Source organism: Rhodococcus marinonascens NBRC 14363, assembly GCF_001894885.1.
GTDB classification, from domain to species: Bacteria; Actinomycetota; Actinomycetes; order Mycobacteriales; family Mycobacteriaceae; genus Rhodococcus_F; species Rhodococcus_F marinonascens.
The window spans coordinates 1-84,611 of record NZ_BCXB01000024.1; the positions used below are offsets into that span (position 1 = coordinate 1).

At 63.9% G+C, this 84,611-nt stretch carries 79 protein-coding genes and 5 pseudogenes; 57 read left to right on the forward strand and 27 right to left on the reverse strand.

Features of this window, described 5'->3' with window-relative positions:
• Positions 1–999, reverse strand: a pseudogene (locus RM2_RS16620) (IS481 family transposase); the annotation flags it as partial.
• 238 nt (positions 1,000–1,237) lie between these two features.
• On the opposite strand from RM2_RS16620, the gene RM2_RS16630 reads away from it, so the two are divergent.
• From RM2_RS16630 to RM2_RS16640, 3 genes and pseudogenes are all read left to right on the forward strand, one after another.
• Positions 1,238–2,278: an alpha/beta hydrolase gene (locus RM2_RS16630; RefSeq protein ID WP_072690668.1), complete on the forward strand. Its 1,041-nt coding sequence runs from the start codon at positions 1,238–1,240 to the stop codon at positions 2,276–2,278.
• Between the two features lie 84 nt (positions 2,279–2,362).
• A complete protein-coding gene (locus RM2_RS25955; RefSeq protein WP_072690669.1) occupies positions 2,363–2,656 on the forward strand; it encodes a hypothetical protein in 294 nt (97 codons plus the stop codon).
• A gap of 653 nt (positions 2,657–3,309) precedes the next feature.
• Positions 3,310–3,636, forward strand: a pseudogene (locus tag RM2_RS16640) (esterase family protein); the annotation flags it as partial.
• Between the two features lie 567 nt (positions 3,637–4,203).
• On the opposite strand, the pseudogene RM2_RS26075 reads toward RM2_RS16640, so the two are convergent.
• Together RM2_RS26075 and RM2_RS16650 are read right to left on the reverse strand one after the other, a co-directional pair.
• Positions 4,204–4,434 (reverse strand): annotated as a pseudogene (locus RM2_RS26075) (IS982 family transposase); the annotation flags it as partial.
• Positions 4,435–4,918: 484 nt separating this feature from the next.
• A pseudogene (locus RM2_RS16650) lies at positions 4,919–6,129 on the reverse strand (IS3 family transposase).
• A gap of 1,229 nt (positions 6,130–7,358) precedes the next feature.
• Here RM2_RS16650 and RM2_RS16660 point away from each other — a divergent pair.
• From RM2_RS16660 to RM2_RS16680, 5 genes and pseudogenes are all read left to right on the forward strand, one after another.
• Positions 7,359–8,387, forward strand: a complete 1,029-nt coding sequence (locus RM2_RS16660) for an alpha/beta hydrolase (RefSeq protein WP_072690671.1) — start codon at positions 7,359–7,361, stop codon at positions 8,385–8,387.
• A gap of 406 nt (positions 8,388–8,793) precedes the next feature.
• Positions 8,794–9,837 carry an alpha/beta hydrolase gene (locus RM2_RS16665; RefSeq protein ID WP_072690672.1) on the forward strand — a complete coding sequence of 348 codons (1,044 nt, stop codon included), beginning with the start codon at positions 8,794–8,796 and terminating at the stop codon, positions 9,835–9,837.
• 422 nt (positions 9,838–10,259) lie between these two features.
• A pseudogene (locus tag RM2_RS16670) lies at positions 10,260–11,320 on the forward strand (alpha/beta hydrolase).
• Positions 11,321–11,735: 415 nt separating this feature from the next.
• Positions 11,736–12,806: an alpha/beta hydrolase gene (locus RM2_RS16675; RefSeq protein ID WP_072690673.1), complete on the forward strand. Its 1,071-nt coding sequence runs from the start codon at positions 11,736–11,738 to the stop codon at positions 12,804–12,806.
• 75 nt (positions 12,807–12,881) lie between these two features.
• Entirely contained in the window at positions 12,882–13,715 is an 834-nt protein-coding gene (locus RM2_RS16680) for an alpha/beta hydrolase family protein (RefSeq protein WP_245814006.1), read from the forward strand.
• Positions 13,716–13,731: 16 nt separating this feature from the next.
• Here RM2_RS16680 and RM2_RS16685 read toward each other — a convergent pair whose 3' ends face one another.
• Positions 13,732–15,750: a prolyl oligopeptidase family serine peptidase gene (locus RM2_RS16685; protein ID WP_072690674.1), complete on the reverse strand. Its 2,019-nt coding sequence runs from the start codon at positions 15,748–15,750 to the stop codon at positions 13,732–13,734.
• Positions 15,751–15,792: 42 nt separating this feature from the next.
• Here RM2_RS16685 and RM2_RS16690 point away from each other — a divergent pair, with 42 nt between their 5' ends.
• The 3 genes from RM2_RS16690 to RM2_RS16705 all read left to right on the forward strand — a co-directional run bounded on the left by RM2_RS16690 (position 15,793) and on the right by RM2_RS16705 (position 18,951).
• The gene (locus RM2_RS16690) at positions 15,793–16,785 is read left to right on the forward strand and encodes a dipeptidase (protein WP_072690675.1); all 993 of its coding nucleotides are present in this window, start codon (positions 15,793–15,795) and stop codon (positions 16,783–16,785) included.
• Between the two features lie 49 nt (positions 16,786–16,834).
• Positions 16,835–18,238 (forward strand): dihydrolipoyl dehydrogenase, encoded by a 1,404-nt coding sequence (gene lpdA / locus RM2_RS16695; RefSeq protein ID WP_072690676.1) that lies wholly within the window; start codon positions 16,835–16,837, stop codon positions 18,236–18,238.
• A gap of 533 nt (positions 18,239–18,771) precedes the next feature.
• On the forward strand, positions 18,772–18,951 hold the full coding sequence (locus tag RM2_RS16705; RefSeq protein ID WP_072690677.1) for a DUF1737 domain-containing protein: 180 nt from the start codon (positions 18,772–18,774) through the stop codon (positions 18,949–18,951).
• 121 nt (positions 18,952–19,072) lie between these two features.
• Here RM2_RS16705 and RM2_RS16710 read toward each other — a convergent pair whose 3' ends face one another.
• The 4 genes from RM2_RS16710 to RM2_RS16725 all read right to left on the reverse strand — a co-directional run bounded on the left by RM2_RS16710 (position 19,073) and on the right by RM2_RS16725 (position 23,382).
• Positions 19,073–19,615 (reverse strand): carboxymuconolactone decarboxylase family protein, encoded by a 543-nt coding sequence (locus tag RM2_RS16710; protein ID WP_072690678.1) that lies wholly within the window; start codon positions 19,613–19,615, stop codon positions 19,073–19,075.
• The gene (locus RM2_RS16715) at positions 19,612–20,448 is read right to left on the reverse strand and encodes an SDR family NAD(P)-dependent oxidoreductase (protein ID WP_072690679.1); all 837 of its coding nucleotides are present in this window, start codon (positions 20,446–20,448) and stop codon (positions 19,612–19,614) included. Before RM2_RS16715 ends, RM2_RS16710 begins: the two co-directional genes overlap by 4 nt.
• Positions 20,449–20,659: 211 nt before the next feature.
• Positions 20,660–22,072, reverse strand: coding sequence for an acetate metabolism transcriptional regulator RamB (gene ramB / locus RM2_RS16720; RefSeq protein WP_072690680.1), 1,413 nt, complete (start codon positions 22,070–22,072; stop codon positions 20,660–20,662).
• A gap of 215 nt (positions 22,073–22,287) precedes the next feature.
• Positions 22,288–23,382 (reverse strand): nitroreductase family protein, encoded by a 1,095-nt coding sequence (locus tag RM2_RS16725; protein WP_245814007.1) that lies wholly within the window; start codon positions 23,380–23,382, stop codon positions 22,288–22,290.
• 177 nt (positions 23,383–23,559) lie between these two features.
• Here RM2_RS16725 and RM2_RS16730 point away from each other — a divergent pair, with 177 nt between their 5' ends.
• From RM2_RS16730 to RM2_RS16755, 6 genes are all read left to right on the forward strand, one after another.
• On the forward strand, positions 23,560–24,123 hold the full coding sequence (locus RM2_RS16730; RefSeq protein WP_072690682.1) for a TetR/AcrR family transcriptional regulator: 564 nt from the start codon (positions 23,560–23,562) through the stop codon (positions 24,121–24,123).
• Between the two features lie 286 nt (positions 24,124–24,409).
• Positions 24,410–25,153, forward strand: coding sequence for a class I SAM-dependent methyltransferase (locus RM2_RS16735; RefSeq protein ID WP_072690683.1), 744 nt, complete (start codon positions 24,410–24,412; stop codon positions 25,151–25,153).
• A gap of 610 nt (positions 25,154–25,763) precedes the next feature.
• Positions 25,764–27,053, forward strand: a complete 1,290-nt coding sequence (gene aceA, locus RM2_RS16740; protein WP_072690684.1) for an isocitrate lyase — start codon at positions 25,764–25,766, stop codon at positions 27,051–27,053.
• A gap of 120 nt (positions 27,054–27,173) precedes the next feature.
• Positions 27,174–28,070 carry a 3-hydroxybutyryl-CoA dehydrogenase gene (locus RM2_RS16745; protein ID WP_072690685.1) on the forward strand — a complete coding sequence of 299 codons (897 nt, stop codon included), beginning with the start codon at positions 27,174–27,176 and terminating at the stop codon, positions 28,068–28,070.
• Positions 28,071–28,184: 114 nt separating this feature from the next.
• The gene (gene metE, locus RM2_RS16750; protein ID WP_072690686.1) at positions 28,185–30,479 is read left to right on the forward strand and encodes a 5-methyltetrahydropteroyltriglutamate--homocysteine S-methyltransferase; all 2,295 of its coding nucleotides are present in this window, start codon (positions 28,185–28,187) and stop codon (positions 30,477–30,479) included.
• An 84-nt stretch (positions 30,480–30,563) separates the two neighbouring features.
• Positions 30,564–31,604 carry an NAD(P)-dependent alcohol dehydrogenase gene (locus RM2_RS16755; protein WP_072690687.1) on the forward strand — a complete coding sequence of 347 codons (1,041 nt, stop codon included), beginning with the start codon at positions 30,564–30,566 and terminating at the stop codon, positions 31,602–31,604.
• Between the two features lies 1 nt (position 31,605).
• Here RM2_RS16755 and RM2_RS16760 read toward each other — a convergent pair whose 3' ends face one another.
• Together RM2_RS16760 and RM2_RS16765 are read right to left on the reverse strand one after the other, a co-directional pair.
• Positions 31,606–32,400 (reverse strand): RNA polymerase sigma factor SigF, encoded by a 795-nt coding sequence (locus tag RM2_RS16760; protein WP_072690688.1) that lies wholly within the window; start codon positions 32,398–32,400, stop codon positions 31,606–31,608.
• Positions 32,397–32,831, reverse strand: coding sequence for an ATP-binding protein (locus RM2_RS16765; protein ID WP_072690689.1), 435 nt, complete (start codon positions 32,829–32,831; stop codon positions 32,397–32,399). The genes RM2_RS16760 and RM2_RS16765 overlap by 4 nt, the downstream gene beginning before the upstream one ends.
• Positions 32,832–33,095: 264 nt before the next feature.
• Here RM2_RS16765 and RM2_RS16770 point away from each other — a divergent pair, with 264 nt between their 5' ends.
• Positions 33,096–33,866, forward strand: coding sequence for a GAF and ANTAR domain-containing protein (locus RM2_RS16770; RefSeq protein WP_072690690.1), 771 nt, complete (start codon positions 33,096–33,098; stop codon positions 33,864–33,866).
• 357 nt (positions 33,867–34,223) lie between these two features.
• Positions 34,224–34,532 (forward strand): STAS domain-containing protein, encoded by a 309-nt coding sequence (locus tag RM2_RS16775; protein WP_072690733.1) that lies wholly within the window; start codon positions 34,224–34,226, stop codon positions 34,530–34,532.
• 114 nt (positions 34,533–34,646) lie between these two features.
• Here RM2_RS16775 and RM2_RS16780 read toward each other — a convergent pair whose 3' ends face one another.
• Entirely contained in the window at positions 34,647–35,861 is a 1,215-nt protein-coding gene (locus RM2_RS16780) for a glycosyltransferase (RefSeq protein ID WP_072690734.1), read from the reverse strand.
• A 232-nt stretch (positions 35,862–36,093) separates the two neighbouring features.
• On the opposite strand from RM2_RS16780, the gene RM2_RS16785 reads away from it, so the two are divergent.
• Positions 36,094–36,315, forward strand: a complete 222-nt coding sequence (locus tag RM2_RS16785) for a hypothetical protein (protein WP_072690691.1) — start codon at positions 36,094–36,096, stop codon at positions 36,313–36,315.
• 34 nt (positions 36,316–36,349) lie between these two features.
• Here the strand turns inward: RM2_RS16785 and RM2_RS16790 are convergent, their stop codons facing one another.
• Positions 36,350–37,210 carry a polyphosphate kinase 2 family protein gene (locus RM2_RS16790; RefSeq protein WP_072690692.1) on the reverse strand — a complete coding sequence of 287 codons (861 nt, stop codon included), beginning with the start codon at positions 37,208–37,210 and terminating at the stop codon, positions 36,350–36,352.
• 35 nt (positions 37,211–37,245) lie between these two features.
• Here RM2_RS16790 and RM2_RS16795 point away from each other — a divergent pair, with 35 nt between their 5' ends.
• On the forward strand, positions 37,246–38,721 hold the full coding sequence (locus RM2_RS16795) for a flavin-containing monooxygenase (RefSeq protein WP_072690693.1): 1,476 nt from the start codon (positions 37,246–37,248) through the stop codon (positions 38,719–38,721).
• A 41-nt stretch (positions 38,722–38,762) separates the two neighbouring features.
• Here RM2_RS16795 and RM2_RS16800 read toward each other — a convergent pair whose 3' ends face one another.
• Positions 38,763–39,497: a TetR/AcrR family transcriptional regulator gene (locus RM2_RS16800; RefSeq protein ID WP_245814012.1), complete on the reverse strand. Its 735-nt coding sequence runs from the start codon at positions 39,495–39,497 to the stop codon at positions 38,763–38,765.
• A 184-nt stretch (positions 39,498–39,681) separates the two neighbouring features.
• Between RM2_RS16800 and RM2_RS16805 the strand changes: the two genes are divergently transcribed.
• The 5 genes from RM2_RS16805 to RM2_RS16825 all read left to right on the forward strand — a co-directional run bounded on the left by RM2_RS16805 (position 39,682) and on the right by RM2_RS16825 (position 43,899).
• A complete protein-coding gene (locus RM2_RS16805) occupies positions 39,682–40,953 on the forward strand; it encodes a DUF445 domain-containing protein (RefSeq protein ID WP_139277803.1) in 1,272 nt (423 codons plus the stop codon).
• 104 nt (positions 40,954–41,057) lie between these two features.
• Positions 41,058–41,594, forward strand: a complete 537-nt coding sequence (locus RM2_RS16810) for a helix-turn-helix domain-containing protein (protein WP_072690696.1) — start codon at positions 41,058–41,060, stop codon at positions 41,592–41,594.
• Complete coding sequence (gene tadA, locus RM2_RS16815; protein WP_072690697.1) at positions 41,587–42,432, forward strand: major lipid droplet protein TadA; 846 nt, start codon at positions 41,587–41,589, stop codon at positions 42,430–42,432. Before RM2_RS16810 ends, tadA begins: the two co-directional genes overlap by 8 nt.
• 71 nt (positions 42,433–42,503) lie before the next feature.
• The gene (locus tag RM2_RS16820) at positions 42,504–42,797 is read left to right on the forward strand and encodes a DUF2516 family protein (protein WP_084721847.1); all 294 of its coding nucleotides are present in this window, start codon (positions 42,504–42,506) and stop codon (positions 42,795–42,797) included.
• Positions 42,798–42,864: 67 nt separating this feature from the next.
• Positions 42,865–43,899, forward strand: a complete 1,035-nt coding sequence (locus RM2_RS16825; RefSeq protein WP_072690736.1) for an alpha/beta fold hydrolase — start codon at positions 42,865–42,867, stop codon at positions 43,897–43,899.
• 53 nt (positions 43,900–43,952) lie between these two features.
• Here the strand turns inward: RM2_RS16825 and purU are convergent, their stop codons facing one another.
• A complete protein-coding gene (gene purU, locus RM2_RS16830) occupies positions 43,953–44,837 on the reverse strand; it encodes a formyltetrahydrofolate deformylase (RefSeq protein ID WP_072690698.1) in 885 nt (294 codons plus the stop codon).
• Positions 44,838–44,850: 13 nt separating this feature from the next.
• On the reverse strand, positions 44,851–45,684 hold the full coding sequence (locus RM2_RS16835; RefSeq protein WP_072690699.1) for a class I SAM-dependent methyltransferase: 834 nt from the start codon (positions 45,682–45,684) through the stop codon (positions 44,851–44,853).
• A gap of 68 nt (positions 45,685–45,752) precedes the next feature.
• On the opposite strand from RM2_RS16835, the gene deoC reads away from it, so the two are divergent.
• Positions 45,753–46,418, forward strand: coding sequence for a deoxyribose-phosphate aldolase (deoC, locus tag RM2_RS16840; RefSeq protein ID WP_072690700.1), 666 nt, complete (start codon positions 45,753–45,755; stop codon positions 46,416–46,418).
• Positions 46,419–46,431: 13 nt separating this feature from the next.
• Here the strand turns inward: deoC and RM2_RS16845 are convergent, their stop codons facing one another.
• On the reverse strand, positions 46,432–47,199 hold the full coding sequence (locus RM2_RS16845; protein ID WP_072690701.1) for an LmeA family phospholipid-binding protein: 768 nt from the start codon (positions 47,197–47,199) through the stop codon (positions 46,432–46,434).
• 112 nt (positions 47,200–47,311) lie between these two features.
• Between RM2_RS16845 and RM2_RS16850 the strand changes: the two genes are divergently transcribed.
• The gene (locus RM2_RS16850; protein ID WP_072690702.1) at positions 47,312–47,929 is read left to right on the forward strand and encodes a type IV toxin-antitoxin system AbiEi family antitoxin domain-containing protein; all 618 of its coding nucleotides are present in this window, start codon (positions 47,312–47,314) and stop codon (positions 47,927–47,929) included.
• Between the two features lie 18 nt (positions 47,930–47,947).
• On the opposite strand, the gene RM2_RS16855 is transcribed toward RM2_RS16850, so the two are convergent.
• From RM2_RS16855 to RM2_RS16870, 4 genes are all read right to left on the reverse strand, one after another.
• The gene (locus RM2_RS16855; protein ID WP_072690737.1) at positions 47,948–49,495 is read right to left on the reverse strand and encodes a TROVE domain-containing protein; all 1,548 of its coding nucleotides are present in this window, start codon (positions 49,493–49,495) and stop codon (positions 47,948–47,950) included.
• 341 nt (positions 49,496–49,836) lie between these two features.
• The gene (locus RM2_RS16860; protein ID WP_072690703.1) at positions 49,837–50,631 is read right to left on the reverse strand and encodes an SAM-dependent methyltransferase; all 795 of its coding nucleotides are present in this window, start codon (positions 50,629–50,631) and stop codon (positions 49,837–49,839) included.
• Positions 50,632–50,652: 21 nt separating this feature from the next.
• A complete protein-coding gene (locus RM2_RS16865; protein ID WP_072690704.1) occupies positions 50,653–51,153 on the reverse strand; it encodes a DUF2505 domain-containing protein in 501 nt (166 codons plus the stop codon).
• A 52-nt stretch (positions 51,154–51,205) separates the two neighbouring features.
• Positions 51,206–51,703: a DUF2505 domain-containing protein gene (locus tag RM2_RS16870; protein WP_174553870.1), complete on the reverse strand. Its 498-nt coding sequence runs from the start codon at positions 51,701–51,703 to the stop codon at positions 51,206–51,208.
• Between the two features lie 25 nt (positions 51,704–51,728).
• On the opposite strand from RM2_RS16870, the gene RM2_RS16875 reads away from it, so the two are divergent.
• The 3 genes from RM2_RS16875 (at position 51,729) to RM2_RS24590 (ending at position 54,351) form a co-directional block, all read left to right on the forward strand.
• A complete protein-coding gene (locus RM2_RS16875; protein ID WP_072690738.1) occupies positions 51,729–52,820 on the forward strand; it encodes a UDP-N-acetylmuramate dehydrogenase in 1,092 nt (363 codons plus the stop codon).
• A 31-nt stretch (positions 52,821–52,851) separates the two neighbouring features.
• Positions 52,852–54,039, forward strand: a complete 1,188-nt coding sequence (locus RM2_RS16880) for a L,D-transpeptidase (RefSeq protein WP_072690740.1) — start codon at positions 52,852–52,854, stop codon at positions 54,037–54,039.
• 171 nt (positions 54,040–54,210) lie between these two features.
• Entirely contained in the window at positions 54,211–54,351 is a 141-nt protein-coding gene (locus RM2_RS24590; protein WP_169846750.1) for a hypothetical protein, read from the forward strand.
• Between the two features lie 28 nt (positions 54,352–54,379).
• Here the strand turns inward: RM2_RS24590 and RM2_RS16885 are convergent, their stop codons facing one another.
• The 3 genes from RM2_RS16885 to RM2_RS16895 all read right to left on the reverse strand — a co-directional run bounded on the left by RM2_RS16885 (position 54,380) and on the right by RM2_RS16895 (position 57,097).
• On the reverse strand, positions 54,380–55,126 hold the full coding sequence (locus RM2_RS16885) for an SDR family NAD(P)-dependent oxidoreductase (protein ID WP_072690705.1): 747 nt from the start codon (positions 55,124–55,126) through the stop codon (positions 54,380–54,382).
• 38 nt (positions 55,127–55,164) lie between these two features.
• Positions 55,165–56,232, reverse strand: a complete 1,068-nt coding sequence (locus RM2_RS16890) for a tocopherol cyclase family protein (protein WP_072690706.1) — start codon at positions 56,230–56,232, stop codon at positions 55,165–55,167.
• Positions 56,233–56,323: 91 nt separating this feature from the next.
• The gene (locus RM2_RS16895) at positions 56,324–57,097 is read right to left on the reverse strand and encodes a PIG-L family deacetylase (protein WP_072690741.1); all 774 of its coding nucleotides are present in this window, start codon (positions 57,095–57,097) and stop codon (positions 56,324–56,326) included.
• A gap of 129 nt (positions 57,098–57,226) precedes the next feature.
• On the opposite strand from RM2_RS16895, the gene RM2_RS16900 reads away from it, so the two are divergent.
• From RM2_RS16900 to RM2_RS16930, 7 genes are all read left to right on the forward strand, one after another.
• Positions 57,227–58,072, forward strand: coding sequence for an alpha/beta fold hydrolase (locus RM2_RS16900; RefSeq protein WP_072690742.1), 846 nt, complete (start codon positions 57,227–57,229; stop codon positions 58,070–58,072).
• Between the two features lie 43 nt (positions 58,073–58,115).
• Positions 58,116–59,456 (forward strand): D-inositol-3-phosphate glycosyltransferase, encoded by a 1,341-nt coding sequence (gene mshA / locus RM2_RS16905; RefSeq protein WP_072690707.1) that lies wholly within the window; start codon positions 58,116–58,118, stop codon positions 59,454–59,456.
• Entirely contained in the window at positions 59,453–59,944 is a 492-nt protein-coding gene (locus RM2_RS16910; protein WP_072690708.1) for a type III secretion system chaperone family protein, read from the forward strand. Before mshA ends, RM2_RS16910 begins: the two co-directional genes overlap by 4 nt.
• Before the next feature lie 149 nt (positions 59,945–60,093).
• Positions 60,094–61,686, forward strand: coding sequence for an AMP-binding protein (locus tag RM2_RS16915; protein ID WP_072690743.1), 1,593 nt, complete (start codon positions 60,094–60,096; stop codon positions 61,684–61,686).
• A 112-nt stretch (positions 61,687–61,798) separates the two neighbouring features.
• Positions 61,799–62,554: a phosphoglyceromutase gene (locus RM2_RS16920; protein ID WP_174553871.1), complete on the forward strand. Its 756-nt coding sequence runs from the start codon at positions 61,799–61,801 to the stop codon at positions 62,552–62,554.
• A gap of 117 nt (positions 62,555–62,671) precedes the next feature.
• Positions 62,672–63,880 (forward strand): sensor histidine kinase, encoded by a 1,209-nt coding sequence (locus tag RM2_RS16925; protein ID WP_072690710.1) that lies wholly within the window; start codon positions 62,672–62,674, stop codon positions 63,878–63,880.
• Positions 63,877–64,566: a winged helix-turn-helix domain-containing protein gene (locus RM2_RS16930; protein ID WP_072690711.1), complete on the forward strand. Its 690-nt coding sequence runs from the start codon at positions 63,877–63,879 to the stop codon at positions 64,564–64,566. Before RM2_RS16925 ends, RM2_RS16930 begins: the two co-directional genes overlap by 4 nt.
• A gap of 52 nt (positions 64,567–64,618) precedes the next feature.
• Here the strand turns inward: RM2_RS16930 and RM2_RS16935 are convergent, their stop codons facing one another.
• Positions 64,619–65,407, reverse strand: a complete 789-nt coding sequence (locus RM2_RS16935; RefSeq protein WP_072690712.1) for a DUF3109 family protein — start codon at positions 65,405–65,407, stop codon at positions 64,619–64,621.
• A 66-nt stretch (positions 65,408–65,473) separates the two neighbouring features.
• Here RM2_RS16935 and RM2_RS16940 point away from each other — a divergent pair, with 66 nt between their 5' ends.
• The 3 genes from RM2_RS16940 to RM2_RS16950 are packed head-to-tail and all read left to right on the forward strand — an operon-like array spanning position 65,474 to position 68,494.
• Positions 65,474–66,427 (forward strand): Ppx/GppA family phosphatase, encoded by a 954-nt coding sequence (locus RM2_RS16940; RefSeq protein WP_072690713.1) that lies wholly within the window; start codon positions 65,474–65,476, stop codon positions 66,425–66,427.
• The gene (locus tag RM2_RS16945) at positions 66,424–67,545 is read left to right on the forward strand and encodes an Rv0497 family membrane protein (RefSeq protein WP_072690714.1); all 1,122 of its coding nucleotides are present in this window, start codon (positions 66,424–66,426) and stop codon (positions 67,543–67,545) included. Before RM2_RS16940 ends, RM2_RS16945 begins: the two co-directional genes overlap by 4 nt.
• Before the next feature lie 7 nt (positions 67,546–67,552).
• Positions 67,553–68,494 carry a sugar phosphate isomerase/epimerase family protein gene (locus RM2_RS16950; RefSeq protein WP_072690715.1) on the forward strand — a complete coding sequence of 314 codons (942 nt, stop codon included), beginning with the start codon at positions 67,553–67,555 and terminating at the stop codon, positions 68,492–68,494.
• Here RM2_RS16950 and RM2_RS16955 read toward each other — a convergent pair.
• The gene (locus tag RM2_RS16955) at positions 68,453–68,869 is read right to left on the reverse strand and encodes a hypothetical protein (protein ID WP_072690716.1); all 417 of its coding nucleotides are present in this window, start codon (positions 68,867–68,869) and stop codon (positions 68,453–68,455) included. The two genes, RM2_RS16950 and RM2_RS16955, sit on opposite strands and share 42 nt — an antisense overlap.
• A gap of 119 nt (positions 68,870–68,988) precedes the next feature.
• Between RM2_RS16955 and RM2_RS16960 the strand changes: the two genes are divergently transcribed.
• From RM2_RS16960 to RM2_RS16990, 7 genes are all read left to right on the forward strand, one after another.
• A complete protein-coding gene (locus tag RM2_RS16960) occupies positions 68,989–69,630 on the forward strand; it encodes a MerR family transcriptional regulator (RefSeq protein ID WP_072690744.1) in 642 nt (213 codons plus the stop codon).
• Positions 69,627–70,469 (forward strand): thioesterase family protein, encoded by an 843-nt coding sequence (locus tag RM2_RS16965; RefSeq protein ID WP_072690717.1) that lies wholly within the window; start codon positions 69,627–69,629, stop codon positions 70,467–70,469. The genes RM2_RS16960 and RM2_RS16965 overlap by 4 nt, the downstream gene beginning before the upstream one ends.
• Positions 70,470–70,505: 36 nt before the next feature.
• The gene (gene proC / locus RM2_RS16970) at positions 70,506–71,321 is read left to right on the forward strand and encodes a pyrroline-5-carboxylate reductase (RefSeq protein ID WP_072690718.1); all 816 of its coding nucleotides are present in this window, start codon (positions 70,506–70,508) and stop codon (positions 71,319–71,321) included.
• Positions 71,322–71,446: 125 nt separating this feature from the next.
• Positions 71,447–71,683 (forward strand): helix-turn-helix domain-containing protein, encoded by a 237-nt coding sequence (locus RM2_RS16975; protein ID WP_072690719.1) that lies wholly within the window; start codon positions 71,447–71,449, stop codon positions 71,681–71,683.
• Between the two features lie 195 nt (positions 71,684–71,878).
• Positions 71,879–71,980 (forward strand): 30S ribosomal protein bS22, encoded by a 102-nt coding sequence (locus RM2_RS16980; protein ID WP_003402602.1) that lies wholly within the window; start codon positions 71,879–71,881, stop codon positions 71,978–71,980.
• 265 nt (positions 71,981–72,245) lie between these two features.
• The gene (locus RM2_RS16985) at positions 72,246–73,289 is read left to right on the forward strand and encodes an NAD-dependent epimerase/dehydratase family protein (protein ID WP_139277806.1); all 1,044 of its coding nucleotides are present in this window, start codon (positions 72,246–72,248) and stop codon (positions 73,287–73,289) included.
• The gene (locus RM2_RS16990; RefSeq protein ID WP_072690720.1) at positions 73,286–74,305 is read left to right on the forward strand and encodes a lysophospholipid acyltransferase family protein; all 1,020 of its coding nucleotides are present in this window, start codon (positions 73,286–73,288) and stop codon (positions 74,303–74,305) included. The genes RM2_RS16985 and RM2_RS16990 overlap by 4 nt, the downstream gene beginning before the upstream one ends.
• 15 nt (positions 74,306–74,320) lie before the next feature.
• Here RM2_RS16990 and RM2_RS16995 read toward each other — a convergent pair whose 3' ends face one another.
• Positions 74,321–75,304 carry an HAD family hydrolase gene (locus RM2_RS16995; protein ID WP_072690721.1) on the reverse strand — a complete coding sequence of 328 codons (984 nt, stop codon included), beginning with the start codon at positions 75,302–75,304 and terminating at the stop codon, positions 74,321–74,323.
• A 181-nt stretch (positions 75,305–75,485) separates the two neighbouring features.
• Here RM2_RS16995 and RM2_RS17000 point away from each other — a divergent pair, with 181 nt between their 5' ends.
• From RM2_RS17000 to RM2_RS17040, 9 genes are all read left to right on the forward strand, one after another.
• Positions 75,486–75,746 carry a glutaredoxin family protein gene (locus tag RM2_RS17000; RefSeq protein WP_072690722.1) on the forward strand — a complete coding sequence of 87 codons (261 nt, stop codon included), beginning with the start codon at positions 75,486–75,488 and terminating at the stop codon, positions 75,744–75,746.
• 47 nt (positions 75,747–75,793) lie between these two features.
• On the forward strand, positions 75,794–76,756 hold the full coding sequence (locus RM2_RS17005) for a redox-sensing transcriptional repressor Rex (RefSeq protein ID WP_072690723.1): 963 nt from the start codon (positions 75,794–75,796) through the stop codon (positions 76,754–76,756).
• Positions 76,753–78,237, forward strand: a complete 1,485-nt coding sequence (locus RM2_RS17010) for a glutamyl-tRNA reductase (protein ID WP_072690724.1) — start codon at positions 76,753–76,755, stop codon at positions 78,235–78,237. Before RM2_RS17005 ends, RM2_RS17010 begins: the two co-directional genes overlap by 4 nt.
• On the forward strand, positions 78,234–79,199 hold the full coding sequence (hemC, locus tag RM2_RS17015) for a hydroxymethylbilane synthase (protein WP_072690725.1): 966 nt from the start codon (positions 78,234–78,236) through the stop codon (positions 79,197–79,199). The genes RM2_RS17010 and hemC overlap by 4 nt, the downstream gene beginning before the upstream one ends.
• Before the next feature lie 75 nt (positions 79,200–79,274).
• Positions 79,275–80,840: a bifunctional uroporphyrinogen-III C-methyltransferase/uroporphyrinogen-III synthase gene (locus RM2_RS17020; RefSeq protein ID WP_072690726.1), complete on the forward strand. Its 1,566-nt coding sequence runs from the start codon at positions 79,275–79,277 to the stop codon at positions 80,838–80,840.
• A 30-nt stretch (positions 80,841–80,870) separates the two neighbouring features.
• Positions 80,871–81,845: a porphobilinogen synthase gene (hemB, locus tag RM2_RS17025; protein WP_072690727.1), complete on the forward strand. Its 975-nt coding sequence runs from the start codon at positions 80,871–80,873 to the stop codon at positions 81,843–81,845.
• 52 nt (positions 81,846–81,897) lie between these two features.
• Entirely contained in the window at positions 81,898–82,488 is a 591-nt protein-coding gene (locus RM2_RS17030; RefSeq protein ID WP_072690728.1) for a hypothetical protein, read from the forward strand.
• An 80-nt stretch (positions 82,489–82,568) separates the two neighbouring features.
• A complete protein-coding gene (gene mce1N, locus RM2_RS17035) occupies positions 82,569–83,003 on the forward strand; it encodes a transport-regulating membrane protein Mce1N (RefSeq protein ID WP_072690746.1) in 435 nt (144 codons plus the stop codon).
• Positions 83,000–83,365, forward strand: coding sequence for a hypothetical protein (locus RM2_RS17040; RefSeq protein WP_072690729.1), 366 nt, complete (start codon positions 83,000–83,002; stop codon positions 83,363–83,365). Before mce1N ends, RM2_RS17040 begins: the two co-directional genes overlap by 4 nt.
• A 25-nt stretch (positions 83,366–83,390) precedes the next feature.
• On the opposite strand, the gene RM2_RS17045 is transcribed toward RM2_RS17040, so the two are convergent.
• Entirely contained in the window at positions 83,391–84,326 is a 936-nt protein-coding gene (locus RM2_RS17045) for an ISAs1 family transposase (protein ID WP_072690730.1), read from the reverse strand.
• Positions 84,327–84,611: the final 285 nt, after the last annotated feature.

Here is an 84,611-nt window from a genome sequence, read left to right on the forward strand (position 1 = left end):
CTGTATGAGGCCATGACGTTGGTGACACCGGTGTGGAGTCGGGTCGCTGGTGGCTGGTTCCCGGCGGCAGTGTGGGGTCGATGGTAGTTGTAGTGGATGTTCCACACATGCAGGGCCTCGGAGCGTTGCTGTTCGGAATGCCATTCGCGGGCGTAGAGGAAGTCCTCGGCGAGGATGCGGTTGTACCGTTCCACCTTCCCGTTGTGGCGTGGGGTGTACGGGGCGATTCGCTGATGACGTGCCCCGTGGAGCACTTTGGCGAAGTCCTTCGCCCGGTAACAGGACCCGTTGTCGGTGACGACCCGGTCAATATGGGTGATGCCGTGCGCGGCGAAGAACACCCGGGCACGGTGCATGAAACTGATGGCCGTGGAAGCTTTTTCATCGGACAGGGCTTCGGTATACGCCAGTCGGGAGAAACCGTCGACAGCCGAGTGTAGGTACACGTAACCGGTGCGGGCACCGGCGGTCTTGGCCCGATCGACCGCCTTGGCCTTCGCGGATCCTTTGCCGTGGGCCCACCAGCCACCGCCGTCGGGTATCCGGCCGACCTTCTTGATGTCGACGTGGATCATGTGTCCGGGCCGGCGGGCGATGATCCGGCGTGGTTCGCGGTTGCTCTGGCCGGTGGGGCCCTAGGAATCGGCGCCGGTTCAATCCCAGATGCGCCAGGTGCCGGCTGACGGTGCGGACCGAGATCGCGGTGCTGTCACTGCCGAGTTCGTGGGCGATGCGTCGGGCCGACCACTTCTTGTCGCGGCGCAGTGTCTCGATACGGGCCACCACCTCGGGATCGGTGGCGGTCGGCTGGTGATGCGGGATGCTGGGGCGGTCGATCAGGCCGAGGTCACCGAACTCGCGGAAGCGGTTCACCCACTTGCCGGCGCAACCGCGGGAGATACCCATCTCGGCGGCGACGTGGGCAACAGGACGGGTTTGGCATCGTCGGACGAGTCGGCGGCGGCCCTCGACGGACAGCGGGGCGTTACGGTGAGTCACGGACGGGTCTTCCTGTCGGCGGATGTGTTGGTTGTACTTCTCATCCTGCCGTCGGAAGGCCCGTCCCCTTCGTCAGTCCCTCCGCGTGCCCGTGTCTACAACGTCATGACCCGCAACAACTAGCAACCCTGTCATCGTTGAATCTGGGGTCCGTATGCGAGACTATGGACCCCAGACCGACGCTCCGGGGAAGACGCTCCGGAGAAGATCCGAGTTGCACCCAGATGGAAGGTGAAGGATGGTCAACCGCACAGTAGCGGGTAGGTACGGGGTCCGACTGGCAGTCGCGGCCGCTCTGGCGGCAACGCTGCCCGGTTTCGGCGTTCCGGCGTTGGCTTCGGCAGATCCGACCGGCAACACCGCGGTCGCCAATAGTGGCACGTATCTGGTGAGCAACACGAACGTCAAGGGCCGTCAGTCGACTATGACGGTGCATTCGGCGTCGATGGATCGGGACATTCCACTGCAGGTGATCACGCCGGCGGATACGAGTGAGCCGAGGCCGACGCTGTACCTGCTCAACGGGGCGGGCGGCGGCGAAGATTCGGCCTCGTGGCAGGCCAACACGGATCTTGTCGGCTTCTTCGCCGACAAGAACGTCAATGTCGTATCACCTTTGAAGGGTGCGTTCAGCTATTACACGGACTGGGAGAAGCCCGATCCGGAGTTGGGCGTCAACAAGTGGACGACGTTCCTGACGGAGGAACTTCCGCCGGTCATCGATGAGGCTCTCGGAACCAACGGGGTCAACTCGATTGCCGGTATCTCGATGGCGGGTACTTCGGTGTTGAGCCTGGCCGAGTCGGCACCTCACCTCTACGAGGGCGTCGGGGCCTACAGTGGCTGCGCGATGACCAGCAGTGACCCGGGTCGTGCGTATGTGAACCTCGTCGTGGCGGCCGGGGGCGGCGACACCACGAACATGTGGGGTCCGGTCGACGGCCCGGATTGGGCGGCCAATGACCCGTATGTGAATGCGGAGAAGTTGCGCGGACTCGATATCTGGGTCAGTAACGGGTCGGGTCTGCCCGGTCCCGGTGATCGTCTCGACTCGCCGGGGATCGACGGCGACGTCGCGGCGTTGGCCAACCAGATCATTGTCGGCGGTGCCATCGAGGCCGCGACCAACCAGTGCACTCATGCGCTGGCGGGCAAGTTGTACGATCTCGGGATTCCTGCGACGTTCGATTTCCGTCCCACCGGCACGCACTCCTGGTCGTACTGGGAGGAAGACCTCCACAAGTCGTGGCCGATGCTCGCCGCGTCGATGGGCATTTAGCCGCCCGGGCCTGCGGAAGCGAATCGACCCCTGTGGATCACTGATCCACAGGGGTCGAGCCGTCTGGTTCGAGAAGGACGTGGAGTGCCCGCGTGTGCAGACATTGTTTTCGGCGGAGCCGATTGGGTCATTCCGTTGCGGGTGATCACGCCGGCGGACACGAGTAAGCCGAGGCTCACGCTGCATCTGCTCAACGGGGCGGGCGGCGGCGAGGATTCGGCCTTGCGGCAGGTCAACACGGATATGGCCGGCTTCTTCGCCGATAAGAGCGTCAATGCCATCTCACCCGGCCAACGACCCGTATGTGAAAGCAGAGAAGTGTCGTACTGGGAGGAAGACCTCCACATGCGTGGACGACGCTCACGACGTCGCCCATAGCCACCTGACTTTCGGGACTTGTTGCAGACGGGTCGGATGACGGTTCGGGTATACCGCAGAGACAGAAGATGCCGTCCATTTCGTGGGTGCCGATATCGCCCCGATGGGCTGCGCATGAGAGCGATAATTTGAAAACCCCCGAATCAATGGCCCGGAGAATGTTTTGTCGCTGTCCGATCACGACGACCTAGCATCGAAGGGCTCGGAATCGCAGATTTCCAGGTAGTCGGACCGCCGGCAAGGCGACTGGGGGATAACGGGCGCGAGGCACTCAAATGACCAAGTATCGGGCAACTTTTCGAAATTCTTTCCCGATTCTTGTTCTCATCTGCGATCGGTCGGGCACAAGGGAAAAGCGTCATGGAGGGCGCGGATCGTAGCCCACGAGAGTCAGGAGCTCAGATGTTCGGATCTTTGGGCTTAGAAGGCGTTATCGACCCCATCCTGGTCGACCTCCAGGCCGCATCCAGTGCCGGATAGACGCCCTTGAAGTAGACCCGTACTTCACTGAAATTGGGGTCCACGTGTGGCGCTGTGGGCCTCAGTTTCTGCGTTCTGTGACGGTACCAGTTGCGCCCATTTGGAAGATGAAGGATGGTCAACCGCGGCCTAGTCAACCTCGGCCTATAGGAAAGTCCGTATCGTCCCTCCCAGCTAGCGACTCGTCTTTGAATGCGGAAAAGTTGCGTGGACTCGACATCTACGGCGGCAGCGGGACGGGTCTGCCCGGTGACGGCGATCGTCTCGACGCACCGGCGGCGATCGGCGGCGACAAGGCTACCCTGGCCAACCAGATCATCCTCGGCGGAATGATGGAGTCCGCGACGAGCCGGTGTACTCATGCGTTGGCGCGCAAGTTGAAGGAACTGGAGATTCCTGCGACGTTCGATTTCCGGCCCACCGGCACGCACTCGTGGTCGTACTGGGAGAATGACCTCCACAAGTCGTGGCCGATGCCCGCTTGGTCCATGGGTCTGTAACCACCCGACTTTCGGAAGTTGTCGGGGACGGGCCAGACGAATGCTTCGCCTATGCCGCAAAGAATGAAGATGCGTTCCATTTCTATTTTAAATATTGTCTCGATTTGCGCAACATTCTGAGACCAGTCGGGTACAAATGGAAAAGCGCCGTAAAGGGCGCTGATCGAAACCCACAATGATCAGGAGTTCAAATGAACGTCCCACAGCCAGGATCAACCGCGTCGTTCAGTGCCATGGTTGAAGCGATGATCTCAATCGTGTTCGGATCTGCCGGGTCCTAGGCGCCCTGATACGCCCGAACTCGAGCGAATCTGGGGTTTACGTTCGACACTGTGGACCCCAGTTTCGGCGCTCAGGGTGTTTCGAGTTGCGCCCATACGAAAACGTGAAGAATGGTCGACCGCACGGTGGCAGGTGGACACGGGGTCCGACTGGTGGTTGCGGCCGCTCTGGCGGCGGCGCTGCTGCCCAGTGGCGCATCCAGGCGTCCGCGCCCGCGTTTGGGTCCGCGTTTGCGGATCCGGCCGACGATGGGCTCCTATCTAGATGGTTGATTCCGTGGTGCGGTCAGTGGTCGTAGGCGACCGGTGATCGTTTGGCGGGGTTGCTGGTGATCCAGTTGTGCTAAAAGCCGCTGCCATCGCCAGAAGCCGTTGGGCGATGCGGGTGAATACCCCGTGTGTGGCGCGATCACCCGTGTTTCTCCAGGCCAAGCTGACCCTCGAGGGTTTGGTTGACCGATTCGATCCACTGCTGCATCCCGCCGAGGTTGCCGTTCTTGTAGGTATGTGGTGGGCGTCGAAGAACTCGCTCGTCCAGGACCAGGAGACAGGGGCGGTCTCCTCCCTCTCGTCGCAGAGGATCTCCGAGTACGCGAGCTGGGAATGATCGTCGACCGCGTGGTGCAGAAAGGCGTAGCCGCGGCTCTTCTTCTTGTGGTGGCGGTTGCCGCGGTAGAGGACCGCTACCACGGTGGATCTGATCAGCCCTGGACCTCTGGTGGTTCGGTGCGAGCGTCTTAACCCACACCGATACCGGAGGTCCTCGCTTCGCCCATTTCACGCTGCCCCGCCGTTCGCAACCAGTCTGGGAACTACAGGTAGCGACCGGGATGTAATTGCGGAGGAAGTCCGTGCCGGTAGGAACATCGCCACAGACTGTGGCCGATGCTTGCTGCGTCGCCCTTAGCCACCCGACTCTCGGAAGTTGTTACGGACGGCCAGGATTGGCAGGTCCCCGATAGTCGGGCCACGTGGTTTTAGAGTCACGGTGTGAATTGATGTCAGTCGATCTCGCAGCCCACAGGTTGGTGGATGTGGGTGCACCGGGCAGCGTACTCGGCCGGCGTTCGGTAGCTCAGCGACGAGTGTCGGTGCCGGTGATTGTGGTCGTCCTTGAAGTCGCCGATCACCACCCGCGCTTCGAGTAGATTCGTCCAGTAGTTCCGGTTGAGGCATTCCTTTCGCAGCCGGTTGTTGATCCCCCAAGGACTTCGTCCAGGGAGGTTCCCCCCAGATTCGATATGCCCGTTGTTCCACGGAGTGCCCGGCGGGATGTAGGAGATTCCGACTTTATCGGCGCAGAACTGGTGTAGTGCATGGGAAATGAACTCCGGACCGTTGTCCATCCGCAACACCTGCGGTGGACCACCCCACACTGCGAAAGCCTTCCCCAACTCCTCCACAAGCCGTTCCGCGGTGATCGAGCGCTCCACGATGTTCAGAAGTGACAACCGTGTGGGGGTACCGCCCTGCACGCAGTGCTCGGGGGAGGTTCGTCGACCATCGATGCAATCTTCACCGCCTTCCCATCGATAGTGGAATCGAACTGGAAGTCGATAGCCCACACCACATTCGGTGCATCCGCTTCGACTGTCGGCACCGAAGGCACCCCGGCCCGCTTACGGGGGTGATAGATCCGCACCTGCAGGCCTTCCTCCTTCCACAATCGGTGGACCTTCTTCTTGTTCACCTGCAGGCCCTCGTCGTGGCGCAGATGAGCCCACGCACGCGAAGAACCCGTGCAGCGGGTGCTTCGTGGCATAGCGGCGAAGCCAGGCCCGTAGGTCGGCGTCAGGGTCTGACGGGGTCTGCGCCACGGGAAGCCGCCGAAAGGTGGATCGGGCTAGCCCACCAGCTTTGCATGCCAATCGCTGCGAGATACTCAACGTGCAGGTCAGCATCTCGACTGCGCGGCGCTTGGCGGCTGGGCTCAGAATTTTCCCTTGGCCACCTCACGCAGCGCGTCCTTCTCCAACTCGGCCTCGGCGAGCAGCCGTTTGAGTTTGCCGTTCTGTTCTCGGAGTTCTTTGAGTTCCTTCGCCGCATCGGTGTCCATGCCGCGGTATTGGCGTCGCCAGTTGTACAACGTCGCCGCCGACACCTCGAGTTCGGCGGCGATCTCTTCCTGTGTTCTCCCTGCTGCGGTCAACTCGTCCGCCCGCCGCAGCTTCCGAACGATGTCCTCCGCAGAATTGCGTTTCCGTCCAGCCATGATCTTCATTGTCCTTCCAACCCCAGGTCAAGGGGCAACAGGACTCCAAAACACGGTGGACCCATTCACGGGAGACACGCCAGGATGAATGGCTCGCGTATACCGCAGAGAAAGAAGATGTGTTCCACTTCGCGGATGCTGATATCGCACCGTTGGACTGGTTTCGAGAGCGATGACTTGAAAAACTCCCGAATATGTGACATCAAGTATGTTTTATCGCTCTCTGATCACGAAGTCTGATGCGGCGAAGTGCTGGGATCGTAAATTCGCAGGTAGTCGGCCTGCCAGAGGGGCAGCTGGGGGATAACGAGGTAATCAAGTGGTCGAGTTCCTGGGTAACTATTCGAAATTTTCTCCAATTCGCATTCTCTTCGGCGCCAGGTCGGGTACAAAGGGAATGGCGTCATCGAGGGCGCTGATTGGCAACCAGCGAAAGTCAGGAGTCAGACATGTTAGAGGGATCTGCAGATCTTGGTGCCATGTTCTTCGAACTCATCTTGATCTCTCTCACATTCGGGTCCGGTGAGATCAACCCCGGACCCTAGACCAACTGTTGAAGTACCCACACGTTGCGTACTTCGTTGAAACTGAGGTCCACGCGCAACATTGTGGACCTCAGTTTCAGCATTTGGATGCGGTAGTGGGTGGAGTGGATTCGGAAGGCGAAGGATGGCGCAACCGCACTGAGGTCGAGAATAATTTGGATGAACTCGAGATCCCCGCGAAGACGTTTTCTGGACGCAACGCTGGACCGTTTTCGAGAGCGATGACTTGAAAAGCCCGAATTATCAGCCTGAAGTATGTTTTGTCGCTGTCCGATCACGGAACCAGAAGTCATGGGCCATTCGGAACCATAAATCGCCTGGTGGTGGGCCTGCAGGCGGGGAAATTGGAGGGTAACCAGCTAATCAAGTGGCTGAGCGCGGGATAACTTTTCGAAATGTTCTCGATTCGCACTCTATTCGGCGACCGGTCGGGTACAAAGGGGAAAGCGTCATGGAGGGCGTTGCTCGAAACCCACACGACAAACAGGAGTTCATATGTTTGAATCAGCTGCGCAATTCTCAGCCGCGGTCGAAGCCATGATCGCAATCGTGTTCGGATCTGCCGGGTCCTAGACGCCCTGACACACCCGAACTTCACCGAAACTGGGGTCCACGTGCAACACTGTGGACCCCAGTTCGGCGCTCTGGGGAAGTTTCGTTGCGCCCATACTGAAAAGGTGAAGGATGATCAACCGCACAGTGGCGGGTAGGTACGGGGTCCGACTGGCGGTTGCGACCGCTCTGGCGGCGGCACTGCCCGGTGTCGGCGTCCAGGCATCCGCATTTGCGGATCCGGCCGACGATGGTAACTCCTACCTGGTAGGTACCGAGAAGATCGACGATCGCCAGTCGACCATGACCGTGCATTCGGTATCGATGGATCGCGACATTCCGTTGAGGGTGATCACGCCGGCGGATACAAGTGAGCCGAGGCCCACGCTCTACCTGCTCAACGGGGTAGGTGGCGGCGAGGACGAGGCCTCGTGGCAAGCCAACACCGATACCGTCGACTTCTTCGCCGACAAGAACGTCAACGTCGTCACGCCTATGGAAGGCGCGTACAGCTACTACACCGACTGGGCGCAGCCCGATCCGGTGTTGGGGACGAACAAGTGGACGACGTTCCTGACGAGGGAACTTCCCCCGATCGTGAATTCCGCTCTCGGAGCGAACGGCGTCAACTCGATTGCCGGCATCTCGATGGCGGGTACCTCGGTGCTGAGTCTGGCGCAGTCGGCGCCCGACCTCTACGAGAGCGTCGGGGCCTACAGTGGCTGCGCGATGACCAGTACCGTTCCTGGCCAAGCATTCGTGCGAACGGTTGTCGAGTCCCGTGGCGGCGGTGACGCCACGAACATGTGGGGGCCCTACGACGGTCCGGGGTGGGCGGCCAATGATCCGTATGTGAATGCGGAGAAGTTACGTGGGCTCGACATTTACGTCAGTAATGGGACGGGTCTGCCGGGTGAACGCGATCGTCTCGACGGACCGGGGATCGACGGCGACGTATCTGCTCTTGCCGGCCAACTCGTCCTCGGTGGTGTCATCGAGGCCGCGACCAACTTCTGCACGCAAGCACTGGCGGGCAAGTTGTACGAACTGGGAATCCCGGCGACGTTCGACTTCCGGCCCACCGGTACGCATTCGTGGTCGTACTGGGAGGAAGACCTCCACAAGTCGTGGCCGATTCTCGCCGCGTCGATGGGTCTGTAGCGACCCGGCTTTTCGGAAGTTGTTGCGGGCAGGGCGCGTCGGACTGGTTTCGAACCGATCACGTGGCGGCACCCGAGACAACTTCCGAAAATGTTCGCGATTCTTGTTCTCAACCGTGACCGGTCGGGTAAAAATGGGCAAGCGCCAGCAAGGGCGCGACACATTCGCGAAAGTCAGGAGCTAGGGTATGGAGTTGGGGTCTTCAGGGTCATTGGAATCGGGTGCCTGGTTCGAACTCATTTTGATTTCTATCGATTTCGGATCTGGTGAGCGCCCGCCAGTCGGGCCCTAGAGGCCGTTGAAATAGACCCGTACTTCGCTGAAACTGGGGTCCACGTGCGAGAATGTGGGCCCCAGTTTCGGCGTTCTGGGACGGTACGAGTTGCGCCTACATGGAGGGTGAAGGATGGTCAACCGCACAGTAGCGGGTAGGTATGGGGTTCGACTGGCGCTTGCGGTCGCTCTGGCGGCGGCGATTCCCGGTTTCGGTGGCCAAGCGTTTGCATTTGCGGATCCGGCCGCCGGCACGACGATCGCCGATGGTGGCTCCTATCTGGTGAGCAACACGAAGGTCAAGGGCCGTGAGTCGACTATGCGGGTGTATTCGGCGTCGATGGACCGGGAAATTCCGCTGCGGGTGATCACGCCGGAGGACACCAGCGAGCCGAGGCCCACGCTGTATCTGCTCAATGGGGCTGGCGGCGGCGAGGATTCGGCCTCGTGGCAGGTCAATACTGACTTGGCCGACTTCTTCGACGACAAGAACGTCAATGTCGTCTCGCCCATGATGGGCGCGTTCAGTTACTACACGGATTGGGAGAACACCGATCCGAAGTTGGGTACGAACATGTGGGCGACGTTCCTGACACAGGAACTTCCGCCGATCGTCGATGCCGAGCTCGGAACGAACGGGATCAACTCGATCGCCGGTATCTCGATGGCGGGTACGTCGGTGTTGAGCCTGGCGCAGTCGGCGCCCGACCTCTACGAGGGCGTCGCGGCTTACAGCGGTTGTGCGAGGACGAGCACCAATCCCGGTGAAACATATGTGCGGATGGTCGTCGAGACCGCTGGGGGCGGTGACACCGAGAACATGTGGGGACCCTACGGGGGTCAGGGTTGGAGGGATAACGACCCGTATGTGAATGCGGAGAAGTTGCGCGGACTCGACATCTGGGTCAGCAGCGGGACGGGTCTGCCCGGTCCCGGCGATCGCCTCGACGCACCGGGGATCAACGGCAACGTCGGTACGTTGGCCGGCCAGATCATCGTCGGCGGTGTCATCGAGGCCGCGACCAACCAGTGCACTCATGCGTTGGCGAGAAGATTGGACGCACTCAATATCCCAGCGAAGTTCGATTTCCGTCCCACCGGCACGCATTCGTGGTCGTACTGGGAGGAAGACCTCCATAAGTCGTGGCCGATGCTTGCAGCGTCGATGGGTCTGTAGCCACACGGCTATCGAGAGCGATGGCACGAAAAGTTCGCGAAGCAAAGTTCGCGAAGGGATGGCTCGAAGTATGTCTTGCCTCTGTCCGATCACGACCGTCAGATCCTGAAGTGGGACAACTCTTCAAAATGTTCTCGATTCTCGTCCCCTTCCGCGACCGCTCGGGTACAAAGAGAACGCCATCTAAAGGCGTGGGCCGAAACCCACATGACAATCGGGAGATCACATGTCGTCGGACATCGCGACCATTCTGGAAAGCATCACCATCCTGCTCTCGTACATCCCCGGGTCTGTCGGGGGATAGAGACCCGTGCGGTACTGAAAACTGGGGTCCACGTGCGACACTGTGGTCCCCAGTTTCGGCGTTCTGGGGGAAGTTGACCCGGGGAAGTCACGGTTTGCGCCCATTTGGAAGGTGAAGGATGGTCACCCGCACAGAAGCGGGTAGGTGCGGGTCTGACTGGCGGTTGCGGCCGCTTTGGCGGTAGCGCTGCCCAGTGTCGGCGTCCAGGCGTCCGCATTTGCGGATCCAGTCGGCGACACCGCGGTCGCCGATGGCGGCTCCTATCTGGTGAGCAATACGAAGGTCAAGGGCCGTGAGTCGAAGATGCGCGTGTATTCGGCATCGATGGACCGGGTCATTCCGTTGCAGGTGATCACTGCGGCAGACACCAGTGAGCCGAGGCCCACGCTGTATCTGCTCAATGGGGCTGGCGGCGGCGAGGATTCGGCCTCGTGGCAGGTCAATACTGACTTGGTCGACTTCTTCGACGACATGAACGTCAATGTCGTCTCGCCCATGATGGGCGCGTTCAGTTAATACACGGATTGGCAGAAACCCGATCCGGAGTTGGGTACGAACATGTGGACGACGTTCCTGACGCAGGAACTTCCGCCGATCGTCGATGCCGAGCTCGGAACGAACGGGATCAACTCGATCGGCGGTATCTCGATGGCGGGCACGTCGGTGTTGAGCCTGGCGCAGTCGGCGCCCGACCTCTACGAGGGCGTCGCGGCTTACAGCGGTTGTGCGAGGACCAGCACCGATCCTGGTCAAGCTTGTGTGCGGATGGTGGTGGAGTCCCGTGGGGGCGCCGACGCCACGAACATGTGGGGATCTTACGACGGTGACGGTTGGACGAAGAACGACCCGTATGTGAATGCGGAGAAGTTGCGCGGATTCGACATCTACGAAAGCAGCGGGACGGGTCTACCCGGTCCCGGCGATCGTCTCGACGCTCCGTGGATCAACGGCGACAGGGCTACCCTGGCCAACCAGATCATCCTCGGCGGCGCCATCGAGGCCGCGACCAACCAGTGCACTCATGCGCTGGCGGGCAAGTTGGGCGAGCTGGGGATTCCCGCGACGTTCGATTTCCGGCCCACCTGCACGCACTCGTGGTCGTACTGGGAGGAAGACCTCCACAAGTCGTGGCCGATGCTCGCGGAGTCGATGGAGTCGATGGAGTCGATGGATCGGTAGCCGCCAGGCGAGCCAGAGCGATGGCACGAAAAGTTCGCGAAGCAAAGTTCGCGAAGGGATGACTCGACGTATGTCTTGCTGCTGTCCGATCACGACCGTCAGATCCTGATGTGGGACAACTTTTCGAAATGTTCTCGATTCTCGTTCTCATCCACGCGCCGATCGTGTACAAAGGGAAAGCTATCAAGCGCGTGGGGCGAAACCCACATGACAATCGGGAGATCGTATGTCGTCGGATTACCTGGAACTCTTCTCAGCCGTGATCAAGTTGATCCCCGCGTTGTTTGGTTGATCCCCGTTCTGCCCTAATGGAGCGGGAGACCTGAGCTTCGCCGAATCGGGGGTCCACGTGCGACACTGTGGACCCCAGATTCGGCGATCTGGGGTGGTACGAATTGCATATGGAAGGTGAAGGATGGTCAACCGCACAGTAGCGGGTAGGTACGGTGTCCGACTGGCGGTTGCGACCGCTCTGGCGGCAACGCTGCCCGGGTTCGGCGTCCCCGCGTTGGCTTCGGCAGAAACGATCGGCGATTCTGCGGCCGCCGAGGGCGACTCGTATCTGGTGAGCATGACGAGTGCGACGTCCAAGAAGGGCAAGACGAATCTCGAGGACCGCGAATGGAAGATGCGCGTGTACTCGGCGTCGATGGATCGGGTCATCCCGTTGCAGGTGATCACGCCGGCGGATACGAGTGAGCCGGCACCGACGCTGTATCTGCTCAACGGGGCGGGCGGCGGCGAGGATTCGGCCTCGTGGCAGGTCAACACGGATATGGTGGGCTTCTTCGCCGACAAGAACGTCAATGTCGTCTCGCCCATGCAGGGTGCGTTCAGCTACTACACGGACTGGGAGAAGCCCGATCCGGAGTTGGGTGTCAACAAGTGGACGACGTTCCTGACGGAGGAACTTCCCCCCGTCGTCGATGAGACTCTCGGAACCAACGGGGTCAACTCGATTGCCGGCATCTCGATGGCGGGTTCGTCGGTGTTGAGTTTGGCGCAGTCGGCACCTGACCTCTACGAGGGCGTCGGGGCCTACAGTGGCTGCGCGACGACCAGCAATGGACCGGGCCGCGCCTACGTCAACCTTGTCGTCGAGTCCCGTGGGGGCGGCGACACAGAGAACATGTGGGGCCCGGAGGGCGGCCAGGGTTGGTTGGACAACGACCCGTATGTGAATGCGGAGAAGTTGCGCGGACTCGACATCTGGGTCAGCAGCGGGACGGGTCTGCCCGGCCCCGGTGATCGTCTCGACGCACCGGCAATCGACGGCGACACGGCCGCTCTGGCCAATCAGATCATCCTCGGCGGTGTGATCGAGGCCGCGACCAACCAGTGCACTCATGCGCTGGCGAGAAAGTTGAAAGAGCTGGATATTCCGGCGAACTTCGATTTCCGTCCCACCGGCACGCACTCGTGGTCGTACTGGGAGGAAGACCTCCACAAGTCGTGGCCGATGCTTGCCGAGTCGATGGGTATGTAGTCACCCGGGCATCGGAAGCGAATCGACCCCTGTGGATCAGTGATCCGCAGGGGTCGAGGCGTCTAGTCTGGCGAGGTGGAGACAGTACCGATCCAGATGCCCGACGGAACCACCACTCCGGTTCGACTGTTTCCCGGTGCTGACGAGGCCCCCGCGATCGTGATATTCCCTGGCCTGGGAATTCCCGCCGGATACTACGAGCCTTTCGCCCAGGAACTCGTGTCCCGCGGTTTCAACGCGGCGATCGGCGAACTTCGTGGCCAGGGTGACAGTCGCCCCCGGCCGAGTAGTGCGAGTACGTACGGCTACCACGAACAGGTATCCGTCGACTTCCCCGCGATTTTCGAGGTGGTGCGGGAGCGGTTTCCGGCCTCAACGCCCTTCCTGCTGGGGCACAGCATGGGCGGCCAGTTGGGCATGATGTACGCGGCGCGGATTCGGGGACGTCTCGGTGGGCTCGTCCTCGTGGCCTCGGGATCGCCCTATCATCGCGGGTTCCCGGGGCTGCATTCCCCGTGGGTCCTGATGGGCGCCGCGGCGATGTCGGTGACGGCCAGTCTTGCGGGTTTCTGGCCGGGCGACAAACTCGACATCGGCGGGTTCGGCAGGCAGTCGAAGGTTCTGATCTCCGATTGGTCCAGGTTCGCCCGCACTGGCAGGATCGAACCTGATGGCGCCGACATCGATTACGAGGAACGAATCGGCAGACTGAAATTGCCGGTGCTGTGGGTGACCATCGAGGGTGACGATCTTGCGCCGAGATCCTCGGCGAATAACCTCGTCGCGAAACTCCCGAACGCCGACGTCACGCTCTGGCACCAGCCCCGGCCGCTGGGGCACAACGGGTGGATCCGTGACGCCGCGAGCACGGTAGACCGCATCGTCGAGTGGCTGCACGATTGCACCTAGGTACCGGTCGGAGGATCTAGCGGGTGAGTTGATTCCAGAGAAACGTAAAGGTGAGGGCCGACTTGAATGCGGCCTGCGCGTTGTCGGCTGCGCCCCCGTGCCCACCTTCGATGTTCTCGTAGTACCAGACCTCGTGGCCCTGCTCCTCGAGCAACGCGGCCATCTTGCGAGCGTGGCCGGGGTGGACGCGGTCGTCTCGGGTGGAGGTGGTGATGAGAATCGGTGGGTAGTCGGCCGCGCTGGTCGAATTCTGGTATGGCGAGTACTCGCTGATGAACTTCCAGTCCTTGGGGGCGTCCGGGTCGCCGTACTCGGCCATCCACGACGCCCCGGCCAGTAGCAGGTGATACCGCTTCATGTCGAGAAGTGGCACTTGGCAGACGATCGCGCCGAACAGCGTGGGGTAGCGGGTGAGCATGACGCCCATCAGAAGTCCGCCGTTGCTGCCGCCCTGGATGCCGAGTTGTTTTACGGTGGTGATTCCACGGGAGACGAGGTCACGGGCGACGGCAGCGAAGTCCTCGAAGGCCCTGTGGCGACCTTCCCGCACGGCCTGAGTGTGCCACGACGGGCCGTACTCGCCGCCGCCGCGGATGTTCGCCACGACGTATGCGCCACCGCGTTCGAGCCAGGCGGATCCGACCGAACCGCTGTACCCGGGCACCATCGAGTTTTCGAAGCCGCCGTAGCCGTACAGCATCGTGGGGCGCGGCCCCGCGGCGTCCTCGCGGCGTACAACGAAGTAGGGGATCTCGGTCCCGTCGTCCGACACCGCGAAATGCTGCGACACCAAAATCCCGTCCGCGTCGAAAAATGACGGTGCCTGTTTTACGGGTTCGAGGGGTCCGCCTACCGTGCCGTAGAACAGCGTCGCGGGCGTGGTGAAGCCACTGGAGTTGATGAAGAAGTTGTCACCATTGCGATGATCGGTGCCGATGATCGAGCTTGCTGTCAGTTCTGGTACTCCGTCGAGGGGCTTCTCCTCCCAACCGGTGTCGTTCGGGGTGAGCACCGACAACCTGGTCTGCACGTCCGAGAGTCGCACGAGGAGAAGGTGATTCTGGGTCCACCTTCCTTCCTCGAGGGCAGTGTGCTCGTCCGGGGTGAACAGCGGAGTGATCTCGCGCGTACCGGCGAGGAAAGCGGGGTAGTTCGCGATCAGCAGCGAACCGGCAGGGTGGACAGTGCCGTCCGCCTCCCAGTCCGTGCGGGGTCGGATGGCCAGCCAGTCGCGGTAGACGGACGTTTCGGCGTCATTCGGGGTCTCGATCCGTAGCAATGACCCGTCCGAGAGCAGTTGATACCGCTCCGAGTTGTAGAAGTCGAGCGAACGGACCACGAAGTGTCGCGTGTATCCGGGGGTGTCGTCGTAAGATGCGCTGACGGACACGTCGGTCGCCTCCCCCTCGAACACGGTGACCGCCTCGGCGAGCGGAGTGCCGCGACGCCAGCGCTTGGTGATCCTCGGGTACCCGGAGTCGGTCATCGAGCCCTCACCGAAATCAGTCCCGACATAGACGGTGTCCTCGTCGATCCAGCTAATACTGGTTTTCGCTTCGGGCAGGCCGAATGCGTGGTCGCCGACCACGAATTCACGTGTCTCCAAGTCGAACTCACGCACCACTGACGCGTCGGCACCGCCACGTGAGAACGACAGCAGTGCGCGCGACCGTGCCGGGCGCAACACGGTTGCCCCGGCCCACACCCAGTTCTCGCCCTCGCGTTCGGCGAGCGCATCGACGTCGAGCAGCACATCCCACTCGGGTTCGTCGGTGCGGTACTGTTCGAGCAGCGTGCGCCGCCAGATGCCGCGCTTGTTCTTGCCGTCCCGCCAGAAGTTGTAGAGGTACTCGCCGCGGATCACGACGTAGGGAATGCGGTTGTCGGTGTCCAGGATGTCCCGGATGCGGCTCTCGAGCGCGGAGAACTCCGCCTTCTCGGTGTACTCGTCGAGTGTGCGGGCGTTGCGCTCCCGCACCCAGTCGAGTGACCGTTCCGCTGTCACGTCTTCGAGCCAGAGGTATGGATCTATCATGACGCCATTCTTACAGGGACGACGTCGGATAGCCTTTATGGCGTGGAAGCCGCCGTCGCGAACCAGACGTACCCACTGTGGGAGCAGCACTGCTGCTTGCCATTGCAACCGACGGCGTCAATCGCGGGGTTGCGCCGTTATCGACGTCCAGCGGGAAGTTACCTGTCGGTAAACGTCGGCTACGCCGCGCAAGGCAAGGCGGAGTCGACGGCGATTGCCGAGAATTTCCGTTCTCAGGCGGGTGGGGACATCGAACTGGTGACCGAGTTCGGCGACGTGGATGCCGTGCGCGACGCCGGCGGCCTTGCGCTCGCCTTCGACCTCGAGGACTCGGCACCGCTGGACGGCGATCTCTCGAACGTCGCCCATTTCTACGAACTCGGGGTGCGGTCGCTGCTGCCCACCTACAACCGAGCAAACGCCGCAGGCTGCGGTTGCCTGGACACCGACGACACCGGGCTCACGCGCTACGGTCGGGACCTAGTCCGGGAGATGAACAGTGTCGGCATGATGGTGGACGGTTCTCACTGCTCGACACGGACCGGGCTCGACCTCTCCGCGAGCACTGAACGGCCGATGATCTACAGCCACTCGAACCTGCGGCGGTTGTGGGACCACCCGCGCAACATCACCGATGACCAGGCCCGCGCCTGCGCGGACAGCGGGGGAGTGATCGGCATCAACGGGGTCGGGATCTTCCTCGGCGTCAATGCACCGGAAGACGAGGAGCAACGACTGTCCGCGATGGCCGACCATATCGAGGCCGCCGTGGACCTGGTAGAGGTCGACCACGTCGGTATCGGGTCGGACTATTCGTTCGACGCCGAGGACTGCTTCGCGGAAATTGCCTCCCACGCCGACTCGTTCTCCGCCGCGTACACGGCGTGGGGTCCGCTCCAGTGGGTACCGCCGGAGGACGTCCTCACCCTCGACCGGATATTGCGGGATCGAGGGTTCGACGAGGCATCGATCGAGGCCGTCTACGGGGGCAACTTAGCGAGGGTTGCGGCAGCCGTGTGGGCTACTCGCGGGTAACGCGACCAAGGTGAGACGGCGGTTCGAGACGGGACTATCCTGAACAATCGTGACCTCACACTATGACGTCGTTGTCCTCGGAGCCGGCCCCGGTGGGTACGTCGCCGCTATCCGCGCGGCACAGCTGGGATTGAGCACCGCCATTATCGAGCAGAAGTACTGGGGCGGTGTGTGCCTGAACGTCGGCTGCATTCCCTCCAAGGCACTTCTCCGCAATGCCGAACTTGCGCATCTCTTCACCAAAGAGGCCAAGACGTTCGGTATCTCGGGAGAGGCGTCCTTCGATTTCGGCGCAGCCTATGATCGCAGTCGCAAGGTCGCGGATGGGCGCGTCAAGGGCGTTCACTTCTTGATGAAGAAGAACAAGATCACAGAGTACGACGGCAAGGGGTCGTTCACCGACGCCAACACCATCTCGATCGAGCTGTCCAAGGGCGGGACGGAGACGGTGACGTTCGACAACGCGATCATCGCCACCGGTTCCACCACGAAGCTACTTCCGGGCACCTCGCTGAGCGAGAACGTGGTCACCTACGAGGAGCAGATCCTCACCCGTGAGTTGCCGAAGTCGATCCTCATCGTCGGCGCCGGCGCGATCGGGATGGAGTTCGGCTACGTCCTGAAGAACTACGGGGTGGACGTCACGATCGTCGAGTTCCTCGACCGCGCGCTGCCGAACGAGGACGCGGACGTCTCCAAGGAGATCGCGAAGCAGTACAAGAAGCTCGGCGTAACCATCAAGACCGGTGCCGCCGTGCAGAGGATTGATGACGACGGCTCCAAGGTCACCGTCTCGATCAAGAACAACAAGTCCGGCGACCTCGAGACCGTTGTCGTCGACAAGGTTCTGCAGTCGGTCGGGTTCGCCCCGCGGGTGGAAGGCTTCGGCCTGGAGAAGACCGGTATCGAGCTCACCGACCGAGGTGCCATCGGCATCACGAACACGATGCAGACATCGGTGCCGCACATCTACGCCATCGGTGACGTGACGATGAAGCTGCAACTCGCCCACGTGGCCGAGGCGCAGGCCGTTGTAGCCGCCGAGACGATCGCCGGTGCGGAGACGCTGCCGATCGACGACTACCGGATGATGCCGCGGGCCACGTTCTGCCAGCCGCAGGTCGCCAGCTTCGGTCTTACCGAGCAGGAGGCCGAAGACGAGGGATACGACGTGTCGGTCGCGACGTTCCCGTTCACCGCCAACGGCAAGGCACACGGCCTCGGCGACCCGACGGGTTTCGTGAAACTGATCGCAGACAAGAAGTACGGCGAACTCCTCGGCGGGCACCTCATCGGACCCGATGTCTCTGAACTTCTACCCGAACTGACCCTCGCGCAGAAGTGGGACCTCACGGTCAACGAACTGGCCCGCAACGTACATACGCACCCGACGCTCAGCGAAGCATTGCAGGAGGCCATCCACGGTCTCGCCGGGCACATGATCAACTTCTGATCGACTGTTTCACGAACGCCCGCACAGCCGATGTGCGGGCGTTCTGTCGATTCGGGCCGCACCGAGCGTGTACCGATGGCGAGTGCCCGGCGCCGATGGCATCGGGGGAGACCCTGGGCCAGCGGCTGGCGGAGGAGGAAGCAGCCGAACACATCGTCGACGACGACCGCGACTGACGAACATCTACGCCGGCCGTCATCCACCCTTGCAGTGAGCGCTTCTCGACCGCAGGCGGTTACGAGGTACTCATGGGCCGCGAAGCGGCGAGTACGCTACCCAGCCAGTCGTGGTGGTTCTCAGGACGGCGACAGCAGCGAGATCGAGGAGTTTGCAGAAGCTGGTGTAGGTGCCCATTCTCCGGTTGATCGCGATCGGATCCGACTACACCTCAGCAATGGCCGGATGTTTGGTGGTCGTGGGCAGCAGAAGTGCGTCATAGTCGTCGAACAGTGTCCTCTCGGTCGGCGTCGTATTCAACCCCGTGGACATGCCCGCATACGCTCACGAAGCGGTCGAAGCCCTAGTCTCCTACCATGACGAATCCTCCAGAAGACCTACCTCGCTACCGCGTGCTCACTGGGCCCGATGACACCGCGTTCTGTCATCGGGTGAGTGAAGAGCTCGCCAAGGGGTATGTGCTCCACGCCGGGCCGACCGCGACCTTCAATGGGGAGTCGGTGATCCTCGCGCAGGCAATCGTCTGGGGCAGGTAGCGGCGTCGGGCATGACGTCCGGACCACTCCCAACTCGCGACTCGGCCAGAAGCCGTGAAAATCCGTGCACTCTGAGGTATGGCTTACAAAGCCGACCCGAAGAAGGCCGCGAACGACGAGATCAGCGGGGATCTGTGAAGTCGCACTCGATCCGGAGCGTGCCGATGGTGGTGGCCAGAGCGTCGTATTGAGTCACGAGCACGCAGAATTCGATCATCTGGCGGTCGTCGAAGTATCCGGTAAGTGCGGACCAGGTTGCATCGTCGAGGTTCTTGGTGGTGACCAGCTGGTCAACTGCGGTGAGGATGGCGCGAGGGCGCGGATCCCATCCTGCGGACTCGGGGCCTTCGAGTACCTGCTCGAGGAGTGTGGGAGTGACGCCGGCGCGTCGTCCGATGCGCACGTGGTGGTCCATCTCGTACTGGCATTCCCGCAGGTGCGCCACGCGAAGAATGACCAGTTCGGTTTCTTGCCGAGGAATTCGTCCGCCCGGCATGAGCTTGCTCGAATAGCGCAGCCATGCGCGGAAGAGACCCTTGGTGCGGCCCATCGTGCGGAATAGATGAGCGTCCGGGGCGCCGACGCCGAGCGAGATGATTCGCCACAGCAGCCAGTTGACCGGTCCGAGTTCCTTCAGACGTCCTGGTGGAATTCGTGCGGTCATGCGGCCCCCTCCCTTTCTGTCCGCCCTCGCGCGTGGAAGGTTGCGTGCGATCGTAGTCCTATCGTCCGGGTCATTCCGGTGGCCCGAAGCGCGAGCATACGCACCGAACCTGTGCCGGGCACCCGTGACGGTACGTTGATTCGATTCCTGCGTCCGGCGATGCCCCGTTCAAGCGCATCGACCGCGACCGTGATGGAGGACGTCCTGGCCAGTGCGCTGCGGTGCATCGCGCGGGTGGCGGTGCCGTCGAACTCGATCAGCGTTCGGTCTGTGTCGATCTCGCCGAGTCGGGCTATGCCCACCTTGGCGCCGAGTGGTTTCAATTCTTCCCGCAGGGCCTCGCCGAGTTCCTGGGCGCCGCCCCGCGTGGCACCGTGCACGCCGAGTAACGGAGTGAATGCGGTCGACGACGCCAGGACCAGCGCGTAACCGTTGCTGTGTCCGATGTGGCGGCCCGCGGCCCGCAGCGTGTGGTACGTGCCCATCACGTTGACCTCGACGGCGTACCGCATCACTTCGGGATCACCGTCGACGATCCCCAGCGGGGGCATGACACCCGCGTTCGCGACGACGGCATCGAGGCCACCGAGCCGGTCGGCGAGGTAGTCGAACGAATCCTCGACGGCGTGCCGATCTCGGGTGTCGCAATACTGCCACGGCGCCCGCCCGCAAACGGTGGCCGTCTGCTCGAGGAGTTCGGGTTCGAGACCGAGTAATCCGACGAGCGCCCCCCGCTCGTGAAGGCGCTTGGCGAGTCCGGCACCGATACCCCTGGCCGCGCCGGTGATCAGGATGCGGCGCCCGACCAGATTCTCTTCGAGTGTGCGTGACATGAAACAAGTTCCCAACCTGTGTTACTGGGCAGTAGCAAGACGCTAGCACTTGCTCGCCTCAGGTGAGGCAAAATTCTTGGTCCGAGTTGGACGCCGAGTTGGACGCCGAGTTGGACAAGGATCTTTCGCGGATCTTTCGGGCGTTCAATCCAGGCCGTGCGAGTGACGAAGATTCCTGCTCGGTCTCTACTTCTGTGGGTCAGGACTCCCGTCAGCGGATCAGGTAGGGGGAGACCGAACTCTGGTGCTCGCTGATGGCGAGTTGCTTACCGAGCGGGGGGAATGCGCGCTGAGGACAGTTCACTCGTTCGCACACGCGGCAGCCCGAACCGATGGGGGTGCCGGGGTTGGAGTCGTCGAGGTCAAGCCCGTCGCCGTACACGAGGCGGTGGGCGTGCCGGATCTCGCAGCCGAGTCCGATCGCGAAGATCTTGGCAGGCTGACCATAGCGCGCGGCGCGACGTTCGACGGTGCGGGCGATCCAGAGGTACCGGCGTCCGTCGGGCATCTGCGCGATCTGGTTCATGATCCTGCCCGGGTACGCGAACGTCTCGTAGACGTTCCACAGCGGGCACGTGCCACCACTGGTGGAAAAGTGGAAGCCGGTCGCAGACTGTCGTTTCGACATGTTGCCGGCCCGGTCGACGCGGACGAACATGAACGGCACGCCACGCAGTTTCGGGCGTTGCAGTGTCGAGAGGCGGTGGCAGACGGTCTCATAGCTCACCGAATAGAACGCAGACAACCGCTCGATATCGTATCGGAAGTCTTCAGCGACGTCGTGGAACTGACCATACGGAAGGACGGTAGCCGCGGCGAAGTAGTTGGCAAGACCGAGCCGGGCGAGTGCGACCGACTCGTCGCTGGTGAATCCGCCCTCCGCCACCAATTTGTCCAGCAGGTCACCGTATTCGAGGTACGCCAACTCGGTGGCGAACTTGAACACCTGCTGCCCACCCGAGAGGTGGGGCGAGATTTCCAGCAGTCGGGAGTCCGGGTCGTACCTGTGAAGGACGTTCTCGCCGAGGTCGATGCGCTTGACGATCTGCACGTCGTGCACCGTCTGCAGCCTGCGAGCGATCTCGCCAGCGACGTCTCCGCGGTGGAAACGCATCCGCGCGGTCAATTCCTCGGCGGCGGTGTCGAGTTCGTGGAGATAGTTCTGGTGCTGATAGAAGTAGTCACGAACCTCTTCGTGCGGCATCGTAATCGAACCACTGCCGCTGCCATCGCTGTAGCGGTCCTCGGTGGCCTGGGCTAATTGTGCGGTGGTATTGCGGAACCGGCGGTGCATATTGACCATTGCCTTCGCCAGGCCCGGGTGCGATGCCACCATCTCGGCGATTTCCTGCGCGTCGGCGTCGATCCCCATCTCCTGATCGAGGGCCACCTCGCGCATCTCCGCGATCAGGCGCGTGTCGTCCTGCGAAGAGAAGAATGTGGTGTCGACGCCGAACACCTCGCTGATCCGCAGCAACACCGGCACCGTCAGAGGCCGGACGTCGTGCTCGATCTGGTTGAGATAGCTCGCCGAGATCTCCAGCGTCTTCGCTAGCGCCGCCTGACTGAGACCCCGCTCGGTGCGGAGCTGACGCAACCGGGTACCGACGAAGGTCTTCGACATAGAGCAATGGTACCGGTGCAGGTCAGATGTGTGAATGAAACATTTGCAAGATTCGCTCGCGTTTGTCTGGGTAGTGCTCCAGATGGGCACTACCCGTCAGGAGGAGGCCGAGTGCTCTGGAATTGGCAGGGCCCCGTCCGGTAACGCGGTCTCCCGGCTCGGGATGGCTGACCAGGGGTGCACGTGCGGCCCGCATTGGCCACGAAGTGTGGACATCACTTCTCGGGGTCAGCGATCCAGCTCATGTCGTAGTGGGGCAGTTCGGGGACATCGCCAACGCCACGGGCATCGGCTGGCAGGACCGCAAAATTGCCCGGGATGCCGAGCGTGTCGCAGCCGGTTTCCCAGTTCGCACACCAGATTCCCAGCGCCACAGGCGCATAGAACCGCGACGTGGTGGTGGTATGGAAGTCGAACCGCACCACTTTATGTTCGCCTCCTACCAGTTCTGTCACCGCTGCGCATCGGGTGGTCTGGGCGTTGTAGGACGACGGCGACCACTGACACACCTCATAGCAGCGACCGAACGACGAAAGCGGTGCGACGTCGACCGCCAGCGGCACCTCACAGTGCGGATCGGAGAAGAAGAGCGACTTCAGCGGCAGGCGGCGATGCATGACTCGCTCCATCGCGCGGACGGACAAGGGCGTGAAGCGTGATCGGTATCCCACCGCACAGACGCAAACCACGTGATCCTTCTCGGGATCGAATCGGTTACCAAGGTGTTTGACGACGCTGCTCTGGTCGGCACCCGGGCCGATCCAGCAGGTGCCCGCTCCCATCCGGGTGGCCTGCAGCACCACCTTTTGCAGACTGCGGCCGACGTCGACAAGCGCCAGGCGGTCGTAGTCGTGTGGCGCGATCGCGACGAGGAACTCGTGTGCGCCCACTCCCGGCCAGATCGTCAGTGGAGCTGCGACGTACTCGAGTCGAATCGGGCCGGCGCCGATCAGGCGGTCGTGTCGGGTGTATTCGTTCACTGCTTGCATCAGCTCGGCTCCGTCGGTCGCGGTGAGATCGCGGCTCTGAAAGGAGTGGCAAGAGCGTCGTGCGCGTATCAAGTCGAAGGTGTCGAGGTCATCCCTGCGCTGTGGCAGCGGCTCAGTGGGCCGTACTCCCCATTTCACGGTGATGACATCGAAAATCGCGGCGGCGAGCAGCAGCAGACCGATCGCCAGAGGCAACCAGAACAGCAGCGGCTGCCAGGTTCCGATCAGCCATCCGGCAGCCGAGACAACGAGGAATACGATCGCGACGCTGGTGGTGATGAGGTATTGGAGCCAGCCCGTGAACTGTAGCCATAGCTTCAACCGCCACAACCTCGCGCGCCGCGATCTCGCGGTCGGGTACATGTCGTGGTTGCGTGGTAGTTGTTCTGGCTGAGGCATCGCCGACCTCCCGCCCGGACACCCATCTAGTGCAAGTATATACTTGCACTAGATGGGTGTCCGGTTACCATTTGATCCGGGTACGACGTTCGGAGGCACATGCCCAGATATATCGACGTCGATGGACTATTCGACACGGCAGTCGCGGTTTTCGCCGAACGCGGATACCGAGCCACCACAACCCAGGAGATCGCGAGTCGAGCCGGCGTCAACGAAGCGACGCTGTTTCGCCGATACGGCGACAAGGCCACCCTGATCAACACGGCGCTGACACAGGCTCTAGCCAAAGCGCAGTTCGCCCGATTGACCACGACCGACGACGTCACCGCAGATCTTGTCGCACTAGCTACGGCCTATGCCGACGCCAACCGCAACTACGGAGGCGCTGTCGGGACGCTGCTGGTCGAGATGCCGCGCCACGCTGAGCTACGTGCCGTCATGGCTGCGTTCATGCCGCATCTACTCAACGCGGTGCACGTGATCGCAACACACCAAGATCGAGGCGAACTCACACCCGGTGACCCGGTACAGAAGCTGATGATCCTCCTTGCGCCACTGATGGTGTTCGGCATGTTGGCGCGCAGCAGAGCCGAATTGATCGTCTCAGAGTTCGACCCCAACGCGCTTGTCGCGGCTTTCCTCGACGGCCATCGCGCCAGCTGACACAACGACATTCGACACGAAGGTGCCGTTGAGATCTGCCAAGGGCGTGGATGAACGCGGGGCCACCTGAGTCGATGAAACACAATCGCCAGGACATGCGTGAGAGCCTGCTGGCTCTGGCGATGGGAACGGGCAGGCGATGAGGGCGTTGACGGAGCCGATGTGGCCACCGGTGTGCGGGTTCGAGGGCTAGGTCCTTGATTTTTATTGCGAGTTATCACTTGCAGACATCTGGGCGAAGGCCTACCGTTGTTTTGGTATCGCCACCAAAGAAGTGGGGTGAAGGATGTCCAACCAATCCGTCAATCCGTTTTTTGAAGAGCTCTACGGCGAGGAGCAGTCACTCGACGCACTGCCGGCGTTGACGCCCTGGGACATTGGCGGTCCACAGCCGGTGGTCCAGGAGTTGGTGGCCTACGGTGCTGTGCACGGCGAGGTGCTCGACCCGGGGACCGGTCCAGGCCACCATGCGATCTACTACGCATCGAAGGGCTACTCGACCACAGGGGTCGACGCGTCGCCCGCAGCTATCGAACGGGCCAAGCACAACGCGCAAATTGCCGGGGTCGCAGTGGACTTCCAGCTTGCCGACGTGACCAAGCTCGACGGGTATGAGAATCGATTCGACACCGTCGTCGATGCTGCGTGCTATCACACCTTTCTGGACGACGAGGACACCCAGAAACTGTATGCGCAGGCCTTGCATCGAGCCACAAAGCCGGGAGCGCGGCTGTATATGTTCGAATTCGGTCGCCACAACGTCAACGGCCTACAGTTGCCGGGTCTGTCGTCCGAAAATCTCGCGCGTGTGCTTTCGGCGTCGGGCTGGCACATCGACCATCTAGGGACCACCACCTACCAAGCACGCTTCGATCCCAAGGTTTTTGCCAAGATGTCCGAGCACGGTGAGCAACAATTTGCGGCGTTGCTGGCACCTATGCCAGATCAACTCCAAGTCATAGCGCCGCTGCTGGAAAATCACCTTGTGCACTTGCCGTTTTGGGCCGTGCACGCCACCCGAATCGACTAACTGCCTGGTCCCCGTGTCAACAGTCGCCGCAATAGTGAGCAAGCTGTCGGCCCGTAGGTGACGAGATGGTTGCGCCCCGATCTCAAATACGGGTGCAAGCAGTTCGACGGACCAGGTTGATGCGGTCTTCCCTACCCGGTCGCAGATGATCAGCCGCAAGCGTGGGGGCAGGCCCTCGAACGCGGATTGTCGGATTCTCTCCGAAAGAGCGGACCGACTCCCATTCGCCCGCTTTCTGGTGGCACTTCGGTCGTGATTGCAGTCACAAGCGGTGTTGCGGCCGCCCGGGTTCGAGCCGCGGCGGCCAGATGGGCGCCTGACGAAGAGTGGGAGATATCTGCCCGCAACGGGTTTGCGTAGTTCGGGTTCATCACCTGCGCTTTCTTGCTACTGGCAAGTATCCTTCTGTCCTCGATCGAGCAGGCTTGGTGTCGATTGTTCTTAACAAGATTCGCAAACTGGTGCGAAAAGCTAGCCAAGGTTGGCATTAGCTACAGGTAGACGGCACTTTTCGGCTGTGTCATTCTCAGTGAGTACATACGAAGGGCCTGGCAAGGATGTGAAGAAGTACATCCGTACCGGACGAGCAGATCGAAGAGATGGAGTCTTGATGTCGACCACCGGCACCCCGAAGACCGCAGCCGAAATCCAGCAGGATTGGGACACCAACCCGCGTTGGAAGGGAGTTACCCGCAACTACACGGCCGACCAGGTCGTCAAGCTCCAGGGCTCAGTCGTCGAAGAGCAGACCCTTGCGCGCCGTGGTTCCGAGATCCTGTGGGATCTCGTGAACAACGAGGACTACATCAACTCGCTTGGTGCGCTCACCGGTAACCAGGCCGTCCAGCAGGTCCGCGCGGGCCTCAAGGCCATCTACCTGTCCGGTTGGCAGGTCGCCGGTGACGCGAACCTGTCCGGCCACACCTACCCGGATCAGAGCCTCTACCCGGCCAACTCGGTGCCGCTGGTGGTTCGCCGCATCAATAACGCGCTGCTGCGCGCCGACGAGATCGCCAAGGTCGAGGGCGACACCTCCGTCGAGAACTGGCTCGCCCCGATCGTCGCGGACGGCGAGGCCGGCTTCGGCGGCGCGCTCAACGTTTACGAGCTGCAGAAGGCCATGATCGCGGCCGGTGTCGCCGGTTCGCACTGGGAGGACCAGCTCGCGTCGGAGAAGAAGTGCGGCCACCTCGGTGGCAAGGTGCTCATCCCCACCCAGCAGCACATCCGCACCCTGACCTCGGCGCGTCTCGCATCCGACGTCGCCGACGTTCCGACGGTCGTCATCGCGCGCACCGACGCCGAGGCCGCGACCCTCATCACGTCCGACGTGGACGAGCGCGACCGCGAGTTCCTCGACGGCACCCGCACCGCAGAGGGCTTCTACGGCATCAAGAACGGCATCGAGCCCTGCATCGCCCGCGCCAAGGCCTACGCGCCGTACTCCGACCTCATCTGGATGGAGACCGGTGTGCCGGACCTCGAGGTCGCGAAGAAGTTCGCCGAGGCCGTCCGCAGCGAGTTCCCGGACCAGCTGCTGGCCTACAACTGCTCCCCCTCCTTCAACTGGAAGGCGCACCTGGACGACTCGACCATCGCGAAGTTCCAGAAGGAGCTCGGCGCGATGGGCTTCAAGTTCCAGTTCATCACTCTGGCCGGCTTCCACTCGCTCAACTACGGCATGTTCGACTTGGCCCACGGCTACGCCCGCGAGGGCATGACCGCCTTCGTCGACCTGCAGGAGCGCGAGTTCAAGGCTGCCGAGGAGCGCGGCTTCACCGCCATCAAGCACCAGCGTGAGGTCGGCGCCGGCTACTTCGACAGGATCGCCACGACGGTCGACCCGAACACCTCTACGGCAGCTCTCAAGGGTTCGACCGAAGAGGGTCAGTTCCACTGAGGCTTGTCCTTCCAAGCATCGACCGATCCAGGTTCCACCTGATCAACTCGACCAGGGGGACGGGCCCGTCACAGGGTCCCTTCCCCGGGCGATGACTCCACTTGACGAAAAGGAGCTGACGTGACCAGCGAAAAAATTCAGCGCGTCGGCGTTATCGGCGCCGGGATCATGGGTGCCGGAATCGCAGAGGTGTGTGCTCGCGCGCACGTCGACGTTCTGGTGTTCGAGCAGACCCGCGAACTCGCCGCGGCAGGGCGCTCTCGCATCCTGCGATCGCTCGACCGCGGTGTGAGCAGTGGCAAGATCACCGAGCGGGAGCGTGAACAGGGCGCCTGGCGGCTGCGGTTCACGTCCGATCTCGGTGATTTCGCGGACCGGCAGCTTGTGGTGGAGGCCGTCGTCGAGGACGAAAAGGTGAAGAGTGAAATCTTTTCCGAGCTCGATCAGGTCGTGACGGATCCGAACGCCGTGCTGGCATCCAACACGTCGTCGATCCCGATCATGAAGCTGGGCATCGCCACCAAGGCCCCGGAGCGGGTCATCGGCATGCACTTCTTCAACCCTGTTCCGGTTCTTCCCCTCGTTGAGTTGGTCACCACCCTCAAGACGAGCAAGTCGGTGTCGGAGCGGGCCGAGGCGTTTGCGAGCGATCTGCTGGGCAAGCAGGTCGTCCGCTCGGCCGATCGCTCGGGGTTCGTCGTCAATGCTCTGCTCGTGCCGTACCTGCTCTCCGCCATCCGCATGGTGGAGTCCGGTTTCGCCACGAAGGAAGACATCGACAAAGCCACGGTTCTCGGCCTCGCCCATCCGATGGGTCCGCTCGCGCTCACAGATCTGGTGGGCCTGGATACGGTCAAGTCCATTGCCGACTCGATGTACGAGGAGTTCAAGGAGCCGCTGTACTCGGCGCCGCCGCTCCTGCTGCGCATGGTGGAGGCAGGTCTCGTCGGCAAGAAGGCGGGTGCCGGCTTCTACGAGTACAGCGACAACGGCCGTTCCGGTAAGAAGGCAAGCTAGTAGGCGACTGTACCTGTGCGCCTTTCACGACCACTGGCGGTTGTGAGAGGCGCACACGTGCATTGAGCCCCAGCACTGTCCGCCACTAGGACTGAGCCCAGAAAGGTCGACCGCATGTCCAGCACCGCAGCATACGGATCCAGCATCCTGGGGTATCCCCGTATCGGACCTCGCCGCGAACTCAAACGTGCCCTCGAGTCCTACTGGCACGGTACGAGCACGAAGGAAGATCTCGTCGCCGTGGGCAGGGAACTTCAGGAGGAGACGTGGAGTGAACTCGCTGCGACCGGTCTGACTCAGGTCCCCGGCAACACGTTCTCCTATTACGACCACGTACTCGACAGCGCTCTACTCTTCGGTGCCGTGCCCGAGCGGTTCACTCCGATCGAGAACCAACTCGATCCACTGGACTTCTACTTCACATTGGCGCGTGGGCGGCCGGACTTCCCGCCGCTCGAGCTGGTGCGGTTCTTCGGCACCAACTATCACTACCGTCAGCCGGAACTGGACGAGAACACCGAGTTCTCGCTCCGTTCCGAGACCGTGATGGACGAGTTCGAGCGGGCGAAGGCGCGGGGGATCGAACTGCGTCCGGTCGTGCTGGGGCCCGTGTCACTGTTGCTGCTGTCGAAGGTCGGTCCGACTTCGAGGGCCGAGGGTTTCTCCACGCTCGACCTGCTGGACAAACTCCTGCCGGAGTACGAGCGGCTGTTCGAGCAACTCGCCAAGGCCGGCGCCACATGCGTCCAACTGGACGAGCCGTCGTTCACCGAGGATCGACTCCCCGAAGAATTGGCTGCATTGGCCCACGCCTACGAGACGCTCTCGCACGCGCCGCTGCGTCCGCGCATCCTGGTCGCGGGTCCGTACGGACAGCTCGGCGAGGCCCTGGCAGTTCTCGCCGCGACCAAGGTCGAAGCGTTGGGTCTGGACCTTGTCAGCCACCGGACGAGCGCCGACGAACTGGCGAAGATCCCCGGAATCAAGCGCAAGCGGATCTACGCCGGAGTCGTCGACGGTCGCAACGTGTGGCGTGTCGACCGGTTCAACACGCTGACGTACCTGAACACGCTGAAGGACGTGGTGCCGGATCTTGTGGTCTCGACGTCGACGTCGCTGCTGCACGTGCCGTACGACGTGCTCTCCGAGTACGACATCCCCGGTGACGTCGCAGACCGGTTGGCGTTCGCCAAGCAGAAGGTCGGCGAGGTGGTTTCGCTGGCCAAAGCGCTGACCGAGGGTCCGTCGGACAAGTGGCGTAAGCGTCCCACGTCGGTGCACTTCAAGCTCAAGCATGCGGTGCGTGCGCGGGTGAACGCGATCACGTCGGCCGATCGCGTCCGGGTTCCTTACCAGGAGAGGCGAGTCGCCCAGCAGGAGCGATTGAACCTGCCGCTGGTTCCGGCGACCACGCTCGGCTCGTTCCCTCAGACGGACGCGATTCGGCAGGCCCGATACGAGCTGGGTATGGGGCGTCTCGAATGGGAGGAGTACTACAAGCGGATTCAGGCGGAGATCGAGAGCACGATCCGGTTGCAGGAGGACATCGGTCTGGATGTGCTCGTACACGGTGAGCACGAACGCAATGACATGGTGCAGTACTTCGCAGAGCTTCTCGAGGGGTATGCCTTCACTCACAACGGCTGGGTGCAGGCTTATGGCTCTCGATGTACGCGCCCACCGATTCTCTACGGGGACGTGTCGCGGCCGAAGCCGATGACTGTTGAGTGGACTGCCTACGCTCAGTCGCTGACGGACCGCCCGGTCAAGGGCATGCTCACGGGCCCGGTGACGATGATTGCGCGTTCGTTCGTTCGCCAGGACCAGCCACTGTACGAGACAGCCGACCAGTTGGCGCTGGTGATTCGCGACGAGATTGCCGACTTGGAGGCTGCGGGCATCGCGATCATTCAGGTCGACGAACCGGCGATCCGGGAACTGCTGCCGCCTCGAAAGGACGGCCGCGAAGCGTATCTCGAGTGGGCGGTCGATGCGTTCCGACTGGCGACGGGCGGGGCCAAGCCGGAGACCCAGATCCACACACATCTGACGTACACGAGCCGCGCGTCGGTGGTCGACGCGATCGAACGTCTGGATGCGGATGTGACAGCGATCGTGGCGACGCGTTCGATCGGCTGGGTGCTGGGTGCGATCAAGGAGCGGGCGCTGACCCACGGTGTGGGACCGGGCGTATACGAGAGCCGCTCGGCGCGGATCCCGGATATCGACGAACTCGACGGGTTGCTCACGGAGGCCAGTGAATCGGTGTCGCTCGAGCGGCTCTGGGCCAACCCGGACGGTGGTCTGAAGACACGTCACTACTGGCAACTCGAGCCTTCCCTCCGCAATTTGGTGGCGGCTGCGAGACGTCTCCGTCGCCGTGCCGAAAAGGAAGAACTCAGGACCTGAGATCGGCCATCGTTCGCCGGCCACCGCCGTGGCGGTGGCCGGCTGACGTGGCGTCCCGACGCAGAAACCTGTACGTATATACGAATGGTTACCGCAGCCGCATACGCAGTCACGTCCAGCACAAGCCCGTTCGAGAAGACCACTATCGAACGCCGAGAACTCGGACCGCTCGACCTGCTCATCGAGATCAAGTTCGCCGGCATTTGCCACTCGGACATTCACACCGCCCACGATGAATGGGCAGGCACCCACTACCCGCTCGTCCCCGGTCATGAGATTGCCGGCGTGGTGAGCGCGGTCGGTTCCGACGTCACCCGGCATCAGGTGGGCGATCGTGTCGGGGTCGGCTGCTTCGTCGATTCCTGCGGCGAATGCGATGCGTGCCGAACCGACGACGAGCAGTACTGCTTCAACCGGGCGACCGGAACCTACAATTCCAAGGGCCGGGACGGCGAATGGACACAGGGCGGCTATTCCACGCACATCGTCACGACCGAACGATTCGTCTTGTCCATCCCGGACGGGTTGGAACTCGATGTCGCGGCGCCTCTGTTGTGTGCCGGCATCACCCTGTACTCGCCGCTCGCTCACTGGGGTGCGGGACCGGGCAAGAAGGTCGCCGTCGTTGGAATGGGCGGCCTCGGGCACGTCGGAGTGAAGATTGCGCACGCGATGGGCGCCGAGGTCACGGTGCTCAGCCGGTCGCTCGCCAAGAAGGGCGACGGATTGAAGTTCGGTGCCGACGACTACTACGCCACCTCGGATCCCGCGACGTTCGAGCAGTTACGCGGGAAGTTCGACCTGATCGTCAACACCGTCTCGGCAAATCTCGACATCGACGCCTACATCTCGATGCTCGCGATCAATGGCACTCTCGTCGAACTGGGGTTGCCGGAGAAGCCGATCGAGGTGGGCGCGTTCAGTCTCGTACGCAATCGACGAAGCCTGGCCGGTTCGTTGGTCGGCGGTATCGCCGAGACGCAGGAAATGCTTCACTTCTGTGCCGAGCACGGTATCGCCGCTGAGATCGAGGTGATTTCGGCGAGCGAGATCGACGAAGCCTATGACCGAGTGCTCGCCAGTGACGTGCGGTACCGATTCGTGATCGACATCGCGACGATCTGAGTCACTCGTCACCGAGTTGATCTCGCAGTGACGCGAGAGTCTTCGCCAGTAGTCGGGACACGTGCATCTGCGAGATGCCGACTCGGTCGGCGATCTGAGTCTGGGTCATGTTGCCGAAGAACCGGAGCATGAGGACGGTCCGCTCCCGTTCGGGCAGTGATTGGAGCAGGGGGCGCAGGGTTTCGTGGTTCTCGACGTCGTCCATCGCGGCGTCGTAGTCACCGAGCGTTTCCACCATCGCCAGTTCGCCGGACCGATCTGGAGACGTGTTGTCGACCGAGACGGTCTGGTACGCATTGCCGGCGAGCAGACCCTGCGCGACTTCCTCTTGCTCGAGGTCTAGGTGCTCAGCGAGTTCGCTGACCGTCGGCGCGTGGCCGAGGGTCTGGGACAACTCGGCTACCGCCTTGCTGAGCGCGAGATGGAGTTCCTTCATGCGGCGCGGTACCCGGACTGCCCACCCGGTGTCGCGGAAGTGCCGACGAATCTCGCCCATGATGGTGGGGACCGCGAACGACACGAAGTCGGAACCACGCTCGACATCGAATCGCTTCACCGAGTTGACCAGGCCGAGGCGCGCGACCTGGACCAGATCATCGTGCGCCTCTCCGCGACCGTCGAAGCGGCGCGCTATGTGCTCCGCCAACGGAAGGCAGCGTGTCACGATGGCATCGCGCTGCCCGGTGTAGCCTGCATCGCCATCGTTCAAGGCGGCCAGTTGTTCGAACATTGCTGTGACGTCGTGATACTCGTCCGGCCAACGGCCCGGATGCCCCCTACTGTGAGGGGACGTCACAGAATCAAGCCGTTCTTCACCTTGGTGAATTCCAGTGTGGTCGCGAAGTTCGACGTAGCGGGGTCAGGTTCCTGCTTCAGATCGACCGAATCGGTCAGCGCAGTGAGCACATGCCACGCGAACGAGCGTTCCCCGATCGAGTCGAGCGTGGTGGTGGTGCTCGAAACGGCGACTCGCAGGGTGCCGTCGAGATACTGCAAGCGGCACACCAGAACCGCATCCGGCGTCGCCCGGACGATCAACTGGGTACAGACCTCGTCCATCGCCAGTTTGATGTCAGCGATGGAGTCGAGGTCGAAGTCCTCGTGGATGGCAACGGTTGTTGCCAGGGCGCGGAGTACGGAGAGTTGGTCGGGCGTTGCTCGTACGCGCAGTTCGACGACAGGATGAGTGTGGTCCTGGTCGGGTTCGATTGTTTTGGCGATGGCCATGAGACCTCCGGGTAGGGGCAAACCAGGCTGGCGGTGGGTCGGTTCGCGGTGCGTCGGCCGCGGTCCTGCGAAGTTAGGGTAGCGATCCAACGACACTGGAGGTGGAATACCGCAGAACAGGATCGATCAAACCAGTCCGATCAGTACATTTGCCCCGATAAATGCATCTGGCCGAGTATTGTGAGGCCACGATCAGCATTCCTCGGGCCCTAGGCCGGGGTACAGCGTCTCAGGAGAGACAAGCGTTCAGGGGAGACGAGTGGGATGCCTGGCGACATTCATCCGTTCAAGTTGAACAGTGACGGCGAGTCGGCGAATCCCGGACCTGACCCTGTCACGGTGTCATTTGACATGCTGCTCGAGCTGCTCGAGACCGAGGATGAGATGAAGGTCGTGCTCGAAGCACTGTGTCGCCAGATCGTCCAAGCATTCCCGATGGCGACCGCGGCGGGGATCACGGTTCTGCGGGAGACGGGTTCCGCAACGGTGGGGACGTCAGACGAGGTCACCCGACTGGAAGAGTTGCAGTATCGCTTCGGCGAAGGGCCGTCAATCCACGCGGCGCGATCAGGCGGAGTCGTCCGGGTCGACCGCGCTGCCGTGCGCGAGCGGTGGCCGGCATACGCGTCGAGTGCCGAGCGGGCAGGTATTCACAGCCATCTGTCAGTGCCACTCCTGTCCGGCGTGGAGCAATCCGGTGCGTTGGCTTTGTACGGCGTACTCCCGCAGGCCTTCCATCGGATGGACGAGTCCGTGCTCGACCCATACCTGGAGGCGGCCGCCGTCGAGGTGCGCAAAGCGCGGCGCCACGGGGAGGCGAGAGGTTTGATCGTGCAACTGGGGATCGCCATTCGGTCGCGCGCTGCCATAGACCAGGCCAAGGGCATAGTGATGGCGCTGCATGGTCTCGATGCTGCGACCGCATTCGATGTTCTCGTTACGCATTCCCAGCACGAGAACGTCAAGTTGCACGAAGTTGCAGAACGCGTCGTGGCGGCTGTGACAAAGTTCGTACCCGTGCGTAACGGTTTGTAATCGTTCACCTGGGCAAGGAATGTGCGATATCTGTTATTTCCTTGTGACAAATTACAGCCGGGAGTAGTCTCGAACCGAGGTTGAACACACAGCCGATGTCGGAAAGCGCTGCCGTAGCAGACGGTGTCCAGGTATCCGAGTTCAAGTTCGTCTGTGGGTGCTTTGCTTTCTCACTCAATGTTCGAGATGGGGTGGGCCATGTCTGTTGTTCCGGGACTCCCAAAAACTGAACTGGTGCGTTCGGGTATGGAGTCGGGTATTGAGTATTCGTCGAGAATATCGTCCTCGATGGTCGGGTTCGCTTCGACACGCCGGACGAGCGCAGAATTCAGTTTTGAGCGAGTCGGCTCCGGGGTGATGTTGGTGGGGGTACGAGGAGAGATCGACTTGTTCAGTGCGCCGGACTTCCGTGACTACGTGTGCACTCGCACTTCACCGGAGGGGCAGTTCATACTCGACATGTCTAAGGTGGACTTCATCGGAACTGCGGGACTCGCGGTGCTTGATACCGTTCACACGAGGAACATCCGGGACGGGCGGACCTGGGCCATCATCTGTGGTCGTCCGGTGTACCGACTGCTTCGCGCGGCGGGCCAGGAAACGGTCTACCCGTGTTTCGCGTCCGTGGACAGCGCTCTTGGGGCTTGGCACGACAGAACCGCCTGATCGCACGAACCGGCGCAGTTGATGCGGTTCGGATTTTCGGCTGGGCACCGGCGGTGGTGTTGTTTCCGCTGGCCCGGATGCCTACCTGCCCGACGGTTCAGGGTACCTGACGGTTCAGTGGGCGCCGGGTCGATTCGTGCGCGGAGGCGCGGATACGCAGCGGCCGTAGGCGCGGAGAGTGTCGGTCGCGACACGGTCCCACGAGTACCGTGCACGGGCGCGATCGCAACCTGCCATGCCGTATCCCGTCCGTAGTGCGTCGTCATCGAAGATCTGCCGCAGGGCTTCGGCGAGGCGCATCGGGTTGCGAGGTGAGATCAAGCGTCCCGTGATCCCGTCGACCACCGTATCCCGCATTCCGCCGACAGCGGAGGCCACCACCGGCGTGCCGCAGGCCATCGCCTCGAGGGGGACCATGCCGAACGGTTCGTACCAGGGTGTGCAGACGACGGCGTCTGCGGAACGCAGCAGCGAGGGCATATCTTCTCTCGGGACCCGTCCGATGATCCGTACTCGGTTGCGTACCTTCGCATTACGGGCCACTTTCAACAACCTGGTCGCCTCGGAATTGTCGGCGACATCGTCCGCGGCGGGTCCGCCTGCGATGACGAGTTCGGTGTCGGGGAAGTGTGCGAGTGCCTCGATCGCGGTGTCGAATCCCTTGCTCGGTGCCAGTCGGCCGGCCATGACGAGGCGATGACGCTTGCCCTTCTCGTCGGTGCGGCCCTCGGGTGTGAACGCCGAGACGTCTACGCCGGACGGGACCACCGACGTGCGTGAGCGTGGCAGACCCAGGTGGGAGAGTTCCAAGACCTCGTCCGTACACGTGGCCACTACGCGCGTGGAACCGCGGGCAATCAACTGCTCCAATCGGATTCGATTCTTGGCGGCCGAAAACTCTGTGTCCCCGAATCGCTGCTCGACCACTCCGAGGGCATGAAACGTCTGTATGACGGGAATGCCGAGGGTGCGGGCGGCCAGTTGCGTCGCGATCCCTGACATCCAGTAGTGAGCGTGAACGATGTCGGGCCGTTCGGCCTCCCACTCGGACTTCAGGAAGCCGCCGAACTCACCCATCAGCGGCAGGGATTCCTCCTCGGACATCGGCCGCGGTGGACCGGCAGGCACGTGAACGACGGTGTACCCGCCCGGTGCCGTGACTCGCTGGGGAGCGTTCTCGCTGTCCTTCCGTGTATAGACGGTGACGTCATGACCCGCCCGCGTGAGGGCGGCAGACAGTTCGGCGAGGTGGATGTTCTGGCCCCGGATATCATCGCAGTCCGATACGTCGAGCGGACCGGCGTTGGCCGAAACCATCGAAATCCTCAGTCGGCGTGAGGTTCCGGTGTTGGCTGTTCTCGTCGGCTGATTGCCGCACACGGGAGGTCTCGGTTCGCGATGAATGGCGGTCATGTCAAGGGGATTCCCGAACTCACGATTTGTAAACCGACCGACTCGTATTCGGTCGCAAGGTGGGTGGTCCGGGGCAGTTTTTTCCTTGTCGGCACAGCGGGTCCGGCGTAGCCTCGGGACCAGGTTCCTCGAAGGTGAGGTGGATGGCATGAAACTGAATCTCTTTGCCGCATGGGTCAGCTTCGCTCTGGTGCTGGTCTCAGTGGCCGCGCTCGGCGGGTTCCTCGTTGCCGCGGGTTCAGGGAACGCGGCTTGGGCCGCGCTCGCCGGATCTGTGTGCGTCGTTGGAGTGGCTGTGGCGGTGGCGTTGTACGGCGGCACCGTGCGTCACGACCACAGACTCCATCACGAGACGCCGCATATTTTCTGACCGGGCGGGATGGCGAAGGGTGCTCTGCACGTTCTCAGGACTCTGCGAGCCGTCTTTTCTCGGTCTCGACGTCGAAGTCGGCGGTCGGCCAGTGGAGGTCGAGTTCCTCGAAGGCGGCGATCAATAACTCGGTGACCGCAATCCTGCTGTACCACTTGCGGTCGGAAGGAATCACGTACCACGGCGCGTAGTCGGTGGACGTCTTGTCGAGCACCGCTTGGTATGCCGCCTGGTACGCGGGCCACAACTTGCGCTCGGTCACGTCTGCGGGGTTGTACTTCCAGTGCTTGTCGGGGCGGTTGAGCCGCTCCTGGAGCCGCCGCCGCTGCTCGTCCATTGACACGAACATGGCCACCTTGACCACGGTCGTGCCGTTGTCGACGAGTTCCTTCTCGAACTGGTTGATCTCGTCGTAGCGTGCGCTCCACACCTTCTCGGGCACGAGGTCGTGGACTCGTACGACGAGGACGTCCTCGTAGTGGGATCGATCGAACACCCCCAGTTGCCCAGCGCGGGGGAATGCCTTGTTGATGCGCCACAGATAGTGGTGTCGCTTCTCCTCCGGTGTGGGCACACCGAACGACGCATGGTCCACGCCTCCGGGGTCGACGTGTCCAATGACGTGCCGGACCATGCCGCCCTTACCCGCGGTGTCCATGCCTTGCAGTATCAGAAGAATTGAGCGCTTGTCGCCGGACCGCCCGTTCGCGTACAGCTTCTCTTGTAGCAGGGACAGGTCCGCCCCGCGTTCTTCGAGAAGGCGCCCGCCGTCCGACTTGTCGCCGGTGAAGCCGGGGGTGCTATTTCGGTCGAGATCGGAGATTGATTGTCCGGGGCGGCTGCGCAGGATTTCGACGGCGGGTGTCTGCCAGAAGTCGCGCTTCGTGTCTGCCATGTACAAACAGTGCCACAGGAGCGTTACATGGAGGTGTGGCCAGCGTCGTACACCGGTGTCGTGTCCTGGTGATAGGGACTGGCTTCTCGGGTCTGGGTATCGCCATCCAACTCCGAAAGCGAGGTCGCGACGACTTCATCCTGCTGGAGAAGGCGCACGAGGTGGGCGGCACCTGGCGGGAGAACACGTATCCAGGTTGTGCCTGTGACGTTCCCTCCCACCTGTACTCGTTCTCGTTCGAGCCCAACCCCGGGTGGACGCAGATGTGGTCGGGCCAGAAGGAAATCTTCCACTATCTGCTCGGTCTCGTGGACAAGTACGACCTGAGACCCAATATTGATTTCGGCCAGAAGACGACCGGCGGCTACTGGGATGGCGAGGAGCAACGGTGGCACATCCGCACGGAGTCGGGGGATGAGTTCGTAACGCAATTCGTTGTCTCCGGGATCGGGGCCCTCCACATTCCGAACTTCCCCGACCTACCGGGGAGAGACACGTTCGAGGGTGCCGCGTTCCACTCCGCGCAGTGGGACCACGACTACGATCTGAGAGACAAGCGGGTCGCCGTGATCGGCACAGGCGCCAGCGCCATCCAATTCGTCCCCGAGATCCTGGGCGAGGTGGCCGAGTTGCAGATCTATCAACGGACGCCGGCCTGGGTGACACCCCGCATGAACTTCGACATTCCGGCCGGCGCTCGGCGGTTGTTCGGCCGGGTTCCTCTAGCCCGCCGCATGTTCCGCGCCGCCGTGTATTGGATACATGAGTCGGTTGTGCTCGGGTTCAACGGGCACCCGCGCCTCATACGGCCGATCGAGGACGTTGCGAAGTGGAATCTCGACAAGTCGATCACCGATCCCGACATGCGCCGAAAGCTCACGCCGTCGTACAGCATCGGCTGCAAACGCATCCTCGGCTCGGACGACTATTACCCGGCGCTGAACTCACCGAAGACCCAGGTGATCACAGAGGGGATTGCAGAGATCCGGCCGGATGGAATCATCGCGGGAGACGGGACCGAACGCGAGGTCGACGCGATCATCTATGCCACCGGATTTCATGTCACCGATGGTTTCGAGAGTATCGACTTCACCGGGATTGACGGGCGACACCTGGCTGGCGAATGGGCTGAGGACGGGATCCAGACCCACCTCGGTATCACCGTGGCGGGCTATCCCAACGCGTTCTTCCTCCTCGGCCCCAACACCGGTCTTGGTCACAATTCGGTTGTGTTCATGATCGAGTCGCAGATCCGTTATGTGCTCGAGTTGATGGACGAGATCGACCGGCGTGGCGCCGCCTCGGCGGTGGTCCGACCGAGCGCGCAGCACGAATTCAACAGTGAGATTCAACGGAGGCTGGCGAGAGGTGTGTGGTCCAACGGTGGGTGCGTTAGTTGGTATCTCGATTCGTCTGGCGTGAACCGGACGATCTGGCCGGGTTCGACCGTGCGCTATTGGCGTGCGACGCGGTCGGTCGATCTGGGGGACTTCGAGTTCAGCCCCGGCTGAAGCGTGAGGCGTCACTCCGCTGCCGGAGTGGATGGGTGCCACTACTCGCTCTCGGTCGGTAGTAGAGGGTGAGGGATCGAATTGAAACGCGCGGGCGATCCGCTGACCTCTGCGATTCCTGCGAGGCCGCCCCAAGTCATCATCGTGAGGTAGTTGATCAGCGCCTCGACCGACATGGACCGGTTGGAGATCCACCAGTGCGTGGCCAGTTGAACGCCGCCGACGATCGCGTAGGCCCACGAAACGACACCGCCGGAGTCCATCTCCAATTCGCGCAGTCGCTCGCCCAGGACCGTGGCGAGGACGTCGGCGATCAGTCGTTCTGAGTCGGCCACAGCGTGGCGACCGGACCCCGAGTCGTTGGCCATGATGTAGAGGTAGACGTCGGGATCCGACGCTACCGTTTCGACGTACGCGGTGATAGTGGCGCGGGTCAACTCGAAGTCGTCGAGGTTTTCGCCTATGGCCTCGTAGATCTTCGGCGCGAGCGTGGTCTCGACGTAACGCGCCATGGTCGCGTTCGTCAGGTCGCTCTTGTCTGCGAAGTAGCGATAGAGCACGGTCTTGGAGATACCGATCTCGGACGCGATCTCGTCCATGCCGATATCCCGTCCGCGCAGGCGGATGGCGGCGATCGTCCCGTCGACGAGTTCTTGTCGTCGCGCGATCTTGTGCTCGCGCCAGCGGCGCTTGCGCCCATCGGGTTTTGTTGCTTTGTCCAGCTTCGTCTTAGACTCGGTCACCTGTTCGGGATCTCTCACGTAGTCGTTCGCCACTATGTCTCGCCGCATCCGGTGTCTCGTCGCATCCGGTGTCTCGCCGCATCCGGTGTCTCGTCACAACCGTTTCGTATCGCAATCTGCGATCAGCCTAGTGCGCGCAGGTTCTCGCGTCGCTGAACGCGGCCCTGTATGGGTATGTCCTGCCGTCTTGCTGCCGCACTTGGGCACAATGGCGTTTGTGGACCAATTGAGCCTCAGCACCTTCGACGACGATGTGAAGCGTCGCGACCTTCGCAAGATGAAGGCTGTGGCGACGGGTTTCCTCGTCTTCGCGACCGTCGTGTACCTGGTCTGCCGGTGGCAGGAATCCCGGGGGGCGGGGGAGTGGGTCGGCTACGTGCGGGCTGCGTCAGAGGCAGGCATGGTCGGTGCGCTGGCCGACTGGTTCGCGGTTACAGCCCTCTTCCGACATCCGCTCGGATTGCCGATTCCGCACACCGCGATCATCAAGCGCAAGAAGGATCAACTCGGTGCGAGTCTGAGCAGTTTCGTCGGCCAGAACTTCCTCGCACCCGAGGTGGTCTCCGCCAAGGTGCAGGCGGCCGACATCCCGTTGCGGCTGGGTACTTGGATGGCGGAGCCGAAACACGCCGAACGAGTCGCGGCCGAGACGGCCACGATTCTGCGTGGATTTGTCGAGGTCCTGCGCGACGAGGACGTTCAGCAGATCATTGACAGCACCCTCGTGCGCAGGCTGGCCGAACCCCGTTGGGGGCCGCCGATCGGGCGCGTTCTCGGCGAACTTCTCCGCGAGAATCGGCAACTCCCGATTCTGGATCTGCTCGCCGAGCGCGCGCACCAGTGGGCACTTGGAAGCCAGGAGACCATCGATCGGGTCATCAGCCGCGATTCACCCGCGTGGTCGCCCAAGTTCGTGGACGAAATGCTCGGCGAGAAGATCCACAGGGAGTTGGTCGAATTTACCTGGAAGGTGCGATCGAACCCGGAGCACGAAGTGCGGCAGGCGGCCAATCGCTTCCTCATCGACTTCGCCGACGATCTGCAGAACGATCCCGCGACCATCGAGAAGGCCGAGAAGATCAAGGCCGAGATCATGGGACGCGAAGAGGTGACCGGATTAGCCGCGGCGACCTGGAAAGTTGCGAAACGCCTGGTCATGGATTCCGTCGACGACCCGCACAGCACACTGCGCACCAAGGTCGCGGAAAACGTCGTGGGGTTCGGTGAGCGGTTGCGCGACGAGGACGCCCTGAGGGCCAAGATCGACGGTTGGGTGCTGGCGGGCACGCGGTACGTCGTCGACCACTACACGGACGAGATCACCGGGATCATCTCGGACACCGTGGAGCGCTGGGACGCAGAGGAGGCGTCGGCGAAGATCGAACTCCAGGTGGGGCGCGATCTGCAGTTCATTCGCATCAACGGCACGGTGGTCGGTGCGACCGCAGGACTCGCCATCTACACGGTCTCGACGCTGATGTTCGGCTGAACGACCGGTAGTACGCGGGCGCCGGCACGTGGGTGCTAGCAGAGTGCTTGCAATTGCTAGCACTCTGGTTTAGGCTTCATCATGCTCAGCAATTCGGAGGACTGATGGCAGGCGACGAGGATCGCGAAGCAACCGGGGCGGGAGATCTGGCGGCTCGCGTAGTCAGCAACGCCGCTCACGACATCGGCGGGTTCATTCGTGCGCAGCGCGAAGCAGCCCACGTGTCGATGCGACAGTTGGCGCAGCTAGCCGGTGTCAGCAATCCGTATCTGAGTCAGATCGAGCGGGGGTTGCGCAAGCCCTCGGCGGAGGTGCTTGGGCAGATAGCGAAGGGTCTCCGGGTTTCATCGGAGGTCCTGTACGTCCAGGCTGGATACCTCGAGCAACGGCCACACGGTCCCGTCCGCGATGCCCTGCTCGCCGATGCGGCACTCACCGAGCGACAGAAGCAGATGCTGCTCGAAATCTACGAAACGTTCTGCCGTGAGAACGACTCGGCGGAAACTACCGGCCCCCAGACATCCGGGCTACGGACAGAAGACCGGACGTCCGAGCCTCGAACAGAAAAACACCAGCGTTCTGATTTCCAGACGCCGGAACCAGAATCACACACCGTTGAACAGGAGAAAGCCGATGACTGACCTGAAGAGCATCGATAACGTCAAGACTTCGCTGTATGTAGCGGTAGGCGCAGGAGATGTCATGGTGCAGGCCGTGGGCGACGTTGTCGCCCAGGTTCGCTCGCGCGCCGAGACCACCCAGGGCGATGTCGAAGAGCGCGTCGACGGTGCCCGCGAGCGCTTCGTCGGGCTGCAGGGAGAGGTCACAGAGGGTGTCGAGAACCTCCGCGATCGTCTCGCAGGGCTGCCCTCCGAGCTGCCAGAAGAGCTTGCCGAGCTGCGTGAAAAGTTCACCGCCGAGGAACTGCGCAAGGTCGCCGAGGCGTACCTCAAGGTCGCATCCGACCTGTACTCCTCTCTTGCGGAGCGTGGCGAAGAAACCGTCGAGCGTATCCGCAAGCAGCCGGCCGTCGAGGAAGGCATCGTCAGGGCTGAGACTGCTTTCGGTGACGCCGTCGAGCTGACTGAGGAGGCTCTCGGCACCGTGGCACGTCAGACCCGCGCTGTGGGCGAGCAGGCTGCCAAGCTCGCGGGCCTCGCTTCGGGCCGTATCTCCGACACCGCCGAGGGCCTCGGCGAGGTCATTGCCGACGCCGGCGACGAGGCTGCGCTGAAGGTTCTCGACCTCGGCGACCAGGTCGAGGAAGCGTCGAAGGACGCCGCCGATCGCGTCACCGCCACCGCGGATGACGTCCAGGCCCGCGCCGGACAGGCGGCCCCGACCAAGGCTGCCGCTCCCGCGCAGAAGGCCGCGCCTGCCAAGGCTCCTGCCGCTGCCGCCGCTCAGGCCAAGAAGGCTGCTCCGGCGAAGGCTGCGGGCGCTCCGGCCAAGAAGGCTGCTCCGGCCAAGAAGGCTTGATCCTCGACGCCTTTCGGCCCCCGCGTGTATAGCGTGGGGGCCGTTGCGCATCGACCTCGTAGTATGAGGGTGTGATTCAAGTTGACGGCATCATGTCTGTGATCTTCCTGGCGATTAAGGTCGTCGCGTTGGGTGGTGCGGCCTTCGCGCTATTTCACGCGGCGCGGCAGCGAAAAGACGCGTTCACGGCCGTGGACAAGCTGACCAAACCCATCTGGCTGGGCATCCTCGTCGCAGCGTTCCTCGCCCTTCTGCTGTTTACCCCAGTGGGATTGCTGGGCATCATTGCAGTGGTCGCCGTGTGTGTCTATCTGGTGGACGTGCGTCCGCGCGTTGACGACGTGCAGCGCGGCCCGCGCCGGTAGGACTTGCAGCGGGCCGGTTCAGAGCAAAAAACCGACCGAGCGTGCAGGAAGAAAAGGCGGGGTGGGAATGTCCGGCGGTTCGCGGATCACCAGACTTCAGGCGCTCGTCGGAGTTGCAGCAGTGGCCGCGGTAATCGTCGCCGCTGCCGCGGCGACCCGTCACAGGCGCACGACCCGCGGGTCGATGTCGCCGCCCGTGGCCTCCCCGAACGAATTGCTGCGCACTCCGAGCCTGCAACCTGATGTGACGGAGATCCTGACCGACGACGGAGCCGCGCTGTGCGTCCGCGCCTACGGGCCGGTGGACGGCGAACCCATTGTGCTCAGCCATGGTTGGGCCTGTTCCTCCGAGTACTGGTATCCGCAGGTGAACGCCCTGGCGGGGAAGTACCGCGTGATCACATACGACCAGCGGGGACACGGCCGCAGCACGGTCGGCTCGCTCGCTTTCGGCCCGGACGTTCTCGCGGACGACCTGTCCGCGGTGTTGAAAGCGACGGTGCACGAACACAACAAGGCTGTGATCGTCGGTCACAGCATGGGCGGCATGAGTATCATGGCCTGGGCGGATCGGCACCCCGACCAGGTGAACAAGTACGCCTCGGCGGTGCTGCTCGCCAGCACCGCGTGCGATCGGCTCGTCGCCGATACCAATGTGATCCCTCTCCCGAACGGCTTCCCGCGGGTGCCGGTCCAGGTCGGCCGGGCGGTCATGAGCACACCGGTGCCGCTCGTCCCCTCCCCGGCGATGACCCGCGCGATCCAGTACACGGCGATGTCACCGAACGCTACGCGCGCCGAAGTTCAGTTCTGCGAGAACATTGTCAGGGACTGTGACCCACGGATTCGCGGCGGCTGGGGTGAGGCGCTGAGCGGTTTGGACATTCATGGGGCGCTGGAGAACCTCGACGTGCCCACCACAGTGCTCGTCGGATCCGCGGACCGGTTGACCCCACCGGTCCACTCCCACAGGCTCGCTTGCATGTTGAACGGCGCCGGAAACCTCGAGCGCCTGGTCGTCCTCCCTGGCGTCGGACACATGAGTTCCGTCGAGAACATCGAGGAGTTCAACAAGGAGATCGTGCGCCTGCGGAACCTGTAGCACCGGTCGCCTACCGCATGGCGGCAGTCAACCGACCGCATGGTCCGCCCGTGCTAGCTGAATACCACCGTCTTACGACCGTGCACGAGGATGCGATCCTCGAGATGCCAGCGAAGGCCACGGGAGAGGACGAGTTTCTCGATGTCGCGGCCCTGCCGCACCATGTCCGAGACCTCGTCCGCGTGGTCGACGCGAATCACGTCCTGCTCGATGATGGGGCCCGCGTCGAGTTCTGAAGTCACGTAGTGACAGGTGGCGCCGATGAGTTTCACCCCGCGCGCGAACGCCTGGTGGTACGGGCGGGCGCCGACGAACGAGGGCAGAAAGCTGTGATGGATGTTGATGGCGCGGCCGGCCCAGTGCTCGCACAGCGTCGACGGGAGCACCTGCATGAAACGTGCCAGCACCACGGCGTCGGGGTTGTGGGCGTCCACCAGTTCACGCACCCGATCGAACGCCGGTCCGCGCTCCGCGGGATCCTTCGAGAACGGAACGTGGTGGAAGTCGATGCCGTGCGCTCGTGTGACGCTCTCGAGGTCGCGGTGGTTGCCGATCACGGCGCAGACCTCGGCGGGTAACTCACCACCTGCGGCGCGTCCCAACAGGTCGTGGAGGCAGTGCGGCTCTTTGCTCACCAGCAGCACCACGCGCTTGCGTTCACCCGTGTCGGACACTGTCCATTCCGTCTCAGGGCCGAGTTCGGCGGCAACGCGCGCGAAGCGCTCCCGAAGTTCCTCGATGGACATGTCGACCGAAGAGGCTCGCACTGCCTGACGGGTGAAGAACCAACCGGTGTCGGCATCGGCGTGGTAGGCCGCCTCGACGATCCAACCGCCCACCTCTGCGAGGAACGTCGAGATGCGGGCAACGATGCCGGTGCGGTCAGGGCAACCGAGAGACAATACGTACCGGTGATCGTCGGTCGAAACAGCGTTCATGAGGGATAGTCTTTCAGGTTGCGTTCCGACCTTTCACGATGGCGGTCCCGACAAGCGTCCCGGCATCGATGTCGTGAATCGCACGTTCGGCGAGTAACTCGAGGAAATCGCCACGGATCACCTCGACGGTCTGTGCGTCGAACGGCGACAGCGCCCCGCGCATGGACCCACCCAGGACTAGGTCCCACGCGAACTCGGGGGTCGCGGGAATGATGTTGGACAGTTCTCGAACCTCGGTCGAGCGCGTGCCGAGTTCGGCCAGCCACTGGTGCAGACCTTGGGGGGTGTCTATGCGTTCGAGGAGATCGAATGAACTCTCGGCCTGTGCGGGTCGGGGTTCGCCGTGTCGTGCGACGGCGTCGAGGAAGGCGCTCGCTAAGTCGCGCAGCGCTCCACGCCGCCACACGGTGATTCCGACCTTGCCGCCCGGGCGAACCAGGCCGGCGAGCCGGGTGAACGTCGCGTCCATGTGGGGCAGAAAGAAGACCCCGTACGAACAGGCGACGGCGTCGTAGCCGACTTCCGGTACGGTGCTCGGCGGCTCCCACTCAATAGCATCCGCGCAGACGAATTCGATGTTCTGCAGTCCACGCTCGGAGGTTTTCAGTCGCCCCTGTTCGAGCAGTTCGTCAGCTAGGTCGACAGCGTGCACGAGTCCGGACGGACCCACTGCGGTGGCCGCCGGGATCGCCGAAGACCCTGCGCCGCAGCACACGTCGAGAACAGCATCGCCGGGGCGCAGACCGAGTTGGAAGACCAGAGACTGGCCGGCCGGAGTCCACACTGCCCCCGTTAACCGGTCGAATTCCTGCCGAGCCTCGTCGAAGATCGAACCCCGATCGTCCATACCGTGATGCTAGCCGCGATGCCAGCCGCGGCGAGTGCCGGAGAAGGCGTTGTGCGAAGCTCACAGGTATGCCCCACGCTGCACCGACCCGTTCCCAAGTCGCCGACCTCGTCGACCACACGCTTCTCGCGCCGCAGGCGACAGCCGACGACGTCAAGGCGCTGATCGACGAAGCCCGATCCCTCGGCGTACTCGCCATCTGCGTGTCGCCGTCGATGCTGCCGGTACGGGCCCCCGGTCTGGTGACGGCCGCAGTGGTCGGATTCCCCTCGGGAAAGCACCACTCGCTGGTCAAGGGGGCCGAGGCCAGGCTGGCGGTGGACCAGGGCGCGCAGGAGATCGATATGGTGATCGACATCGGTGCTGCGGTGGCCGGCGATTTCAACGCCGTGCTCGCCGACGTCCTCACGGTACGGGAGGCGATCGGTGACGGCACAGTCCTCAAGGTAATCCTCGAGACCGCCGCGCTCACCGACGAGGCGATCGTGGAGTCGTGCCGGGCCGCAGAACGTGCCGGCGCGAACTTCGTGAAGACATCTACCGGATTCCATCCTTCGGGCGGAGCATCGGTCGAGGCAGTCCGACTGATGGCTCAAACCGTCGGCGGGAGGATCGGGGTCAAGGCGAGCGGAGGAATCCGTACCGCTCAGACCGCGCTCGACATGATCGCGGCCGGAGCGACGCGGCTGGGCCTGTCGGGAACTCGGGCCGTCTTGGACGGGTTGCCCAGCTGACCCTGCCGGTCGCTCAGACCAGGATTCCGCAACTGCTCTGCTGTTGCTGCTGCTGTTGAGCGGTGTCTGCGGCCGGCATCGTGTACGCGCCGCCCTCGAGTGTGATGTCGATGGCGTCGTCGGTGACCTGCAACGAGGTTGGCTGCATACCGAGGGGATAGGTCTGCAGACTCGAAGTGAGGGTCTGGACGATACCGTTCACGAGATCAGTCGGAAGCCCGAAACCGAGGATCTCGGCGCCCACGGTTTCCACGTCGACAAGTCCGTTCGTGACGGTAGGTTTCACCGTCAGGCCGGCCAGTCCGCCCGGGCCGACGTCGAACTTCAGCGTTCCCGCGTTGGAATCGGCAGTCACTCCACTGATCAGCGAGCCGAACGCCTGTTCCTGCAGAGTCGTGAGAATGCCTGCGGTGGACCAATTGACACGGGCCTCGGAACTGCCGATGGTGCCGCTGCTGTCGGCGGTGTCCTCGATCCGGATGTCGTTGACCCGGGCGTGTACCTGCATTCCCTGCGCTGGACCGAACTTCGTGTCGTCGCTGTCGATGGTGATGTAGGGGGTGTTCTTGTCGACCGATTGCAGAAGGACGGGCTTCCAACTCAGGCCGATGTCGACCTGCGAACCGAGTTGACTCTCGAACTGGTCCGCCATGCAGGTCTTCACGCTGTGGCGCACGAAGAGTTCGCCGCTGACGAGGATCGCCACGAGTACAGCGATGACGACCAGAGAGATGACGAGCACGCGGTTGCTGCGGGGCGCGGAGTTCATTCGGGCTGTCATTGCAGGGATTCTTCCCGACAAATCTGAACGAACTCTGTGAAAGCGACGGTGATGAATCGACGAGATCGCTGAAAATGTGATGTACGACATAGTTGCCCAGTAATCTAGGGAAATGTCCGGATGGTTGGCCCCGCGTCCCGGTGACCCGGAGCGAGAAGGTGTCGGCGAAGAACTGACCCGCGCCGCGACGGCTCAAGCCGGTTACTTCACCACGGCGCAGGCGCTGCGCCTCGGTTTCGCCGCCGCAGACATAGGCGAGCACGTCGCAGATGGGTCGTGGGTCAAGATCGAGCGAGACCTGTTCCGCTTGAAGGATTGTCCGCGCTCCGACCTGGAAGAGTTCGCGAAGTGGTGCACCTGGTTCGGTGCCGCGGCGGCGGTCTCCCACCAGAGTGCCGCCGAACTCCACGGTCTCGGGCACCTGTACCCGCGATTCATCCACCTCTCCACGGTGCTGTCGCCGCCGGCGCCGACGCAGCAGCTCGCGCTACACCGGCGTTCGTTGCGCCCGGAGGATTGTGAGCAGGTGGGTCCGCTGCGCATCACGACGCCGAAGCGCACCGCACTCGATCTCGCAGCCGGCGGTATCTCTCAGGAGTTACTCGACGAGGTGGTTGCCGACGGGGTCGCCATAGGTCGGCTGGATGCCAGTGCACTGTACGGCGAATGCGGGTCGCTGCCGGAGCAGGTGGCGCAGAGGGTCGAACACGCTCTGGCCGCGTGCAACTGACCGATCACGTCTGCGTGATCAGAACGGCCACTCGCTGTTCCGGGTGTTCTCCAGAAGCGGGATCATGGAAAACCCCGCGTCGGAGAGACCTCCGAACGTGTGGCGGTTCGCGGTACCTGTGGGTCCGTGACCGTGGCGGTATCCTGCAACGTTCCACGTGTACACAGGCACATCGGCCGGAACATGTTTCGCCGAATCGCCCCACGTCGACTGCTCGTCGGTCACGATGACGACGCGGTCGTGTCCGCGGTAGTACTTGCGCACCGCAGACGGAGTGTCCGTGCCGCCAAGGTTGCCGAAGCTGTCGACCACCCGAAGCACCGGCAGGTGCTTGAACGACACGTACCGACTCCCCGTACCGAACTCGACCAGGTTCGCCCGCTCGGCGCGTGCCGCCAACACGGTGCCGAACACGGCGGCTGCGTCCGCGCGTGTCAGTTCCGACCGCGCCGAGATGCGGCTGTAGAACATCGACCCCGACCGGTCGACGAGAACCAGGGTGCGCCCGGGTAGCGACGGCACTGCGGAGAGCGACGCCCCGAGGGCACGCTCGAGAGCATGCCCCCATCGCAGGCTCGGTGCGTTCCGGTACGCCGCAAGCAGCCGCATCGGCAGCTGTCGCGACTTCGCGACCTCACCCGGATCTGCGATCCGGGTGGCTACCCGCTCGGCGATGTGATCGTCGATCCCGGACTCGTCGAAGTTGCGCAGATTACGCAGCAGCGCAGCGTATCCCATAGACGGGATCATTGCCTGCCATGCCGCGGAATCCATCGGTCCCTGCAGCCAGCCCGCGAGCGACTCCCACGTCATCCCGGCGGCGGACAGCCGCTCAGGCGTGCGGAGGACTGCGCGCCGCTTCTCCAGCGGAAGCGCTGCCAGTGCGGCGCGTTCGCACAACATGCTCAGGCCGGCAGGTACGGCGTTGTCGCGTCCCTGCCTCCGATCGATTGCGTGCCGAAACAGCTCGCTCTGCCACGCCGCCGTCGGCGAAGCGTGAGTGAGCTCGATGACGTCGCCGAAGCGGACGTCCCTCGCGTCGGAATCCCATTTCAACAGTGAGCGTTCCGAGTAGAGGCGGGCGGCTGCATCGGCGACACCGCGCTTGACCGGCTTCGGGATCGAGCGACTATGACGGCTGATCCAGTACGCCAGGATCTCACCGGGTTCGTCCGCACGCTCCAGCGCGGAGGAGATCACGGCCCGGTTACGGCCGTGCACGCCGGCGCCCAGGCGGGCGCGGACGAACTCCGCCGCCGCAACCACCGCTGCCGAACGCAGGTGCGCGTCCCGGCGAAGCCAGCCGATCATGCGGGCGGTCCACTCGGGATCGGAGAGGGTGACCTCGTGGACGAGTTCGACGAACCGCCCGTCGCGATCGTGCTCCGGCTCGTAGAAGGTGTTCTCACCCACCATGTTGGTGACGGCGAGAAGGAACAACTCGCTCCTAGCGTCGCGGGTGTAGCCGTTCCCGCCCTCGAACGTGCGTCCCGACGGTTGCGTCTCCGATGTGATGGGGCTCAGAACGTTCTTGCGGCGACGCGTTTTCAGATTGAACTTGCTCATGAGTTGTTCCTCCTTCCGAGAGGTGCCGTTGTTCTTGAGAGGTGCGCGCCACCCGAGGACGAGGCGACGGCGGGATGCGGAATCGAAACCGCGTGCTTGCGCACTTCGCCGAAGAAGTATCCGTCGTCTGCGCACCGAGTGACGCGCACCTATGTCGTGCCGAGTTCAGGGTCGGCGGAGGCATGGACGCGCTCTACTACTGAGCACCGGGAACAGGTGTCCCCGGCCGGATTCGAATCGGCGACCACGCGATCTACAGTCGAAGTAGCCCCCGCCTGCGCACCGACACAACATGTTTCGTGAAGAGACTCTACGGGGAGGATCGTGCGATGTCGCGCGAATTAGTTCGTTGCGCGGGGTGCGACCAGTGACCACGGAACGGTAAGGATGTTGTCGCGTCGCCGATGCCTCTGGTGTTGCACCGGAATCCCCTGCGCGCGAAGGAGTTCGAGGGCAGTCCGCCACCGCACTCGAGGTCCGAACGAACCGTGTGGCGCTGCGGTGGCCCACGCCAGGTCGGCGGTGGCGAGCAAGGCGTGGACCGGCTCGCCGGGGACGTTCCGGTGGATCAAGGCCTTCGGAAGGCGTGCGGCGATGTCGGAGGGTCTTTCGACGTCGAAGGGATCCCAGGCGAGCGTCAGCGACAGCGGCCCTTGGGTGTCGAGCAGCACCCAGGCGCAGCGGCGGCCTAGTTCATCGCACGTGCCGTCGACGATCAGACCGCCCGGTGCAAGCCCGGCCTGCATGCGTGCCCACGCAGGCCCGACCGCTTCCTCGGGGTACTGCCGCAGCACATTGAATGCACGGACGAGGACGGGACGCAGCCCGGAGAGTTCGAACCCGCCGCGGGCAAAACTTACTCCGAGCCTGCTCTCGACCACGCGCTCCGGATCGATCTCGAGGCCCACGACTCGGCGGTCCCTACGTACCGCGGTGAGTCGATCCGCGAGCTCGAATGTGGTGTGCGGGCGGGCGCCATACCCGAGATCGACCACGACTGGGTCGGCGGAGTCGTTCAGTGCCCGCCGCACCAACGGATCGTGAACCAGCCACCGGTCACTGCGTCGCAATCGGTTGATGCCGGTGGTGCCGCGGGTGGTGACACCGTGAGGCCGCCGCAGCGTCGCGGAAGTCATGGGAACTGTGGGTCGTGGCCGTCAGTGCTGTGACAACCAGTCTTCGGTGATCTCGGCCTCGGAGCGGAACAGGTCGATGAGATTGACGAGCATCAGTTGCTCCAGCTTCCCGCCGATGAAGGGTAGATACACCTTGGCCTCCGACGTCGTGCGGAATGTGCACCCGGTGTCGGTGGTGAACAACTTCATGGATCCGGTGAGGCTGCCAGGTCCCGCAGGAATCGACGCCTCGTATGTGCCCATCGTCGGCTCACCGAAAGGGGTGTACAACTCCTTGCGGGTGATGACCATGTCCTTCTTCATCACTGCCTGCGCGATCTCTGGAAGCTCCGAGCGCGGCAGGATGTGATGAAGAACGACGGCGATCCCGTCGTTGGTGACCTCGAAGTGCTCGATGTGATTGTCTGAGTACTTCCGCATCTCCTCGATGCGAGCATCCCAGTAGTCACGGTCGGTGAACGCGCTGTACACCTGTTCGGGGGTGTGTTTGTAGCGGGCTGAGTAGTCGATGCGGCGAGCCATGATGGACAAGGTTACCGGCTGTGACCGAACGCGCCAGATACGTGCCCCAGGGTCAGGCTCCGAGCCACCGCTCCGTGAACTCCTGCTCCTTCTCGATCAGACGCAGGACCTCGTCCGCGATCGCGCTTTCGATCTTGCCGCCGATCAGCGGGATCTTGACCTCGGCCTTGCCTTCGAACTTCACATTCGATCCGGCGCCGTCACCGGTCAAGGTCTGGGTTCCGGAAATAGTGGCGGGAGCACCCTCGATTTCGGCCGTGAACGTTCCCGCGGCGCGATCGCCCTCGAGCATGCTCCATGTTTCGATGCGCCTGATCACCAGATCGCCGGGCCGGATCTTCGTGACGATGCCGGGTAGATGCTCTGCGGGAATCGTCTGCGACATGGCCACCGAGATGGTGCCTGGGCCGGTTGTGGCCTGATCGAGAGTGGCCCCCGGCCCGCCAACCTGCTCGAGTCGGTCACGCCAATACTGCTCGACGATCAGGCACGCATGCACCTGGGCAACGGGAAACGCGTAGGACGACGAATGCTCGATGCGGCGGCTCACGACCGGCACGCTACCGTTTGCCTTTGTGTGGGATGTGAGCATTGTCGGTCAACTCGTCGATTCGGGCGCCTTCACGTCCGAAAACCTCGAACTGTCGGGGCTGACCACGTTGCGCGTCGGCGGGCCGGCACGGATCGTGGCGGAGTGTGCAACGACGCAGATTCTCGTCGACGTCGTGCGACTCCTCGACTCCGCGCACATCCCGACACTCATCCTCGCCGGCGGCTCCAATCTCGTGGTCGGGGACGGCGGATTCGACGGTGTGGTGGTGCGTGTGTCCAATAACACGGTCGGCCTCGAAGAGGATTTCGTCACTGCCGAGGCCGGTGCCGGGTGGGACCGGGTGGTTGCCCAGACCGTCGCCGCAGAGTTGGGCGGGCTTGAGTGCCTGTCGGGAATTCCGGGTTCGACCGGGGCCACGCCGGTGCAGAATGTCGGCGCATACGGAGTCGAGGTGGGCTCGATGCTCAGGCGGGTGCAGCTGCTCGACCGAAGGAGCGGCGAGACCCGATGGGTCGAGCCCCACGCCCTCGGTCTCGGCTATCGTACGAGCGTTCTCAAACACTCGGACGCTGCCCTGGTGCTGGCGGTGGAGTTGACGGTGCATCCCGACGGTCTCGGCGAGCCGCTGCGCTACCGGGAACTGGCCGCGGCGCTCGATGTGCCCGAAGGCCGCCGGCTGCCTCCGGCGCAGGTCCGAGATGCCGTGCTGGACCTGCGCCGAGGTAAGGGCATGGTGCTCGACCCCGCCGATCACGACACATGGAGTGCGGGCTCATTCTTCACCAACCCGGTGGTCAGTGACACCGAGTTGATGCGTGTTCTCAGCATGATCGAGACCCGACTCGGCGACGTCGCCGTCCCGCAGTACCCGGTGGACGGCGGAACGAAGTTGTCGGCGGGATGGCTGATCGAGCGGGCCGGCTTCTCGAAGGGGTATCCCGCTGAGAATGCTGTGGTGCGGCTCTCGACGAAGCATGCCCTCGCCCTGACCAACCGAGGCGCCGCAACGAGTGCAGACCTGCTGGCGCTGGCCCGCGATGTCCGCGACGGTGTTCACGCCGCTTTCGGGGTCCGTCTCGAACCGGAACCCGTGACAGTGGGCTGTGCGCTCTGAGATTGTCCGTAGCGGAGGTAGCCTCGTCGTTGTGTCTGAACTGTATTCCCGGAGAGGTCGGCCGCGGGCCGCGTTTGTAGTGGCAGCGCTGGTCGCGCTGCTCGCACTTGTGACCGGATGCGCGGTGGGTTCGACGTCGGGAACGGCCACGGCACCCCCCGGGCCCATAGTCGAGGTCACGCAGAATCCGGCGTCGGGCACCGAGGACGTCAACCCGGTGGCGCCGATCTCGATTACCGCATCCCAGGGTACGTTCACCGACATTTCGCTGGTCAACGCCCAGGACCAGTCGGTCGAGGGTGCGCTGTCACCTGACCGGACTACGTTCACGGTCGGCGAGGCGCTCGGCTACGGTTCCACGTACACGTGGAAGGGGACAGCAGTCGGCACCGACGGCAAGTCCGTCGCTGTCGACGGCAGTTTCGCAACGCTCGAACCTGAAAAGACCGTCTCCGCCGCCTTGAACATCGGCGACGGCCAGGAAGTCGGGATCGCCGCGCCGATTATCGTGCAGTTCCACGGCACCGTCGAGGACAAGGCCGCCGCGGAAAAGGCGCTGACGGTCACGACCGACCCACCCACCTCAGGTTCCTGGGCGTGGCTACCCGACGACAACGGTTCGCGCGCTCACTGGCGGCCGCAGAACTACTGGGCGCCCGGTACTACCGTCGACCTCGACGCCAGGCTGTACGGCGTCGACTTCGGTGCCGGAGCGTACGGCGCTGCCGACCTGACGCTGGACTTCACCGTCGGACGCAGTCAGATCGTCATCGCGAACGCGCCCAGCCACCGGATGCAGGTGGTGCGCGACGGCGAAACAATCATGGACATCCCCGTCAGCTACGGCGAAGGCAACGAACCACGCAACGTCACGCGCAGCGGCATCCACATGGTGACCGAGAAGTACGAGGACTTCCTCATGTCGAACCCCCCCTTCTACGAGAACGTGCGCGAGCGCTGGGCCGTCCGCATCTCCAACAACGGTGAATTCATTCACGCCAACCCGGAGACTATCGGCGTGCAGGGATCGTCCAATGTCACCAACGGGTGCATAAACCTCTCGCTCGCAGACGCCCAGCAGTACTTCGGCACCGCCATGTACGGCGACCCGGTCGAAGTGACCGGGACGTCCATCGACCTCTCCGCCGCCGACGGTGACATCTACGACTGGGCCATCGACTGGCCAACCTGGCAGTCCATGTCCGCACTCGCCAATTAGCGGTTCCCCACGGCTAAAGCTGGGGGCTTCTCGGGCGGAATTCGGTGAGCGGCATGTCGTTGGTGGGTAGGGCTGATGTGCGTGGCACAGTTGTGAGCGGGGAGGGCGCCGACGTTGCTCGGCGCCCATTCACTCTGATGGAATCACTCGAACTCGTGGAATGAGGCATCGATGGTCTGGCAAGAATCGCGTGCAGAACTGAACGCCGGCATTGCCAGACTTTCGCAGCAGATGGACTCGAGCCTCGAAGACCTGCGCCGTGAGTCTCAGATGTTTTCGGATCTGCTCGACACTGTGTTCGACGACCGATAAGTCTTGGGCGACAGCTAGCCGGGCCGGTTTAGGTCGTGCGGTGGAAACGGGTGGCATCTGCCTGATCCCTGGGCCTGACGAGGATCTGGTCAAGGTTCACATGGGACGGGCGGGAAGCGGCGAACCCGATGACTTCTGCGATATCCATGGCCACCAGTGGGGTGATGCCCTCGTAGACCTTCTCGGCACGCTCCTGGTCGCCGTCGAATCGCACCAGCGAGAACTCCGTCTCCACAGCGCCCGGCAGAACCTCGGTGAAGCGGACGGGCTTTCCGAGTAGTTCGCCCCGCAGAGTGCGGTGCAGGGCGGCTTGCGCGTGCTTGGCGGCGGTGTACCCGGAGCCGTTGTCATAGATCGACACAGCGGCAATCGAGGTGACTGTGACGATCAAGCCGTCACCCGACTCGATCAACTTCGGCAGCAGCGCCTTGGTGACTCGAAGTGTGCCCAGGACATTGGTGTCCCACATCCACTGCCAATCGTCGAGGTCGGCGTCGATGATCTGGGCCAGGCCCTTGGCGCCGCCGGCGTTGTTCACCAATACATCGACACGAGGCAGGACGGCGGTGAAGGCATCCACGGAGTCCTGATCCGTGATGTCGAGTTCGAGGGCGGTGCCCTCGATTTCTTTGGCGATCTTCTCCAGCCGATCTAGTCGCCGGGCTCCGACGACCACATGGAAACCCTGCTTGGCCAGTGTGCGGGCGGTGGCTTCTCCGATCCCGGAACTGGCTCCGGTGACGACGGCGATGCGGGTGTTCGAAGAAATGGTCATGACAACATGTTAGGGCCGGTGACCGGGGCAATGGGTGGTCAACCAACCGGAGGGGCGGACGTCGACTCCGGTGCCGCGCCGCGCCTTCGCAATTCCGCCCTGGCCCTCTCGATTCCGCCGTGCTCGAGCGCCGCCAGCGGGGATTCGTCCGCCCACACGAGTTCACCGCGCCGGCGAACCGTGACACTCATTGATCCGCCGAGATGCTCGAGAGCGCCGGGAATGTTGCGCCGCTCCGTCGGGAGTGGTACCGGCAGAACGTGGGCCGAGTCGAGCGGGGAACCTCCCTCGATCTCGACGCTCCAGGTAGGGCTGCGACCCTTCAGGGACCACCGTTCGTCCGTGACGTGCGCGCGTACTGGGGAGGTGACCGGGTTGCAGAGACGAACCACTCTGCCGTCGGGCAGTACCACGACGACGGATGTGATCTCGGTGCGCAGTGGGCCCGCGACGACCTCTCCGCCGGCGAACGCCACACAGGCATGCTGGTCGGCGAACCCCTGGGCTTGCCCCCACCACCAGGAGTCAGGGAAACCGCCCTTACCCCAGTTCTTTTCGCCGTAGACCTGGGCCCCGTCGAGGTCGATCTCGGTGTCGCCCAGTACGGCCCTTCCTTCGACTCTTCCGCCGAGAAGCCACGGATGCCAGTACTGGTTCAACGCCGGCACGGAATGAAAGACACCGGATCCGCCGAGTTTGCGCCGCGGCCACCGGACCTGTCCGCCGATCCGGACGTCGAGTCGGGCGTCCGGTCCGAGATCCACCTGGAGGCGGTCGACCGACCCACGGAACGCTTCGCCGGCGAACGCACCCAGTCCGGCGGGGTTCGCGTAGCCCTCGGGGTGTGCGGCGGTACGCACGAAGGGAACGGGGTGACCCGCGAGGCCGAGTGTGGACCAGTGGCCGTCAGCGGCCCGGTTGATCCCGGCCAGGGCGATCACGACCTGGCCCGTGGCAGGCTGAGTGAACCGCCAGAAGTAGCCTTCCATCGCGACATCATGCGAGGGGAGCACGTTCCCGAGCGGCAGGTCCGCCCCCGTCGCCCGGTAAGCCCGGAGAAGTCGCGACAGCGGCCAGCTTTCCGGCTGAGGATCGGCTTGGCTCATACCTGTCGATGCTAGGGGTGGAACCGCACCTGCGCAGGCGGTTCGCCGGGCTGGACCGGCGGTCCCGCCCCGTCTGCTGGAAGCCGGTCGATCAAAGGGGCAGGGAGGACTCCGAGAGTCCGGCGGGTGCGCCGCGCCGGCGGAACCACTCCAGACCGAACGCTGCGCGCAACTGGTCCTCGGGCATGTGCAGGAACGGGCCGAAATCCCCGATCTGGGTGGCATGCGCGTGCATGGCGGCACGTTTGGCGTCCATCACGCCGCTGACATCCACGACCGTGGTGATCTCGGATTCCGGCAGGCCGAACGTGTCGAGGTCCGGGGGTTGGACCTCGTCGGACCACTCGGGATTCATGGTCATCAGACGCCGAAGGTGGTCGCGGCTCACCGCAGCCTCGTACACGTGCGGCACACCGGCCAGCTCGGCCGCGCGGATGCCCACATGATGGACCTGTACGTGGTCGGGATGGCCGTATCCACCGTTGGAGTCGTAGATCGTGACCACGTCGGCCGCTTCCTCGACGAGAATCGCGGCGAGTCGGGCAGCAGCCTCCTCGATATCGGCGTTGCAGAACGCCGCGGGGTCGTCGTTCTCGGGCGTTCCCTCCATCCCGGAGTCCGCGTAGTGCAGCAGCACCACACGCCCGGCGCCGAGGAGTTCCGTCGACTTCTCGAGTTCGCGGCGTCGCCGCTCGGACAGCGACTCACCCTCGGACAGAAGGCCGTCCGGGGTCTCACCGAGCGCCCCGTCTGTCGCAGTGACCACGACGACACGGTGGCCGGCATCGGCGGCCTGCCGCATCACGCCGCCGGTGGTGAACACTTCGTCGTCGGGATGGGCGTGGAAACACACCAGGACACTCATAGAAGCCATACTTACACGTGCCGGAAGTCGCGACGGCAATCTGTCGACTCTCGACGCGTGCCCGGCGCCCGTGCCCGCGGGGTACGTGGTCGCGGTGGCGGCTGTGACGGCGGCCTCTATCGTGACCGCATGGCCATTCGTGAAACTGTCGGCATCGACGGAACGCCCCTCGTCTACTCCGTGACCGGTGCCCCCGAAGCGCGGCCGCTGGTTCTCCTGCATGGTTGGGCGCAGTCCTCCAAGTGCTGGGGTGCCGACGTGCTCGACGACTTTGCAGCCCGCTACCGGGTCATCGCCGTGGACCTGCGCGGGCACGGATACTCCGGTGCCCCCGATACGGGATACGACGACTCAGCCATCTGGGCAGGGGACGTCGACGCGGTGCTGGCAGCAGAAAGCGTCACGTCCGGCGCTGTGCTGCTCGGCTGGTCATACGGCGGCCTCGTGATCTGCGACTTCCTGGAGGCGCACGGAACCGGCGCGGTAGACGCCGTCGTGTTCGTCGGAGCGATCACCAGCATCGGTCGAGGGGAGCTCGGCGGAAAGGTCGGGTCGGCGATGCGCGCCGCGATCCCCTGCGCGATGTCCGACGAACCGCGTGACGCGATCCGTGCCCTCGGCGCGTTCGGAACCGCCCTGACGGGTTCGCCAGAGGGGAAGGGCGCGCAGTCGCAGGCGCTTTTCGGTGCCAGCCTCAGTACCCCGCCGCGAGTTCGGGCGGCGCTGTTCGACCGTGCGGCAAGTCACGACGACCTGCTGCGGTCGCTCGACATTCCTGCACTCGTAGTGCACGGGACCGCGGATTCTGTTGTCGACGTCGCGGCCGGTAGGCACGCGGCCGGCCTCATTCCGAAAGCGCAGGCGTCTTTTTGGGACGGGTGCGCCCACGGGCCGTTCGTGGAGGATCCCGAACGGTTCGTCAAGGAAGTCGGCCATTTCGTCGACAACCTCGGTGAGGAGCGACAACCTCGGTGAGAGCCGCTGCCACGAGAGAGGGCAGTATGGAGCCGTGACACCCATGCACAACGCGCCTACCCGCAGGGTGGCAGTCCTCTCCGTCCACACCTCACCCCTGGCGCAACCCGGTACCGGCGACGCGGGCGGCATGAACGTCTACGTGCTGCAGTCCGCGATACAGATGGCGCGACGAGGTCTCGAGGTGGAGATCTTCACCCGGGCGACGTCCTCGGCCGATGCCCCGGTCCAGGAAGCGGCGCCGGGGGTGCTCGTCCGCAACGTCGTGGCGGGGCCGTTCGAGGGGTTGGACAAACGGGATCTGCCCACGCAGTTGTGCGCATTCGTGGCCGGGGTGCTCCGCGAGGAGGCCCGGCACGAACCCGGCTACTACAACCTGGTGCATTCGCACTACTGGTTGTCGGGGCAGGTGGGTTGGTTGGCCCGAGACCGCTGGGGTGTCCCGTTGGTGCATACCGCGCACACTCTTGCCGCGGTCAAGAACGCGTCGCTCGCCGCGGGGGACACCCCCGAACCCGCCGCACGTCAGATCGGTGAGCAGCAGGTAGTGGCGGAGTCCGACCGACTCGTGGCCAATACCAGGGAGGAATCCGATCAGCTGGTCCGCCACTACGGCGCCGACCCGAGCCGCGTCGACGTGGTGGCGCCCGGCGCCGACCTCACCCTGTATCGGCCGGGTGACCGGGCCGCAGCCCGGGCGAAACTCGGCCTCGACCCTCGCGAAACGATCGTGACCTTCGTCGGGCGTATCCAACCGCTCAAAGCGCCCGACGTCCTGCTCCGCGCCGCCGCCGAACTGATTGCCCGCGACCCCGAATCGACCCTGCGGGTGCTCGTCGTGGGAGGGCTGTCCGGTTCGGGACTCGCCCGTCCAGACGGTTTGATCGAACTCGCGTCGTCGCTGGGCATCGCCGCGCGCGTGACGTTCCTCCCGCCGCAGGCGCCCGACCGCCTCGTCGATGTGTACCGGGCGTCGGATCTCGTTGCCGTACCAAGCTATTCGGAGTCATTCGGACTGGTCGCCATTGAAGCGCAGGCATGCGGGACGCCGGTGATCGCGGCGAACGTCGGTGGGCTCGGCGTCGCCGTGCGCAACAGTGAAACCGGACTGCTGGTGGACGGACATCGAACCGAGGACTGGGCGACCGCGTTGCAGTCGTTGATCTCCCACCCCCGACGCCTTGCCGCGCAGGCCGCCGAGGCCCCGCGTCACGCGGAGAACTTCTCGTGGGATCACACCGCCGACGGACTCCTTGCGAGTTATCGGAAGGCGACCGCCAACTACAACTACAACTACAACTACGGAAGCGGTTCGAGCGAGTTCTCGCCGCGCCGCGGACGCGGCTTGTGGAAGTTGCGCAGGGTTGGGGGAGTGCGCGCATGAGCGACCTCGCCGGAATCATCGAATCCGCACTTGCCGACCGTGAACTGGATTTCACGAGGAAGGATTCGACGCATTTCGTCGTCGAATTGCCGGGTGAGCGCAAACTCGCGACAACGACACTGCTGACCCTCGGAAAGCACGGTCTGCGCGTCGAGGCGTTCGTCTGCCGCAAGCCGGACGAGAACTTCGAGGGCGTTTACAAGTACCTGTTGCGCCGCAATCGGCGGCTGTACTCGGTGGCATACACGATCGACAAGATCGGCGACATCTACCTCGTCGGGCAGGTTGCCGAGCACGCGGTGACCGCCGACGAACTTGACCGGGTCCTCGGGCAGGTGCTTGAGGCGGCGGACGGCGATTTCAACACCCTCCTTGAACTCGGATTCGCAGGCTCCATCAAGCGGGAGTGGGAGTGGAGAGTCTCGCGCGGGGAGTCGCTGGCGAACCTGAAACCGTTCGAGCACCTGATCGAAGATTCGAAAGAATAGCCGCTCCCCCGCTCCCGGGTCGACAAATCCGCGCGGGTAGAGTGTCCCCGAGCTTGTGACTGTAGTCACAGTTCCGGTGCAGTGAATCGGCGCTCATTGAATCTTGCACCGACCAAATGTTGCTTCAACGCTTCGAGGGAGAGGCCCCAGTGAGCTTCAAGAGCCCGTTTCCGGATGTCGAGATTCCGAACCTCAGTGTCTACGACTTCCTCTTCGGCCAGATCGACCAGACCGATCTCGAGAGGCCCGCACTGATCGAAGGTGCCTCCGGCGCGGTCACCACGTACCAGTCCCTCGTCGCCCAGATCAACGGTGTGGCCGGCGCGCTCGCCGCCCGTGGTCTGGCAGTGGGTGAGGTGGTGGGCCTGCATTCGCCGAACGTCCCGGCATTCGCCTCGGTGTTCCACGGCATACTCCGTGCCGGCGGCGTCGCTACCACGATCAATGCGCTGTACACGGCGGAAGACATTGCCAAGCAACTCACCGACTCGAAGGCCAAGTTCCTATTCACCGTTTCCCCGCTGTTGCCGCAGGCAAAGGAGGCGGCCGCGAAGGCCGGGATCCCGGACGGAAACCTGATCGTCCTAGACGGCGCCGAGGGGCACCCTTCGCTGAAGGATCTGCTGGCCCAGGCGGCACCCGCACCGGCGGTGTCGTTCGATCCCGCCACCCAACTCGCGGTGCTGCCGTACTCGTCCGGCACCACGGGTCGCCCGAAGGGCGTCATGCTCACCCACCGCAACCTGGTGGCGAACGTGTGCCAGATCAACCCGCGGATGGGCATCGAGGCTGACGACAAGGTCCTCGCGGTGCTGCCGTTCTTCCACATCTACGGCATGACGGTGCTGCTCAACGATGCACTGTTCAACCGGGCGTGCCTGGTGACGATGCCGAAGTTCGATCTCGTCGAGTTCCTACGGGCCGTCTCCGAGCAGAAGTGCACCTACGTGTTCATCGCCCCGCCGGTCGCGGTGGCGTTGGCCAAGCACCCGCTCGTCGACGAGTATGACCTGTCGTCGGTGCACTCGGTTTTCTCCGGTGCCGCCCCGCTCGATCAGGAACTGGGCAAGGCTGTCGCCAACCGCCTCGGCTGCCGCGTCCGGCAGGGCTACGGGATGTCCGAGATGAGCCCGGTCAGCCATGCCATCCCGTTCGACCGCGACGGCATCGCGCTCGACTCGGTCGGCCCTACGATCGCGAACATGGAGTGCATGCTCGTCGATCCCGCCACCGGCAACGAGATCGCGTACCCGACCGAGGGGGTCAGCGAGTCCGGTGAGTTGTGGTGCAAGGGCCCCAACATCATGCTGGGATATCTCGGCAACGACGAGGCCACTGCAGAAACGCTCGACGCCGACGGCTATCTGCACACCGGCGACATTGCCACAGTCGATTCCGAAGGCATCGTCACGATCGTGGACCGTCTGAAGGAGCTCATCAAGTACAAGGGCTACCAAGTCCCGCCGGCGGAACTCGAGGCTCTACTGCTGACGCACCCCCAGATCGCGGATGCGGCCGTCATCGGAGTTCTCGACGACGAGGGCGAGGAGGTGCCGAAGGCGTTCGTCGTCAGGCAGCAGGATGCCGAACTCGATGAGGCCGCGATCCTCGAGTTCGTCGCAGAGCGGGTTTCGCCGCACAAGAAGGTCCGGAAGGTGGAGTTCATCGACGTTGTGCCGAAGTCCGCTGCGGGCAAGATTCTCCGCAAGGACCTCCGGTCGAGCGAAGCGAGGGGTAGTTGAGCGGGTCGAGCGAAGCGAGGGGCAGTTGAGCCGGTCGAGCGAAGCGGGGCGTTGACGGCGGGGTTCAGGCCGCGGGTGCTCAGAGTGCAGGGGTTCCGGGATTCGTGCCAGGATGAACGGCATGAGTACCGGAACCCTTGTGCTGCTCCGCCACGGCGAGAGCGAATGGAATGCACTCAACTTGTTCACCGGCTGGGTGGACGTTCACCTGACTGATAAGGGCATCGCAGAGGGCAAGCGTGCCGGCGAATTGCTGGTCGAGCACGATGTGCTTCCCGACGTGCTCTACACGTCGCTGCTGCGCCGCGCCATCAGCACCGCCAACATCGCGCTCGACGTCGCGGACCGCCACTGGATTCCGGTCGTCCGCGACTGGCGTCTCAACGAGCGTCACTACGGCGCGCTGCAAGGACGCAACAAGGCGCAGGTCAAGGACAAGTACGGTGACGAGCAGTTCATGCTGTGGCGGCGCAGTTACGACACGCCGCCGCCTCCGATCGAGGTCGGCAGTGAATACAGCCAGGCTGTGGACCCTCGTTACGCGCACCTCGACGAAGTGCCGCTCACGGAGTGCCTCCTCGACGTCGTGCAGCGTCTGATCCCGTACTGGGAGGAGGCGATCTCGGCTGACCTGTTGGCCGGCAAGAGCGTCCTCGTCACGGCGCACGGCAATTCGTTGCGCGCCCTGGTGAAGCATCTCGACGGAGTTTCCGACGACGACATCGTGGGGTTGAACATTCCGACGGGCATCCCGCTGCGGTACGACCTGGACGAGAACCTGAAGCCACTCAACCCGGGTGGGACTTACCTCGACCCCGCGGCTGCGGCGGCCGGTGCCGCCGCGGTGGCCAACCAGGGCGGCCGGTAGCTCGTCTGCCAGGCCGGAGGTTTGTCCGGAGCCTTCCGGCCTGGCAGCAGGGGCGACGCCGGGTGAAGAGCCAGGACCCTGCGTCGTAGTTCCGCCGCGCGAACGTACGATTCAGACGTGAGTGTTACGCAAGCCGTTCTGTTCGCCATCATGGGCGGCTTCGTCGGATACCTGGTCGGTGGTGTACTGATACCCATGTTGGGCACGAGACGGTCACGGCGGGCCGAACACGGCTCCGGGCTCACGATGTCGCAGGTGCTCGACCTGATTGTGCTGACGTCGGAGAGCGGTATCGCGGTTGTCGATCAATTTCACGACGTCGTCCTCTTCAATCCCCGCGCCGAAGAATTGGGTCTGGTGCGCAACCGGCTCCTCGACGACCGTGCGTGGGTTGCCGTGCAGAGGGTCCAGGAGACCGGCGAGTCCGTCGAGTTGGACTTGAGTTCGAAGAAACCGCAGCGTGGTCGCAATCGGATCGCGGTACGCAGTACCGCGCGACTCCTGAGTCAGCAAGACCGCAACTTCGTCGTGCTGTTTGCCGACGACGACTCCGAGCAGGTTCGGATGGAAGCGACGCGGCGTGACTTCGTCGCCAACGTCAGTCATGAACTCAAGACTCCGGTGAGTGCGATGGGTCTGCTGGCCGAGGCACTTCTCGAATCTGCGGACGACCCCGAATCGGTGCGGCACTTCGGCGAACGCGTGCTCGGCGAATCCGTACGCCTCGGAAAGATGGTCACCGAACTGATCGCGTTATCCCGGTTGCAGGGCGCAGAGAAGTTGCCCGACCTCGAGGTCCTTTCGGTCGACGAGGTTGTGGATGAGGCGCTGGCGCGCTGCAAGATCTCCGCGGAGGCGGCCAATATCGCCGTCACCACCGACCACAACGGCGGCTTGGAAGTGCTCGGTGACCGTGCCCTACTGGTCACCGCGCTGTCCAATCTGGTTCAGAACGCCATCGCCTATTCGACGAACGGCGCGCCGGTCTCGGTCAGCCGGTCGATCCGTGGGAATAATGTGGCGATCTCGGTCACCGACCGCGGCGAGGGGATCGCCAAGGCCGACCAGGAGCGCGTGTTCGAGCGGTTCTTCCGCGTCGACAAGGCACGAGCGCGGGCGACCGGCGGAACAGGGCTCGGCCTCTCGATCGTCAAGCACGTGGCAGCCAACCACAACGGCTCGATCGACCTGTGGAGCAGGCCCGGTACAGGTTCGACGTTCACCCTGCAGATTCCTGCACACATCGAAACAGCAAGTGCGAATGGCGGGGACGCCGAAGGCAGCGACGTCCGGATGAGAGAAACCGATTTGGAGGCCCAGCGATGACAAGTGTGTTGATCGTGGAAGACGAGGAGTCACTGGCCGATCCGTTGGCATTCCTGTTACGCAAGGAAGGGTTCGAGACGACGATCGTCGGCGATGGGCCCTCCGCCCTCGCCGAGTTCGATCGCGCGGGCGCGGACATCGTCCTTCTCGATCTGATGCTGCCCGGTATGAGCGGCACGGATGTGTGCAGGCAACTCCGCAGCAGGTCGGGTGTTCCCGTCATCATGGTGACGGCGCGCGACAGTGAGATCGACAAGGTCGTCGGGCTCGAACTCGGTGCCGACGACTACGTGACCAAGCCGTACTCGGCGCGGGAACTGATCGCCCGTATTCGCGCGGTGCTGCGCCGCGGCGTCGACAGCGAACTCGATGTTGCGCAGGACTCTGCAGTCCTCGAGGCCGGACCGGTTCGGATGGATGTCGAGCGACACGTGGTCCGGGTGAACGGCGAGACCGTCACCATGCCCCTCAAGGAGTTCGAACTTCTCGAGTACCTGCTGCGCAACTCCGGGCGGGTCCTCACGCGCGGGCAGTTGATCGACCGCGTGTGGGGCGCCGACTATGTCGGCGACACCAAGACTCTCGACGTTCACGTCAAGCGTCTGCGCTCGAAGATCGAGGCCGACTCTGCCAAGCCGGAACGCCTGATAACGGTCCGCGGGCTCGGCTACAAACTGGAAGCGTGATCGGATCCCGATCTCCGGCGGCTCGGGGTTATTCGGACGCCCTCTGGCGTCGCTATCTGGCTGCTGCGTGCTGCTGTGCGATGGTGGTGGCGGGATGGACGGCGATCAACCCGAGCCCGGCACGACGCTTGCATAGCCTCGCCAACTCGCCGTAGATGGATTTCCCGAGCAATTCGGTCAGTTCGGGGGCATACGACTGCCAGACGGCCTCGGCGCCCACGTGGGCGTCGGGGGAGCCGGAGCAGTACCAGTCCAGGTCTTGGCCGCCCTCACCCCACCCCCGTCGGTCGTATTCGCTGATGGTGGTCTTCAGGATCTGCTCTCCGTCAGGACGCTCGACCCACTCCTGGGTGCGACGGATCGGAAGCTGCCAGCACACGTCGGGCTTGACCTCGAGCGGTTCGATTCCGCGCCGCAGCGCCATCGAGTGCAGTGCACAGCCGCCGCCGCCATCGAAATCCGGGCGGTTGAGGAAGATGCAGGCACCTTTGTATCGGCGGGTGCGTAGTGTGGGCTCGTCCTCGAGATCGTCCTCTTCGATGTAGCCCTTTTTACCGAAGCCCTTCTCCATGAACTGCCAGTCGGCCGGTGTGAGAAGTTTCACTGATGCGTTCAGCTTTGCGAGGTCCTCCTCGTCGGAGAGGAACGCGCCGTGCGAACAGCACCCGTCGTCCGGTCGGTCACCGATGATCCCCTGACAGGCGGGGGTGCCATACACGCAGGTCCAATGGGAGAGCAGCCACGTCATGTCCGCGGCGATGATGTGCTCGGCGTTGTCGGGATCGGGAAACTCGACCCACTCGCGAGCGAAGTCGAGGGGCGCTTCCGGGTGGGGTTTCATCTTGTGCGAGCGCCCCAGGTTACCTGCTGTCACAGGCACCGACGGTAGACCCAGTACCGTGTCATTGTGCGACTAGGGGTGCTCGACGTAGGAAGCAATACCGTCCATTTGCTCGTAGTGGACGCCCACAGGGGCGGCCACCCGACGCCCATGAGTTCGACCAAGTCAGCTCTGCGGTTAGCGGAGAACACCGATCGCCGTGGTCACATCACATCTCAGGGTGCAGATCGCCTGGTGTCCACGGTGGCTGATTTCGCGGGCATCGCAAAGACGTCGGGGTGCGGTGAGTTGATGGCCTTCGCCACGTCTGCTGTGCGTGACGCGAACAACTCGGATGATGTGCTGGCGAGGGTCTATGCGGAGACCGGGGTGACTCTCGAGGTGCTGTCGGGCACCGACGAGGCAAGGCTGACGTTCCTCGCTGTGCGCCGCTGGTTCGGGTGGAGCGCCGGACGCATCCTGAACCTCGACATCGGGGGTGGGTCGCTCGAACTCACAACGGGTGGGGACGAGGACCCGGACGTCGCGTTGTCGTTGCAACTAGGGGCTGGACGCCTCACCCGGGACTGGCTCGAGGCCGACCCGCCGGGCAAGCGTCGTGTGGCGGTACTCCGGGACTGGCTCGACGCCGAACTCGGGACCCCTGCCAAGGAACTGCGCACGGCGGGGGAGTGGGATCGTGCCGTCGGTACGTCCAAGACATTCCGCTCGCTGGCCAGGCTCACGGGTGCGGCGCCTTCCGGTGCCGGCCCGCGCGTCAGGCGGACCCTCACCTCCAGCGGTCTCAGGCAACTAATAGCTTTCATCTCGCGGATGACGGCCTCTGACCGTGCAGAATTGGAAGGGGTGAGCGCCGACCGATCGCAGCAGATCGTGGCGGGGGCCCTCGTTGCGGAGGCCAGTATGAGGGCGCTGGGTGTGGAGGAACTGGAAATCTGCCCATGGGCTCTGCGTGAGGGATTGATCCTCCGCAAGCTCGACACGGAAATGGGCGGTGAATTGATGGTGAGTGCTCAATGACCGAGGACAGTCAGCAGATTTCTGTTTCAGAACTGCTCAAACGCAACGGACAACAGGTGGAGTCCAGCGGCGGACGCCGTCGCCGTGGAGCCAAGGGTGGAATTTCGGTCGCCGAACTGACCGGTGAGATCCCAGCAGTCCGGCGTCGATCCGAGTCACGGGCGCTAGATTCCGAACTGGCATTCGAGAGGAACCCAGCCTCAGCTCCCGAGTCGGCATCCGAGCGGAACACCGCCTCAGCTCCCGAACCGGCACCAGTTCCCGAGCACACCACTGCCTTTGCAGCGCGGTTCGACGGTGATGTCGATGACGACGATGAGCCCATTGCCAGCCGCCCCTCCATCCGCCTCGACGGAGCGGCACCCGCAGGTACGTCGCGCGATCACCAAGGATCGTGGGTCAGCCGATCCCTGCAGCAGGAACGGCCGGAGACCGGGATTGTTGTGCCCGCCACGGAGTCCGCGGTGGCTTCTTCGGTGGTGAAGAAGCCTGAGCCCGCTCCGATCGGTACCGATTTCTTCGCGAAGCCGAGGCTCGAGCCGCCCGCCGTCGCGAAGCCGAGGCAGCCGCCCGCCGTCGCGAAACCGAGGCCCGAGCCGCACTCTAGATTGAGCCCGGAACCCCAACTGCTGTCCGGATCGACGCTGGCAGGCGACCTTATGCGCCAGTCCCAGGACTCAGCGGCGAACGTCGGCGAAGAAACGGAATTCATCGAGGCTGCCCCCGACGGGTCACGGGTCGAGACTCTGGACGGCGATACCCGGAAGTCCGAGGCGTCTCGTCGGTCCCGCAGAGAGGCGAGGGTCGAGAAGGCGGAGGCGAAGAAGGCCGGACGGACAGACGGTGCAGGCGAAGACTCCACCCGAGAGTGGCTCGTCCTGATCGGGCAAGGTGTCGTGGCAGTGATTGCCGGGGCCCTACTTTTCAAGGGTTTCGAGAAGTTGTGGGACGTGCTCCCCTGGGTCGCGTTGATTCTGGCGCTCCTCGTCATCGTAGGACTCGTCGCTATGGTCCGGATCGTGCGTCGCACCGACGACATCACAAGTTTCGTGATCGCAGTCGTCGTCGGGATGATCGTCACCCTCGGGCCACTCGCCCTCATGCTTGCGTCAGGCTGAGTCGGTCATGGTCGATGACAGTGAGTACGGGCAGGCTCGACGGCCACCGCGTGGGCCGAAGATTCTGATCGGGTTGTCGACTGCCTCCGTGTATCCGGAGAACACTGAGGCAGCGTTCCGGTACGCCGCCGATCTGGGATATGACGGCCTCGAACTGATGGTGTGGGCCGAATCGGTCAGCCAGGACATCGGCGCCGTGACCGCACTCGTGCGCAAGTACGCGATTCCGGTTCAGGCGGTACACGCGCCGTGCCTGTTGATTTCGCAGCGGGTTTGGGGGGCCGATCCCGTCGCGAAACTGGAGCGCTCTGTCCGCACCGCAGAGGCTCTCGGTGCGTCGAGCGTCGTGGTGCATCCGCCGTTCCGTTGGCAGCGTCGCTACGCGGACGGATTCGCGGATCAGGTTGCCGATCTGGAACAGCGCGGCGGCGTGATCATCGCGGTGGAGAACATGTTCCCCATGCGCGCGGACGGCTTCTTCGGTGGCAAGGAGCGCTCGGCTGAGAGGCTCCGCCGACGCGGTGGTCCCGGCGCTGCAGTGTCGGCGTTCAGCCCGTCCTATGATCCCACCGATTCGGATCACGCGCACTACACCCTCGATCTGTCGCACACCGCCACCGCCGGAACGGATGCAATGAAACTGGCGCAGCGAATGGGCACGGGACTGGCGCACCTGCATCTTGCCGACGGCAGGGGCGCGTCGATGGACGAACATCTCATTCCCGGTCACGGCGCCCAACCCTGTGTGCAAGTGTGCCGTCATCTCGTCGACACCGGATTCGATGGGCAGGCCGTGATCGAGATCAACACTCAGAATGCGCGAACTCGTGGGGAACGCTCGTCCATGCTGGCCCAGTCGTTGGCTTTCGCCCGCGAACACCTCGAACCAGGGCGGGCCGCCTCCCGGTCAGATCGCGGACACTCCGGCGGCGATCACGGCGACTCCTGAGATCAACAGTCCGATCACCAGCACGGCGGCGCCGATCCACAGCGATACGGTCATGCGGTTCGGCTGTTTCGGGTTCTTTCCCAGAACGGAGAGGAAGAACCCGGCTGGGATGAAGATCGCAGCAGACAGGACGCCGATCGCTCCTGCGAGAGACCACGCGGGGTGTGCGCCCGCAGCATCGGAGAGCAACGCGACGACGAGCCCGAGGGTGACCAGCACTCCGGCGTGGGCATGGCCAGCGCGGAAGTACGTTTTCTGCAGTTCGTTCGCGCCTTGGGCGCCCGAAACGACGCGGAGCATGAAGGTGCCACCGAAAGCGATTCCGATGACTGTGAGCAACGTCATGCCTGTGACGACGACGAGTGCGGCATTCATGTGTAGAGCCTCCTGCGGTATGCTCACCGCGTAGTTAGATAGTGATAGTATCCAATATTGGATAGCGGCACTATCCAATGTCAAATGGCCTGATGTCAAGTGGCCTCGAGGAGGGATGGATGCGCGTATCGGAGCTGGTTGCGCGATCCGGCATCCCTCTGCCCACCGTGAAGTACTACTTGCGGGAAGGGCTCCTCATGCCGGGCGAATCGACCAGCGCTACTCAGGCGAGGTACGGCGAGGAACATGTGCGCAGGCTCGGTCTCGTCAAGGCGCTCGCCAGTGCAGGTCTGCCTCTCCCTCGGATCCGCGAGGTGCTGAGGCTGATCGACCACCCCGGCCACTCGCTGTTCGAGGCGCTCGGCCAGGCCATCGGCCAGCTACCGCCGTACCTCGACCCTGTCGAATCGGCAGCAGCGGGTGAGTCGTTCCCTCGGGCGCGGGCCGCGATCGAGAAGCTCGGGCAGGTGTACGACCCCCGACATGCGGCGGTCAGGCAGCTCGATCGGGCGCTCGAGGCGCTCGAGGAGGCAGGGGTCCCCATGTCGGACGTACGCCTCGAGGCATACGGGAAGCACATGCGCGGGATCGCCGAGATCGAGATCGGCCAGATGCCGACGGGCTCGACCGCCGACGCGATCCGCTACGCCGTGCTCGGCACGGTGATCTACGAGCCGGTGATCTCCGCGATGCGCAGGCTCGCACACCAGGACATTGCACAGAAGCGTCTCCGGAACTCCGAAGAACAGGATCAGCCATGACCTCAACTCCTTTCCATGACCTCAACGTCCTCACCGACATGGGGCACGGGTCTTACACTGCGTCGATCGATCCGATTTGGACGATAGGCAACAAGGTGCACGGCGGTTCGATGACGTCGCTTTGCGCGATGGCGGCACGGAAGAGACTTCTCGACGAGACCGAACACGCAGACCTCTCCGGCGTGCAGCCGTTGGCGGTCGGGGCCAACTATCTGGCGGCCCCCGATCCCGGCGAGGTCACGTTGTCGACGGCCGTGCGCAAGCAGGGGAAACAGGTGTCGTTCGTCGATGTGGAACTGAAGCAGGGCGACCGTGTGGCGGTGCGTGCCTCGGTCACCCTCGGTGTCCCGGATGTGGGGGAACCGCTGTACACCAGAGACCACCCTCTCGCCCAGCTTCCGGTGGAACCGCCCGCCGACGCAGTGTCGGTGACCGCCGACCATCCGATGGGGCAGGTCATCCACGTGGCGCAAGGATGTGACATGCGCGTAGACGGCACTTCGGCGCACTTTCTGACCGGCAACAAGGGCGAACCCGAGGTCCGCATGTGGGTGCGTCCCCGCACCGGCGACGAGAACGATCCGGACACTGCTGCTCTCTTTGCGATCATGACCGGCGACATCAGCACGCCCGTGACGATGAATCGCGGCATGTTCGGCTGGGCGCCCACGGTGCAGCTGACAACCTACCTGCGCAGGCAGCCGGCGCCAGGTTGGCTGCGGGTGATGGCCAGCAGCACGGTGCTCGGCGGCGCGTGGTTCGAGGAGGATCACACCGTCCTCGACTCGACCGGGGCGATCGTGGTGCAGAGTCGGCAGTTGGCGATGATCCCCCGCTAGAAAGCCCCGGTGGGGCGTCGTGGCAGGCTGTCCGGCATGACGAGAATTGCGGTAATCGGAGGCGGCAGGATCGGCGAGGCTCTCATCTCGGGGCTTCTGCAGGCGGGTCACGCCGTCAGGGATCTCGTGGTGGCCGAGTCGTACTCGGCGCGAGCCGAGGAACTGGCGGCCGCATACTCGGTGAGGGTCACCACGACCGCGGATGCCGCCGAGGGTGCCGATGTCATCGTGATCGCCGTCAAGCCGGACGACGTCGAGGATGCCCTTACCGAGGTGTCCACCGTGGATCTCGACGGGGAGCGAGAGCAGTTGCTCGTATCGCTCGTGACCGGTGTCGCCACTTCCTTCTACGAGGTGAGACTGCCCGCGGGGTTCCCAGTGGTGCGGGTCATGCCCAACACCCCCATGCTGGTCGGTGAAGGGGTCAGTGTGCTCGCCCCGGGTCGACATGTGAAGAAGGGGCACCTCGAACTGGTCCGTGGCGTGCTGTCGTCGGTAGGCAAGGTCGTGGTCGTCCCCGAATCACAGATTGATACCGTCACCGCCGTCTCAGGCTCGGGACCGGCCTACTTCTTCCTCGTCGCCGAGGCGATGATCGATGCAGGCGTCGGATTTGGCCTCACCCGGGCGACCGCGTCCGAGCTGGTAATTCAGACCATGGTCGGTGCAGCGGCAATGCTCGACCAGTCGGGGGAGAGCGCCACCGAACTCCGGGCAGCTGTGACGTCCCCCGGCGGAACCACTGCGGCTGCGGTCCGCCAGTTAGAGAGAAATGGGCTCCGAACGGCCTTCTTCGACGCCATCGAGTCCGCGAAACTCCGCTCTGCAGAACTCGGCGCGACCCCCGAATAGACATTCGAATCTCCACATCAGTCGCAGTAACCCCATCCGTCCCGCTAAGCTCGGATATAGCACGTGCGTGTCCGTTCCGCCGGGGGGAAGCCGGCGGCGCGACATGTGCCGGAGGTAAGTGGTTGATGATGTCTGAAAAGAAACCGTCCAAGGGCTTGGCCCCTGACGGACAGCCGGCCCTGGCCGGAACGCAATTTCTCACCGTTGCCGAGGTAGCGGCGCTGATGAGAGTGTCCAAGATGACTGTGTATCGGTTGGTGCACAGCGGCGAACTGCCCGCCGTCCGTGTGGGCCGCTCGTTCAGAGTGCATGCGAAAGCAGTGCACGACTACCTCGAGACCTCGTACTTCGACGCCGGTTGACCGATCGGCACGAAGAGGGTGACCTCGGTTTCTCCCGGGCGACCCACACCGGTACGATTAGCGACTGTCGTACCAGTCAGCTGGTGTCGTAAGGCGCTGAGCTAGTTAAAAACGAGGCCCAGGCGCCAGAGAGGCGCAGGCGTACGTAACCGGCGTGCGCAGGAACGCTAGAGAAGAACGTGAGGGACACCCGCCATGGGTTCAGTGATCAAGAAGCGACGCAAGCGCATGTCGAAGAAGAAGCACCGCAAGCTGCTTCGCCGCACTCGAGTGCAGCGCAGGAAACTCGGCAAGTAAAGAGTCGCGTCTGGATGCCCGTCACCTCAGGTGGCGGGCATCCGTCGTTTGGGATAGTTACTCCAGCTACTCGGAGTGACCAACTGTCGCCGAGCGGAGCGATCATTTGCCACGGCGCGGAGCGATCATTTGTCGCGGCGCGGAGTGACCATTTGTCGCCGAGACGAGCGTCATCTCCCGCCTGCCCGTATGGTTGACCTCACTCACTACGTGATCGGGGGTCCTAGTGGTTGTGAGTGGCGAAGACGGCTCTGCGCCGGCGGCGGTGCCTCGCGTTGTGCTTGTCACTGGGGCGAGCAGGTTCCTGGGTGGGTACCTGGTGACGAGGCTCGCCCAGAATCCGGACATCGAGCGCGTCATCGCGGTTGACGCGGTGTCGCCGAGTAAGGACATGCTGCGCCGGATGGGCCGCGCCGAGTTTGTGCGCGCCGATATTCGGAACCCTTTGATTGGCAAGGTTATTCGCAACGCAGAGGTCGACACCGTCGTGCATGCCGCGACTCTGACCCGACCGCCGAAGTCGGGCAGTCGCGCGGCGATGAAAGACGTGAATGTCCTCGGCGCCATGCAATTGTTCGCCGTCTGCCAGAAGGCTCCGACCGTCAGGAAGGTCGTTCTGCGTTCGGCTTCCGCGGTCTACGGTTGCAGCGCCAAGGACCCAGCCAAATTCACGGAGGAGATCAGCGCCCGGCGGCGTCCCGCGGGCGCCTATGCCCGAGACTGCATCGAGATCGAAGGTTACCTTCGCGGGATGGGGCGTCGGCGACCCGACATTGCGGTCTCGATTCTCCGTCTCGCCCCGTTGGTCGGCCCTCGCCTCAACGCGACGGTCGCGCAGTACCTCACCGCACCGGTGGTACCGACGATCCTCGGTCGTGACGCGCGACTGCAGGTGCTGCACGAAGAAGACGCCCTCGCCTCGCTGGAAAGGGCGACCGTGGCGGGTTCGCCGGGGACGTTCAATATCGCCGGAGACGGTGTCGTCATGCTGTCGCAGGCCATCCGCCGGGCCGGACGCGTCCCGGTCCCGATGCCGTTCGCGCTTTTCCGCAGCGTGGGACGGGCAGTCATGGGGCCGGTGATTCGGTCGTACACCACCGAACAACTCGAGTACTTCCACTTTGGTTGCGGACTCGACACCACTCGCATGCGAACCGAACTGTCCTTCGAGCCACGGTGGACCTCGATGCAGGCACTCGACGACTTCGCTCGCGCAACGGGAGTCCAGCCGATCATCAAGAAGGAATGGGTCGACTCGGCTGAAAACGCACTACTCGCTCTAACCGGTACTGCGAAAGGGGAGAGGTGAACGAAGTGGCGAAGGTCATTCCGATACACGGAGTGACAGGCACCCGTGGGGCCGGAGCCAGACGGTCGAGGAGTGAGCAGGGCGAGAGTCGGCATCCGTCCGGCAAACCCCGTTCCGCCGTGATCACCGCACCTGAGTTCGCCTCGGAGACTTCGGCGGTGGAGACTGCCCGGAATGCTCTGGCCGAGCAGATCGTCAATACCGCAGAGTTTCTTCGGCGCCGTCTGTCGGGCGACTATCACGTCGACGACTTCGGGTACGACCCGCACTTCACCGAGAATGTGTGGCTCCCCGCGCTCAGGCCGTTGTTCGACAAGTGGTTCCGTGTCGAGGTCAGCGGACTCGAGAACATTCCGTCGACCGGTGGCGCGCTGGTGGTCGCGAACCATGCCGGCGTCTTTCCCATCGACGGATTGATGACCTCCGTCGCAGTCCATGATCATCACCCCGCCCATCGGCCGCTGCGAATGCTGGCCGCCGACATGGCGTTCGAGATGCCGGTGGTTGGCGATATCGTCCGCAAGGCGGGGCACACGCTCGCCTGCAACCCGGACGCCGTGCGACTTCTGGGCGACGGCGAGGCTGTGGCCGTGTTCCCGGAGGGGTTCAAGGGCATCGGCAAACCGTTCAGTGAGCGCTACAAATTGCAGAGGTTCGGCCGTGGTGGCTTCGTGTCGGCCGCCATGCGGACGGGGGCACCCATCATTCCGTGCTCGATAGTCGGTTCCGAGGAGATCTATCCGAAGATCGGCGAACTCGGGATGCTTGCCCGACTCCTGAACCTGCCGTACTTCCCGGTGACACCGCTATTTCCGCACTTCGGACTGCTCGGCCTCGTTCCGCTGCCGTCGAAGTGGTATATCGAGTTCGGTAAGCCCATTGTCACCGAGGGTTACGACGCGTCGGCAGCAGACGATCCGATGGAACTGTTCGAGGTCACCGACCACGTCCGGGAGACCATCCAGCAAACTCTGTACCGGCTTCTCGCAAAACGACGGAACGCATTCCTGGGCTGAACCGACTTCCGCGGCTCAGACCGCGTGCTCGCGGCGGCGCGCGACGACCGCCGCGAGCGCCCCGCCGACGGCACCGAGGAGCAACGCCGTCGGTACACCGATCTTCGCCGCCTTGCGTCCGGTCCTGAAGTCACGGATCTCCCAGCCCCGATTCTTGGCAAGTTCACGGAGATCGGTGTCGGGATTGATCGCGACGGCGGTGCCGACGAGCGACAGCATCGGCACGTCGTTGTGACTGTCGGAATACGCGGTGCAACGTCTGAGATCGAGGCCCTCGCGGACTGCCAGGGCGCGCACGGCATGGGCCTTTCCGAGTCCGTGGAGGATGTCGCCAACCAGACGTCCGGTGAATCGTCCGTCCATGCTCTCGGCCACCGTGCCGAGGGCGCCTGTCAGACCGAGTCGCTGCGCGATGACCTGAGCGAGTTCCACGGGGGTCGCGGTGACGAGCCATACTTGCTGCCCGGCGTCGAGATGCATCTGGGCGAGCGCGCGGGTGCCAGGCCAGATCTTGTCGGCGACTACTTCGTCGTAAATCTCTTCGCCGAGACGGGCGAGTTCGGCGGTCGAGCGTCCGGCTACGAACGAGAGAGCCTTCTCACGACCGGAGGCAACGTCTTCGCTGCTCTCCTTGCCGGTCACTCGGAACTTGACCTGCTTCCACGCGAAATCCACGAGATCCGACGACTTGAGGTATTTGCGGGCCGCCAGCCCGCGGGCGAAGTGGATGATCGACGCGCCCTGGACCATCGTGTTGTCGACGTCGAAGAACGCCGCAGCGGTCAGGTCGAGCGGAATGTCGTGCTCCTCGACCTCGACTTGGCTACCGGACGCCACGCGCGCGAGGGCGGCATTCGCGCTCGCCTCGCCTGCGACATTTGCGCGTACCTCGGCCTCGCTGGGTCCCAGCGGATTCCTGAACTGACGTCGGCCCGGGAGGATGATCCCCGCCAGACCTGAGCCGAATCCGGTGCCGTTCGGCAGTGATCGCGCAGGCACTCGTACCTCCCGTATTGCAGCATCGTCTGAGGAGCAGCCTATCCCGCGCATTGGAGACTGGGCGGTTGGATGGCGGCGCGGGGCAGAAGTCTGTGACGTTCATCTCCGGTCCGACTGGCGTCGCGCGCCCCCGAAGCGGCACAGTGGCTCTACCGGAGGCGTCGAAAGGGAGTGGCGGGGCATGAACGATGTCGGGCATGAAGTGACGCTACTCACGCGGGCGGGATGCGGTGCGTGCGCGCCGGCTCGAGAGCGGCTAGTGGCTCTGTGCGAGGAGTTCGGGCTGGAACTGACGTGCATAGACGTCGATGAAGCGGCGACCGAGGATCCGGAATTGCGCGCCGAGTTCGGCGACCGATTGCCGGTAGTTCTACTCGACGGACGTGAGCACAGTTACTGGGAAGTCGACGAAGAGCGCCTCAGGACAGACTTACGCAAGTAAGCCGACCCTAAAGAAAGCATTCTGTGATGCTATGCAGGTAGAACCGCATGTGGCGCAGTCGCAGCGACTTTGTGCAGGGGTTCACAAGCAGTTACCGTGGTGTGAACAATTCCCCGGAGCATCGTGAAGAACGGCATCGAACGCCGGTCGGACGAGGAGCCAACGACGTGACCGAAACGCACCAGACTCATGGGTCTGTGGCCCTTGACGTGACGGGCGTGGTCGAACCGGCTTCCGTCCCTTCTGTCTCCGACGGGTCTTCCCTCCCTGAATTGCGGGATATCCCCCAGGCTACGGTGACTCGCCTCGCGACGTACCTGCGGGTCCTCGGAGTACTCGCGGATCGTGACACGACCACCGTGTCGAGCGAGGAACTCGCCGCTGCCTCGGGTGTGGGATCCGCCAAGCTGCGGAAGGACCTTTCTTTCCTGGGTCCGAATGGCATCCGCGGCGTCGGCTATGACGTGACTCGACTGCGCGCCCGCATCGAGTGTGCACTGGGTCTGGACCGCGGGCATCAAGTCGTCCTTGTCGGCGTCGGAAACCTCGGCCAGGCGCTCGCTTGCTACCCAGGTTTCGGCCGTCGTGGGTTCTCCATGGTCGGCCTCTTCGACAGTGACTCCGAGAGGGTCGGTGTGGCGGTCGGAGACCTCGAGGTGCGGCACGTCGACGAACTCGAGCAGGCATGCCCCGAACTCGGAGCCACTCTCGGCGTGATCTCGACGCCGGACGAAGCGGTCCAGGATGTGGCCGATCGTCTCGTTCGTGCCGGCTTGCGCTGCATTCTCAGCTTCTCCCCGACCTTGCTCGATGTTCCCGATCACGTAGAGACGCGCCACGTCGACCTTGCCGTCGAAATGCAGGTTCTCTCGTTCAACAGCGCACGCAACATCGAAGCCGGGTCCATCACCCAGAACCGGGAGTCGGTTGCGGCGGCACCCAGTGCCCGTATCGGGCATTCCGCTCTCTCGTCCACTTCACCAAGGAACGGATCAGTGATCGCGCCGTGAGTGTTCTGCTTGTCGGGATCTCGCACAGGACGGCCCCGGTGCCGGTTCTCGAGAGGGTCGCTGTCACCGACACCGATCGACCGAAGTTGATCGACAAGCTTCTGGCGTCGTCGCACATCTCGGAGGCAATGATCGTGTCCACCTGCAACCGGGTGGAGATCTACGCTGTCGTCGATGCGTTTCACGGTGCGCTGACCGAGGTTGGCGAACTGCTCGTGGACCACTCCGGTCTGGATCTCGCCGATCTACACCGGCACGCCTACGTTCGCTACAGTGAGGCGGCGGCCGAGCACCTGTTCGCGGTGGCCAGCGGCCTTGATTCGATGGTGATCGGCGAGCAGCAGATCCTGGGCCAGATCAGGACCGCCTACGCGGCCGCCGACGCGCAGCAGGCCGCGGGTCGCACGCTCCACGAACTCTCCCAGCAGGCTCTGCGCGTCGGCAAGCGGGTGCACTCGGAGACGGGCATCGATTCCGCCGGTGCGTCCGTCGTATCGGTGGCACTGGACCGGGCGGCCGGAATTGCCGGAAGTGGGGGATTGGTCGGACGTACCGCCGTTGTGGTCGGCGCCGGGTCGATGGGCGGTCTCGCGGTCGCTCACCTCACGCGCGCGGGTATCGATCGCATCACCATCATCAACCGCACCAGGGAGCGCGCGGAGCACTTGGCCGACACTGCCCGGTCCCACGGTGTCGAGTCTGTGGCTCTCGAGCTGAGCGAACTCCCCACCGCAATGGCGCAGGCCGACGTTCTGGTGACCTGTACAGGTGCGGTCGGGGCCGTCGTCACGCTCGCGGACACCCACCGTGCGCTGGCACAACCCGGCCGTGACCCGGAACGCACTCTGGTGATCTGCGATCTCGGGTTGCCACGAGACGTGGAGTCCGCGGTGTCAGGTCTGCCTGGAGTCGCTGTGCTCGACATGGAGTCGCTGCAACGCGATCCGGCGGCGGGTGCGGCCGCATCCGAGGCCGACGCCGCCCGGCGCATCGTCGCGAACGAGCTCGGCAACTACCTCGCCGGGCAGCGACTGGCTGAGATCACACCGACCGTCACGGCGCTGCGCCAGCGCGCTGCGGACGTGGTCGAGGCTGAACTCATGCGCCTGGACTCCCGTCTGCCCGGGCTCGACGATCCCCAGCGCGAGGAGGTCGCCCGCACCGTACGGCGGGTGGTCGACAAACTGCTCCACGCACCCACGGTTCGAATCAAGCAACTCGCTTCCGCGCCCGGGGGCGATTCCTACGCCGCCGCTCTGCGGGAACTGTTCGAGCTCAGCCCCGGAACCGTCGAGGCCGTCGCGAAGCCCACCGATCTCGGCGCCACCGACCTGGTAGGTCTCGGCGCCACCGACCTGGTAGGTCTCGGCACCACCGACCTGGCAGCTTTCGACATCGTTGACGGATTCATCGCCGGCCAGGATCCGCGCCTGCGACACTTCGTCGCGGAAGACGACCACGGGAAGGAATCGCAGGCATGAACACCGTCGGCACCCGCACCCTGCGGATCGGGACCAGGGGGAGCGAGCTCGCCACCACCCAGGCCGGCAGCGTCCGTGACGCACTGATCTCGGGCGGGCACGCCGCCGAACTCGTAATCATCGCGACCAAGGGCGATCAGTCCATGGAATCGGTGGAGAAGATCGGGGTCGGCGTCTTCACCGCCGAACTGCGCGAAGCCCTCGCTGACGGCCGGGTCGACGTGGCGGTGCACTCCTACAAGGACCTTCCTACCGCCCGTGACGAGCGATTCACCATCGCCGCAATTCCGCCGCGGGAGGATTCACGCGACGCACTCGTGGCACGGGACGGATTGGTCCTCGGCGAATTGCCCGTCGGTTCCAAGGTCGGCACCTCGGCCCCGCGGCGCACCTCCCAACTCCGGGCACTCGGCCTCGGCCTCGACATCCGCCCCCTGCGCGGCAACCTGCAGCGTCGGCTCGGCAAGGTCGAGTCCGGCGAACTCGACGCGGTCGTGCTGGCGCGGGCCGGGTTGGCGAGGATCGGACGCCTGGACCTGATCACCGAGTCGATCGAGCCCGTCCAGATGCTGCCCGCACCCGCGCAGGGTGCGCTGGCCGTCGAGTGTCTGGCGGAGGATCAGGTGTTGGTCGCGATTCTTGCAGAGCTCGACGACCTGCGCAGTCGCGCGGCCGTCACGGCGGAACGCGCACTGCTCGCCGAGCTCGAGGCCGGCTGCACCGCACCCGTCGGAGCCATTGCCGAGGTCGTCGAATCACTCGACGACGACGGCAGGATCTTCGACGAACTGTCCGTCCGAGGTTGCGCGGCAGCCATCGACGGTTCCGACGTCATACGCACGGGGGCCGTGGGCTCCCCGGACAACGCCGAAGAACTCGGCCGCTCCGTCGCGAGGGAGCTCCTCGAACTCGGCGCGCGGGATCTGATGAATGTCACCGAGCCCGGTGATGCTGATGTTTGATGTGCGAAGGCCGACTGATCGGCCAATCCGCTTCCCGTACCCATCTCGACATATGATCGCACTGGAGAATTACCGATGAGCCGAGTCCGTAAGAACACCCCCGGGCGAATCCTGTTCGTGGGATCGGGACCGGGGGATCCGGCGTTGCTCACTGTCCGTGCGCGGGACGTTCTCGCCGCGGCGACGCTGGCGTTCACCGACCCCGACGTCGACAGGGGCGTCACGGTTCTGGTGGGCGCCGACCTCGGCGTCGACGCCGAGACTGGTGAGCCGCACGCCGAGGTCCGACCCGCGCTGGGCGAGCCCGCAGAAGTCGCGAAGACCCTCGTTCACGAGGCCAGGAACGGCCACGACGTGGTGCGCCTGGTGTCCGGTGACCCGCTGACCACCGATTCCGTGATCGCCGAGGTCACCGCCGTCGCCCGGACCCAGGTGCAGTTCGAGGTCCTGCCCGGCCTGCCGTCCGCCTCGGCGGTGCCCTCCTACGCCGGTATGGCGCTGGGCTCCGGGCACACGGAGGCCGACGTACGCGGTGAGGTCGACTGGGCCGCCCTCGCGTCCGCACCCGGACCCCTCGTCCTGCACGCCACATCGGGGCACCTCGCCGAGACCGCGAGCGCTCTCGTCGAGCACGGCTTGGCCCCGCAGACACCGGCCGCCATCACGGTCCGTGGCACCACCCGGCAGCAGCGCACTGTAGAGGCCACCCTCGCGACACTGAACGAGGCCGGTTCCGAACTCGTCGGTTCGCTGGTCGTCACGGTCGGCAAGGTCGTCGCCCAGCGCAACAAGATGTCGTGGTGGGAGTCGCGAGCACTGTACGGCTGGAAGGTTCTGGTGCCGCGCACCAAAGACCAGGCCGGCGATATGAGCGACCGCCTGGTCACGCACGGCGCCATTCCGATGGAGGTGCCTACCATCGCCGTCGAGCCGCCGCGAAGCCCGGCCCAGATGGAGCGCTCAGTGAAGGGCCTCGTCGACGGTCGTTACCAGTGGGTCGTCTTCACCTCCACCAACGCGGTGCGGGCCGTGTGGGAGAAGTTCGAGGAGTTCGGACTCGACGCCCGGGCGTTCTCCGGCGTCAAGATCGCCTGTATCGGCGAGGCCACCGCGGCCAAGGTACGCTCATTCGGAATCAACCCTGAACTCGTACCGACCGGTGAGCAGTCGAGCGAAGGTCTGCTCGCCGAGTTCGCCCCGTACGACGACGTGTTCGACCCGGTCAACCGGGTCCTGCTGCCGCGCGCCGACATCGCCACCGAGACGCTGGCCGAGGGTCTGCGTGAACGCGGCTGGGAGATCGACGACGTCACCGCATATCGCACCGTCCGGGCTGCGCCGCCGGCGGCCGAGATCCGCGAGATGATCAAGACCGGTGGATTCGACGCCGTCTGCTTCACCTCGTCCTCGACGGTGCGCAACCTGGTCGGCATCGCCGGAAAGCCGCATGCGCGCACCCTCGTCGCTTGCATTGGTCCCAAGACTGCCGAGACGGCCATCGAATTCGGGTTGCGCGTAGACGTGCGACCGGAGACCGCTCAGGTGGGCCCGCTGGTGGAGGCGCTCGCCGAGCACGCTGCGCGCCTACGCGCCGAAGGTGCTCTGCCACCGCCTCGCAAGAAGTCCCGCGCGAGGCGATAGGCGTCACGCGACCCGGAGGAGGACAAGTTCGTGTTTCCGTCTCAAAGACCGCGACGGCTTCGCCGGACGCCGGCGTTGCGTCGGCTCGTGGCCGAATCTTCGCTCGAGCCACGGCACCTCGTGCTGCCGATGTTCGTCGCGGACGGCATCGAAGCCCCCCGGGAGATCTCGTCGATGCCTGGAGTGTTCCAGCACACCCCGGACTCGCTGCGGCGCGCGGCTACGCAGGCAGTCGAGGCGGGCGTCGGTGGAATCATGCTCTTCGGGGTACCCCGCCCCGAGGACAAGGACGCCGACGGCTCGGGGGCATCCGATCCGGGCGGCATTCTGAACCGCGGACTGCGTTGGCTTGCAGATGAAGTCGGTGGCGCAACGGTGATCATGGCCGATACCTGTCTGGACGAATTCACCGACCACGGTCACTGCGGGGTCATCGGCGACGACGATGATGTCGACAATGACCTCACGCTGCAGCGCTACGTGGACATGGCGGTGGCGCAGGCCGACTCGGGCGCGCACCTGCTTGGCCCGAGCGGAATGATGGACGGTCAGGTAGCCGCCATCCGGAAGGCTCTGGACGGCGCGGGCCATACGGATGTCGGCCAACTGGCCTACTCGGCGAAGTACGCCTCGGCGTTCTACGGCCCGTTCCGAGAGGCCGTCGGATCCTCGTTGCAGGGAGATCGCCGAACGTACCAACAGGATTCGGCGAATCGTCGCGAATCGCTGCGTGAGGTGGACCTCGATATCGAGGAGGGTGCCGACCTCGTCATGGTCAAACCGGCGATGTCGTACCTGGACATCCTGCGCGAGACGGCCGACCGCTCGCCGGTGCCCGTAGCGGCGTATCAGATTTCGGGCGAGTACTCGATGATCACGGCCGCCGCGCAGAACGGCTGGATCGACCGGGACGCCGCGATCCTCGAGTCACTCACGAGCATCCGCCGCGCGGGCGCCGACATCGTGCTGACCTACTGGGCCACCGAAGCGGCGGGTTGGTTATGATCGCCGCCGCCGCCGGTAGGGCGTCGGCGCGGCGCCGGTTACGGTAGCTGTCATGACCGAGCAGTGGCCACAGACTCCGCCGCACCAGCAGGGCCCGTCTCCGCACAATCTCCCGTACCCACCCCCGATTCCTGAGCCGAAGCCCGAACGTCCGGTTCCGGTCGATGTGGGCACCGCAGCCCAGTTGCTGTGGGTCGTGGCGGGCCTCGGTCTGATTCAGGCGCTGGTGGCGATGACCGCCATACTGGGGGAGAAGTCGACGTTCGCCGACCAGCTGCTGAACGAACCGGCCATCACGTCGAGTGAGATCGACCTGAGCCGTGACACCGCCGAGAATCTGCTCTTCGTGGCTATCGGATTCCTCGGACTCTTCATCCTGATGTTCACCGCTCTGTTCTTGCTTATCGTGTATTTCATGCGGAAAGGTCGCAACTGGGCCAGAAAGCTGCTGACGATCGGGTGCGCGACGATCGTGGCCTTGACCGTCATGGCGGTGTCCACGACCGAATCAGGCGGCGGTGCAGAACTTGCCCTCGGCGGCGTGCAGATCCTTCAGGCAGTGGTGGCAGTCGGCGCTGTAGTGCTGATGCATCGCAAGGATTCGGCCGCGTACTTCTTACGGCTACCTCCCTCCACCGAGTAGTCCCGACATGACCCACCACGAGAGTTGGTTCGCCCGTGCCTGAGGCGGTGTTGTTCAGTGAGCCCGGTGCCCGTTGGCGGATGGTGGCGTTCGGCCCAGTGTTCTGCCTGATCGCGTTGGTCGTCGAACTGCTGACCGGGCCGGTGGTGCACTGGTTCGCGCTGCCGCTGTTCGCGGTGTTGCTCAGTGGATTCATCTACGTCCAGATGGTGGCGGCACGCAGGCACGCGAGTGTCGAACTCACCTCCTCGTCGCTGCGGCAGGGCACCGAGGACCTTCCGATCGCCGAGATCGTGAAGATCATGCCTCCCGCCGACCCCGAGGCGCGCGTTCAGCAACCGTGGGAGACGGCCCGGACTCTGGGCGAGTTGTCGGACGTGCCGCGCCGACGGTCGGGGATCGGGTTGCGCCTGAGCAACGGTGCTCTGGTCCAGGCCTGGGCGAAGGACGACGAGGGCCTGCGCGAGCAACTCGAATCATTGCTCGCAAAATCGACGGGAGGGTCGGTGGAGTGAATCGACGGGTAGTGACGGTCGCATTCGAGTGGATCGGGGCGGTGACCGGACTCGCCCTGGCGGTGTGGTGCTGGAACCTCGCACAGACCACCTCCGAGTTCGGTCCCATGGCGCCCGGCGAACCCTCCTACGAAGGAACCGAGTATTCGGGTGCGTGGATCGCGCTCGCCGCCGGACTCGTCACTTTGGCGGGCCTGCTGGCGATTGATTCCGTGCGCCGGATCCGACCCGGCCCGGAGGGCGAACCCGCCGGGCCGGCGCCCTTGCTGGAAGAGTTGGCGGACGAGCCCCCCTCACCGGAAGTTCTGGGTGCCCCGGACGGCGTCGGTCCCGCGGCCGTCGATCATCGCGGAGCCGAGTAGCGCTTCGGAACCCCCCAACCAGGGGTCAAGTTTTCCAACGTGGGGGTGTAGGCAGGGCCCCGGCAAAGTCGCATAAGCGCATGTCAGATGGTGCGCAGTAGGTCGACCGGCCGGTGTGGGTTTCGGCCGTGATGGCGTAACGCGGCGGCGATGTTCGTGTTGTCCTGCGTCCGCGTCGGGTGACGGTGCGGCGAACCTGCAATACCTGCGTGGCGTGCGGGAAGCCGAGTCCGGCCGCGACCTCGGTGGCCTTGATCGTGCGACGCTCCCGTCTCCCGTGACCACGCCTCGCACCCGAGGAAGAGACCGGAATGCTCGTCCACGGCAACGCCTTCAACCGGTTTCTCAGTGAGGGTTGGTTGTTCTTGACGGTGAACACGTAGTGCCCGCCACGGGCGACGATGTACTCGGCAGTGGCTCGCTGGCAGTGCAAGGCGTCGGCGGTGACCACCGCATCGGTGAGATCGAGTGGGTCGAGCAGGTCGGTGAGCATCGGGATCTCGTTGGTCTTCGCCCCGACCTCGAGCTGACCGAGGACCACACCGCTGCTGTGGTCGAGTGCGGCCAGCAGATGCGTCAGGCACCCGGCCGCATCCCTCGCACCCCGCAACGTCTTGCCGTCGACCTCGATCACCCGGCGACCGTCGATCACACTGCTACGCAGCCACGCCCACGCGCCGATGAGCTGGTCCAACACGGTGGCGTCGACGCGGGCGAGGGTACGCCGGATCGTGAACTCACTCGGTGCCAGTCCGACCACACCCACACGTTCGAGTACTGCGGTCGGCGCATCGTGAACCCATTCGGCGATCGCGGTGAACGACCTGGCCCCGGCACACACGCCGGCCAAGGCGAGCGCCAGGATCACGGGAAACCGGTGCCGGATACCTCGGCGGGCTCGGGGATCAGGCACCCGTGTGAGCGTGTCGAGAATCCCGCTCGCGAATGGGGTAGTGGGCATGGGAGAAGATGGGGCTGCGGGCACGGCTCGTTCCTGGTGGTGGTGATGGCGTAGGAACTTGAATCATCACCGAGGCGACCGCGCCCGCCACACCCCCTGCCGCAAACCCTCAGGTCAGGAACCTCTATCCACGACTTTGCCGGGGCCCTGGCCCTTGCCGCGAGGTCGACCAACTTGCTGTAGCTGAGCGCGAACCCCAGGGCTGTGTCGTACCACTCGGTCGATCAGATCGACCTTATTCACACCCGAAACAGCGGGTTCAAGTGAACTTGTCGATGAGAGTGC

What these genes read in the sequence shown, in the direction of transcription:
- RM2_RS16630 (WP_072690668.1), top strand. Translation starts at nt 1,238, where the DNA reads ATGGTCAACCGCACAGTAGCGGGTAGGTACGGGGTCCGACTGGCAGTC.
- RM2_RS16660 (WP_072690671.1), top strand. Translation starts at nt 7,359, where the DNA reads ATGATCAACCGCACAGTGGCGGGTAGGTACGGGGTCCGACTGGCGGTT.
- RM2_RS16665 (WP_072690672.1), top strand. Translation starts at nt 8,794, where the DNA reads ATGGTCAACCGCACAGTAGCGGGTAGGTATGGGGTTCGACTGGCGCTT.
- RM2_RS16675 (WP_072690673.1), top strand. Translation starts at nt 11,736, where the DNA reads ATGGTCAACCGCACAGTAGCGGGTAGGTACGGTGTCCGACTGGCGGTT.
- RM2_RS16685 (WP_072690674.1), bottom strand. Translation starts at nt 15,750, where the DNA reads ATGATAGATCCATACCTCTGGCTCGAAGACGTGACAGCGGAACGGTCA.
- RM2_RS16705 (WP_072690677.1), top strand. Translation starts at nt 18,772, where the DNA reads ATGACGAATCCTCCAGAAGACCTACCTCGCTACCGCGTGCTCACTGGG.
- RM2_RS16710 (WP_072690678.1), bottom strand. Translation starts at nt 19,615, where the DNA reads ATGACCGCACGAATTCCACCAGGACGTCTGAAGGAACTCGGACCGGTC.
- RM2_RS16715 (WP_072690679.1), bottom strand. Translation starts at nt 20,448, where the DNA reads ATGTCACGCACACTCGAAGAGAATCTGGTCGGGCGCCGCATCCTGATC.
- ramB (WP_072690680.1), bottom strand. Translation starts at nt 22,072, where the DNA reads ATGTCGAAGACCTTCGTCGGTACCCGGTTGCGTCAGCTCCGCACCGAG.
- RM2_RS16730 (WP_072690682.1), top strand. Translation starts at nt 23,560, where the DNA reads ATGCCCAGATATATCGACGTCGATGGACTATTCGACACGGCAGTCGCG.
- RM2_RS16735 (WP_072690683.1), top strand. Translation starts at nt 24,410, where the DNA reads ATGTCCAACCAATCCGTCAATCCGTTTTTTGAAGAGCTCTACGGCGAG.
- aceA (WP_072690684.1), top strand. Translation starts at nt 25,764, where the DNA reads ATGTCGACCACCGGCACCCCGAAGACCGCAGCCGAAATCCAGCAGGAT.
- metE (WP_072690686.1), top strand. Translation starts at nt 28,185, where the DNA reads ATGTCCAGCACCGCAGCATACGGATCCAGCATCCTGGGGTATCCCCGT.
- RM2_RS16755 (WP_072690687.1), top strand. Translation starts at nt 30,564, where the DNA reads ATGGTTACCGCAGCCGCATACGCAGTCACGTCCAGCACAAGCCCGTTC.
- RM2_RS16765 (WP_072690689.1), bottom strand. Translation starts at nt 32,831, where the DNA reads ATGGCCATCGCCAAAACAATCGAACCCGACCAGGACCACACTCATCCT.
- RM2_RS16770 (WP_072690690.1), top strand. Translation starts at nt 33,096, where the DNA reads ATGCCTGGCGACATTCATCCGTTCAAGTTGAACAGTGACGGCGAGTCG.
- RM2_RS16775 (WP_072690733.1), top strand. Translation starts at nt 34,224, where the DNA reads ATGTTGGTGGGGGTACGAGGAGAGATCGACTTGTTCAGTGCGCCGGAC.
- RM2_RS16785 (WP_072690691.1), top strand. Translation starts at nt 36,094, where the DNA reads ATGAAACTGAATCTCTTTGCCGCATGGGTCAGCTTCGCTCTGGTGCTG.
- RM2_RS16790 (WP_072690692.1), bottom strand. Translation starts at nt 37,210, where the DNA reads ATGGCAGACACGAAGCGCGACTTCTGGCAGACACCCGCCGTCGAAATC.
- RM2_RS16810 (WP_072690696.1), top strand. Translation starts at nt 41,058, where the DNA reads ATGGCAGGCGACGAGGATCGCGAAGCAACCGGGGCGGGAGATCTGGCG.
- tadA (WP_072690697.1), top strand. Translation starts at nt 41,587, where the DNA reads ATGACTGACCTGAAGAGCATCGATAACGTCAAGACTTCGCTGTATGTA.
- RM2_RS16825 (WP_072690736.1), top strand. Translation starts at nt 42,865, where the DNA reads ATGTCCGGCGGTTCGCGGATCACCAGACTTCAGGCGCTCGTCGGAGTT.
- purU (WP_072690698.1), bottom strand. Translation starts at nt 44,837, where the DNA reads ATGAACGCTGTTTCGACCGACGATCACCGGTACGTATTGTCTCTCGGT.
- RM2_RS16835 (WP_072690699.1), bottom strand. Translation starts at nt 45,684, where the DNA reads ATGGACGATCGGGGTTCGATCTTCGACGAGGCTCGGCAGGAATTCGAC.
- deoC (WP_072690700.1), top strand. Translation starts at nt 45,753, where the DNA reads ATGCCCCACGCTGCACCGACCCGTTCCCAAGTCGCCGACCTCGTCGAC.
- RM2_RS16845 (WP_072690701.1), bottom strand. Translation starts at nt 47,199, where the DNA reads ATGACAGCCCGAATGAACTCCGCGCCCCGCAGCAACCGCGTGCTCGTC.
- RM2_RS16850 (WP_072690702.1), top strand. Translation starts at nt 47,312, where the DNA reads ATGTCCGGATGGTTGGCCCCGCGTCCCGGTGACCCGGAGCGAGAAGGT.
- RM2_RS16855 (WP_072690737.1), bottom strand. Translation starts at nt 49,495, where the DNA reads ATGAGCAAGTTCAATCTGAAAACGCGTCGCCGCAAGAACGTTCTGAGC.
- RM2_RS16860 (WP_072690703.1), bottom strand. Translation starts at nt 50,631, where the DNA reads ATGACTTCCGCGACGCTGCGGCGGCCTCACGGTGTCACCACCCGCGGC.
- RM2_RS16865 (WP_072690704.1), bottom strand. Translation starts at nt 51,153, where the DNA reads ATGGCTCGCCGCATCGACTACTCAGCCCGCTACAAACACACCCCCGAA.
- RM2_RS24590 (WP_169846750.1), top strand. Translation starts at nt 54,211, where the DNA reads ATGGTCTGGCAAGAATCGCGTGCAGAACTGAACGCCGGCATTGCCAGA.
- RM2_RS16885 (WP_072690705.1), bottom strand. Translation starts at nt 55,126, where the DNA reads ATGACCATTTCTTCGAACACCCGCATCGCCGTCGTCACCGGAGCCAGT.
- RM2_RS16890 (WP_072690706.1), bottom strand. Translation starts at nt 56,232, where the DNA reads ATGAGCCAAGCCGATCCTCAGCCGGAAAGCTGGCCGCTGTCGCGACTT.
- RM2_RS16895 (WP_072690741.1), bottom strand. Translation starts at nt 57,097, where the DNA reads ATGAGTGTCCTGGTGTGTTTCCACGCCCATCCCGACGACGAAGTGTTC.
- RM2_RS16900 (WP_072690742.1), top strand. Translation starts at nt 57,227, where the DNA reads ATGGCCATTCGTGAAACTGTCGGCATCGACGGAACGCCCCTCGTCTAC.
- mshA (WP_072690707.1), top strand. Translation starts at nt 58,116, where the DNA reads ATGCACAACGCGCCTACCCGCAGGGTGGCAGTCCTCTCCGTCCACACC.
- RM2_RS16910 (WP_072690708.1), top strand. Translation starts at nt 59,453, where the DNA reads ATGAGCGACCTCGCCGGAATCATCGAATCCGCACTTGCCGACCGTGAA.
- RM2_RS16920 (WP_174553871.1), top strand. Translation starts at nt 61,799, where the DNA reads ATGAACGGCATGAGTACCGGAACCCTTGTGCTGCTCCGCCACGGCGAG.
- RM2_RS16930 (WP_072690711.1), top strand. Translation starts at nt 63,877, where the DNA reads ATGACAAGTGTGTTGATCGTGGAAGACGAGGAGTCACTGGCCGATCCG.
- RM2_RS16935 (WP_072690712.1), bottom strand. Translation starts at nt 65,407, where the DNA reads ATGAAACCCCACCCGGAAGCGCCCCTCGACTTCGCTCGCGAGTGGGTC.
- RM2_RS16945 (WP_072690714.1), top strand. Translation starts at nt 66,424, where the DNA reads ATGACCGAGGACAGTCAGCAGATTTCTGTTTCAGAACTGCTCAAACGC.
- RM2_RS16950 (WP_072690715.1), top strand. Translation starts at nt 67,553, where the DNA reads ATGGTCGATGACAGTGAGTACGGGCAGGCTCGACGGCCACCGCGTGGG.
- RM2_RS16955 (WP_072690716.1), bottom strand. Translation starts at nt 68,869, where the DNA reads ATGAATGCCGCACTCGTCGTCGTCACAGGCATGACGTTGCTCACAGTC.
- RM2_RS16960 (WP_072690744.1), top strand. Translation starts at nt 68,989, where the DNA reads ATGCGCGTATCGGAGCTGGTTGCGCGATCCGGCATCCCTCTGCCCACC.
- RM2_RS16965 (WP_072690717.1), top strand. Translation starts at nt 69,627, where the DNA reads ATGACCTCAACTCCTTTCCATGACCTCAACGTCCTCACCGACATGGGG.
- proC (WP_072690718.1), top strand. Translation starts at nt 70,506, where the DNA reads ATGACGAGAATTGCGGTAATCGGAGGCGGCAGGATCGGCGAGGCTCTC.
- RM2_RS16975 (WP_072690719.1), top strand. Translation starts at nt 71,447, where the DNA reads ATGATGTCTGAAAAGAAACCGTCCAAGGGCTTGGCCCCTGACGGACAG.
- RM2_RS16980 (WP_003402602.1), top strand. Translation starts at nt 71,879, where the DNA reads ATGGGTTCAGTGATCAAGAAGCGACGCAAGCGCATGTCGAAGAAGAAG.
- RM2_RS17000 (WP_072690722.1), top strand. Translation starts at nt 75,486, where the DNA reads ATGAACGATGTCGGGCATGAAGTGACGCTACTCACGCGGGCGGGATGC.
- RM2_RS17005 (WP_072690723.1), top strand. Translation starts at nt 75,794, where the DNA reads ATGTGGCGCAGTCGCAGCGACTTTGTGCAGGGGTTCACAAGCAGTTAC.
- hemC (WP_072690725.1), top strand. Translation starts at nt 78,234, where the DNA reads ATGAACACCGTCGGCACCCGCACCCTGCGGATCGGGACCAGGGGGAGC.
- RM2_RS17020 (WP_072690726.1), top strand. Translation starts at nt 79,275, where the DNA reads ATGAGCCGAGTCCGTAAGAACACCCCCGGGCGAATCCTGTTCGTGGGA.
- RM2_RS17030 (WP_072690728.1), top strand. Translation starts at nt 81,898, where the DNA reads ATGACCGAGCAGTGGCCACAGACTCCGCCGCACCAGCAGGGCCCGTCT.
- mce1N (WP_072690746.1), top strand. Translation starts at nt 82,569, where the DNA reads ATGGTGGCGTTCGGCCCAGTGTTCTGCCTGATCGCGTTGGTCGTCGAA.
- RM2_RS17045 (WP_072690730.1), bottom strand. Translation starts at nt 84,326, where the DNA reads ATGCCCACTACCCCATTCGCGAGCGGGATTCTCGACACGCTCACACGG.